The organism is Synechococcus sp. R50.1 (genome assembly GCF_047462115.1).
GTDB lineage: Bacteria > Cyanobacteriota > Cyanobacteriia > Thermostichales > Thermostichaceae > Thermostichus.
In genome coordinates this window covers 57,672-165,126 of the sequence record NZ_JANSIN010000001.1, presented here as the reverse complement: position 1 = coordinate 165,126, position 107,455 = coordinate 57,672, and the positions used below count along the sequence as shown (strand labels likewise).

Annotated in this window: 97 protein-coding genes and 1 pseudogene (1 of these 98 running past the window's edge); 44 read left to right on the top strand and 54 right to left on the bottom strand. The window is 57.1% G+C overall.

The window, feature by feature from the left end:
• The 9 genes and pseudogenes from NW870_RS00745 to NW870_RS00705 all read left to right on the top strand — a co-directional run.
• A pseudogene (locus NW870_RS00745) lies at window positions 1–163 on the top strand (RNA-guided endonuclease TnpB family protein); the annotation flags it as partial.
• Window positions 164–2,191 carry an ArsA family ATPase gene (locus NW870_RS00740; protein WP_414373328.1) on the top strand — a complete coding sequence of 676 codons (2,028 nt, stop codon included), beginning with the start codon at window positions 164–166 and terminating at the stop codon, window positions 2,189–2,191.
• Between the two features lie 32 nt (window positions 2,192–2,223).
• The gene (gene ligA / locus NW870_RS00735) at window positions 2,224–4,284 is read left to right on the top strand and encodes an NAD-dependent DNA ligase LigA (RefSeq protein ID WP_414373326.1); all 2,061 of its coding nucleotides are present in this window, start codon (window positions 2,224–2,226) and stop codon (window positions 4,282–4,284) included.
• A gap of 812 nt (window positions 4,285–5,096) precedes the next feature.
• Entirely contained in the window at window positions 5,097–6,443 is a 1,347-nt protein-coding gene (clpX, locus tag NW870_RS00730; RefSeq protein WP_414329044.1) for an ATP-dependent protease ATP-binding subunit ClpX, read from the top strand.
• Between the two features lie 70 nt (window positions 6,444–6,513).
• Window positions 6,514–7,203 (top strand): potassium channel family protein, encoded by a 690-nt coding sequence (locus NW870_RS00725; RefSeq protein ID WP_011432960.1) that lies wholly within the window; start codon window positions 6,514–6,516, stop codon window positions 7,201–7,203.
• A 59-nt stretch (window positions 7,204–7,262) separates the two neighbouring features.
• Window positions 7,263–8,687 (top strand): TrkH family potassium uptake protein, encoded by a 1,425-nt coding sequence (locus tag NW870_RS00720; RefSeq protein WP_414373324.1) that lies wholly within the window; start codon window positions 7,263–7,265, stop codon window positions 8,685–8,687.
• A 78-nt stretch (window positions 8,688–8,765) separates the two neighbouring features.
• Entirely contained in the window at window positions 8,766–9,872 is a 1,107-nt protein-coding gene (locus NW870_RS00715) for a phosphotransacetylase family protein (RefSeq protein ID WP_414373322.1), read from the top strand.
• Window positions 9,873–10,337: 465 nt separating this feature from the next.
• The gene (locus NW870_RS00710; RefSeq protein WP_414373320.1) at window positions 10,338–10,838 is read left to right on the top strand and encodes a ribonuclease H family protein; all 501 of its coding nucleotides are present in this window, start codon (window positions 10,338–10,340) and stop codon (window positions 10,836–10,838) included.
• A 95-nt stretch (window positions 10,839–10,933) separates the two neighbouring features.
• On the top strand, window positions 10,934–12,577 hold the full coding sequence (locus NW870_RS00705; protein ID WP_414373318.1) for a DUF3352 domain-containing protein: 1,644 nt from the start codon (window positions 10,934–10,936) through the stop codon (window positions 12,575–12,577).
• Between the two features lie 47 nt (window positions 12,578–12,624).
• On the opposite strand, the gene NW870_RS00700 is transcribed toward NW870_RS00705, so the two are convergent.
• The 7 genes from NW870_RS00700 to NW870_RS00670 form a co-directional block, all read right to left on the bottom strand.
• Window positions 12,625–13,368 (bottom strand): response regulator, encoded by a 744-nt coding sequence (locus NW870_RS00700; RefSeq protein ID WP_414373340.1) that lies wholly within the window; start codon window positions 13,366–13,368, stop codon window positions 12,625–12,627.
• Between the two features lie 68 nt (window positions 13,369–13,436).
• On the bottom strand, window positions 13,437–14,195 hold the full coding sequence (locus NW870_RS00695; protein ID WP_414351954.1) for a sensor histidine kinase: 759 nt from the start codon (window positions 14,193–14,195) through the stop codon (window positions 13,437–13,439).
• 109 nt (window positions 14,196–14,304) lie between these two features.
• Entirely contained in the window at window positions 14,305–15,783 is a 1,479-nt protein-coding gene (locus tag NW870_RS00690) for a sensor histidine kinase (protein ID WP_414373316.1), read from the bottom strand.
• A gap of 144 nt (window positions 15,784–15,927) precedes the next feature.
• Window positions 15,928–16,914 carry a pentapeptide repeat-containing protein gene (locus NW870_RS00685; RefSeq protein WP_414373313.1) on the bottom strand — a complete coding sequence of 329 codons (987 nt, stop codon included), beginning with the start codon at window positions 16,912–16,914 and terminating at the stop codon, window positions 15,928–15,930.
• A gap of 140 nt (window positions 16,915–17,054) precedes the next feature.
• Window positions 17,055–18,614 (bottom strand): hypothetical protein, encoded by a 1,560-nt coding sequence (locus tag NW870_RS00680; protein ID WP_414373311.1) that lies wholly within the window; start codon window positions 18,612–18,614, stop codon window positions 17,055–17,057.
• Between the two features lie 147 nt (window positions 18,615–18,761).
• On the bottom strand, window positions 18,762–19,655 hold the full coding sequence (locus NW870_RS00675; protein WP_414373309.1) for a CoB--CoM heterodisulfide reductase iron-sulfur subunit B family protein: 894 nt from the start codon (window positions 19,653–19,655) through the stop codon (window positions 18,762–18,764).
• A 335-nt stretch (window positions 19,656–19,990) separates the two neighbouring features.
• Entirely contained in the window at window positions 19,991–20,656 is a 666-nt protein-coding gene (locus NW870_RS00670; protein ID WP_414356496.1) for a Crp/Fnr family transcriptional regulator, read from the bottom strand.
• Between the two features lie 369 nt (window positions 20,657–21,025).
• On the opposite strand from NW870_RS00670, the gene surE reads away from it, so the two are divergent.
• On the top strand, window positions 21,026–21,805 hold the full coding sequence (gene surE, locus NW870_RS00665; protein ID WP_414373307.1) for a 5'/3'-nucleotidase SurE: 780 nt from the start codon (window positions 21,026–21,028) through the stop codon (window positions 21,803–21,805).
• A gap of 22 nt (window positions 21,806–21,827) precedes the next feature.
• On the opposite strand, the gene NW870_RS00660 is transcribed toward surE, so the two are convergent.
• The 3 genes from NW870_RS00660 to hisH are packed head-to-tail and all read right to left on the bottom strand — an operon-like array spanning window position 21,828 to window position 23,170.
• Window positions 21,828–22,037, bottom strand: a complete 210-nt coding sequence (locus NW870_RS00660; RefSeq protein ID WP_414328915.1) for a pentapeptide repeat-containing protein — start codon at window positions 22,035–22,037, stop codon at window positions 21,828–21,830.
• The gene (locus NW870_RS00655) at window positions 22,034–22,507 is read right to left on the bottom strand and encodes an EVE domain-containing protein (RefSeq protein ID WP_414373305.1); all 474 of its coding nucleotides are present in this window, start codon (window positions 22,505–22,507) and stop codon (window positions 22,034–22,036) included. The genes NW870_RS00660 and NW870_RS00655 overlap by 4 nt, the downstream gene beginning before the upstream one ends.
• 6 nt (window positions 22,508–22,513) lie before the next feature.
• Window positions 22,514–23,170: an imidazole glycerol phosphate synthase subunit HisH gene (gene hisH / locus NW870_RS00650; protein ID WP_414373302.1), complete on the bottom strand. Its 657-nt coding sequence runs from the start codon at window positions 23,168–23,170 to the stop codon at window positions 22,514–22,516.
• Between the two features lie 68 nt (window positions 23,171–23,238).
• Between hisH and hemW the strand changes: the two genes are divergently transcribed.
• Complete coding sequence (gene hemW, locus NW870_RS00645) at window positions 23,239–24,456, top strand: radical SAM family heme chaperone HemW (RefSeq protein ID WP_414373300.1); 1,218 nt, start codon at window positions 23,239–23,241, stop codon at window positions 24,454–24,456.
• Between the two features lie 187 nt (window positions 24,457–24,643).
• Here hemW and NW870_RS00640 read toward each other — a convergent pair whose 3' ends face one another.
• Window positions 24,644–25,135: a YajQ family cyclic di-GMP-binding protein gene (locus NW870_RS00640; RefSeq protein WP_011432526.1), complete on the bottom strand. Its 492-nt coding sequence runs from the start codon at window positions 25,133–25,135 to the stop codon at window positions 24,644–24,646.
• A gap of 117 nt (window positions 25,136–25,252) precedes the next feature.
• Between NW870_RS00640 and NW870_RS00635 the strand changes: the two genes are divergently transcribed.
• Both NW870_RS00635 and NW870_RS00630 read left to right on the top strand, forming a co-directional pair.
• The gene (locus NW870_RS00635) at window positions 25,253–26,089 is read left to right on the top strand and encodes an SDR family oxidoreductase (RefSeq protein WP_414373299.1); all 837 of its coding nucleotides are present in this window, start codon (window positions 25,253–25,255) and stop codon (window positions 26,087–26,089) included.
• A gap of 128 nt (window positions 26,090–26,217) precedes the next feature.
• Window positions 26,218–26,583: an FHA domain-containing protein gene (locus NW870_RS00630; RefSeq protein WP_011432528.1), complete on the top strand. Its 366-nt coding sequence runs from the start codon at window positions 26,218–26,220 to the stop codon at window positions 26,581–26,583.
• Here NW870_RS00630 and NW870_RS00625 read toward each other — a convergent pair.
• Window positions 26,570–27,838: a lipopolysaccharide biosynthesis protein gene (locus NW870_RS00625; protein WP_414373297.1), complete on the bottom strand. Its 1,269-nt coding sequence runs from the start codon at window positions 27,836–27,838 to the stop codon at window positions 26,570–26,572. The genes NW870_RS00630 and NW870_RS00625 overlap by 14 nt on opposite strands.
• Before the next feature lie 125 nt (window positions 27,839–27,963).
• Between NW870_RS00625 and mrdA the strand changes: the two genes are divergently transcribed.
• The 6 genes from mrdA to NW870_RS00595 all read left to right on the top strand — a co-directional run bounded on the left by mrdA (window position 27,964) and on the right by NW870_RS00595 (window position 33,622).
• Window positions 27,964–29,865 (top strand): penicillin-binding protein 2, encoded by a 1,902-nt coding sequence (gene mrdA / locus NW870_RS00620; protein ID WP_414373296.1) that lies wholly within the window; start codon window positions 27,964–27,966, stop codon window positions 29,863–29,865.
• A gap of 315 nt (window positions 29,866–30,180) precedes the next feature.
• Window positions 30,181–30,486, top strand: coding sequence for an HU family DNA-binding protein (locus NW870_RS00615; RefSeq protein WP_414352206.1), 306 nt, complete (start codon window positions 30,181–30,183; stop codon window positions 30,484–30,486).
• A 35-nt stretch (window positions 30,487–30,521) separates the two neighbouring features.
• On the top strand, window positions 30,522–31,655 hold the full coding sequence (gene cobD, locus NW870_RS00610) for a threonine-phosphate decarboxylase CobD (RefSeq protein ID WP_414373295.1): 1,134 nt from the start codon (window positions 30,522–30,524) through the stop codon (window positions 31,653–31,655).
• Window positions 31,656–31,680: 25 nt separating this feature from the next.
• Entirely contained in the window at window positions 31,681–32,340 is a 660-nt protein-coding gene (locus tag NW870_RS00605) for a hypothetical protein (RefSeq protein ID WP_414373293.1), read from the top strand.
• 282 nt (window positions 32,341–32,622) lie between these two features.
• On the top strand, window positions 32,623–33,504 hold the full coding sequence (locus tag NW870_RS00600) for a hypothetical protein (protein WP_414373291.1): 882 nt from the start codon (window positions 32,623–32,625) through the stop codon (window positions 33,502–33,504).
• Entirely contained in the window at window positions 33,491–33,622 is a 132-nt protein-coding gene (locus NW870_RS00595) for a hypothetical protein (protein WP_414373289.1), read from the top strand. Before NW870_RS00600 ends, NW870_RS00595 begins: the two co-directional genes overlap by 14 nt.
• Before the next feature lie 336 nt (window positions 33,623–33,958).
• Here NW870_RS00595 and NW870_RS00590 read toward each other — a convergent pair whose 3' ends face one another.
• Both NW870_RS00590 and purN read right to left on the bottom strand, forming a co-directional pair.
• The gene (locus tag NW870_RS00590) at window positions 33,959–34,762 is read right to left on the bottom strand and encodes a PIN domain-containing protein (RefSeq protein ID WP_414343432.1); all 804 of its coding nucleotides are present in this window, start codon (window positions 34,760–34,762) and stop codon (window positions 33,959–33,961) included.
• 26 nt (window positions 34,763–34,788) lie between these two features.
• Window positions 34,789–35,451, bottom strand: a complete 663-nt coding sequence (gene purN, locus NW870_RS00585) for a phosphoribosylglycinamide formyltransferase (protein ID WP_414373286.1) — start codon at window positions 35,449–35,451, stop codon at window positions 34,789–34,791.
• Between the two features lie 356 nt (window positions 35,452–35,807).
• Between purN and NW870_RS00580 the strand changes: the two genes are divergently transcribed.
• The 4 genes from NW870_RS00580 (at window position 35,808) to NW870_RS00565 (ending at window position 38,330) form a co-directional block, all read left to right on the top strand.
• Window positions 35,808–36,305, top strand: a complete 498-nt coding sequence (locus NW870_RS00580; protein ID WP_414373285.1) for a hypothetical protein — start codon at window positions 35,808–35,810, stop codon at window positions 36,303–36,305.
• Window positions 36,306–36,322: 17 nt separating this feature from the next.
• Complete coding sequence (gene aat, locus NW870_RS00575; RefSeq protein ID WP_414373338.1) at window positions 36,323–36,901, top strand: leucyl/phenylalanyl-tRNA--protein transferase; 579 nt, start codon at window positions 36,323–36,325, stop codon at window positions 36,899–36,901.
• Window positions 36,902–37,221: 320 nt separating this feature from the next.
• Window positions 37,222–37,722, top strand: a complete 501-nt coding sequence (locus NW870_RS00570; protein WP_414373284.1) for a low molecular weight protein-tyrosine-phosphatase — start codon at window positions 37,222–37,224, stop codon at window positions 37,720–37,722.
• Window positions 37,723–38,003: 281 nt separating this feature from the next.
• The gene (locus NW870_RS00565) at window positions 38,004–38,330 is read left to right on the top strand and encodes a DUF5684 domain-containing protein (RefSeq protein ID WP_011432901.1); all 327 of its coding nucleotides are present in this window, start codon (window positions 38,004–38,006) and stop codon (window positions 38,328–38,330) included.
• A gap of 44 nt (window positions 38,331–38,374) precedes the next feature.
• Here the strand turns inward: NW870_RS00565 and nuoK are convergent, their stop codons facing one another.
• The 5 genes from nuoK to NW870_RS00540 all read right to left on the bottom strand — a co-directional run bounded on the left by nuoK (window position 38,375) and on the right by NW870_RS00540 (window position 42,147).
• The gene (gene nuoK, locus NW870_RS00560) at window positions 38,375–38,680 is read right to left on the bottom strand and encodes an NADH-quinone oxidoreductase subunit NuoK (protein WP_414328814.1); all 306 of its coding nucleotides are present in this window, start codon (window positions 38,678–38,680) and stop codon (window positions 38,375–38,377) included.
• Between the two features lie 81 nt (window positions 38,681–38,761).
• Window positions 38,762–39,370, bottom strand: a complete 609-nt coding sequence (locus tag NW870_RS00555) for an NADH-quinone oxidoreductase subunit J (protein WP_414351339.1) — start codon at window positions 39,368–39,370, stop codon at window positions 38,762–38,764.
• Window positions 39,371–39,489: 119 nt separating this feature from the next.
• Window positions 39,490–40,788, bottom strand: coding sequence for a TPM domain-containing protein (locus tag NW870_RS00550; RefSeq protein ID WP_414373282.1), 1,299 nt, complete (start codon window positions 40,786–40,788; stop codon window positions 39,490–39,492).
• 145 nt (window positions 40,789–40,933) lie between these two features.
• Window positions 40,934–41,665 carry a lipoyl protein ligase domain-containing protein gene (locus tag NW870_RS00545; RefSeq protein ID WP_414373280.1) on the bottom strand — a complete coding sequence of 244 codons (732 nt, stop codon included), beginning with the start codon at window positions 41,663–41,665 and terminating at the stop codon, window positions 40,934–40,936.
• Between the two features lie 17 nt (window positions 41,666–41,682).
• Window positions 41,683–42,147: a YbjN domain-containing protein gene (locus NW870_RS00540; RefSeq protein ID WP_414328810.1), complete on the bottom strand. Its 465-nt coding sequence runs from the start codon at window positions 42,145–42,147 to the stop codon at window positions 41,683–41,685.
• 221 nt (window positions 42,148–42,368) lie between these two features.
• On the opposite strand from NW870_RS00540, the gene NW870_RS00535 reads away from it, so the two are divergent.
• Window positions 42,369–43,124 carry a 5'-methylthioadenosine/adenosylhomocysteine nucleosidase gene (locus tag NW870_RS00535; RefSeq protein WP_414373278.1) on the top strand — a complete coding sequence of 252 codons (756 nt, stop codon included), beginning with the start codon at window positions 42,369–42,371 and terminating at the stop codon, window positions 43,122–43,124.
• A 70-nt stretch (window positions 43,125–43,194) separates the two neighbouring features.
• On the opposite strand, the gene NW870_RS00530 is transcribed toward NW870_RS00535, so the two are convergent.
• A complete protein-coding gene (locus tag NW870_RS00530; protein WP_238376937.1) occupies window positions 43,195–44,148 on the bottom strand; it encodes a PspA/IM30 family protein in 954 nt (317 codons plus the stop codon).
• Window positions 44,149–44,499: 351 nt separating this feature from the next.
• The gene (locus NW870_RS00525) at window positions 44,500–45,318 is read right to left on the bottom strand and encodes a hypothetical protein (RefSeq protein WP_414373276.1); all 819 of its coding nucleotides are present in this window, start codon (window positions 45,316–45,318) and stop codon (window positions 44,500–44,502) included.
• A gap of 85 nt (window positions 45,319–45,403) precedes the next feature.
• On the opposite strand from NW870_RS00525, the gene NW870_RS00520 reads away from it, so the two are divergent.
• The 4 genes from NW870_RS00520 (at window position 45,404) to lpxD (ending at window position 49,880) form a co-directional block, all read left to right on the top strand.
• Entirely contained in the window at window positions 45,404–46,666 is a 1,263-nt protein-coding gene (locus tag NW870_RS00520) for a class I SAM-dependent methyltransferase (RefSeq protein ID WP_414373274.1), read from the top strand.
• A gap of 58 nt (window positions 46,667–46,724) precedes the next feature.
• Window positions 46,725–48,248: an Ig-like domain-containing protein gene (locus tag NW870_RS00515; protein WP_414373272.1), complete on the top strand. Its 1,524-nt coding sequence runs from the start codon at window positions 46,725–46,727 to the stop codon at window positions 48,246–48,248.
• A 66-nt stretch (window positions 48,249–48,314) separates the two neighbouring features.
• Window positions 48,315–48,833 carry a DUF4330 domain-containing protein gene (locus tag NW870_RS00510; RefSeq protein ID WP_414373270.1) on the top strand — a complete coding sequence of 173 codons (519 nt, stop codon included), beginning with the start codon at window positions 48,315–48,317 and terminating at the stop codon, window positions 48,831–48,833.
• A 15-nt stretch (window positions 48,834–48,848) separates the two neighbouring features.
• Window positions 48,849–49,880, top strand: coding sequence for a UDP-3-O-(3-hydroxymyristoyl)glucosamine N-acyltransferase (lpxD, locus tag NW870_RS00505; RefSeq protein ID WP_414373337.1), 1,032 nt, complete (start codon window positions 48,849–48,851; stop codon window positions 49,878–49,880).
• Window positions 49,881–49,933: 53 nt separating this feature from the next.
• Here lpxD and NW870_RS00500 read toward each other — a convergent pair whose 3' ends face one another.
• Window positions 49,934–50,359 (bottom strand): DUF1499 domain-containing protein, encoded by a 426-nt coding sequence (locus NW870_RS00500; protein WP_414373267.1) that lies wholly within the window; start codon window positions 50,357–50,359, stop codon window positions 49,934–49,936.
• A 193-nt stretch (window positions 50,360–50,552) separates the two neighbouring features.
• Here NW870_RS00500 and NW870_RS00495 point away from each other — a divergent pair, with 193 nt between their 5' ends.
• Complete coding sequence (locus NW870_RS00495) at window positions 50,553–51,239, top strand: Uma2 family endonuclease (RefSeq protein ID WP_414342578.1); 687 nt, start codon at window positions 50,553–50,555, stop codon at window positions 51,237–51,239.
• A gap of 23 nt (window positions 51,240–51,262) precedes the next feature.
• On the top strand, window positions 51,263–51,988 hold the full coding sequence (locus tag NW870_RS00490; RefSeq protein WP_414373264.1) for a Uma2 family endonuclease: 726 nt from the start codon (window positions 51,263–51,265) through the stop codon (window positions 51,986–51,988).
• 33 nt (window positions 51,989–52,021) lie between these two features.
• Here NW870_RS00490 and NW870_RS00485 read toward each other — a convergent pair whose 3' ends face one another.
• Genes NW870_RS00485 through NW870_RS00475 form a run of 3 tightly spaced genes read right to left on the bottom strand, consistent with a single transcriptional unit; the run spans window position 52,022 to window position 56,502 of the window.
• Window positions 52,022–54,721, bottom strand: a complete 2,700-nt coding sequence (locus tag NW870_RS00485; protein ID WP_414373261.1) for a class I SAM-dependent methyltransferase — start codon at window positions 54,719–54,721, stop codon at window positions 52,022–52,024.
• Window positions 54,722–54,747: 26 nt separating this feature from the next.
• A complete protein-coding gene (locus NW870_RS00480; protein ID WP_414373334.1) occupies window positions 54,748–56,103 on the bottom strand; it encodes a glycosyltransferase in 1,356 nt (451 codons plus the stop codon).
• A 30-nt stretch (window positions 56,104–56,133) separates the two neighbouring features.
• Window positions 56,134–56,502, bottom strand: a complete 369-nt coding sequence (locus NW870_RS00475; protein WP_414373258.1) for a hypothetical protein — start codon at window positions 56,500–56,502, stop codon at window positions 56,134–56,136.
• 486 nt (window positions 56,503–56,988) lie between these two features.
• Here NW870_RS00475 and NW870_RS00470 point away from each other — a divergent pair, with 486 nt between their 5' ends.
• The 3 genes from NW870_RS00470 to NW870_RS00460 all read left to right on the top strand — a co-directional run bounded on the left by NW870_RS00470 (window position 56,989) and on the right by NW870_RS00460 (window position 58,208).
• On the top strand, window positions 56,989–57,132 hold the full coding sequence (locus NW870_RS00470; RefSeq protein WP_011432125.1) for a hypothetical protein: 144 nt from the start codon (window positions 56,989–56,991) through the stop codon (window positions 57,130–57,132).
• 111 nt (window positions 57,133–57,243) lie between these two features.
• The gene (locus tag NW870_RS00465; RefSeq protein WP_414373256.1) at window positions 57,244–57,381 is read left to right on the top strand and encodes a glycosyltransferase family 2 protein; all 138 of its coding nucleotides are present in this window, start codon (window positions 57,244–57,246) and stop codon (window positions 57,379–57,381) included.
• A 44-nt stretch (window positions 57,382–57,425) separates the two neighbouring features.
• Window positions 57,426–58,208 carry a glycosyltransferase family 2 protein gene (locus NW870_RS00460; protein WP_414373255.1) on the top strand — a complete coding sequence of 261 codons (783 nt, stop codon included), beginning with the start codon at window positions 57,426–57,428 and terminating at the stop codon, window positions 58,206–58,208.
• Window positions 58,209–58,303: 95 nt separating this feature from the next.
• Here NW870_RS00460 and NW870_RS00455 read toward each other — a convergent pair whose 3' ends face one another.
• Window positions 58,304–58,819, bottom strand: a complete 516-nt coding sequence (locus NW870_RS00455) for a type IV pilin protein (protein ID WP_414373253.1) — start codon at window positions 58,817–58,819, stop codon at window positions 58,304–58,306.
• Window positions 58,820–59,049: 230 nt separating this feature from the next.
• On the opposite strand from NW870_RS00455, the gene NW870_RS00450 reads away from it, so the two are divergent.
• Window positions 59,050–61,950, top strand: coding sequence for a methyltransferase domain-containing protein (locus tag NW870_RS00450; RefSeq protein ID WP_414373252.1), 2,901 nt, complete (start codon window positions 59,050–59,052; stop codon window positions 61,948–61,950).
• 66 nt (window positions 61,951–62,016) lie between these two features.
• A complete protein-coding gene (locus NW870_RS00445) occupies window positions 62,017–63,345 on the top strand; it encodes a hypothetical protein (protein WP_414329087.1) in 1,329 nt (442 codons plus the stop codon).
• A gap of 23 nt (window positions 63,346–63,368) precedes the next feature.
• Here the strand turns inward: NW870_RS00445 and NW870_RS00440 are convergent, their stop codons facing one another.
• Both NW870_RS00440 and NW870_RS00435 read right to left on the bottom strand, forming a co-directional pair.
• Entirely contained in the window at window positions 63,369–63,887 is a 519-nt protein-coding gene (locus tag NW870_RS00440; RefSeq protein ID WP_414373251.1) for a phosphoribosyltransferase, read from the bottom strand.
• A 65-nt stretch (window positions 63,888–63,952) separates the two neighbouring features.
• Window positions 63,953–64,873, bottom strand: a complete 921-nt coding sequence (locus tag NW870_RS00435; protein WP_414343490.1) for a branched-chain amino acid transaminase — start codon at window positions 64,871–64,873, stop codon at window positions 63,953–63,955.
• Between the two features lie 427 nt (window positions 64,874–65,300).
• Here NW870_RS00435 and NW870_RS00430 point away from each other — a divergent pair, with 427 nt between their 5' ends.
• Together NW870_RS00430 and NW870_RS00425 are read left to right on the top strand one after the other, a co-directional pair.
• Complete coding sequence (locus NW870_RS00430; protein WP_414373249.1) at window positions 65,301–65,510, top strand: PepSY domain-containing protein; 210 nt, start codon at window positions 65,301–65,303, stop codon at window positions 65,508–65,510.
• 265 nt (window positions 65,511–65,775) lie between these two features.
• Entirely contained in the window at window positions 65,776–67,218 is a 1,443-nt protein-coding gene (locus tag NW870_RS00425) for a hemolysin family protein (RefSeq protein ID WP_414373248.1), read from the top strand.
• 15 nt (window positions 67,219–67,233) lie between these two features.
• Here NW870_RS00425 and NW870_RS00420 read toward each other — a convergent pair whose 3' ends face one another.
• Window positions 67,234–68,775, bottom strand: coding sequence for an aminotransferase class I/II-fold pyridoxal phosphate-dependent enzyme (locus NW870_RS00420; protein WP_414373246.1), 1,542 nt, complete (start codon window positions 68,773–68,775; stop codon window positions 67,234–67,236).
• Window positions 68,776–68,911: 136 nt separating this feature from the next.
• On the opposite strand from NW870_RS00420, the gene NW870_RS00415 reads away from it, so the two are divergent.
• Window positions 68,912–69,478, top strand: coding sequence for a DUF2854 domain-containing protein (locus NW870_RS00415; RefSeq protein ID WP_414343483.1), 567 nt, complete (start codon window positions 68,912–68,914; stop codon window positions 69,476–69,478).
• Window positions 69,479–69,655: 177 nt separating this feature from the next.
• On the opposite strand, the gene NW870_RS00410 is transcribed toward NW870_RS00415, so the two are convergent.
• The 3 genes from NW870_RS00410 to NW870_RS00400 all read right to left on the bottom strand — a co-directional run bounded on the left by NW870_RS00410 (window position 69,656) and on the right by NW870_RS00400 (window position 73,343).
• Window positions 69,656–70,033, bottom strand: coding sequence for a hypothetical protein (locus NW870_RS00410; protein ID WP_414329093.1), 378 nt, complete (start codon window positions 70,031–70,033; stop codon window positions 69,656–69,658).
• Between the two features lie 84 nt (window positions 70,034–70,117).
• Entirely contained in the window at window positions 70,118–71,299 is a 1,182-nt protein-coding gene (locus NW870_RS00405) for an Ig-like domain-containing protein (RefSeq protein WP_414343481.1), read from the bottom strand.
• Window positions 71,300–71,375: 76 nt separating this feature from the next.
• Window positions 71,376–73,343 carry an AMIN domain-containing protein gene (locus NW870_RS00400; RefSeq protein ID WP_414373332.1) on the bottom strand — a complete coding sequence of 656 codons (1,968 nt, stop codon included), beginning with the start codon at window positions 73,341–73,343 and terminating at the stop codon, window positions 71,376–71,378.
• Between NW870_RS00400 and NW870_RS00395 the strand changes: the two genes are divergently transcribed.
• Entirely contained in the window at window positions 73,230–73,460 is a 231-nt protein-coding gene (locus NW870_RS00395) for a hypothetical protein (protein WP_414343508.1), read from the top strand. The genes NW870_RS00400 and NW870_RS00395 overlap by 114 nt on opposite strands.
• Window positions 73,461–73,789: 329 nt before the next feature.
• On the opposite strand, the gene NW870_RS00390 is transcribed toward NW870_RS00395, so the two are convergent.
• The 6 genes from NW870_RS00390 to NW870_RS00365 form a co-directional block, all read right to left on the bottom strand.
• Entirely contained in the window at window positions 73,790–74,512 is a 723-nt protein-coding gene (locus NW870_RS00390; protein WP_414373244.1) for a hypothetical protein, read from the bottom strand.
• Window positions 74,512–75,219 carry a PilN domain-containing protein gene (locus NW870_RS00385; protein ID WP_414373241.1) on the bottom strand — a complete coding sequence of 236 codons (708 nt, stop codon included), beginning with the start codon at window positions 75,217–75,219 and terminating at the stop codon, window positions 74,512–74,514. The genes NW870_RS00390 and NW870_RS00385 overlap by 1 nt, the downstream gene beginning before the upstream one ends.
• A gap of 60 nt (window positions 75,220–75,279) precedes the next feature.
• The gene (gene pilM / locus NW870_RS00380; RefSeq protein ID WP_414373239.1) at window positions 75,280–76,398 is read right to left on the bottom strand and encodes a type IV pilus biogenesis protein PilM; all 1,119 of its coding nucleotides are present in this window, start codon (window positions 76,396–76,398) and stop codon (window positions 75,280–75,282) included.
• Window positions 76,399–76,617: 219 nt separating this feature from the next.
• Entirely contained in the window at window positions 76,618–78,243 is a 1,626-nt protein-coding gene (kaiC, locus tag NW870_RS00375) for a circadian clock protein KaiC (RefSeq protein WP_414373238.1), read from the bottom strand.
• A gap of 28 nt (window positions 78,244–78,271) precedes the next feature.
• A complete protein-coding gene (gene kaiB / locus NW870_RS00370) occupies window positions 78,272–78,574 on the bottom strand; it encodes a circadian clock protein KaiB (RefSeq protein WP_011430723.1) in 303 nt (100 codons plus the stop codon).
• 2 nt (window positions 78,575–78,576) lie between these two features.
• Window positions 78,577–79,581, bottom strand: coding sequence for a circadian clock protein KaiA (locus NW870_RS00365; RefSeq protein ID WP_414357426.1), 1,005 nt, complete (start codon window positions 79,579–79,581; stop codon window positions 78,577–78,579).
• Window positions 79,582–79,702: 121 nt separating this feature from the next.
• Between NW870_RS00365 and NW870_RS00360 the strand changes: the two genes are divergently transcribed.
• From NW870_RS00360 to ruvC, 3 genes are all read left to right on the top strand, one after another.
• On the top strand, window positions 79,703–80,638 hold the full coding sequence (locus tag NW870_RS00360) for a nucleoside hydrolase (protein ID WP_414373236.1): 936 nt from the start codon (window positions 79,703–79,705) through the stop codon (window positions 80,636–80,638).
• A gap of 78 nt (window positions 80,639–80,716) precedes the next feature.
• Complete coding sequence (pgsA, locus tag NW870_RS00355) at window positions 80,717–81,235, top strand: CDP-diacylglycerol--glycerol-3-phosphate 3-phosphatidyltransferase (protein ID WP_414329287.1); 519 nt, start codon at window positions 80,717–80,719, stop codon at window positions 81,233–81,235.
• A gap of 10 nt (window positions 81,236–81,245) precedes the next feature.
• On the top strand, window positions 81,246–81,758 hold the full coding sequence (ruvC, locus tag NW870_RS00350; RefSeq protein WP_414329288.1) for a crossover junction endodeoxyribonuclease RuvC: 513 nt from the start codon (window positions 81,246–81,248) through the stop codon (window positions 81,756–81,758).
• A gap of 38 nt (window positions 81,759–81,796) precedes the next feature.
• On the opposite strand, the gene carA is transcribed toward ruvC, so the two are convergent.
• The 9 genes from carA to NW870_RS00305 all read right to left on the bottom strand — a co-directional run bounded on the left by carA (window position 81,797) and on the right by NW870_RS00305 (window position 95,907).
• Window positions 81,797–82,999: a glutamine-hydrolyzing carbamoyl-phosphate synthase small subunit gene (gene carA / locus NW870_RS00345; RefSeq protein ID WP_414373233.1), complete on the bottom strand. Its 1,203-nt coding sequence runs from the start codon at window positions 82,997–82,999 to the stop codon at window positions 81,797–81,799.
• A 61-nt stretch (window positions 83,000–83,060) separates the two neighbouring features.
• Window positions 83,061–83,603 (bottom strand): Tfp pilus assembly protein FimT/FimU, encoded by a 543-nt coding sequence (locus tag NW870_RS00340; RefSeq protein ID WP_414373231.1) that lies wholly within the window; start codon window positions 83,601–83,603, stop codon window positions 83,061–83,063.
• A 40-nt stretch (window positions 83,604–83,643) separates the two neighbouring features.
• Window positions 83,644–84,735 carry a type II secretion system protein J gene (locus NW870_RS00335; RefSeq protein ID WP_414373228.1) on the bottom strand — a complete coding sequence of 364 codons (1,092 nt, stop codon included), beginning with the start codon at window positions 84,733–84,735 and terminating at the stop codon, window positions 83,644–83,646.
• Window positions 84,736–84,785: 50 nt separating this feature from the next.
• On the bottom strand, window positions 84,786–85,541 hold the full coding sequence (locus NW870_RS00330; protein WP_414373226.1) for a prepilin-type N-terminal cleavage/methylation domain-containing protein: 756 nt from the start codon (window positions 85,539–85,541) through the stop codon (window positions 84,786–84,788).
• A gap of 63 nt (window positions 85,542–85,604) precedes the next feature.
• Window positions 85,605–93,248, bottom strand: coding sequence for a hormogonium polysaccharide biosynthesis protein HpsA (gene hpsA / locus NW870_RS00325; protein WP_414373224.1), 7,644 nt, complete (start codon window positions 93,246–93,248; stop codon window positions 85,605–85,607).
• A 145-nt stretch (window positions 93,249–93,393) separates the two neighbouring features.
• The gene (locus NW870_RS00320; RefSeq protein WP_414373222.1) at window positions 93,394–93,990 is read right to left on the bottom strand and encodes a response regulator; all 597 of its coding nucleotides are present in this window, start codon (window positions 93,988–93,990) and stop codon (window positions 93,394–93,396) included.
• 104 nt (window positions 93,991–94,094) lie between these two features.
• Window positions 94,095–94,697, bottom strand: a complete 603-nt coding sequence (locus NW870_RS00315) for a pentapeptide repeat-containing protein (protein WP_414342750.1) — start codon at window positions 94,695–94,697, stop codon at window positions 94,095–94,097.
• A 61-nt stretch (window positions 94,698–94,758) separates the two neighbouring features.
• Window positions 94,759–95,628 (bottom strand): DNA-formamidopyrimidine glycosylase, encoded by an 870-nt coding sequence (locus tag NW870_RS00310; protein ID WP_414342749.1) that lies wholly within the window; start codon window positions 95,626–95,628, stop codon window positions 94,759–94,761.
• Between the two features lie 51 nt (window positions 95,629–95,679).
• A complete protein-coding gene (locus NW870_RS00305; RefSeq protein ID WP_414373220.1) occupies window positions 95,680–95,907 on the bottom strand; it encodes a photosystem I reaction center subunit IV in 228 nt (75 codons plus the stop codon).
• A gap of 119 nt (window positions 95,908–96,026) precedes the next feature.
• Between NW870_RS00305 and NW870_RS00300 the strand changes: the two genes are divergently transcribed.
• Entirely contained in the window at window positions 96,027–96,911 is an 885-nt protein-coding gene (locus NW870_RS00300; protein ID WP_414373217.1) for a penicillin-binding transpeptidase domain-containing protein, read from the top strand.
• Window positions 96,912–97,027: 116 nt separating this feature from the next.
• A complete protein-coding gene (locus NW870_RS00295; RefSeq protein WP_011429120.1) occupies window positions 97,028–97,180 on the top strand; it encodes a chlorophyll a/b-binding protein in 153 nt (50 codons plus the stop codon).
• Window positions 97,181–97,412: 232 nt separating this feature from the next.
• On the opposite strand, the gene NW870_RS00290 is transcribed toward NW870_RS00295, so the two are convergent.
• The 7 genes from NW870_RS00290 to NW870_RS00260 all read right to left on the bottom strand — a co-directional run.
• Window positions 97,413–99,101 (bottom strand): NAD+ synthase, encoded by a 1,689-nt coding sequence (locus tag NW870_RS00290; RefSeq protein WP_414373215.1) that lies wholly within the window; start codon window positions 99,099–99,101, stop codon window positions 97,413–97,415.
• A gap of 37 nt (window positions 99,102–99,138) precedes the next feature.
• Window positions 99,139–102,348 (bottom strand): PAS domain S-box protein, encoded by a 3,210-nt coding sequence (locus tag NW870_RS00285; RefSeq protein ID WP_414373212.1) that lies wholly within the window; start codon window positions 102,346–102,348, stop codon window positions 99,139–99,141.
• Window positions 102,349–102,558: 210 nt separating this feature from the next.
• Entirely contained in the window at window positions 102,559–104,430 is a 1,872-nt protein-coding gene (uvrC, locus tag NW870_RS00280) for an excinuclease ABC subunit UvrC (protein ID WP_414373209.1), read from the bottom strand.
• Window positions 104,431–104,747: 317 nt separating this feature from the next.
• On the bottom strand, window positions 104,748–105,038 hold the full coding sequence (locus NW870_RS00275; RefSeq protein WP_414329506.1) for a nucleotidyltransferase family protein: 291 nt from the start codon (window positions 105,036–105,038) through the stop codon (window positions 104,748–104,750).
• Window positions 105,039–105,241: 203 nt separating this feature from the next.
• A complete protein-coding gene (locus NW870_RS00270) occupies window positions 105,242–105,577 on the bottom strand; it encodes a putative toxin-antitoxin system toxin component, PIN family (RefSeq protein WP_414329508.1) in 336 nt (111 codons plus the stop codon).
• Entirely contained in the window at window positions 105,567–105,791 is a 225-nt protein-coding gene (locus NW870_RS00265; RefSeq protein WP_414373207.1) for a hypothetical protein, read from the bottom strand. The genes NW870_RS00270 and NW870_RS00265 overlap by 11 nt, the downstream gene beginning before the upstream one ends.
• A gap of 462 nt (window positions 105,792–106,253) precedes the next feature.
• On the bottom strand, window positions 106,254–107,455 hold the 3' portion of the coding sequence (locus tag NW870_RS00260) for a DEAD/DEAH box helicase (RefSeq protein ID WP_414373206.1). 982 nt of this gene lie beyond the right edge of the window; 1,202 of the gene's 2,184 nt are visible here — the last part of the coding sequence; its start codon lies off the right edge, out of view; the stop codon is at window positions 106,254–106,256.

Sequence of the window (107,455 nt, the reverse complement as noted above, 5' to 3'; positions counted from 1 at the left end):
CCATAGGCTACCACGAGACTGGCAAGGCGCTCTGGGTGTTATGCTCAGAGCTTTGCGGGATACCGCCTTTCTGTTCGAACTCCGTCCCGCTAACGCGAACGGAAATGGACAGAATGCTATCGCTTCACCGTTGAGCAGTAATGGTCAGCAGTGTTCAGCGTAAATGTATCAGCATTCCTGCCATCCTCTGCTCTTGGCTTCCCAACGCCTCTTGCTGTTCAGCGGCAAGGGAGGAGTGGGCAAAACGACCCTGACCTGCGCGCTGGCTCGCCAACTGGCCCAGGTGGATCCCCAGCGCCGTCTGCTCCTGATGTCCACAGATCCCGCCCACTCGTTGGGGGACGTGCTGCAAATCTCGGTTACGGATGTGGCCCAACCCTTGCCGGATCGCCCCAATTTGCAGGTGCGGGCTTTGCAGGCGGAGATTTTGCTGCGGTCTTTTCGGCAAACCTATGGGCCGGCCCTGGAGCTCATTGCCGAGCGGGGCAGTTGGTTTGGCCGAGAGGATCTGCTGCCGATCTGGGATTTGGCGTGGCCGGGGGTGGATGAGCTGATGGCCATTCTGGAGGTCAACCGGCTGCTGGCGAGGGAGGAGGTGGATACGGTCATCCTGGATACGGCCCCCACCGGGCATACCCTGCGGCTGTTGGAGCTGCCCGACTTTTTGGATAATCTGCTGGCCGTGTTTGCCACCTTTCAGGCCAAGCACCGGGAAATCGCCCAAGCCCTGACGGGCACCTATCGACCGGATGAGGCGGATGCGTTTTTGGCCCAGTTGCAGAGGGAACTGGAGGGGGGCAAAGCCCGCTTGACCAATCCGGAGAGCACTTCTGCTTGGCTGGTGATGATCCCGGAGCAGTTGAGCGTGGCGGAAACCCGCCGCTTTTGTCAGCAACTGCAAAACCGCCGCGTGCCCATCGGCGGTCTTCTGGTCAATCAGGTGCTGCTTGCAAGAGAGAATAACAGCCAACCTTCGCTGCCCGCTGCTCTCCCCTCTTCCCTCTACTTGGCGCGGCAACAGGAACAGCGGCGTGTGCTCAAAGCCCTACAGGAGGAGCTGCCCGGATACTCTATCTGGGTCTGTCCTTATCAACTGCAGGAGCCGGTTGGGTTGGCGGCCCTGGATGAGCTGGTTCAGCAGCTTCGCCCCTTGCCAGAGGTGCTGCTGCAGTTGGAAGGGATCCCAGAGCAAAAAGCAGAGAGCCAAGAGAAGAGAAAGTCTCTCTTCTCCACCCTCTTCCCTTCCTTCAAGGGGATCCCGGCTCTACCGGACTTTTTGGCCCAAGGGATCCGACTGGTGTTGGTGGGGGGCAAAGGGGGTGTGGGCAAGACGACGGTGGCCGGGGCCCTGGCTTGGAACTTGGCCAAGCGCCATCCCGACAAGCAGCTCTTGCTGGTCTCCATCGATCCGGCTCACTCGCTGGGGGATCTGTTTCAGACGAAACTGGGTCAGGATCCCATTCCCCTGCTGCCCAACCTGCTGGGGCAGGAGGTCGATGCGGCGGCGGTGCTGGAGCAATTCCGGCAGGATTATCTGGAGGAGGTGGCGGCCATCTTGGCGGGGGAGGGGACGGCAGGGGTGGAAGTCCAATACGACCCGCAGGCGTGGCGGCAACTGCTGCAGATGCCCCCACCCGGCCTGGATGAGGTGATGGCCCTGTTGAGTGTTCTCCGACAGGAGACGAGCGGGCAGTTCGACCTGGTGGTGCTGGACACGGCTCCCACAGGCCATCTCTTGCGGTTTCTGCAGATGCCCCAGGCTCTGGAGGGCTGGGTAAGCTTGGCCCTGAAGCTGTGGCTGAAATATCGGGATGTGGTGGGCAGGTCGGAATGGGCGCAGCGGATGCGGGAGCTCTTGGCCCAGGTGCGACAGCTTCGGCAGCAGCTCCAGGATCCCCAGTTTGTTACCTTTATCCCCGTCTTTAACCCCGAGCAAGCAGTTCTGGCGGAAACCGAGCGTCTTTTGGCGGAATTGGATGCTTTGGGGATCCCTCATCCCTACGCCGTTCTCAATCGGGTGTGGTTGGAGGATTCTACCCCCTTTGGAGAGGCCCTCCGCCGTCGTCACCAGACTCTTCTGGCCCAGCTCCCCCAGCCATTTTCCCAGCAGGCCATCTTGACCATCCCCTTCCTACATCCTCCCAGCTTGGAGAATATCGGCTCCTACTTATTGGCTCCTCAGGAGCCCTAACCTAGGGGTAGACCTTGCTCACCCAAGGAGTTATGGATCCCCATCTGGAAGAACGCGCCCGCGAGCTGCGCACCCTGCTGCAGAAGGCCAGCATTGCCTACTATGTCCACGATGCGCCCATCCTGGAAGACAGCGTTTACGACCGCCTCTACCGCGAGCTGCAAGAGCTGGAGCGGGCTTACCCTGAACTGGTCACTCCCGATAGCCCTACTCAGCGGGTGGGAGAAAAACCTGCAGAGCATTTTCCCACCGTCTTCCACCGCATCCCCCTCTACAGCTTGGAAAACGCTTTCAACCCAGAAGAGCTAGAGGAGTGGCAAGAGCGTCTGCTGCGAGTTTTGGGCCGTGCCCCTGTTCCCGACAGCAGGACAGAGGGAGAGCTGGAATATGTATGTGAGCTGAAGATTGATGGCGCCGCCTTGGCCCTAACCTACATCGAGGGTCTTTTGGAGCGGGGTGCTACTCGGGGGGACGGACAGGCCGGAGAGGACATCACCCCCAACGTGCGCGCCATTCGTTCGATTCCCCTGCGGCTGGCGACAGCAGATCCGCCTCCCGTTTTGGAGGTGCGGGGGGAAGTCTATCTGGCCCTAGCCGAGTTTGAACGGATCAACCAAGAGCGTCGTTCCGCTGGGGATCCCCCCTTTGCCAACCCGCGCAACTGTGCTGCCGGTACCCTGCGGCAGTTGGATAGCCGCGTTGTGGCCGCCCGCAAGCTCAGCTTCTTCGCCTACGCCCTCCACTGGCCGGAGGGATGGCCTGCCGGGGATCCCCCGCAAACCCAGTGGCAGTGTCTGCAGCAGCTCAAGGAATTGGGATTTCCAGTCAACCCCCTTTCCCAGGTCTGTCGGGGCTTGGGAGAAGTGATCCAATTTTATGAGCGATGGCGGGGTGCCCAGCTCCCCTACGCCAGCGACGGGGTGGTGGTGAAATTGAACTCCTTGCGGCTGCAGGAGGAGGCCGGCTTTACGCAAAAATTTCCCCGCTGGGCCATTGCCCTCAAATACCCTGCCCAGGAAGTCCCCACCCGCATCCGCGCCATCGTGGCCAGCGTGGGCCGTACCGGCGCCGTCACTCCAGTGGCAGAGCTGGAGCCAGTTCCTTTGGCCGGCACCCTTGTCAGCCGCGCCAGCCTGCACAATGCCGATCGCCTGCGGGAGCTGGACGTGCACATCGGCGATACTGCCATCGTGCGCAAAGCCGGGGAGATCATCCCGGAGGTGGTCGGGATCCTGAAGGAATTGCGCCCTGCCGACGCTGTTCCCTACAGCCTGCCCAGCCAGTGCCCCGAATGCCACGCCCCTTTGGTTCGTCCCCCTGGCGAAGCCGTGACCCGCTGCCCCAACCCCGAGTGCCCGGCCAAGCTGCGGGGCCAATTGCAGCACTGGGCCAGCCGCGATGCTTTGGATATCGAAGGCTTGGGGGAAAAGCGGGCAGCCCAATTGGTGGAGAACTTGGGAGTGCGCACCGTAGCCGATCTCTATCGCCTCACCCCAGAGCAGTTGCAGGGTTTGGAGGGAATGGGATCCCGCTCCAGCCAAAAGCTGGTGCAAGCCATTCAGCGCTCTCGTCAACAGCCCTGGGAACGAGTGCTCTACGGGCTGGGGATCCCCCATGTGGGGGTGGTCACTGCCCAGATTTTGGCCGGCCATTTTCCCACCCCTGAGCTTTTGGCCCAGGCCAGCGCAGAAACCATCGCCCAGATCTACGGGATAGGCGCGGAAGTGGCCGAAGCGGTGGTGGCCTGGTTTGCCGATCCCGCCCACCGGCGGCTGCTGCAGGAGTTGCAGGCGCTAGGGATCCCCGCTCTTCCTCAGCAGGAGAACCCTGCCGTCTCCCAGATCCTGGCCGGGAAAAAATTCGTAATCACCGGCACCTTGCCCACCCTCTCCCGCCAGCAGGCCAAGGCTTGGATTGAGAGTCGGGGGGGCAAAGTCACCGCCAGCGTCAGCCGCCAAACCGACTACGTGGTGGTGGGCTCTGACCCCGGCTCCAAGCTGGAGCAAGCCCAACAACTGGGGATCCCCCTGCTGACCGAAGCGGAGCTGTTGGCGCTGGATCCCACCGTGGAATCCGGTGATCTGCATCCTTGACAGGGTGGATCCCCGAAAAACTTGGGTAGGGTGGGTTGTCTTAGCGGCAGGGATAATTTATGATTCACCTCTAGTGAGGAGTGGACGCCAATAGGGGGAAGCGAACGAAACACGGACAGTTCCTTCCCCTTTTTGGTTACAAAAAGGCGCGGCCACACCTCCAAAAAGTATCCAACTTAACTGAAGGATTCCTTTGCCAGTGCCAGATAAGGTCAACTATGATGGGATCAGCGGAGACGCATGTTTCCGTTCACTCCTCACACCATCTTCCGCTCGGCGTCAAGTCGGGCGGTTTTTCTATAAATCCGTCCAAAGGATGTATGACCATTCCCGATAGCAGCGAAACGGCTCACCCCTTCCATTTCCAGTTTTCCTCCTTGTAAGACACTTGGGGAGAACCGAGGCTGTGGCGTTTGCACGGGTAGCGCAGAGCGCTGGAGAAGCTTATGGTCACTTTGAAGCAAGAATGAAACACCTCCGTTGCATTGCTTCCCAGCTCCCTTTTGAAGAGTGGGTGGTCGCGGAAGCGGCACCGAGCGCTTGGGAAGTGTCTCAATCCAGTTTGAAATGACTATATCTCCAGTCTTTCCAGTTGATCCCCACGGGAATCTCTTGGCACCCTGCCCCCTTGGGGATCCGGAAACAAGCCCTACGAGCCTAGTGGAGATGCTAGACTAGTAGGTCAGTGAGATTCCACCAACTTCGGCCTCCTTACGCTTTCGCAGCCAATTTGCGACTGGATTGGAAGGTTTAGTTTTCTTCTGGCTTTTGCCGGATTAGGATAGCCAAGAGCAAGCAGCAACGAGGATCCCATGGCCAAATATGACTCCCATCTAAAGTGCTCCTTCTGCAACAAGTCACAGGATCAGGTGCGTAAGTTGATTGCGGGGCCGGGGGTCTACATCTGTGACGAGTGCGTGGAGCTCTGCAACGAGATTTTGGATGAGGAACTCTACGACGGCAACACTCCTCCTGCTGCCGCCCCTGCCGGCGGCCGGCGTGAAGCTCCTAAAAAATCCTCCCGCAGCCTGCCTTCTTTGGCGCAGTTGCCCAAGCCGCAGGAGATCATGCGCTATCTCGACCAATATGTGATTGGCCAAGAAAAAGCTAAGAAGGTTTTGTCGGTGGCGGTTTACAACCACTACAAGCGTCTGGCTGCCAAGGCCAACCCCGGTAGCGTCGGAGTTTCGGAACTGGATGAGGTGGAGCTACAGAAGTCCAACATTTTGATCATTGGCCCCACTGGCTCCGGCAAAACCCTGCTGGCGGAAACCCTGGCTCGCATGTTGGATGTGCCTTTTGCGGTTGCAGATGCTACCACCCTTACGGAAGCTGGCTATGTGGGCGAGGATGTGGAAAACATCCTGTTGCGCCTGCTGCAGGTGGCGGACATGGACGTAGAAGAGGCCCAGCGCGGCATCATCTACATCGACGAAATCGACAAAATTGCCCGCAAAAGCGAGAACCCCTCCATTACCCGCGATGTCTCCGGCGAGGGGGTGCAGCAGGCTTTGTTGAAGATGCTGGAAGGGACAATAGCCAACGTGCCTCCCCAGGGAGGGCGCAAGCACCCCTATCAAGACTGCATTCAAATCGACACTTCCAACATCCTCTTCATTTGCGGGGGGGCTTTTGTTGGCCTGGAAAAAGTAATCGAGCAGCGCATTGGCAAGAAATCGATGGGCTTTATCAAGCCAGGGGAGCAATTGTCGGTTAGCCGCGAGCAACGTATGGCCAATGCCCTCAAGGCTTTGGAGCCTGAAGACTTGATCAAGTACGGCATGATTCCCGAATTCACGGGGCGGCTCCCGGTAGTGGCGACTTTGGATCCGCTGGATGAGAAGGCGCTGGAGGCGATCCTGACGCAGCCCAAAAACGCCATTCTCAAGCAGGCGCAGAAGCTGTTGCGCATGGACGGGGTGGAACTGGAGTTCGAACCTGCCGCCATTGCTGCCATTGCCAAAGAAGCTTATCGCCGCAAGACCGGGGCTCGTGCCCTGCGGGCCATTGTGGAAGAGCTAATGCTGGATGTGATGTACGAGGCACCCTCCCGCCGCGACCTGAAATACATCCGCATCACCGCAGAGATGGTGGAGCGCCGTTCCACCCGCGAGCTGATTCCTCACCCCTCTACGCTGCCCAAGCCTGAGTCGGCCTAGAGTCGCGGCCCTTCCGATCCCTGCTGGATGAACTTATGATCTGTTCTTGAAAGAGGGGGCAGGAGATCCTATGGCAGGGACTGCGTTCCGCCGGCGCGAACGACAGAGGGTGGATCGTGAATATGCGGTAATTGGTCTGGGGCGCTTTGGTTCTAGCTTGGCTCTCACCTTGATGGAGCGAGGGCACAATGTCTTGGGGATCGACCGCAGCCGTGAGATCGTGCAGCGCCTGGCGGATCAGCTGACGCAGGTGGTGGCACTCGATTCCAGCGATGAAGATGCGCTGCGAGCGGTGGATATCCTCTCCTTCGACACGGTGGTGGTGGCCATTGGCAGCGATTTTGAGAGCAATTTGCTGACGACGGTGGCCCTGAAAAGTCTGGGGGTGCGCAATGTGGTCTGTAAGGCGTCGACCGAGCGGCAACGCTCTATTCTCCTGCGAGTGGGGGCAGATCGGGTGGTGTTGCCGGAGCAAGAGGCAGGGCGCCGTTTGGCTCAGGTGTTGACAGCACCGGGGATCCTAGATCAGCTAGAGCTGGAGCCGGGCTACAGCATTACGGAATTACAGGTGCCGGAGGCGTTGGTGGGCCATACGCTGGCGGAGTCGGATCTGCGTCGCCGCTTCGGCATCACGGTGCTGGTGGTGAAGCGAAAGCAATCGCTGGTGGTCTCTCCCCCCGCAGACTACCTGCTGGAAAAGGGGGATTTGCTGGTGGTTCTGGGGGCCAATACCAACATCTCGCGGCTGAATGAAATGTAGGGAGGGATCCGATGAGAGAGGACTCCGCCCCGCTTCCGCGAGAGGAGGGGCCTGAGCGCTTGGTTCCACCGGTGCCATCCCGCGCCCGCTACCTGCCGACACCGGGCTCGGCATTGTCTCAGTCCTCTAGGGCCTTTGGGAATCGTCTGCAGTGGTTTTTCGGGGGGGACAGGCGTCGCCCGCTGCCACCGCCATTGCGCCTGGTTGTAGGGTTGGGGCTCTTGGCAGTGGTGGGAACTTTGGTGCTCATGTTGCCGGGGATCGGGCGCGGGGATCCCTTGAGCTGGAATGAGGCGCTGTTTACGGCCATGTCGGCCCTGAGCGTGACGGGGCTCTCGACGATTGTGGCGGCGGAGGATCTCACCCTGTTGGGCCAGATTGTGCTGCTGATCCTGATTCAGATTGGCGGGGTGGGCTTCATGGTGTTGGCGGTGGTGGTGTTTCAATTGATCGGGCGGCGCATTTCCCTCCTCAATCGCTTGGCGCTGTGCAATTCGCTGGGTCTAATCGATCCGGGGGCGATCCTGGAATTGACTCGGCGGGTGCTGCTGGGGGTCACTCTCATTGAGTTGGGGGGGGCTCTGCTGCTCTGGGTGCACTGGCGGGATCTCTATGGGCCGGGGCGGGCGGTTTTTCTGGCTATTTTTCACGCGGTGTCCGCCTTTTGTAATGCAGGATTCGACCTGTTTGGCCGGGAAGGGATCCCTACAGACGGTCTGTCGCTGGCGATTTTGGCCGGTCTGATTTTTATCGGCGGTTTGGGCATCCCAGTTTTGTCGGATTTGTTAACCTGGCCACGGGGCCACCGCCCCTCTCTGCACACCCGGATTACCCTGGGCGTGGTGGTGGTTTTGCTCTGCACGGGCGGCATTGGCTTGTTTTTGGGAGAGAGCTTGCCCGGCGGATCCCTGCTGGAGGTAAGCTGGCCCCGCCGCTTGGGCCTGACGTTTTTTCAGTCGGTTTCTGCCCGAACGGCTGGGTTTGCCGGGATCCCCATTGAGGATTTGACCCCGGCCAGCCAGTTGCTGCTGATGGCTCTCATGTTTATTGGGGCAGCCCCAGCTTCTATGGGGGGCGGCATGACCACCGGCACCTTGGCGGTGTTGGTGTTGGCCCTCTGGGGCTATGCCCGCGGTTTGCCCAGCGCTCAGATTGCCGGGCGCAGCTTGGATCCCTCCATGGTGCGCAAGGCGGCAGCGGTGTTAACGGTTTCTCTGTTTGTGGTATTGTTGGCGGCTTGGTTGATTTTGCTGACCCACAGTAACAGTAGGTTGGATCCGGTGTTGTTTGAGGTGATCTCCGCCTTTGCCACCTGCGGCCTCTCGACGGGCTTTACCGGGGAGCTCAACTGGTTTGGCCAACTGATCATTGTGCTGGTGATGTTCTGGGGCCGGTTGGGGGCATTGACGATTGTCTTGGCCTTGGCTCAACAACAGCCCCGCCCGTTGGTAACCTACCCTGAAGAGTCGATCCTAATCGGTTAGTCCAGAACTGAGGAGAGAGCAGCCTCCGTTAGACTGAGTAAGGGATCCCTTCGTCCCTCTCGTTACCGGGAGCCATCCGTGTCCAAGTTCCTTTTAATTGGTTCTACTGAGCCCTTCAGCGGTAAGTCGGCTGCCATCTTGGGTTTGGCCAAGCATCTGCAGCAGCAAGGGATAAAAGTCACCTATGGGAAGCCCATCGGTTCTTGCGAGCGGGAAGATTGCTCGCTGGAAGGGGGCGATCCGGATATGCGCTTTGTGGCGGAGTCTCTGCGGCTGACGATGGATCAAATGCCGCCGATGCTGCTCCGGCTCAACGAAGAGGCTTTGCTGGCTCAAATGAAGCGAGCTCCCGGGGATCCAGCTCCAGAGTGCCCGGTTGCCCCTCTGTTGGAGTTTGTCCAGCGCTCCCCTGCCGATTTGGTGCTGCTGGAAGGCCCAGCCGATCTTTACGAGGGGGAATTGTTTGGCCTGTCGCTGGCCAAGATGGCCCAAGCCCTGGATGCTCCGGTACTGCTGATCAGTCGCTACCATTCCTCCTTGGCTGTTGATTCTCTTCTCTTTGTCCATCGTCAACTGGGATCCCATTTGGCAGGCGTGCTGCTGAACGATGTGCCGCCCGACCAGGTGCAACCGGCAAAAACGATCATTCGGCCTTTTTTGGAGGGACACGGGATCCCGGTGCTGGGGATTTTGCCCTCCCATCGCATTTTGCGCAGCATCAGCGTTGGGGAGTTGGTGCGGCAACTGGATGCCGAGGTGCTCTGCTGTCCGGATCGGATGGACCTGATGGTTGAAGACATTGCGGTAGGGGCGATGAACGTCAACTCGGCCTTGAAGTACTTCCGTAAGCTGGATCACAAGGCGGTGATCACCGGCGGAGACCGCACCGATATTCAACTGGCCGCCCTAGAAACTTCCACCCTCTGCCTGATCTTGACCGGCAAGCTCCCTCTGGATCCCCGCATTCAGTCTCGAGCAGAAGAGCTGGAAGTGCCGATCCTCTCGGTGGATCTGGACACCTTCACCACCATCAACCGCATCGAACGGGTTTTTGGGCAGATTCGCCTGCACGAGGAGGTGAAAGTCCGCTGCATCCAAGAGCTAATGTCAGCGAATTTTGACTTTTCCCGTCTCTATGCTCATTTGGGCTTGACACAACCCCTAGTGTCGGCGGTAGGTGCATAAGAAAAGTTATTACTGGCTTCTCTATATTTGGTGTCTAAATAGATATTTCTTCGAGATTGAGCACTATATCTGATCAAGACGAAATAAGCTCAGTTTTGACGCGCTGGTCTCTAGTGTCTGATGCTTTCCAGTATCTGCAATGATTTCTGCAAAAAAACGCAGGGATCTCTCGCCGGTTTGGCCTACTCACCGAATTCGAGAGATATCATGCGAGTATTCATCACCTCAACACACCACTCCTCCCCCAGATTTTCTGGGGGTTTTTGTTCGTACTGTTTTTAACCTTGTGCGTCAGTGTCACGTAAGCTGATGTTGACGGGGTTTATGCTGCTAATAGTGTGAAACAAAGCTTTTCTGAAGCTGAATACACTAAACAGTGGTGCCGGCACGCCCTTCTGCAATAAGATGCAGTGTCTGTTGTCGAGCCGGGATCCCAAATGTTGCCGTTAGCGCCGGATGAGCACCATGGCCAAGGTTTCACGGATGCACAGCCGCAAAGGAGCGGGCCCCAGCCGTCTGGTTGCCTGCCCCCACAGTGGCATCTTCACCGACGGGGGATGTTCTCCCAATCCGGGGCCAGGGGGATGGGCCGTGGTGGTGGTTCAAGATGATCGGGTTGTGGAAGAGTTTTGGGGAGGGGATCCCGATAGCACCAACAACCGCATGGAGTTGACCGGCCTCATCCGGGCCTTGCAATATTGCCGCCACACCCAGGGCAACGGCGTAGATACCATCTACAGCGACTCCCACCTTTGCGTACAGACCTACAACGACTGGATGGATCGCTGGGCAGCGCAGGGGTGGCGGCGGCGCACCGGGCCGGTGGAAAACTTGGATCTGGTTCAGGAACTGTATCAACTAAAGCAGCAGTGCCCTCAGGTGCAGGTGGTTTGGATCCAGGCTCACGAAGGGTTGCGCTGGAACGAGTACGTGGATGAGTTGGTCGCTCGCGCCCGGCCAAAGTAACAATTTCTACATATTCCGATGTATGAGGCTGCGATCACAGACAGGCTCTGAGTCCATCGCCTATCCTCAAGAGGACGGCTCGTCGCAGGTGTGATATGAAGACCCAACTTCAGTGCCGGTTTCGTCCTCTCTCCCTTACGTTGATGGCGGTGGGGGGCTCTTGGCTCCTGGGATCCTGCCAACTCAGAGGGCCACAGGTACAGTTGCCCGGCGATGCTCTGCCGGAAACCGCGCTGGTTCCCCAGTCGGCGCCCCTGGTGCTGATCTTTTCTACCCAACCGGAAGAATCTTTTCGCACTCACCCTGACCTTTTGGCCCAGTGGGAGAGCTGGACGGCAGAAGCTTTGGCTGAAACCGGCAAGGAGTTCTCTCGGGAAGAGATGCAAGCTTGGGCTGGCGAGCAATTCACGATGGCAGTGGTGATTCCCAATCTGGTGCCTGGAGCTGCCGAGCCGGTGCCCGGGATCCTGTTTGGAGCCAGCACCCGCAACGCTGATTTGTCTGGGCAATTCTTGGCCCAGGTGCGGCAACAGGCAGCAGCAGAAGGGGCCAACTTCGAGCAGCGCCAGGAGCAGGGGGTCACCCTCTATGTGCAAACCAACGGGGAGCCGGGCGAGCGGTGGGTGACTGCTGAGTTTGGCAACCGTTTTGTGGCGGTGGCCAACGACCCGAGGGTGATGCAGCAGGCGATTGCTGTGTATCGCGGCGAAGCAGAGCCGATTGGCCGCTCCGAAAGTTTCCGCACCGCTGTTGGCGATCTGTATAAGAGCGGCACGCTGGCCTTTGCCTACTTCAACTTCCAGGTTTTGCAGGAGGATCCCGAGTCTTTCCAAGACTGGATGCAGGATTTGGATCCAGCGACGCTGGGATCCCTGCAACCCCTGCGCTCTTTGGCCATGGCTGCCCACTGGCAAGAGCAGGGCCTACGGCTGCGCATGTTGACCCAGACCGATCGGAAAACCCAGGTGCAGGGGGGGTGGCAACCGGCTCGCGGCGAACTTATTCAGCGGCTGCCCGGCAATGCCCTGGCGGTGCTGACCACCCAACAGATCGCCCAGCGCTGGCAAGCCGTTGTGCCTGAGCTGGAGAAAGATCCGCCGGTCAAAGAGTCGTTAGAGGAGCTGCGGGCTGAGTTTCGCGCCAATACTCGCTTGGACTTGGAAAAAGATCTGCTGGCCTGGATGGATGGGGAGATGGCCTTGCTGGTGGCACCGGATGCCCAGGCCCATCCCCTGTTGCAGGGCATGGGAGCAGCCTTGGTGATCGAGACTGGCCAAAAAGACAAGGCCAACGCGGCCCTGACTCAGTTGGATCGGCTGGCCCAAGAATCCGGAGTAGGGGTAACGGAGGCGGGTGGACAGGTGACGTGGGCGGATCCCTTGTTCAACCGACCGCTTCTGGTGCGGGCTTGGGAAGGCAACTACCTGATCGTTACCACCAGCACGGCAGCACTGCAAACGCTTGCCCAACGCCAGGGCAATTTGCTCCCTCGAACTGAGCCGCTGAAGACCCTCTACGATCAGTTGCCCAAGCCCAACTACGGCTACTTTTTGCTGAATTGGCAAGGGATCCGCACAGTGCTGGAGGCTACGCTGCCGGGCGGTTTGGCAAGCTTAGAGCCGGAGGCCCGCGAGCTGCTGACCCGCGTCGATGGGCTGGGCATTACCAGCTACCCTGCCGGGGATCACGCCTTTGGGGTGGAGCTGCTGGTTACTGTGCCACCAAAGCCCCAGCGATAAAACCGTGTCTCACGTTCTTCAGTCTTCCTAGGGGTTGGGGGTGAGGGCTATAGCCGAATTAGGCCATAGGTAAGGGCATAGCGAACCAGCTCGGTGCGGCTGCTGGTGCCCGTCTTGTTCAGCAGGCGGGTGACGTATTTTTCCACGTTGCGCACGCTGGTTTGCAGCTGCTTGGCAATCTCCTTGTTCATCAGCCCTTCTGCCACTTTTTCCAATACCTGTCGCTCGCGCGGCGTGAACTCTACCTTAATGGGTGGGGGCAAGGGAGTTGGGGCGGGGGGCTGAGAGGGACCGGTTGGGGGAAGAGTTCGCTCTGCCAGAAGCGCCCGAATGGAGGCCAGCTCGCGGGCGACCACTTCAGAAGGACTGGCTGCTCGGGATCGCTCAATGAGATTGGAGACGATGGCCACCAGCTCCTCCGGATCGAAGGGCTTGGGCAAATAGGCATCGACACCGGCCCGGTAACCCTGGATGCGGTCGGCGGTCATCCCCTTGGCGGTGAGGAACACCACCGGCAGATGGCTGTAGGGCTCGAGTTTTCGCAGTTGGGCCAAAAATTGATAGCCATCCATGCCCGGCATCATGATGTCGGAGATGATCAACTGAGGCTGGGCCGTGCTGAGCAGTTGCAGAGCCTGCTGGGCGTTGGCCGCCGGGATCACCTCAAAGCCGCTGTCCTCGAGGTAGGCTTGCACCGCTTCCCGTAAGCCGGGTTCATCATCTACTAGCAGAATGCGGGCTGCTGGACTGGCAGCAGGGGGTTCGGGTTTGGCTGGGGGAGAAGAGGCCATCTGCAGCTCCTGGGTAGCGTTCAAGCGTTTGGCGGCACCTGCCATCCCATATCTCTACAATCTTCCTACTAACCTGTGGGCAATCTCAGGCGAAAACAGGAGCCTTGGGGGGAGCTTTCCACCTGGAGATCTCCGCCCATCCGGGTGGCCAGGTCGCGGCTAATGGCCAACCCCAGCCCCTGCCCTGGCTTAGAAAGATCTGCCCGAAAAAAGGGATCGAAGATCCGCTCCAGGTTCTCAGGGTGGATGCCGGGGCCATTGTCACAGACGGCAACGAACACTTCCCGTTGCGAAGCAGTTGAGGGATCTTCACCCAACTCCACCCTCAGCCGGATCTCACCTGGGGGCGGGGTGTACTTGCAAGCGTTGTCGATCAAGTTATCAAGCACCTGGCGCAGGGCGCGCGGATCGGCTTGTACAGGGGGTAGGGAAGGGGGCAGGACGGCTTGAAAGTGGTGTCCCTGGGTTTCGGCCAAGGCTTGATAGATGGGAATCCACTCCCGCAGCAGGTCGGCCAAGGAGAGGGGCTGAAGCTGGAGGGGGGCCGGGATCCCGTCCAAACGCTCGAACTCCGCCAGCAGCTCCTGCAAATGCTTGCACTCCTGTTCAATGCTCAGGCCAATCCAGTGGTTGCGATCCTCGGGGGGCAAGCGTTTTTGTAATAACTTGGCCAGCGTGCTCAGGGCGGTGAGAGGATTGCGCATTTCGTGAAGCAAAGTGGAAAGCTGCTGGGCAGAAAGAGTGACCCCCTTGACCTTGGGTTCTCCGGCTCCGCAGACGGGTTCAGGCTCTGGATGGTGTTCAGCAACTTTTCTGGCTCTCGGCATGGATCCAATCTCTAGACTCTCCCGGCGCTGGCAGATCGATCCTAGCCCCATCTTCCCTGGGTTCCGCCACATCAGCGTTGAGACGGTATCGGGATCCCAACCGGGTGGCTTATAGCTGGCGGGGCAGGTAGATGTTGAGAATTTCCCCCCGACGGGCGCGATGGCGCACGGTGAGGTAGCCCCCCAAGGCGCGGAACAGAGTTTGGGTGACGGGAAGGCTGAGGCTCACTGCACCGGTATCCGGCTGCACGACCAACAACTGCCCAATCGCCTGAGGGGATTTGGGCTCTGAGGCAACAGTGGCGTCGCTGCCCTCAGGTGTGTTGACCTGAAACTGAAGTTTGACCAGCTCCCCTGCGCTGACCAACTGGGCGCGAATGTGGCTGCCAGCCGGCGTGCTGCGGGCAATGCGGTCGACCATGCCAAACAGCACCGCTTCCAGCGCCTTGGGATCGCTGACCACATCCGGCAGCTCATCGGGAATCTCCAACTCCAGTTGGGATCCCCGCCGTTCCACCTGCTCCTGCCAGCGAGGCAGGTTTTGCCGCACCAAGTCCACCAGCGCAATGGGCTCTAGCTGGAGCCGACGCCCCTCCTGTGGGGTAGCAGCGGGCATCACCGTTTCTGTAGCCTGGAAAAACAGCCCGAAGCGGTTGATTTGCTCGGTACATTCGCGGTCAATTTTCTCCACGTATTCCCGTACCCGCGACGGCAGATCGTGCCGCTTCAGGATGAGACTAACCAAGGTGCGGATGGTGCTGAGGGGCGTCTGGATCTCGTGGATGAGAGCCCGCAACAGTTCTGCCTCCGAAAGGCTGTTCTGTTGGCCTTGACCGGCAGGCTGGCCATGGGAAGGAGGAGACCGCCGCTTCTGCCAATCTTCTGGCCGGGTTGTGGGCGCAGGGGAGTTCTCGGCTCTGGCGGGGGGTAAGCGAGCGGGCGGGGATCCCGACTCGGCCAGGTTTCCCAGCAGAAGAAGGCTGCTGAAGCGGGCCAGCACCCGCACATGAGGCTCCATGAGGGGATGGTGCTTGATCAGCTCCTGCCAGAAGGGCAAGCGATCCGGCCTACCCTGTTGAACCCGCTGCTCTAGGATCTGCCAAGCCCGATGCACCACTTCCGGCTCAAAAGACACCATCATCCCCCTCTGCCGCGTGTGGGGGTGATGCCCTTGGGCGGCCACCGCCGAAAAAACAGGGGTGAGCACCAGCAAAAAAGGCTCCTCCACCAGGGGATCCTGCGGCAGGAGAGGGATCACCGTCTGGCCAGGGGTCAGGATTGACTCAGGGGACAGATCGGGGGTAAACAGCCAGGGGGCTTCACGGGCCGGCTCCCGCAGCTTCAGGTTTGGCTCTGGAGCGTCGATGGGCGACGGCAGTTGAGGCAGCGGATCCCGAACCACCCAGGGGGGCCACCAAGACACCGGCCCACCGATCACCACCCCAAACTGTCCAACTTCTTGCCATAGCTGGAGCAGGGCTGCCACCGTCTGCTGCCAGGAGCGCTCTCCTGCCCCCGGCAACCATTCCGGCAAGGGCAGATCGGCCCACAAAGCTTCCATCAAGGACAGAAATCGGCGGCTGTTCACGGATCTCTTTGACCCATCCTTCCCTTGTAGGGTAGCGGTTGTGGCCCCTCTGGGGCAGGGGAAAACCTCACCTTTTCCGGGGCGGATCCCCGTCTCACTCAGGGACAAGAATCCTCGTCCTCATACGGTAGCGAGTCTGTCCAATCAGCCTACCCGTCCATCCGGCAGAGTTGCCCCGCGCAAATTGGCCCCGCTGAGGTTGGCTGTGCTCAGATCGGCTCGGGTTAGGATTGCCTCGCCGAGATCGGCATTTTCCAGGTTGGTGCGGCCCAAATAGGCATCCACCAGGTTGGCACACCGCAAATCGGCCCCGGCCAGATTGGCCCGACTCAGATCTGCCCGCGCCAGTTTGGCCGAGCACAGACAACTGGCGGAAAGATCGGCTGCGGCCAGATCCGCCTCGCTCAAGTTGGCCTCTGTCAGATTCACCTGGCGAAGTATCGCCTCCTTCAAGTTGGCCCGCGCCATCTGCGCCCCTTGCAGGTCTGCCCCCAAAAAAGAAACCCCCCTCAGGTCGGTCTCGCTCAGGATGGCTCCCTGCAAACGGGCTTGCTGCAGGCTGGCCCCTTGCAAGTTGGCCTTGATCAAACTGGCCTCTTTTAGGTTGGCCCCGCTCAGGTCGGCCCGTGTCAAATCCGCTCCCGACAGGTTGGCTCCGCTGAGATCGGCGCGGCTAAGATTGGCGTTGCGCAATACCGCTCCCCGGCGGCTATCGAAACGGAGATTAGCCCCCCGCAAGCAAGCTCCCCCCAAGTTGGCACTGGTGAGGTTGGCCCAACGCAAATCCGCATCCAGCAGGTTGGCATCGATCAACAGAGCCAGCGTCAGGTTGGCCCCATGCAAATCTGCTCCTTGTAGGGTGGCGCCGTGCAACTGGGCATCTCTGAGATCCGCCTCGCTCAAGTCCGCCTGGCTGAGGTTGGCCCCCCCGAGGTTAGCCCCGACGAGGTTGGCCTTCTGCAGCTTGGCCCGCCCCAAGAAGGCGAAGATCAAATTGGCACTGTGCAGGTTTGCTTGGGAGAGATCCACCCCGATCAAGTCGGCCCGGCTCAGGTCAAGGGCGGCCAGGTTCTCGCCGGCAAAGTTGATCCGTCCTGCCCGGTAAAGCCGAAGCAGATCCTTGGCGTCCATAGAAGAGAGGGGAGAGCTCAGAGAAGCGAGAGGGGATCCAAACTAGCGGCCATTCTAGAAGAAAATCAAGGCGTTTCCCCAACACTCGGCGCGGCTGATCGTGAGTGTTGAACGGGATCCCCAAACAGCGGGTTTGAGCTTCAAACCAGCCCGAACAGACGGCGCTCTGCCTCCTCCATGCGATCCAAGAAAGCAGCAAATTTGGTGGAGATCTCCCCCACTTCCTGCAAAAAGGCGCGTAGTGTTTGGTACTTGAGAACCAAGGCTTCCTCTAGGGTGCAGGTTTGGAACTGCTCATCCAACGCCTTGCCCAACTCGCTCAGGGCCTGTTCGATAGCAGTTTTGACAGAGCCGACGCTGCGCCGCACCAAACGCATCACCTCCTGCTCCAACTGCGGCTTTTGCTGGGCCAGCTCGCTGCTGGCCAACACCTGTCTTAGGGAAGCATAGGGATCCGCCAGCTCAGCGGGCATTTCGGTAACCGCCTCCGGCAGAGCCTGTTTTGCATTGCTGACGCGCAGGGGCTGCACCAGGCGCCACTCCGATTGTTCTAGCTTTTTCACAATCCCCATGAACATTGCGGCGGATCCCTCGACATCCCTCAAGAAGCCGCGCAGCACTTGGTGTTTGAGGGTCAGATATTGGACGGGATCCTCATCCTGTAGCCCTTCGTCCAGGGCGTTGCCCAACTCGCTTAGGGTGTTCTCGATGGCAACCATCAGGGATCCGGCGCTGTGATGGAGCAGTTGGCGGCAGGACTCTGGGATCTCCTGTCGCAGGTCAGAAGAGGGGCCGGGTGGTGTTGCCGGGGTCGCAAAAGCCGAAAGCTCTGCAGGCTCTTCCTCATCCTCTGGGATCCCAGCGTCAATCCAAGTCATGGGGCTGGCCAGGGACTCTGCCTCGCCCGCGCGAGCGGCATCTTCGGTATTCAGCCAATCCAGATTGGCGGAGAGAGGCTCAGCAGCCAATCCTCCGCCGGGGAGGGTCGCTGGGGGCACGTCAACGTAAAGAGGCTTCAGCATCTGCAGCACAGCATTGGCGGCTTGGCCATCCTGATCCGGCTCCTGCAACTGCTGCACCGCCTCCTTCAGCCGGGCTTCCAGTTCTTGGGGGGAGGCGCAGGCATCGTAGAGGGCTCTGAGCAGCTCGTCCAGGCTGTAGCGCCGCAGGGCCGCCAACCCCTGCAGAGTAGGCTCTACTTTGTGGTACAAAGCCGTGAACAGAACCAGCTTGGCCCGCAAAGGGCTGGTTTGCCGCATCACCCCTGCCCGCAGCTCGAAGGGATCGTAGTCTTGCTTTTGCAGTCGTGGGCTTCCATACTCCAAGGACAAGATAGGCGAGGGTGCGGCCCAAGCTGATGGCTCCTTGGGCGAGGGCATGAGTGGGCTAGAGGGATCCGCTTGGGGCTGTTGATACAGGGGCTGTAGCTTGCTTAGCAGCATCTTGGCGATGCGAGCATACTCGGCTTTTTTGTTGATGCGGCTAATGGCATCTCGAAAGCGCTGGCCCAAAGCATCAAGGGTAGCGTGCTGGCGGCAGAGCTGCTCCAGCAGAGCTTTCAGGTCTATTTGGTTCAACTTGCTGACATCGCTTTCCCAAGTGCTGGTGCAGGCAAAGTAAACCAGCTTTTTCACTCGGTCTGCGTACCCGCCCTGCTGCACTTCTTGCACAACAAGGCCAAAGGGATCCGAGACAACCATAGGGAGCTGCTAAGCAGGAGTAGGTGGATCTAAGCTTACGAGGATCTTTGCGGTTTTTGAACAAGGACGGGTACCTTGCTGGGCAGAATAACACATCCTTCCCAGACCTGATGTTTGCCCAGGGATCCCCCAGCCATCAAGTGGGATTTAGCGGCCTATTTTTTGCAGGGCTCTTTCCACCTGCACCACATGGCGGTTCAGTCCCAAGTTTTCCGCCGGGATCCCCAGGGCCAGGCCCACCAATTGTGGCAAATGCAGGATCGGGATCCCCAGCTTGCGCCCGATCACCTCTTCCACCTCCGGCTGCCGAGAGTCCAAGTTGAGGTGACACAGGGGACAGGGGGTGACCAAACAATCCGCTCCCGCCTCTATGGCCTCCAGAAGATGCCGGCCTGCCATCGAGAAAGACTGCTGCGGGGCATAGCTGGAAATGGGCCAGCCGCAACACTGGGTGCGCCCGCGATACCAAACAGGGGTGGCCCCCAAACGCTCGAAGAGATCCTCCATCAAACGGGGATCCCGTGCCACATCGAAGCGGGAGATGTCGTAGGCCCGCAACAGATAACACCCGTAGAAGGCAGCGCAGCGCAGCCCCAAGAGGGGCCGCTTGACCTGTTGGGCCAATCGCTCCAGGCCGTAGTCATGAACCAGCACCCACAGCAAATGGCGCACATCGCCTGTGCCCTGGTAACGGCTCTCACAGCCCCCTTTCTGGCACAGGGCTTGCACCTGGTGAAAGTACTCTGGATTCGCGGTTTTCGCAGCTTTTAACTTTTCATTCACGCGGCCCAACACCCCCTGACAGGTGCTGCAGTGGGTGAGCATCGGCAACCCCAGCGCCTCGGCCAAAGCCAGGTTGCGGGCATTTACCGTATCTTCCAGCAGCTCCGATTCTTCTTTGAAGGTGCCAGAACCACAGCAAGAAGCAGCCTCCAGCTCCACCAGTTCAATGCCCAGATGCCGCGCAATCTGGTCGGTGGAGTCGTACAGCTCACGACAGGCCCCTTGGGCCACACAGCCGGGGTAGTAGGCGTAGCGCAAAGGTGAAGGAACAACAGCGCCGACATTCTCCCTGCCCTAAATGGCAAGGATTCTTTCCCAGGTTGCAGGATGACTCCTACTTCCTGGGCTACACCACCTTTGCAAGTGGTGAGGGATGCTATGACCCCAACTACTGGGATGAACTCCCAGATACTTTCCCTGTTGACACTGCGCCATATTCAAGTTGGCGGAGTTCATTCAACACCATAGCACAAAGCCGACCTGGTTGCGTCAGCGGGCCGTAGGCCTTAGGGCGGGGCTGGCAACCCAGTTTTCTTGGTCAGCAGTGCAGTTTTTGACAGGGTGCCGTAGGCATAACGCTTTAGACAGCAGGGCTAGGCGCTGGCCGCCTTCTTCGGAGTGGGCTGGAGCTTCACCCCGTTGGGAATGCAGATTAAGTTTTGATCCAGCACCTGCACAAACCCTTTCGAGCGCAGGGATCCCAGAAGGCGAGTCACCGTCACACGAGTGGCCCCAATGGCATCCCCAATCTGGGCGTGGGTAAGGGGCCAGGGAAGATACATCCCCTGTTCACAGGGCTGCCCATACTCCTCGATCAACAGGCTCAAAAAGCCCTTGAGGCGGTCGATGGCGCGCCGTTGGCCCAAGTTTCCCAACCACAGCAGCTTCCGTTGCAGTTGCTGGCGAAAGTTTTCCTGGACTTTCTGGTGCAAGTAGGGCCACTGCTCCAGGTCTTGCCAGTAGAACCACATCACCGTGGTGCGGTCGGCGTGGGTGCAGGCTTTTAACTCAAAGCGCTCTGGGTTGCTCAGCTCAAAGGGAAACCCAGCCGTGATAAACCCAACAAAGACCTCCCGCCGCTCTGGAGTTTGGCTGACCAAGCGCACCACCCCCTCTTGGGTGATGTACACCAATCCCGGACGGGTGGGGATGCGCACGTCTTTGGGAAAGGTGCGACAGCGGTAGTGCTCCTCGGCCCACTGGCAAAGCTCACGCCATTCCTGAGCCTCTGTTGCCGATGTGATGGAAACAAGTGACATGAGATCAACTTCCTGTCGCTCGAGCGACCTGATGGGTTTTACAGACTCCCCAGCTTTGCCCCGCTGTTCGCTTTAGCGGGAAGGAGTCTCAAGGGGATATGGATGAGGAAACAGCAAGATGCAAACAAGAAGGCACAACAAAGAGGAAGGAAACCGCAGGGTTTACTTTACCTTAGCTTCATAATGGCACTTGACCTCATGGGGTGACATTGTGTTCCTACTGATATTGTTCGAAAGGCTACGTCCAATAATAACCTCAAGAGGCCGTGAATTTTCAGATTTCGTCGCTGAACTTGGCTACCTGAGGGATCAGAGCGGATCGTTGGGTCAGACTGGTGTATGTCTAAGGGCGGGTGTGGGGTGGCTGCGATGAACATTCTCATCAGCAACGATGATGGCATCCAGGCGGCGGGGGTACGTTGTCTGGCCGCTGCTCTGGCTCGGCTGGGCGCACATCAGATCACGGTGGTCTGTCCGGATCGGGAGCGCTCGGCCACCGGCCATGCCTTGACGTTGCACAAGCCGCTGCGGGTGGATCCGGTGCGGGAAGGATTTCCCCCAGGAGTGCAGGCCTGGGCCTGTTCGGGCACACCTTCCGACTGTGTCAAGTTAGGTCTGGACGGGCTATTGGATCATCCTCCCGATTGGGTGATTTCCGGCATCAATCAGGGAGCCAATCTGGGCACCGACGTGCTCTACTCCGGCACCGTATCGGCAGCGATGGAAGGGCTGCTGGAAGGGATCCCCAGTTTGGCGGTGAGCCTGGCCAGCTTTACCCATCAGGATTTTCAGCCGGCAGCGCAAGTGGTGCTGACGTTGCTGGAGAAACTGAGCTTGAAGCCCTTGGGGGAGCCCATGCTGTTGAATGTGAATGTGCCGCCATTGTCGGCTGCCGAGATGCGCGGCATGGTTCTAGCTCCTCTGGGCTGGCGCAAATACACCGATATCTACGAGAAGCGGGTGGATCCGCGCGGCAAGGCCTACTACTGGCTGGCAGGAGAGGTGGTGGAAGAGGGGGTGGATCCCCGCTCGGATGTGCGGGCCGTTGCGGAAGGCTATGTATCGATTACGCCCCTGCAGCCGGATCTGACGGCCTACGCGGCCTTTGATAGCTTACAGCGCTGGGGGCTCTCAGCTTTTGGCTCATGAATTTTAAGCCGGTGAGCTGGGGTCAGCGCCGAACAATGTCATCCCCTCCAAATTTTGGGTCGAACTCGGCGGGAAAGCGGGTGTTGGCACTGTAGATTGCCCCTTCCAGAAAAGCGCTCTTTAGGTTGTCCATCGACAGATTGGCCCCTCGCAAATCCGCCCCCGTTAGATCCGCCCCACTTAGGTCGGCGCCACGCAAATTGGCCCCACTCAGGTTGGCCTCGCCCATCATAGAGGAGACTGCGTAGAAACTCCCGTCAGCGCCAGCAATCGTTTCGCCACCCCTTCGGCAACCGGCATGACCGACAGTCGCGTGCCCCGTCGTACTACTTCCAGCTCCTCTGGGGTGAAGGTGTCTCGCAATTCAGCCAAAGGGATCAATCGCCCAAAGGCTGAGACAAACCGCACTCGCACCGTATGCCAGCGGGGATCCTCGCGGGTAGATTTGGGATCATAGTAGGGGCTGGCAGGGTCGAATTGGCTGGGATCCACCACGTGGGTTTCCAGGATCTCCATCAAACCGGCAATTCCGGGTGGCTCGGCATTGGAATGGTAGAAAAAGGCGCGATCCCCAGGCTGCATTGCCTTCAGATAGTTGCGGGCTTGGTAGTTGCGCACGCCATCCCAAAGGGTTTGGCCTTCCCGCTGCAGATCCCAGATGCTGTAAACGCTGGGCTCAGATTTCATCAGCCAGTAGTTCATGGGGCACTAAGCTCTGGGAGCAGATAAAAGGGAGCAACGGGCAGCAAACTCGACAAAGTTTTGCAACATCTGCAAGCCAACAGGGCCCGACTTTTCGGGGTGAAATTGGGTAGCAAACAAGGTGCCGCGGGCAATAGCGGCTACACAGGTTTGGCTGCCGTGTTGGGTGGTAGCAGCCACCCAGCTTGGGTCATTGGGCACTGCGTGGTAGGAGTGGACAAAGTAAACCCAGCTTTGATCCGGGATCCCTGCCCAAAGAGGCGATTGGGGTTGGGTAAGGTGCAACTGATTCCAGCCCATGTGAGGGATGCGCAGGCCCGCCTCTGGCCGAAAGCGCTGCACCCGTCCGGGCACGATGCCCAGCCCCGGTTCCACCCCCTCTTCGCTGCTCTCAAACAAAACCTGCAAACCAATGCAAATGCCCAAGAAGGGCTGCTGCCGCTGCACCGCCTCCCGGATGGGATCCACAAAGCCTCGCTCTCGCAACTGCTGCATGGCCGGATCAAAAGCCCCATCTCCCGGCAGGATGATCCCGTCGAAACGCTCCAGCCCGACCGGCTCTGTTACCAGATGCACCTCTGCCCCGGCACGCTCCAAGCCTTTGCAAGCCGAATGCAAGTTTCCGGCATCATAGTCGATTACCGCCAGGCGCACAGCTCCCATGGGATCCCTTCTCGTGAGGAGTTTCGGAGTCTATCAGTATAGTGGTTCTATCCCGTTTGAGCTGACCCATGGCTGTGGCAACGGCTTTGCACAATCCCACTCCGACCGGTACTGCTCCGCAACCCTGTCGCGACCAGGTTGATTGGCCTGAGGCGGCTTACCTGCACATCCCTTTTTGTCGGCAACGCTGCCACTACTGTGATTTTGCCACGGGCTTGGGCACCCGAGAGTTGATAGAAACTTACGTGCAAATGCTCTGCCGAGAGATCGGCAGCTCCTACCGCTACCGCCATCTGGCCGGGGATCCCAGACCGTTGACCAGCCTTTTTTTCGGGGGTGGCACACCCTCTCTGCTGACGGTGGAGCAAGTGGGGCGGATTTTGAACGAGCTGAAAGAGAGGATCCCGTTTCATCCTGACTGTGAGATTTCCCTAGAGGCCAATCCCGGCACCCTGACCCGAGATCAGTTGGCGGGCTATCGGGCATTGGGGGTTAACCGCATCAGCTTGGGGGTACAAGCGTTTCAACCGGAGCTGCTGGCCGCTTGTGGCCGCCTGCATGGGGTAGAAGAAGTTTACGAGGCTGTATCTGATCTCAAAGCGGTGGGCCTTGATAATTTCAATCTGGATTTGATCTTTGGGCTGCCTTACCAAACCTTGGAGCATTGGCACAACTCTTTGCAAGCTCTCATTGAAATTAGCCCTCCCCACGTCTCCATCTATGATCTGACGATTGAGCCGGGAACCCGATTTGGCCGGATGTACCGACCGGGAGATGCGCCTTTGCCCACCGAGGAAACCACGGTTGAAATGTACGTGATGGCGCGCAAGCTGCTCACCCAGACCGGCTACATTCACTATGAGATTTCCAATTTTGCCCAGGCTGGGTATGCCTGCCGCCACAACCGGGTTTATTGGGAAAATCGCCCTTACTTCGGCTTTGGTATGGGATCCGTTGGCTACGAGGGTGGACGGCGCATTCAGCAACCCAAAACCCTTTACCACTACTTTGAGCAGGTGAAAGCTGGAGTCTACCCCCTCCCTCCTGAAGCATCTCCAGAGGAAGTTTGGATGGATACTTTGATGTTGGGGCTGCGTTTACAGGAAGGTCTGGATTTGGGCCATTTGCAAGAGCGTTTTGGCCGGGCAAAGGTCGAGCAAGCTTTGGAGAAGCTGGATCCCTATTTCGAGAAGGGCTGGGCCAGTTGCGAGGCGGGTCGGCTGCGGCTGATTCCGCCCGATGGCTGGCTATTTTCCAATGAGATTCTCAGAGACTTGCTGGCTTGATTCCGACGGTTACTTTCACAAGATTTCTCACCAGAGCCCCCTATCCCAATTGGCCGAAAACTCAAGCTTTGAGGAGCGTAGGCCATCACCATTTCCAGCAGCCATTAAACCCAACATTTCACAGATCCTGAGATCTCTAATCTTGCAAGAGGGGTTGAGGGGAAAGATACGGAAGCCCAGAGGATCCCTATCGATAGTTGACAAATTGCAGCGCCACCGGGTAGTCCTGCTGCCTAAGCATTTGAATGACCGCCTGTAGCTCGTCTTTATCCTTGCCGGAAACGCGCACCAGATCCCCTTGAATGGCAGGCTGCACTTTCTTAAAGTTGTCGCGGATTTGCTTGGCGATCTGTTTGGCCAGTGTGGCATCAATGCCCTTTTTCAGGTGAACCACCTGGCGCACTCGGTTGCCGCCGGCGCTCTCTGGGGGTTGGAAGTCGAAGATCTTCAGGGATAGACCCCGCTTGGCCGCTTTGGTAAGAAGCAGATCCCGAATGGAGTTGAGGGCCATGTCGTTGGCGGTGGTGATGGTCAGGGATCCCTCCTCCAGCTCAATTTCCGTCTGAGTATCCTTGAGGTCGTAGCGCTGTTTGATCTCCCGTCGGGCTTGATCTACAGCGTTCACCAGTTCCTGCCGATCGAAATCGCTGACGATGTCAAATGAGTAGGTAGAGGCCATAAACCTTATCTTCGCTATTGTTCAGTATCTTAAGCCCTCAGCCAAGCAGGGATCCCTAACTCTCGGAGAAGCTACAACAGGTAGAGGGATCCCAGTCCAGATTTACGGAGAAGCAGGATGGCCGATGTTGTTTTAATTACAGGCGCTTCTGAAGGCATCGGCAGAGCTACTGCCTTTACCTTTGCCCGTGGGGGTTACCGATTGGCGCTGGCTGCCCGCACTGCCGAAACCCTGAAGCAAACTGCCATCGACCTAGAGCAAAGCCTCAACGCCGAGGTCTTGGCCGTTCCCACCGATGTCACGCAGCCAGAACAGGTGCAAAACCTGGTGGAGAGAACTCTGGAACGCTATGGCCGCATCGATTGCCTGATCAACAACGCCGGCATCTGCATGAGTGGCCCTTTTTTGCAAACTACCCTGGAACACTGGCAGGCTTTGATGGCGGTCAACTTTTGGGGCTACCTCCACACCATTCGAGCCGTGCTCCCCGACATGTTGAAGCGCAAAAAAGGCCAGATCATCAACGTGGGATCCATTGGCGGCAAAATGCCCCTGCCCCAGATGAGCGCCTATTGTGCCAGCAAGTACGCGGTCAGTGGGCTGACAGAAGCGCTGCGTCTGGAACTGCAACCCCAAGGGATCCAGGTAATTGGCGTCCATCCGGGCATCGTCAGCAGCAATTTCCTCAAGCGAGCCATTTTTCTGGATGAGGTGGGGCCAGAGTCCTCTCCCGATGGCCACTCCCAAACCTCAGGTGGCAAAGCCCGCGAGCAAATGCAACAGGCGCTGGAGAGTTTTTGGGTCAGCCAGCCGGAAGAAGTTGCCGAAGCCATTTGGGATGCCGCTCGCCAGTCCAAGTCAGAGGTGGTGGTGGGCATGGCCCAATGGGCGGTAGGAGCTTACACCCTCTTCCCCGGATGGGTCGGCTCATTGCTCCAGAATGTTCCTCGCTAGCCCATTGGATCGGTCGAGAGTTCTGGGGCGCTGGATGAGCGATTCTGCAGACCCAGCGATAGCAGGAAGAAGGCTAAACTTCGGTATAGTTTGAGGTACGGTTAAACACTGGTATTGACAGCGGAAGTATGGTTGAATCTGTGCCTTCTCCTTCCGGTACCCACCAGCACATCTTGATCGTGGAAGACCGAGATGGCCGCCGTACCCAGGTGCTGGGATCCGCCAAATACTTCATCGGTCGGGACTTGGCGAACGACATCTGTCTCAACTCTCAGTATGCCTCCCGCTACCACGCCATGCTGCTGCGGATTCCCGCCGAGCGAGAGGGAGAATATTGCTACCGCATTTTGGATGGGGATCTGGAAGGTCGCCCCAGCACCAATGGCTTGTTGATCAACGGCCAGAAATTGACCACCCACCAGCTCAAGTCGGGGGATGTGATCACCTTTGGCCCCGATGCCAAAGCCACCTACAAAATTGTTAAGGCTCCCTAGGCCCAGATCTCTGCAGAGCGTGCAATCGCCCCCCAATCAACAGCAGCAAAGCCAGCACCAAGGCCATCTCCGACAGCAAGGTCGCTAGGGCCGCCCCCTGCCAACCCCACCTTGGGATCCAAACCGCATTCAAAAGCCCATTCAGCCCCAGAGCCATCAGTTGCAGACGGCTGCGGGGCTTTTGCAACCCTGCCCCGGTGAGCAGGTGAGATAGCAAAAGGTGGATCCCTTCCAGCAAAATGACCGGGCTGAGCCAGCGCAGGATGAGGGCCGTTTCCCGGTAAGCCGATCCCAGCACCCAGGGGATCCCGTAGGATCCCAGGGCCAGCCCCAGAGCAGCCAAACTGCCGTAGCCCACCACCCAAGGGGAAAGGTGACAGGCGTAGCGCCAGCCTTGCGGAAGGCCCTTCTGCCCTTGGCGGCACAGCTCGGCAAAATGGCTGGTGAGCAGGGCGATCATCGGCGTTTGCGAGAAGTTGATCACCCGATAGGCAGCGCTGTAAAGACCCCCCGCCGCTGCTGAGGCCAAGCGGGGCAAGAGCAGCTTATCCAAATCGGTGAAGGTTTTCACCGCGGCCAGCCCCACCGCAAAGTCCCAGCCCGCTATCAGCCGTTCCCGCAGATCTCTCCAGATCAGGGCCAAGGGGGGAGAAGGCTCGCTCCACCGCCCCATCCCCCTCGCGATCAGCAGCAGCACGACCAACACCATCAGGCCGTACAGAACAGCCCATTGCACCAGGGATCCCCAGCCTAAGGCCACCGCCAGCAATACTGCCCCCAATCGCCCCAGCGCCATGCCCGTGTCGATGAGGGCTACGCCGGCAACCTGCTCTCTCCCGATCAGGATCCCCCTGTACACCTCTGGCACCGCGATGAACAGCAGATCGCTCAAAAGCAATACCCCCACCACCGCTGCCGGCGTCCCGGCCAGCCAAACGCTCAAGAGGGGCCACAACACCAGCGCCATCCCCCCACAGCCCAATCCCGCCAGCCATAAGCTGGGGCCAATCCCCTGGGTGCAAGTCGGGGATCCCTGCCGGCTGAGGCGCTGGATCAGCAGTTCCGATTGGCCCAAATAGCCAAACGGGGCGGCCAGGTTGCTGCAGGCCAAGATGGCGGAGAAAACCCCGAAGGCTTCCGGCCCCAACAGACGGGCCAACAGGATGAAATAGGCCCCGGACAACCCCAGGCGCAGGCCATTGCCCACCATCAGCCAGGCAGCCTGGCGTAGCCGTTGTTGTTCTGCTCTATCCACGCTGCCACTCCTGGACGAGGCTTGCCAGAGCCAGGGATACTGGATGGATGCTGAGAGGGCCCGCCCAAGAGCGGGCATCTCCTCTCGATTTTGGGTGTATGGGTTGCAATTCTTCTGGCAAGTTCATGGCCAAACTCTACCCCGTCAGCAACGCCGCGCGAAGCCCCCACACCTTGGCAGGACGGGATCCGCAAGCCCTGTTCTCCCCCCATTCCAGGCCGCCTGCCCCCCGCCGGGTGCTTCCCCCACCCCCGCCGGACGGCGGTAGTCCTCGTTGGCTGGGATCCCTGCCGACCAAAACGGTGGGGCAAGGCTATCGGGCCGTTGTCTTGCTCTTGCTGGCCAGCCTGCTGCTGTTCGGAGGGCTAGGATCCCGTCTGGCCTACCTGCAGTTGGCGCGCACCCAGTATTACCGCCAGTTGGCCGATACCAACCGCATTCGCCTGCTGCCCCAGCCGCCAGAACGCGGGCGCATTGTGGATCGCAACGGTGTATTGCTGGCGGGCAGCCGATTGTCCCACTCGGTCTTCCTCTGGCCTCTGGTGCAGTCGCGGCAGCGCTGGCAGGAGATGATCCCCAAGTTGGCAGACTACTTGAACATCGCCCCTGAGGAGATCGCCCAAAAGCTAGAACAGGCTGGATATCGTTCCCCTTTTCCCGTGCGCATCCTGCGCAACGCCAGCCCCCAGGTGGTCATTCAACTGGAGGAGATGAGCCGCGAGCTGCCGGGAGTGATGGTGGAGGCGGAGACGGTGCGGTTTTATCCCCATGGCGACTTGGCTGCTCACCTGCTGGGCTACACCGGCGAGATCTCGCAGGAACAACTGCGGGCGGATCCCAGCTATCGCCTGGGGGATATCGTTGGCCTGATGGGAGTGGAGGAGTTGTTCGAGAACCATCTGCGCGGCCAATGGGGCGGGCGACAGGTGGAGGTGGACGCCATGGGAGAGGTGCTGCGGGTGCTGGGGGAACAAGCGCCCCAACCGGGCAACACCCTGCAGCTCACTTTGGATGTGCGGCTGCAGCAGGCGGCAGAGCGAGCCCTCGGCCAGCAAAAAGGAGCGGTGATCGCCATGGATCCCAGCGATGGCTCGATCCTGGCCATGGCCAGCTATCCCACCTTTGATCCCAACCTCTTTTCCAGCCGCATCACCCAAGCCCAGTGGGAGAGCCTGCAGCAGCAGGATTTTCCCTTCCTCAACCGCGGCCTGCGGCCCTATCCCCCCGCCAGCACCTACAAAATCATCACCACTGCTGCCGGGATTGAGTCGGGAGCCTTTCCCCCGAATACGGTGCTGCAGACCGGCCCCTACATCCAGGTGGGAGGGTGGCGCTTTTGGGACTGGAACCGGGCCGGCTTCGGGCGGCTGAACTACCGGCAGGCGATGGCCTACAGCAGCGACACCTTTTTCTACCAAATCGCCCTCGGTACCAAGGCTGCCCCTTTGCAAGAATGGTCGCGCCGCTTTGGGTTGGGACAACTGACCGGGATTGGCCTCAAAGGGGAAGCCGCGGGTCTGGTGCCGGATGCTGAGTGGAAGCAGCGCCACTGGCGCGAGCCCTGGTATGTGGGCGACACGGTCAACATGTCCATCGGCCAGGGATTTATTACCGCTACGCCGCTGCAAATGGCGGTGGTAACGGCGGCAGTGGCCAATGGGGGCTGGCGGGTGCGCCCCTTGCTCTCGCACCAGGTGATCCCGGAAAGCCCTGTGCCGCTGCGCCAAAAGGTAGGTCTTTCCCCTGCCACCCTGGAGATCCTGCAGCAGGGGCTGCGAGATGTCGTGGTTTACGGCACTGGCGGCAACGCCAACCTGGGGCCAGGATTTCCCCCAACGGCTGGTAAAACCGGCACCGCAGAGGATCCGCCGCGGCGATCCCACGCTTGGTATGTTGGCTATGCTCCCTACGACCGGCCCGAATTGGTGGTCGTGGTCTTTCTGGAAAACAGCGGCGGTGGGGGTGGATCACGGGCCGCTCCCATCTTTCGAGAAGTGATGCGGGCCTACTTCCGACCCGAGTCGTGAGCCCTAGCTTTCTGTCGGATCCGAGCCAACTGGGTATATGCAGTCTCTTGTCTCCCAGAAAATTGCGTTAAGATCCCCTAAAACCCCTTGCCCAGCAGGCTTCTGCCCTAACTTAGCTGTAGAATATGTCAGTGATTTGGAGCTCAACTGCCACAATCCTGCCATTCGCGCCAGTGGCGCCTTGGCGCATTGCAGGGCAAGCCCCGCTCCCACACACTGAGAACACTCTGGGCCGTGGCCGCTCTGCAACGCCTGAGCGAATCCGCGATCCAGGGAACGCTCTAACTTTATTGCCTAACTCAAAAGGAGATCAGGATGAACAAGGCAGAACTTGTTGATGCCGTCGCTCATCGCGCCAATGTAACCAAAAAAGAAGCGGAGGCTGTCATTTCCGCCGCACTGGAGATCATTGTCGAAGAGGTCGCATCCCGCGATGAAAACGGTGAACCCAAGGGGAAGGTGACCCTGGTGGGCTTCGGCTCCTTTGAGGCTCGCAAGCGCAAAGAGCGGGAAGGTCGCAACCCGAAAACCAACCAAAAAATGGTGATCCCAGAGAGCATCGTCCCCACTTTTAGGGTGGGCAAGTCATTCCGCGAAGCAGTAGCAGGGGGGAAATCTTAATTTCGCCGGGTTGGGACTCGGCTGCTGGGTAGGGCGTGGAGCAGCCTCGACATGGTGGCAATTGGGCTTGGGGAGCAGCAATCGCTGGCTGCTCTCCCCAGGAGATTCTGGATTTTTCGGCCAGCTTGAATCCGCTGGGCCCACCGGAATCGGTCTTGCAAGCTCTGACTCAGGCGCTGTCTGCAGCAGACCCGGTTGTAATCAGCCGCTACCCGGATCCCGACTATCGGGACTTGCGCATCTGTTTGGCCAACCATTGGGCCGTCGATCCTGAGTGGATCTTTGTGGGCAATGGGGCAGCGGAGTTGCTCACCTGGGCAGCCCGGGATGCGCAAGGGCGGGAGGTATGGCTGCCCCAGCCTGCCTTTGGGGAGTATGCACGGGCTCTGCGGGCGGCAGGGGCGACCATCAAGCCGCTGCCTTTTTTCCCCGGCCAGGGATCCGCCGGTTTTACCCTTCTGCAGGAACCCCTTCCGGTGGCAGGCAAGGGAAACCGGGTGCTCTGGCTGAACAACCCTCATAACCCGACGGGCTGGCTGATCCCGCAGCAAGATATCCTGCCTCTCCTGCCCCAGTTCGACCGGGTGGTGGTGGACGAGGCTTTTATGGACTTTTTGCCGGGGGAGCCCACCCTGAGCTTAAACTCCAGCCCGTCGGCAATGCCCCGCAGCCAAACCTTGATCCCCCACCTGGCGGCTCACCCCAACACCATCGTCATCCGTTCCCTCACCAAGTTCTTCACACTGCCCGGCTTGCGCATTGGCTTTGCGGTGGGGCACCCGGATCACTGGCAGCGCTGGCGACAGTGGCGGGATCCCTGGAGCGTCAACGGATTGGCGGGAGTGGCAGTGGCGGCAGCTTTGGCCGATGAGGACTTCCGCCGGCGCACCTTGGCCTGGCTACCCGTGGCCCGAGAGCATTTGTTCAGGGGTTTGCAAGCACTGCCCGGCTGGGATCCCTGGCCTGGTCAAGCCAATTTTGTGTTGGTGCGCTGCCCTGGCTCTGCCACGCAAATTCAGCGGGCGCTGCTGCAGCGGCACCGGATTCTGGTGCGGGATTGCCTGAGTTTTCCCGAGCTGGGAGATCGCTACCTGCGCATTGGCCTGCGCACCCTGCCGGAGCAGGAGCAGTTGTTATCCGCCTGCCGGGAGATCCTGGAGAATAGCTAGGGATTTTTCTGCGGGAGAAATTCTCATGCCCGAAGCTACCGCCTTTTGGCCGGAATGCAACGCCCCTATCGTGCGGGGGGTGGCCCATTACAGCGATCTGGAGTTGCTGCGGGCCTTTCAACGGCAGCCGGAGGTGGCCCGCTACTTCATCAGCCTGTTTTGCCGCTACTGCCAGTGGGTGGACGGGATCCTTGCCGAACATCTGCCGCCCGAGCAGTGGGCTGCCTATCGAGAGCAGGTTTGGTTGCGGCTTTACCTGCGCCTACAGCGCCTAGATGTCCACAGCCTTGTGGAAGAAGCGGCTGGCGAAGGGGATCCTGTGCTGCGACCCTGGCTGGCGGAGCAAACCCGTGAGCTGATCCAATCCTTGGATGGGATCCCCACCCACCCTCAAGCTTCTCACGGCCTCAACTCCACCAGAGGCGGGGCAAAGTCCTCTCTTTCACCGGCACTGGCCTGTTATTTGACTGCTGGTTTGGATACCTTGCCGGGGGATCTGCGCTTCATTCTGCTGCTGCGGGATCGCTTTGGCTGGTCACCGGTTCGCATTGCCGACCAACTCAAGGCTGACGGATACTACCTTGCTCCAGAAGATGTGGATGCCATCGTTGCCTCTGCCCGCCAGATCTTGCTTCAGAACCTACCGGCAGATGTGCGTGCCCTCTATCTGGAGGCAAAGCCCTAGAAGACTGCCATAGCCCTGTGGCATGGTGGTTTATGGCAAGGTATGGGGCGCTGGCAATCCTTGTTCCCAAGGTGGGTTCTCCTGTTAGGCTGTTTCCGGCTGTAACAGTGGATCGGCATTGTTTGCTCTCCGACTTTACATCAAGTTGAGTGTGGGCTGTCTATGAGTCCTTCTCCGCTTCCCCCAGACCCTACCCAACCCCTGTCTCCGGCACAGCAGTCCCATTCACATCCAGTTCCTCAACTTGCTCTTCAGGAGGCGCTGAGCCATCTGCATTTGGATGTGCTGAAAGAACTGGAGCGATTCCGCCTCTGGCAGCGTTTGCAGCGCATGGACTCTGTCCCGCCCCCACGAGCAGGTCAGCTTGGGAATACCAGCTCTGTACAGCGCCCTTCACCTGTGCTCATTCAAGAGGTGGTGGAAGACTTGGAAGAGGAAGAGATGCCGCGGCCCTCCGGGGCCTTTTCGCCCCTCTGGGTCTTGCTGCTGTGGGTGCTTTCCTGCGCGGGGATTGGCTTTGGGGTGCGCTGGCTGATCTGGCCGGAAGAACTGTCCCTGCCCCAAAGTGCTGCCAGCAGGGCGGAAGAAGGGATCCCTGCCCAGCTGGATTTGGCCCAGTTGCCCCTGATCCCACTGGAACCGGTGGAAGGGCAGGTGGGAGAGGAGTTCTATTCCGGTGGCTTGGATCCGGATCGGCTGGCGCTGGGCTTGACGGCCACCCCGGACTTGAAGGACGTACAGGTGGATCCTCTTCAAGGCGTTCCTAACCTGCTGGACAGCCTGCAAACTGACTTGGCCTTGGCTTCCAAGGAACCCTCTCCCCCCAGCTTGCAAACGGTGGAGCAGTTGGCAGCCAGCCTGGAGCGCCCGTCCCAACCTTCATCGCCTACTTCTGCGGGATCCCAGAACGTGGTGCCCCTAAGCGACAACAGCGTAGACTCTCTGGGGCCGAACCGCGGCGAGGGAACCTTCTTGGTGCTCACTACCTACTCAGGGGCAGAGAGCTTGGCACGTGCTCGAGAAGTTTCTGATGGGGCCTTTGTCAAAGATGTGAATGGCCAGAAGTTTGTGCAGTTGGCAGCATTTGAACAACTGGAATATGCCCGCTATCATGCGGAAACCCTGAAAAATAAGGGCTTTAACGTTACAATTGCTGAGCAGTAACTTTGGCCATCCCGTCACTGCTGACCTGCGCCAAAACCCAATTCATCCTGGTTGGCAGCAAACTTTGTATTTCAGGGATCCCATCTTGGGAGAAGAGCTGGAGTCGATCCCATTGTAGTCATTTCAAGTTAGGTTAAGACGCTTCCCAGCTGCTCAGCGGTGCCGCCCAAGCCTTCCACGCCGCTTCCGCGACCACCCCCAGGCAATGCGACGGAACAGTTTCATTCCTCATTACGGTCGTTTCATTCCAACTAGGACACTGCACTCACACCTAAAACAACACTAAAACAAACGTTAAATGCACAGGGCCAGAGGGCTTTTCAAGGACTCCGTCCCGCTGGCGCGATCAGCAGCCCAGGAGTCTCACCCTAACCTGAAATAACTGAAACGACTATAAAATGACTGCGGCCGGCTGAAGACCGGAAAGGGTCTTAAGTTGGTTCGGAATAACTGGCTATAGATCCCGAATCCAAGGGATCCGAGAGAGAGGTAGCCGCTGCCAGATCCCTTCACTTCCTTCTGGATCGAGCAGGCGCCAGGCCAGCAACCCGGTTGCCGAGAGGAAAACCAGGGCCAGCAACAACGCAAGGGCATTCTGTAGGCTTTTCAAAAAGGGCCAGAGGCGGGCTGTGCTCGGCCCCACCTGAGCAGCTCCAGACCGCTGCCGCGCCTGGGCGGGGGGGTTCCCGGAAGCTGGAGAGGAACTCAAGGGACGGGCAGGTGGAGCGAGGGTAGAGGACGTCAACTGGGCGGCAGGAATGGGTGGCCCTGGTAACCGATTCAAAGCCATAACCACAGCCTGAGGGCGCTGCTGCTGACGCATCCACCGGTTCAGCTCTGCCAGAGAGATGGCACAGAGGTTGTTGAGACCCAGACCCTGAATTCGCCCCACCAAAGGCCGGTCGTTGCTGACCAAAACCACCAGCGTTCCCGGCTGCTGCTGGGCCAGGGCATAGGCGCATTCGGCAATCGCTTCTTCCAAGCGTACCCTCATGGACTGATCGCCGGCACCGGCGCCACCCACCAAGGCACGGGCTTCTGAGACGGCAAACCCCAGGCTGGGCCAGTGGCGCAAAAACTCGCGGGCTGTCGACTCTTCCTGGGGATCAATGGCCTGCCGGGTCAGGCGTTCCAACTCGGCCATCACTGCCTGTGGCAGCACACACACCCCAAATCGAGCCCACTCTTGCCATAGAGCCAGACGACCGGCCAGGATCACCGGGCTATCGAAGACGAGGAGAGGCGGGATCTCGGCCATAGAACATGCCAGCGCTGGACTTAACCTCAATTGTGTAGCTTCCCCGAAGACTTGGGTAGCAGGGATCCCTCTGCCAGGCAGAGGCGGATGGCCAGCGGGTAGAGGCGGTGCTCCTGGGCCTGGATGCGCCGGTAAAGGGATTCCACGGTATCTTCGGGCAGAACCGGCACGGCTGCTTGGGCCACGATGGGGCCACTGTCCATTTCCAGGGTGACCCGATGAACGGTGCAGCCGGCGATTTTCACACCGCACTTCAGGGCTTGTTCGACGGCACGCAGGCCCTTGAAGCTGGGCAGCAGGCTGGGATGCAGGTTCAAGACGCGATCCGGGTAGGCAGACAACAACACCTGGGTAACCAGGCGGATCCACCCGGCCATGATCACCCATTCCACGTGATGCTGCCAGAGCACCTGGACAATGGCGGCGTCCAGATCTTCGCGACGGGGGTAGTCTCGGTGGTCGAGCAAGACGCAAGGGATCCCTCGCTTTTGGGCCCGCTGCCGCACATAAGCTTTGGGATTGTTGGTGATGACCACAGCAATCTGGGCCTGCAGTTCCCCAGCCTCAATGGCTTGAGCAATAGCTTCGAAATTGCTGCCATTGCCGGAAGCCAAAATGCCGAGGATCCCCGGTTGAGAGGGCACTGGGATCCCGTCGGGATCCGGCCAGAGTAAGCTGGGCGAGTTCATGAGCGTTTGGTGGGAAAGTCTGCAGCCCCGCTATTTTAAACCCAGACAGCCTCCCCTCTGGTTCTGGCCAGGTTGATCCAGAGAGGGATCCAAAAACTTGACCGTCGCCGGCTTTGACAGGCGCACCCGCGCCATCGAGCGCTGCACGGATCAAGCCCAAGAGGAGCTGCGGGAGATGCCTCAAGAAATGCGGAAAATGCAGCAGGAGATCCGCGATCTCTCAAGCTCCTCCAAAAATAGGCCAAGTCGATCAAGTCGATCCCAGCAGTTGAGGCCGGATCTTATGGACTCCGTCCCACTGTGGCGAGCGGCCACCTGATCTAGAGTGGGAAAGCATGGGCAGTGGGTGTGAGAGCATGGCTCCTTTGCAAGGACGACGCCGGCGGTTTTGGATTTGCAGCATGGTAGTCATCCTGGCCGGGTTTATGGGATCCCTGCTGGCGGGATCAGCGCAGAACCTGGGAGCACAAGCCCAGCAGGGCCTGACTCAAGCCCAACTGGAGCAAGCTCAATATGTGCGCAGTTGTGGCAGTTGCCATGTGGCGTTGCCCGCCCAAGTGTTGCCCACTGAAACCTGGCGACGGCTGCTGCAGGATCCCAACCACTATGGCCAGCAGATCCAGCCCCTGAGCGGTGTGGCTTTACAACTGGCCTGGGGCTATTTGCGGCCCAACTCCCGGCCCCTGCGACAAGGGGAACAGGTGCCCTATCGCTTGGCAGATTCCCGCTATTTCCGCGCTTTGCATCTGCAAGTGGAGTTTCCCACTCCTGTGCGGGTGAGCGCCTGTGTGGATTGTCACCCCAGGGCCAATGGGGGGGATTTTGCCAGCCTCTCTGCAGAATGGCAATCTTGAGGAGCGCAACTGAGGCAATGCAGGTGGATCTGGCCACCATTCTGGCAGGCTATGCCCAAGGCTACTTCCTGATGGCCGACGAAAAGGCGGGATCCCTGGCTTGGTACAGCACCGACCAGCACGCGGTGATCCCCCTCGATGAGCGATTCCACTGCCCCCGTTCATTGCGGCCCTTGGTGCGCAGCAATCGCTTTCAGGTGCGGCTGAACTGCGCTTTTGAGCAGGTGGTAGAGGGCTGTGCCGCTCGTCCCCAAACCTGGATTAGCCCCGAGCTGAAGCAGATTTACGCAGCTCTGCGCCAGGCCGGCTTTGCCCACAGCTTTGAAACCTGGCAGGGAGAGACCTTGGCAGGCGGGATCCTGGGTATTGCCCTTGGAGCGGCGTTTATCGGCGAGTCGATGTTCTACCGCATCCCCAACGGCTCGAAGGTGGCCTTGGTGAAGTTGGTGGAGCACTTACGGGAGCGGGGCTTTCGCCTCTTCGACGCTCAGTTGATGAACCCGCACCTGGCCCGTTTTGGTGCCTTTCTCATGGAGGGACAAGAATACCTGAAGCTGCTGCAGCAATGCCTGGGGATCCCTTGTCGGTTCGATTAGACCTGTGATGCTCAAAGCGACAGGCTTCCCAATAGCTGCTGTTAGATCATTGCAGCGGCTCTTGGTGGGAAACTTGGTGGAAAATGAGGGAGGACTCCACTCTGCTGCTGTGAGCGAATACATCCCGTGGTGGGCCAGCACATGGGATCCGCTCTGTTCCCGTCAGTGGCAGATGAGACTGGCTCGCAAACACCGTTCGTTGCCGTCTGTGCTCTTCTGCGCTCAGAACGAAGAACTATTATGCTCAGACCAAAGAACCATTAGATTAGATGGGCATTGTTATAAGGTGAGAGGAGTTCTCTACTGCTGTTGAGATTGTCATGAGCCAAAAGCTTCTGTTTGTCTGTCTGGGTAACATCTGTCGCTCTCCCACTGCTGAGGGCATCACCAATCACCTTTTGCGCAGCAGCGGCCTTTCGGAAGCGATTCTCTGCGACTCAGCAGGTACGGCAGCCTATCACATCGGCAGCCCCCCAGATCGGCGCATGCGACAAGCAGCCCAACGCTATGGCCTGGAGCTGCAGGGCAAAGCCCGCCAGATCCAACCCGCCGACCTGCGCGAGTTCGACCTGATCCTGGCCATGGATCGACAAAATTACCGCGACATTCTCAGCTTGGATCCCCAGGGAAAATATGCCGAGAAAGTGCGCCTGATGTGCAGCTATTGCCGCTCTCATTCTGACGAAGAAGTTCCGGATCCCTACTACGGGGGTGAGGCCGGATTCCATTATGTAATCGAGCTGCTCTGGGATGCCTGTAGCGGCTTGCTGGAATCCCTGGTTCCCGGGATCCAATGCCCGCCGTTGTCCCCCCGTGCTTGAGAGATTATTCGTCAGATCTGTATTCTTGATGAAACTTGACAGAATTCTTGATGAAACTTGACAGATAAGTCTGGACAACGGGATCCCTTTTGGCTAACTTTGTGGGCGGGATCAGAGTAGCTCCTGAACAGCTTTGGAAAGTTGGTTTTCTTGCGGTTTGGCCTTATAGCTGTATAGATTCGAGGGTTGTCTCTGACACCAAAGAGACGCTGGAGAAAAGAGACGCTGGAGACAAGTGAGTTGACATTCGCAAATATCAAAAAATATGTGGGAGGGTCACGATGGATGAGCTTTTACCAGGGCTGATTGCCGTTGCCCTTTACGCCTTCTTTAGCTACACCTTAATGGTGATTGGAGAGAAGCTAAACGTGCCGAATGCTTGGTTAGCTTGGATCCCGATTGCTAACATCTGGGTGATGTGTCGAGCTGCTGGTAAACCCGGCTGGTGGGTGATCCTCTTCTTCATTCCCCTAGTCAACTTGATCTTCGGTATCTGGGTGATCTTTGCCATTCCACCCCGCCTGAATAAATCCCGCTGGCTGGGTCTGCTGGTTTTCCTGCCTGTTTTGGGAGCTTTGCTCTACTCAGGCATTCTGGCCTTCACTTGAATTAGCCAGCCTTGCCTTGATACAAACTAAACAATCGAAAAAGTCTACCACTTGAGCAAGTTAAAGCTCTCCATATCGATAGTGGCGCGGTTGCGGTAGATCCCCAGCACGATGGCCAAGCCCACTGCGGCCTCGGCAGCCGCCACAGTGATGACAAACACCGAGAACACCTGGCCGCGAATCATCGCTGAATCGACAAAGTTGGAGAAAGCCATGAAGTTCAGGTTCACCGCATTGAGCATCAGCTCAATCGACATCAGGACGCGAATCGCATTGCGGCTCACAATCAATCCGTAAATACCAATGCAGAAAAGAATCGCTGCCACCACCAAGAAAAACTGCAGTTGCAACATCGCGATGAGCTCCATGTAGATACACAATGACAGGGGCCTCGGGAAAGCTCTAGGTTTTATGGCCAAGAGCAGTCAGCTTCAACGGGTGCTCACCAGCTCTGCCGGTCGTTCTGACTCTGATTCCAGCTGGGGTCGGGCCCGCTCCAGCAAGCTCAGATCCCCTTCTCCGGCTTGGGGAATGACAAACTCTCGACGCGCCAGCACAATAGCACCGATCAGAGCCATCAACAGCAGGATAGAGGCCAGCTCGAAAGGCAACAGATACTCCCTGAAGAAATGCCCACCCATCACCAAAACACTGCTCATGGGTTGGATTGGCTCTAACTGCCAGGGGGTATTCAGGGCCATCGCCGTCAGAAGGGCAAACAACCCCAAGCACACGACTGCCGTCACTCCGTTGCGCAGCCAGCCCAGCTTCAGGGGGGCAAAGGTGTAGCGCCGATTCACCAACATGATGGCAAACAGGATCAACACATTAACCGCGCCGACGTAGATCAGAACTTGGGCTGCGGCCACAAAATCGGCATTCAAGAGGAGATACAACCCGGCCATGCTCAGGAAAACGCCCCCGAGCAGAAAACCGGAATAGACAATGCTGGGGGCCCAAACCACGCCTAGCGCGAAGCCAATGGCCATCGCCGATAGCACCACAAACGTAACCAGTTGTACGCCTTCTCCGAGGGTCATGAGAGATCCGTCCTTAGCCAGTTTCTATTGCTGCTCCCTTACCACTGTACTGTCCTGGCGGATTTAAGAGAAGCCCGACTCCTTTTTCAGATCGATAGAGAAATCTCTAGAGTTGGGTCTCACCAACTGCCGCCCGCTCCGCCACCTCCGCTGCTACCGCCACCGAAGTCTGAATCTCCACCTGAATCTCCACCGAAGTCTGAATCTGTGTCTGTGTCGCTGAGCTCGGGGATGACCACCTCTCGCTCGCTGCGGTACCCGCAGATAGGACAGCTCAGGATTTCCAGCTTCAAGCCGCTAGAGGAATAGGTGGCTTCCCTGAGAACCTGTGTGGTGAGGTCGAGGGTGAGGGCTTGGCACCGAGGGCAGTAAAGGTGTCGGGAGAGCGTGCCTTCGCGCACAACCACAGCTATTCCTTGACAGGTAGGACAAAACCAGCCGTAGTAGCGAGCTCTGCCGCGGCTCCTGGCCAGGCGATGCTCTTGGGGAAGGTACTTATCCAGCTGGGGCTGGATGAGTCGCATGGGTCGGCCACAGGCTTGACAGACCACTGGCTGAAAAGGGATCCCACGCTTCCGGCTCAAGGTGCCGTCAGTGGCCATAGCAGCCACAACCGGCAGAGCGAACCCCAGCCAGTTGCCGCTGGACAATCCTAGGAACACGCCAAGGCAGAGGGATCCCGAATAGAGGAAGAGACGAATGGGGTCGCTCTGAACCGAAGAGAGCACAGCACCTGTTCTTGGATCTCTGCGTGTCAGGGAGAGGACTTGTCTTCCCCCTCGCTCAGCCCTTAGAGAGACGGGCATGCGAGAGCGCTGCCACCCCAGTCCCAAAATGATGATCCCCAGCAGCAGCAGGATCCCTTCCACCAGGGAAGAATCAATGCCCTGGGCCACTGCAGGAACATTTGCAACGGGCTGGCCCTGCAATACCGAGGTCAACTGCCGCACCCCCGCCAGAGTGCCGCCATCAAAATCCCCATTGCGAAACCGAGGCAGGATCTGCTGGTCGATAATCTGCTGGACTCGGCTGTCGGGGAGGATAGCGACCAGGCCCCTGCCCGTTTCGATTTCCACCCGCCGATCCCCTACCGAGATGAGAAACAAAACCCCGTTGTTTTGGCCTGCCTTGCCGATCCCCCAGTAGTTAAATAGCTGCGTGGTGAAGTCTTTTGGTGTTGCATATCCCTGAGTATTCGGCACGGTAACCACTGCCATCTCGGCACTGGTGCGCTGCTCAAGCTGAGTGATAAGACGGTTGAGCTCGTTTTCGGTGCTGCTGCTGAGGATGTTGGCGGTATCGGAAACCCACCCTCCATACTGACGGCGGGGGTTGGGCACTTGTTCAAGGGTAATGGCCCAAGCGGGCTGCGGCAGCAGGGATACAACTAGCAAAACTGCCGCCCAAACTTTCGGCATGGCTTACCTGGCTGAGCGCTGCCTAGGTTCTAGCACAGCTGTCTCGGCTAGACTGGCAGTCCTTTTCCCAGGGAGAGAGGGGAGTTGGGGAACGGTTGAGACAAGCCGCTTCTTGTTGCTAGTAATTGTTAACAGCAACCGGCCCTCAGTCCGGCCAAGGGAGCCAGGCTTCTTCTTGCCATTCCACTTCAAAGCACTCCCGGGCGGCCTGGAGAAAATGTTCGATCAAAGCAGGGATCCCTGGCGCCGTGGGGCAAATGTCGTAGATACCAATCACCTGCGAGCCGGGCAGATACCGTTCCCACAGCTCTAGATTGGGTTGCAATAGGAGGGATCCCTGTTGCAGGATCCCCCAAGGTTGCCACAGTTGGGCGTTGCCCATCAGCTTTTTGCCCTGCCAGCTCAAGTCAGCACGGGTACGGGAGGCAAAGCAACTGGTCTTGTTGCGGTAGCCGGGATCTTGGTGGCCTTGGCCGTGAGCAAAAGCGGGCTCATCTATGGCAATGCCCAGCTCCGCCAACCCCTGCACCCAAAAGCGGCAACAGAAGTCGTACACCCAGGCCCGCTGCAAACTGGGCAACCTGGCTTGCAAGTAAGAAAGGGGCAACACCAAGCTGTAGGTCAGCTCTGCTGCATCCTCAGCCGCCTGATGGAGCACCGCCCTTCCCCCCGTGGGTCGGCGCACAATCGGGATCCCTGGCAGGGGATCTGGCCAAACCTGGTGTCGTCCCAGCGAGAGGGTGAGCCGATCCCAGCCGTAGAAGCGCAAGCAGGGCTGAGGATCCCGACGAAGCCTGTGCAAAAGCCGGAAGTCCTGCTCCATTTGCCAGGCCCCAGAGGCCACGCGGTAGGGGAGCCAGTATCCCTGGGATCCCATCCTGGCAAAGCCAGACCTTAAACTTTGGGGAACTCCGCCTGGAGGGGCTCATCATATTCATCGGCCAAGCTGGCCACAATGGTGATGGCCCGGGAAATTTCGCCCGCTGTGATCCCTTCCAAGGTGCGGTAGTGGTTCAGCACCACCTGGTTGTTCCAAATGCAAAAACGCGCTTCTAGGGTATCGCTCCAATTCTTCTCCAGGAGCTTCTGCATCAACTTGGCGGGTTCTGCCACCGGCAGAGAGAGAACAGGAGACCATACCAAAAGGGTGTCTTCTGGGGATTCGCCGCTCAAATGGACGAACACTTCTGCCGTGCCGTAGGTGAACTTCCAGGTGTGTCCCTGCTCATGGTTTTCGTAGGCCGCATCCTCTTTGAGGCTGGAAACCACCGCCGAGACAACCTCAACGCAGCGAAGGGGCTCTGGAAAAACCTCTGGCGAAGGGTTAAAGGTGCTCATGAGCGGCTCACTGTAGACCATGGTCTTCCCCCTATTCCCTATCCAACCACCTCAACTATACCGCTATACCGCCTAAGACTCCGACCTATCCGGTCATCGCTTTGGGATCCTCAACTCAGGCGAGAATGAAACCGTTGGCAATGGTTCACTAAGTGGCCGGACAGGTGAGGGCAAGCGATCCCCCCCGCCAACTGGAGAGAGAGCCTGTTCAAAAGTCTTTCGAAGAACCTGAGGGAAGCTCTATGGAATCTCCATCTCATCTCCCCCAGAAAGCCATTGGTATTCTTGGAGCCCTGCCCGAGGAAGTGGCCATGCTCACCGCAGCAATGGAAACCTGCTCCATCCATACCCATCTGGGGCGACAGTTCCACCAGGGATCCCTGGCGGGGCAATCGGTGGTGGTGGTACAAGGCGGAGTGGGCAAGGTGCGGGCGGCAACCACGGCGGCTCTGTTGGTGGCCCATTTCCCTTTGCAGGGGATCATTTTTACCGGTGTGGCCGGGGCCTTGGCCGATCACCTGCACATGGGAGATGTGGTGCTGGCCCATGCGGCGATTGAGCACGACTTTGGCACCGGACGACCCGAGGGCTTTGTCTTGGGGATCGACTTTATCCCAGAGCTGCGCCACCCACTGGCCGAGGCCGATAGCGCCCTCTACGACCTGATTGTGGCCCATCCCGAGCGGATCCCTCTCCACCCCCTACAAGGCCGGGATCCCGTCATTCATCAAGGCTTGGTGGCCACCGGCGATGTGTTTGTGGCCGACGCAGACCTACGCCGACAAATCCGAGAACGCACCGGCGCTTTGGTGGTGGAGATGGAAGGGGCAGCCGTGGTGCGAGTAGCGCAAGAAGCCGGGATCCCTTGTTTGCTGGTGCGCTCGGTCAGCGATGCAGGGGACGATACGGATTTCTTGAGTTTTTTTCAAACAGCAGCGCTCAACTCAGCAGCAGTTGTCCGCACCATCCTGCAAAACCTGCCCCCCTCCTTGCCTTAGCCCAAGTGCGCAGATCCCCTCCTCTAGCGCAAAAGACGCAAAAGAGGAGTTGGGCATGGTTGCGTTCGCGTCAGTTGTTCATCTCCCGCTCCAGCTTGGCCATCGAGATCTGGCTTTCCAGGCGGGAAATGCCTTCGCGAAGGGTTGCCACCTGCGCTTCAACTTCATCCAAAGATTTGCGAACCGCTTCTGCTGCGCTCATGTGCTGGTTGCGCCGGACCAAAGCCTCGCGGGCAAGGTCATCCTGGTTCTGTTGGCTGGCTTTCTCAGCCCTGACAAACCAATCTTCGGCCTTTTGCAAAATTTCGTCGTACCGCCGTTCCAGTTGCTTGCGACTGGCCAGGGTTGTGGTCAGGCTGCGCTGCAATTGTTTCAGATCCCGCTCCATCTGCCGGATGCTCACCCTCTGTCGGCTGGGCTTTCTCCACAGCACCTTGCTCAGACCCACCATCACCACCGCAGTAGCAATCCCCACACCCGCAGCCGCCGCCGGATTTTCACGAATCAAAGAACCATCCAAAACATTGACCCCCGCAAAGGCCGAGGTTTGCGTGGCCGTCTCCCGAAACTCCCAAGGCATCACCGGATTGCGTTGCTGCCAGAAGCCTAACCGCGCCGCTTGGGCCGCCTCTTGGGCTTCTAGGTAGCGTTGCCGATTGGCCCCGTGCAAAAAGCGCTCGTAAACCACCGCCTGACCCTGGCGCAACATCTCCAAATTCACCAAACCATCGGCGTTGTACACCTGGGCAATGTGAAGCCCTTCCGGTGTGACATAGAGGGTATCCACCTGCACCAGGGATCCCGTCGGGAGCAAGTTTTGCAGAGCCTCTTGGGATAGCCGCCCCCAGCGCCCTTGGGTCAGCTCCGGCGCATCCACGTAGGCCAGACGGAAACGGGTTGGCCTGCCGTTCAAGTCCGCCCAGAAGGTATCCCCATCCACCACCGACCGCACCCGGGCCGTCCCGGAAGATTGTGCTGCCGCCGGAAGAACAAGCCAACTGCCCGAAAGGACAGCCACAGTCATCAGAAGGGAAGTTCTTGAGGTCATGGGGGTCACTCCTATTGTGCAGAACAAGAACAAAAGTTAAGAAATAATAAGATAGGGAAGTTTCGGGAACCAACCGGAACCCCAGACCGTCTCCAGGACTTGCTACGGGGCTGGCCACTGTTTTCGCATTGCAATTTCTCATTGCAAAGTCAGCAGGGCCAGCTACTCTCCACGTGAGAGAGGCAAACTTTTCCAGCGGATTCCAGCGGAAAGCTGCGGCTCTTGAAGAGTCGGCCCGTTGGGTTGGCTTAATTTGGGTTAGAGTTTAGCTCACCTTTTGGGGCAACGTCACAGCCCTAAGGCGCAATCTTTGTCCCCCGGATCAAATCACAGGCGCAAGCGATAGGGTTCTTCGTCGGGGAAGTCGGGCAGAGGAGGGGGCAGGATCTCGATCTCCCCCGTAGGCAGCATTTGCAGCACCGTACCCAACTGGACCAGTTGTTCCAAGACAAACAGGCGGGTATCCCGGTCGGTGGTGGAGTTAAACACGCTCAGCCAAACATCGAATTGGGAACGGCGGCTGAGAGGACTGCGGGCGATGTTATCCCCCAACTGGCGAAATTCATCTCCAGGCAGGCCCACCTGCTCTCGCCAGGCAGCGGCTTGGTAGTAGTCATTGCGGCCCGCTTCCGCATCCCCCAGAAACATAAAGTTAAGTAGGGCGCGATCCACATAAAGTCGCCAGGCGTCAGGGTTGTTTTGGGGGTTGAACTGCTGCAGGCCGCGATCCAAAATCTCGACGGCTTTTTCCGGCTGGCCGGCCCGATAGGCCAACACCAAACTAGAGAGCCGGTAGCCCAAGAGGAAATGGGGATCCAGCCGCAGCATGTGATCGAAGTAGTCGTAGGCCAGGCCATAGCCAGTCAGGGTGCGAGCCGGTGCATCCCCGTAGTACTGGATCAGCTCCAGCCACAGCCAGGAAGCCCCCAAGTTGCGGTAGCCCAGCCACCCCAGCGTATTGGCCAGGGCAATGTTGCGGTTTTTGCGGGCCTCGGCATTTTCCAATTCTCCCAGATTGATCCGCTCCAGCATCGGCAATTGCAGCCGCACCACCAGGATCCCACACAGAAACGCCCCCCCAACGGCGGCCAGAGTGCCTGCCAGGGAGAAGCGAGAGCGACGACGGGGCAAGGAAGCAGTAGCCATGGCAAGTTTTTTGCGGATCCCTGAGGCTGTCGCGACCAGGGCTACACTCAATCATAAATTGAACCGTTGAGCCTTTCCCCTGCCTATGGCCAGCTCTGCCCTCTCCGCTTCGGAACGAGCCTTGAGCCTTTACGAGGCTTTGCCTTACCCCAATGTGCCCCTCTCGCAGACGGCCCGCAACGCCCTGCCGGAGATGTTCAAGATGAGCTATACCACGGCTCAGTACCTGCGCACCCATACCATCGTCCCGCCAGAGGGCAAGGTGTTGTTGAATGCCGGCTGTGGCTCCGGTTGGGAAACGTTGATGATGGCTGAGGCCAATCCAGGGGCCCAGATCGTTGCCTGTGATCTGTCTCCGGCTTCGGTCAAGCTTACCGAGGAACGCCTGCGCCACCACGGCTTCGCAGATGCCGAATTTTATGTCCTCAATCTGCTGGAGCTGGATCGCCTGGGGATCCAATTCGATTTCATCAGCCTCAATGATGTTTTGTATTTGCTGGAGGATCCCACCGAGGGCCTGCGGGCGATGAAAAATGTCCTCAAGCCCGATGGCATCATCCGGGCCAATCTCCACAGCCGCCGCCAACGGCAGGTGTTTTTCCGCTTGCAGGAAGCCTTTCAAAAAGTGGGCCAATTTGACGTTCCACCGGCTGTAGGGGCGCAAAATGTGCGGGAGTTCATGGGATCCCTGCGAGAAGAAGTGGCCCAGGCGGTGTTCTGGAACCCGGCCAACTATGCCGAAGATGCGGCCATTATGAATAATTACCTACTCTCCAACGACAAGGGGTTCACGATCCCCGACCTGTTTCGCATGTTGCAGCAGGCGGGGTTGAGCTTTTTGAGCTTGGTGGATAGGCCCGACTGGTCGGTGGAGTCTTTGTTTAAAGAGGTGCCTGAGTTTGTGCGGCAGCGGTTGGCAACCCTCAGCATCATGGAGCGGCTGCATCTGTATGAACTCCTTCGCCCTGTCCATCGCCTCATCGACTTTTGGGCGGAGCATGCCGGCTCTTCGCCAGTGCTGCCCTGGAGCGACGAAGATTGGCTGTCGGGATCCGTACAATTCAATCCCCTGTTGATGGACAACCCCCGCTTTCGCCAGGAGTACAGCAAAGCCCTGCAAGAGAAGCGGCCCTACGAAATGCAGTGGACAGGAGCCACCCACGGGCGGATCAGCATCCCTGCCGAGAAAGTGAGCTGGTTGGCGCCACTGCTTCAAGGACCAACGCCGGTTCGAGAGCTGATTCAACAGGCCGTCCAGTTGGGATCCCCAGATGAAGAACGAACAACCGCTGAGGTGCTGACCTTCCTAACCAACCTAGAAGACTTTCTTTTTTTGATGCTGCAATAGGCAGCTCCCCAAGTTCTGGCTGCCCATACCTGTCTGTTGTTTGTAACCTATGAGTCAGATGTCTGCCCGGTCGGGATCTTACTGGCGCGCAACCCTGACGCGGTGGTTCCCACAGCCTCTGGATCGCTGGGTTGCCCGGATTACCCTCTGCAACCTGGCCATCGGGGTGATCCTGGTGGTGTTGGGCAACCACACAGCTCCTTACGTGCGGGACTTTAACTGGCAACAGCAACGGGTGGGGGCGCAAGAAGTGCAGATGGTGCTCACCTTCAACCGCCCGATGGATCCCGTCAGTGTTGAAGAGCACTTGCAGATCCAGCCCCCTCTGCCAGGCCGAATGCGCAAGCTGGGTCGCCGCTTTTTTTGGACGCTGACAGAACCAGCCCCTTACGGCCAGACCTACCGGGTGCGCCTGCAGGCAGCCGTGGATGAACGGGGCCAGCCCATGGCCCAGCCCTTTGAGGGGGAATTCCGCACGCCGGATCGGCAGTTGCTGGGGATCAGCACCGAACCTGCCCAGCGAGGGCGAATGTTTCTGTTCAACCTGGAGACGGGAGCCGCTACTCTGCTGACTCCAGCTGGGGTCAAGGTAACCCAAATGCAGCCCAGTGCTGATGGCCGCTTCGTGTACTATTTCGCCACGGCCACCAACCTACAGCACCAGGATCTGTACCGGCTGGATCTGGAGGATCTGTCTTCGCGGTTGCTGCTGGATCATCAGGGTTACCAAAACCTGCGCTTCCAAGTCTCGCCGACGGGGGAACTGGTGGTGGCAGAGCGGATCCCGCTGCAACGGGATCCCATGGCTGCCGTCCAGACGGAGCTGTGGATCCAGAAAACGAGCCGGGATCCCTTTGAACGTCTAGAGCTGGATACGGCGGTGGGGGGAGATTTTTTCATTAGCCCCGATGAGAGCAGCCTGCTCATCTCGCAGGGACAGGGGGTGGGGATCGTACCCTTGCATCCACGGGCGGCAGCGGAGAGCTTTCTAGCCCAGTTCGGCCAAACCTTAGCCATCCGCCCCGATGGGGCTTTCGGGGCTTTGCTGCGCTTCAATCCCGACTACACCCGCAGCCTCTCCATCGTCAGCAATACCGGCAACAGCGAGGAGATTTTGAGAACCCAGGGATCCATCCTGAAAGGGGCTTTTTCCCCTCGGGCGCCCATCTTCTACGCCTTGGTCAGTGAGGTCTCTCACGTTAGCGGTGCGGAGCATGATTCTGTTGGCGAGGTCGCGATGGACTCCCCCAGCTACACCGAGTCGCCCCGCCTGCTGGCGATAACGCTCGGCACTGAAGCAGGCAACGCCATAGAGGTGGTTCGAGCCACCTATCCCGTCGATCTGGACTTCAGCATTTCCCCGGATGGACGCATGCTGGCCTACACGCTCTTGGAACCGTTCCCAGGGATCCCGGATCCCTCGGCTCCCCTTAGCCGTAGCGGGCAAGCCATCATGGCCTCGCAAGTGTGGTTGGTGGATTTGCAGGACGGGCTGCCCATTCCTGATGGACAAAGTGGTTCGCACCGCTGGCGGGAACGCCGCCTACCGCTGGGCAGCAGCACGCTGGCTTGGATCCCCTAGAGCGGGAAAGCCACTTGGGGAGCAAACCTGCCTAGAATCAAAACAGGGTGTGCGAGGAGAGGTGATATGCGGGTCATTGACGAACAGGGGCGGCTTTTGGGAAAAGTCAGCCTCTTGGATCTGGGAGCCCTGGCAATTGTGGTGGTGGCCATTGTTGCCGTCTTGTTTTTTCCGGGTCGGCAGGCGGGCAGTGTAGTCCAGGTGGGAGGTGGCCCCACGCTACCGGTGGAAGTGGATATGATCGTGCGCGGGATCAGCAGCCGCTCCGTAGAACCCTTCCGGGCGGGGCACAAGGCCGACTTGATCATCCGCAATCAGCCCTACGGCCAGGTGGAAGTGGTACGGGTGGAGAATGTCAGCCGTACCGTGCCGGTGGTGTTTCCCGATGGACGGGTGCAGAACTTGCCCGATCCCGAAGCCTATCGCCTCGACCTGGTATTTACGTTGCGGGGGCGGGGCCAGCGCACCGAGAATGGCATCGTCCTGGGCAACAATCGCGTCAAAATTGGCGTTCCCCTAGAGCTAGAGACCTTTGACTACAACTTGCGCGGCACCGTGATGGACGTGCGGCTGCTGCAATCGTAGAGGATGTCAACTCCAATGCAGCTACAGGAAATTGCCCAAAAATTGGGGTGTGCCTACGAGGGGGATCCCACCCTGGAAATTCACAGCGTGGCCAGCCTGGCGGAGGCTCGCCCAGGGGAGCTGAGCTTTCTCAGCGAGGCCCGCTACTTGCCCCTGCTGGAGCAAACCCAGGCCAGCGCGGTGATTGTGGAAGAATCGACCCCTTTGCCCCGTTCCATTGCCTGCTTGCGGGGCAGGGATCCCCGTCTGCTCTTTGCCCAGGCCATTGAGCTGTTCTACCAACCCTACCGCCTGCCCGTTGGCATCCACCCCACCGCTGTGATCGATCCCAGCGTCGAGCTGGGGGAGGGGGTGGCCATCGGGCCGCACGCAGTGGTGATGGAGGGAGTGAAAATTGGCGACCACACCCAAATTCACCCCAATGTCACCATCTATCCCCACGTGCGGATTGGATCCCGGTGTCAGCTTTTCGCCAACTGCGTTATTCACGAGCGCACGGAGATTGGGGATGATTGCCTCATCCACAGCGGCGCTGTCATTGGCGACGACGGCTTTGGCCACATTCTTCTGGCAGATGGCTCCTGGCGGCGCATGCTGCAGGCGGGCCGAGTGGTGCTGGAAGACAACGTGGAGGTAGGCAGCAACACCACCATCGACCGGGCCGCCGTTGGCGAGACCCGTATTGGCCGCGGCACCAAGATCGACAATCTGGTGCAAATTGGCCACGGCGTGCGCACCGGATCCCACTGCCTGATCGTGGCTCAGGTGGGCATTGCCGGCAGTACCCAATTGGGCCACCACGTCATCTTGGCCGGGCAATGTGGCTTGGCCGGGCATCTTCACATCGGCGATGGCGTGCGTGTGGCCGCCCAAACAGGCGTCACCAGCGATATCCCCGCCGGTCAAACGGTGGCCGGCTACCCCCATCAACCCATTTCCGAATGGCGCAAGAGCATGGCAGTCCAACGGCACTTGCCTGAGCTGCAACGTACCTTGCGCAAGCTGGAAGCCCGTGTGGCCAAGCTAGAACAGAGCAGGGAATCATGAGAGACGGCAAAAGATGCGGATCCCCATAAGTCCCCCGCCTTGTCCTGTCGGCCCTAGCCCTGCTCCAGCAACGACCGCAAAGTGTTCAGGTACTCGTTGATGTTGCGCCGGTTGCCGCCGAAATCATATTCCCCAACACGGCCTTCGGAAGTAATGTGTAGACGAGTATGGCCAGGATCCCCTTCTATTGGCGACAGCGAAACCGTTAGATCGTCCACGAACTTAAAAAAGTTGGTGCGGGAGATCCCCTTCACTTCCATCGCCTCAGCATCCACAGAGACCAGTTCCCCCCGCTTCCAAACTTGAAAGGCTTGCTCAGCCGCTTTTAACACCTGGTCTGGGCTAGCTGCAATCACAACTTCCTGTTGGGCGCGATTGTAGGGGGAGCCACCCAGGGTGGCCGCTTGTGCGGTGGGGATCCCGCTTGCCAAGCCGAAAAGCAGCACCGCTATCACCACCAAAAGTTTCCAGAAAGACATGCGGACAAAAGGAGAAGTTTACATCTCTTAATTATGCCTTTCAGTTAGTAGAACGCTCCTGTTATCACCCTGTCAGCCTGAAGCAGAGCACCTGCCGGCGGTTCTATCGATGGGTTAGCCTACAGCTAATTCACTTGCCCCGAGTGCAAAAATGCTGGCCCAAGAAAAACTCCAAGAGAAAGCCGAGGAAAAGATTACTCCCCTCACCCGCCAGCAACTGGCGGAGCTCATGCCCTCGGCCCAGGGGCTGCTCAGCGATGAACCCGAAATGGAACACTCCCTGCATGCCCTGCAGCTTTTGATTCTGGTCAGCTGCCTCGCCCGCCTCTGGCAAGACCGCAACGACTACTTCCTCGCCTGGAACCTCACCGTCTACTACAGCCGAGAGCAACTCAAAAATAAAGACTTCCGCGGGCCAGATCTGTTTTTGGTCAAAGGGGTAGAAAACCGCCCCCGCCCTTCTTGGGTGGTGTGGGAAGAAGGTGGCAAATACCCGGACTTGATCATCGAGCTGCTTTCGGAATCGACTGCCAAAGTGGATCGGGGTGAGAAGCGGGAGCTTTACGAAAGGATTTTCAGGACACCGGAGTACTTTTACTATTCTCCGGAGACGCAGGAGTTTATGGGTTTGCGACTGAGGGGGGAGAAGTACGAGGAGATTGAGCCAACGGAGCAGGGCTGGCGCTGGAGCGAGATGCTGGAGCTGTATCTGGGGATCCATAACCAACAACTGCGCTACTTTTTCCCCAATGGGGAGCTGGTGCCTACTCCTGAAGAAGCTGAGAGAATCGAGCGCCAACGTGCTGAGCAAGAGCGACAGCGAGCAGAGCGCCTGGCCCAGAAGCTGCGGGAGCTGGGGGTGGATCCCGATACCTTGTAAGGGTAAAGAGAGGAGAACTGGCAATGACTAACCCGAACCCAATTACTGAGGTGCTGGATCCGGTTTATCTACCCGAGTTGCCCCCCACCCAAGACGAGCTCCCCTACGACGACAGCGAACCTATGGAAAGCTGGCGGCACAGGTGCCAGATGGACTTGCTCATCTCCACTACCCAAACCTGGTTGCAGCAGCGCCCTGATGGCTTTGTCGGCGGCAATATGTTTCTCTACTACAGCTTGGAGCAGACCCGCGGCCGCAATTTCAAAGGGCCGGATTATTTTGTGGTGTTGGGCGTGCCTAAAGGCGAGCGCAAAAGCTGGGTGATTTGGGAGCAGGGCAAAGGGCCGGACGTGGTGATTGAGCTTCTTTCTCCCAGCACTGCCCAGGAGGATAAAACAAGCAAAAAGCAACTTTATGAGCAGATTATCCGGGTGCCGGAGTACTTTTGGTTTGACCCGTTTGATCCAGAAGACTGGGCAGGGTTTCGGCTGAGGGGCGACCGCTATGAGCCGATTAAAGAGGATGCCGAGGGTTGCTTGCCGAGCGAGGTTTTGGGATTGTGCCTAGTGAAGTGGGAGGGCAGGTTTCGGGACATCGAGGCCACCTGGATTCGCTGGGCCACTGCTGCTGGGGAACTGGTACCCACCGAGGCCGAACTGGAGCGGCAAAGGGCTGAGCAGGCCGAACAACGGGCAGGGCGCCTGGCCCGGAAGCTACGAGAGCTAGGGGTAGATCCAGACGCCCTGTAGACAGCCAAGTAACTCAAGACAACAGATGGATCCCTAGGAGGCCAACAGCAACACAGGTAGCTTTTGAATAGCAGGCCGTAATCCCTTGGGAAAGCGCTCCCGCTTCAAGGGATAGCGATAGTTGAGTTGGGGAATGAGCCTCTCCCATTGCCAGGGGTTCAAGCCAGCTACCACTGAACAGAACGGCTCTCTACTGAGCTCTAACCCCTCTTCCATGAGCCTGAGAGCTATGTTGCCTGCAGCTATCTCCAGAGTTTGATTGGCCAGTTGCGGATCCGGATCCCCTAGGAAGATCAGAGCATAGTCTTCTGGCTGAGGACTGCGCAGAATTGGCTCCAGCAAGCCCTCCAGTTCTTGGATAAGCTGCTCTGTCTCCATTTCCCAGTAGGGGAAAAGGCCCACGTTGATCTTGCTCAGGCGGATCCCTTGTGGTTTGGAGGTTTCTGTTAGGCTATCTCTAACTCTAATCACTACCAGGTTTTCTGAAGGACTCAGCCAAACCCCTGTGTAATCGACGCTATGCAACCTGAAAAAGGCTCCGATTTCCTGCTCGAAGTCATGAACAGCTTTCCAACATCCCTGCCAGTGTCCGTAATCATCGATTTGGATGAATCCTTGGGAATGAACCTGATCATAGAAATGATGAAAAATATCCATCGTTGATTGATACCAGTCAGCATCTGCATGCAGCAGAGCAATCTCACCCACTTGCTCTCGATAGGCAGGCAAGGTGTCAGCAAACAGCCCTGGCACGGGGACAATGAGATCCCAAACTCCCAGTTCCTTGGCAACCACCTCTAAGTTCTCCGAAATGGGTGCTGCTAAGGCACCGGATCCAAAACCCGTATCGTTGGCACCAACTCCTCGATAATCTCGATCCACCTCTGTTGGATCAGGCATACCTGAGAAGGTATCGAAAGCATATAGCCTGCGAGGTCGACGGCTGTAGTTCTTAATCACCCAGGCCAGCAAAGCTGAGCTTCCACCCCTGCAAACACCACATTCTACAAAGTTCCCAGGAATGTCTTCTTCACAAACCTGCTTAGCCAGTGAATAAAGGCTCCAAAGACGCTCAAAGCCCAGCAAGGTAAAAGATTTAACTTTCTCTAGCACCCTAGACAACTCAAGGTTACAGACCGGATAGTCCTTGAGGTGCTCTGGCAATGTCCAATTCACAGCAGGGTCTGGAATATGCTCAACGGGCTTGACATTGCCTCGCCAGGCCACTCCCATAATTTGCATGGTCTGGTAAATCATCGTGTTCCAGCCCCTGTCTCTCAAGTAATTCAAACCTTCAGCCACATCCGGCGAGGCTAGATCATGAAACAGAATCAAGGCATCCTCAGCAGCATAGCGCTCTGCCACTTGAGCATCCTGCAAGGGAGCCGGCGAGTCATGATTCCCATCAATGTAAATTAAAGACCAGCGACGATCCTCTTGCTGGGCAATTTCCTCTACCTTTTCCGGACTGTAGCCAGGGTAGAGATTGACATTAGAGCGAACTCCAGCCGAGCAGAGAGACTGGTTCACGCTCTCATAAGCCAGTGGATTTTCCAAAATTGGATCGACAACATCGAGAATAACACCTCCTGCTGACAGGTGAGCAGTTGACCAGCCCAACCAACAGCCGATCTCCAGAGCAGATTTTCCTCGAAACTTTAGCGCAGTATTGTACAGAATGTGTGCCTCGTCCCGACTAACAAAGCCGATGGTAGGTTGACGTAGATCCGTATGCCAAAGGTGAGGAACTTCTTTCCGTAGATAAGGCCAGGGGTGAGAGCTTGGCTCGGCCGCAATCATTGAAGGAAAGCTATGGTCAAGATGTATTCTAATCTGGTTAGGCGATACGTAGTCGTATCTCTTGACCGGAGTGGAGATGATGCCTGCATACCGCAAGCTAGCTTCAATCTTAAAACCTTCAGTTGTAAGCGCAATATGAGTTGGTCTCACCTTAACGTCGGCTGTAAGATGTATGATTCCTACTGGATTGTGAGGTGGAAAAGGATCCACCCAAATCTTCCTTTGCAAATCCCATTGGGGCATCTCACAATGGGCTAGCCAGTTGCAATTTAATGGCAAAAGTTCAACTCTATCCAGACCTATATCTCTATAAATAGCCACGTTTAGAGCAAACTGGTCTGTCCACAAATCAAGGCACCTAGAAATAGCTTGACCTAATCTTTTGCCCCATATTGACCAATGAATAGACTGTCTGGCACCAGAAAACACACCAGCATTTAGCAGAGGCTCTATATCTAAACGATCAAATTCCGTGTGGTAGAAGTAAAGGTGGTAGTGCCAAGATATCCAAGTTTGCATCCAGGGTCTGTTCTTATGTTTAGCTACTAACTCTGGAACTATTGAGAAGCTCTTTCTTTTTGCTCCTAAGACAAGAAGATCAATCGCAGACCAGTCTTGCACCCAAGCATCTGCATCAATCCAAATGTAAACTTCATAACCTGGGAAATATTCAGGCAAAAAAGGTCTAGAGACCAGCGCTTTGAGGTACCTAGGTTGTTTATCGACATCAGGAACGTTGTAATTCCAATCTGGCTCTACGATATAGTCAACGTACTGACCTATCCATTGCAACTGCTCTGGCGTACACCCTACATCAAAAAATCCAATATCTACAGATTGGCCCTGTGGCTTTTCTCGAATAGAGAGAATAGTTCCCTGAACCAATTCAAAAAACTTGCTATCGGCACTTGTAACGATGATAGTTGAGTTCATGACTTCTATCTCTCCTCTCTAAGACCTTACTTCTTGTCGAAAAGATGAAATCTGTTTATGTAGCAAAGAGCTCCCTTTTGACCGGCTATGATCTCCCCCTGCCAGAGGAGATGAGAGGGATCCAGCATCTGGTCAATCCGCTTGCGGTCTTGCTCAGAGGTAAACTCCACGTAAATCACCTTGATGTCCCTAAGCTGCGGCTGCAGGTTAGCCAATACCTCCACCTCATCCCCACCCGTAGCTACCCTGAGCACATCGATGGACTCCAAACCCAACTCCTTCAAAGCTTCCCTGGCTTCTCGGAAAGGGAGCACCTGCTCCACTCCCCACTCGGCCTGAGGATCTTCCGGCCAGAGACGACGAGTTCTGCAGCTATCCTGCCCCGCCAGCCCCACCGGATGCACAAAGCAGTTCTCCAAAATCAAAGCATTCTGCCGCAACAGGTGTAAGGCCAAGGGATCCACCTCGAAACAGTGAATAGCCGCCTCAGGGTGAAGAGTTCTGAAACAAGCGCTGGCCACGCCCACCCCCGCTCTCACATCCACGACAACCCTGACATCAGAAAGAACAGAAACAGCAGGCTGATAGACTCGACTAAGTCTGGCCACCGTTCCTTCGTACTCGACGCCTTCGTACCTCCACAGCCAAGCTGACGGAACGGAGCTGCGGCCTTGGACTAAGTCAATGAGAAAAGTTTCTATTATGTTTCCCGCATTGGCAAAGAGGAGCTGGGTGTCTTCTCCCAGGATGAAAGCAAAGCTGGTTCTCAAAGGCCGCCCCAGCCGCTGCAAGTCTCCCACCGTGCACACCACCGCATCAAAGCTGGGCCAACTGCTCGGCTCCCCCCTCACCTCATGAACTCGCTCGGGCACTCCCTTCTGCTGCAGCAGACCACAGGGATCCCCAAACCCCTCTTCCACGTACAGCTCCAGCCGCGGCAAGTCCAGCAAGTCCGCGGCTATCACCCCAGGACAGCCTCGGCCAACAAATACCCTCAGTCGCTCCTGCACGCGATGCAGCTCTTGAATGGGCTCGTAGATTCCTAGTCGTGTGTCTATCCAGGCAGAGCTGGCCGTGCTGACAAAGTAGCGCACATCAGAGCGGGGCGAGTAACGAAAGGGCTCCGGCAGCTCTCCCCCAAACACCCAGTCCAGCAGGTTCTGAATGCGGTGGCGGGGATGCCAGTGTTGGTCGAAAGTGTGATAAGCGCGGCGGGCAATTTGAATGGCCTCCTGGGGATGGTCTAGGTAGTAGCGGATTTTCTCCAGGAGTTGGGCTTCGGAGTTGTAGGTGTCGCAGTAGGTGCCGGGCGCCAAAAGTTCGTCCAATCCTGAGGCGAAGGAGAGCTGGTCAGTAAGCAGAAAGCCCCCCGCGGAAATCACTTCCAAGTTCCTTAAGTTCAGATCCCCATTTTAGCTGCAGTTAAAGGAAATCAGAGAATGGGCAAACCATTTGGCTGCCTCTTGGCGGTTGGCTGTTTTGATGAGGATGGGCAAATCTGCATTCTTTATGGCTTGAACCAGCCGGCAACGCCTGGGATGGCGGGATCCCTGTTGGCCGATAAAGACCACTTGATTTTCTCTATCTTCCACCCAATCGTGGGTAACAGTGCGCATGGAGATAAGAGGCAACCAGGCAAGATTCTCAGCGCCTGCTGCGGCAAACCAGTGCAAATGCTGGAAGTTATAGGCAGTAGCGACGTAATCAAAGCCTTCAGTAGCCCAGTAGGCCAAGAGATGGTTGATGGGAAACTCCCAGTGGTGGGTGTCTCCAGCTAGCAAGAGTGTGGTGCATTTAAACTTCCTTGTATTTAGGGGATTACTCTGGTCAATGCTGGAAGTCCAAACAATAACTAGGTCAAACTCCTTATTTGTAATTTGCTCAGACTGCTGCACAAAGTCATAGAGGTCATAGTCTCCCTCTGGGCACTCCACCAATTCCTTAGAGAGATTGACAAAGTTTAGTCCAAAGCCCTTGGCTTTCCTCTTGGGGCAAAGACTGACCTGCCGATCTGAAAGCTGCGGGGGCGGGATATAGTCTGGCGGAGTTGGCTAATTGAGGAGAATTCGCGGAGCATTGGCCTTGATGTCTTGCATTTCTCGACTCCCCAAGTTGAGCGGCAGGTTCTTCTAGCTCCTACAGGCTACTAGGATTGGACACAACAACAAGGGATCTCTGTTGCCCTGGAAAACGATAAGCCGAGCATAGGTTATAAGCAACCCCATGGATCCCTGTCTGCAAGAGCCAAATCCAGTTTACCTGCCTGGATGGCCCCTACCCAAGACGAGCTCTCCTACGACAATGGCATACCCATGGAAAGCTGGCGGCACACGTGCCAGATGGACTTGCTCATCTCCACCACCCATGCCGAGCGAGGTTTTGAGGCTGTACCCAGCGAAGTGGGAGGGTAGACATGAGATCCTGCCGGTATTTAGCCCTAGCCAAGCCTTTGCCGATAGCCGCTTCACTATCAATACTTGGCTAGGAGCCAAGCAATTCACCTAAAGGCTTGCAGCTCCACCATGGCCAGAGTTTGCATAATTACCACTGTTCGGGATCCAGGCGTGTGCTTGGAGTCGTTCATTCGCTATCACCTTGCCCTTGGAATTGCCCATATTTATATCTTCTTTGACGATCCAGAGGATCCCACTTTCAGGTAGCACTTCAGTTTCCCAATGTAACGGCTATTCCCAACGATGAAGCTTTGCAAGTCCAACAAGCATTGGGGAATTTTCTCTACCCAAAATATGGCCCTCATGTTGGCTATGAGGTCATGGCTCGTCAGATCCTTAACGTAGAAACGGCTATACAACTTGCCTTGGATCAAAACATGGACTGGATTCTTCGTATTGACGGAGACGAGCTTTTTTATCCTGGCCAGACAACGGCTCCAAATTGGTTTGATCGAGTAAGCGACGACATATTTCAAGTTACGTTTCTAAACCACGAAGCAGCTCCCGAAGCGTTTGAGATCGAAGACTACTTCCGCGAGGTCACTTTATTTAAGAGAAACCCTGCTATTTTGGATCCCGGATTCTATACCCAGTTTCAGAAGATCTCTAGTAAGAGTCAATACTTTTTGGCTTACCAGAATGGAAAGTCAGCAGCTCGGATCTATCCCTCTCTTCTGCCTAACAGCGTACATAGCTTTGATATTCCAGGGGATCATACTCTAGTAACGTCGTCTCCCTCTATTTTGCACTACTTGAACTGCGGATTCCAGAACTACTATAAAAAATACGCCCAACTGGGAAACTTTCCCGACTACTGGTGGCGCTCCAAGTCTAATCCTATTCGGGTGCCTTTTCACTTAACCTCACGGGATGCTTACTGCTCGGGAGATAGAACTCGCATGGAAGCTCTCTATCAGGAGTTTATACTTTACAACAATCCTGAAGCCAGTCAAAGCCTCATGGAAAACGGCATTCTCACACGCATTTGCTACCCTTCCCAGCTACTGTCATCTCTCTCTACCTCACCGGTTTAGTCTGAGCTCTTATCCGCTCTCCAGTGCGAGACTAGTCAGGGTAAGAAAAAGGCTCCCTATAGGGAGCCATGGAGTACTTGAAGTGAAAAGAGAAATTATTGAAAGACGTTACAGCTCTTACCAACAAAGGTATTCAGAGTAGGCACAGCTGTCTCCTGCGCTCCCAGCCCAATGGTGCATTGAATGTTATTACCAGACTTGTTGATGTATGGAGCACCGTTGGATGTTGTGTCCCACCTTAGTGCGTGAGGAGCACTGGTCGAACGTGCAGTAGGCACTGGATCTTGGTAGTTGGGAGCCCTCCACGGATCGTTCATGTACTTGTCAGTATGGTCTCCACCGAACTTGATCCTATCATACGTGTCAGGATAGACGCCGAAGTCGAGTCGGTAGACTTCAGAGGCACGGCCTACTTCAGTGAGAGCCGCTTGAGCTTCGGCTGTACGGGAGCGGCGCACTTGGTTTAAGAACTGCGGGATTGCCACTGCAGACAGCACACCCACAATTACAATCACCACCAACAGCTCAATCAGGGTGAAGCCCTTGGCTTTGGAGAGAATTTGCTGAGCCAGTTTGGCCCGCAACAGAGACTGACGAGACTTTGCGCTCATGAGTACCAGCTCCTTTAGCAAACTAGAGAGTTAACTGTGCAGCTCACCTGCTAGTGCTAACTTACCCCGCTCAAGGGCGACTCATAACAGCCTGCTCCCTGGCGCAATTGCGGATTTTTGCCAGATGAGCCTGACACAGGTCAGTGGTTTAGCTGAGCTGGCCTCAGCGTGGCAGACTAGGACTAGCGCTCTCTCTTCAGCCCATGAACCCTACCCCACAAGCTCGGATTTTGGAAGCCAAGCAACTGTTTCAGCAGTCTCCCGATGCCTTTGCGGAGTGGTTGGTTGCTTTTTACCGAGAGCAAGACGCAAAGGATTGGCGGGAGTTCCTGTGGGGTTTCTTTGACCTCTCCTCAGCCAATGATTTGGCTTCCCCCTCTGAGCCAGAGGCAATTACCTTGTCAGCGCTGGAGCAGGCCTTGGCTGCTGGCCAGCTGAGCCTTGCTTACCAGCTCTACACGCCTCTGGTGAGAACAGGGATCCTGTCCCAGGAGAAAGTCTTGGATTTGTTGCTATCCCTCGCAAGTCGTCTGGAAAACAGCCCCGCGCAGGAGCCGCAGCAGCGTCTCCAGGTTTGTCTGAAGCTGCGGGAGATGGCCTTTGAGCTGGATCCAAGCCGGCGGGACAACACCCAAGTTTTGCTGATGCGGGCTCTGCAAGCTCAGGACGAGCTGGCAGTTGGCTTTTATGGGCAGGCTTTGGCGGAGCAATTGGCCAGTTTGGGAGAAGAGCAGACCCTAGACATCACCCAGGAGCCCCTCCTGACTCAACTTCTCACTCGGCTATGGGATGACGGCTACCTGGATTTGTTTTTTGAGGTGGCCACAGCTTTACAAGCTCGTCTTTTGGAGGACCAGAAATCCGGATTTGCTGCTTTGCTAGCCCAGCTAGCCAATGCGGTGGATCCCGAGCAAGCCAATCGCTACAAAGGGCTATGGATCATAGAGGACTTGATCGGCGATTTCTTTCAAAAAGCAGCTTGCGCTCTTTTTCAAAACTCTACTAGCGATGGCTATTCCATTTTAGGAGAAGCTCTCATCACGGCGGCCGAGAGCTCACAGGTGCAAGAGAACTTTACTCTTCGTCTATCCCTTCTATCAGAATCGCTGGAAAAGTTGATCCATGCTGCCCAGCCAGAACGGATAAACCTTGTTATCCAGAAAATTATAGACTTAATTTTATCGAGGGAAGCCGACTTAGGATCACTAAGAATTAACGATGAAAATCTACTCGAGAGTCTAACGATTGCTAAAGTCATTCTGTTTCGAGTTTGCTTTTGCTGGAGCTATCTAACTGATGATCGTTCTCTGATTCGTCGTTACCAGCAGATTGGTGGTAGAATCTTTAACGATTGCCTAAGCTTAATGGCTTCTCAGCGAGACTTCCTCTGGTCAGAGTATTGGCAGAGAAACCAGCAAGATTACTGCAGATCCGGTAGAGCTGAGCGCAAGTTGCGAGTAGGCTTTCTGGGTAACTGCTTTCAGCGACATTCGGTTGGCTTTCTCAGTGAGGCTACTCTCAGGAACCTATCTCGCGATCTTCTGGACGTTGTCTACTACTACTACTACCAGGGGTGGAAAAATGAAGATATGGCCAGTCATGACAATATGTATCAAAAGTTTCGCTCTCACGAAAATCTCCATTTTCGCTTTTTTCCAGGAGAAACCAAGCCGCCTCAAGTAGCTGCTCAAGCGCGTGAGGATCGCATCGATATCATGGTTTTTATGGACTCCCTTACCAGTCACGATGCCAGCATCGTAGCAGCTTTGCGGGCCGCTCCTATCCAAATTGGTTGGCTTGGCGGAGATGCTGTCGGTTTGCTAGAATTTGATTACTTTTTCGCCGATCCCTATATCCTTCCTGAAGACGCCCAAGCCGATTACCATGAAAAAATTATCCGCCTGCCTAGCTACTGTGCTGTTGAGTATCTGGACATTACTCCTGCAGATGAGGTGAATTTCAAAAACAAGCTGAGAATAGGCCCGCAAGATATTGTTTTCCTAACTGCGGCCAGTGCTTACAAGCGTACCCCCGAATGTATTGATGCCCATCTGCAAATCCTGAAAGCTGTTCCCAAGGGGATCTTGATCGTCAAAGGCTCGGGGGAAATTGCCACGGTTATCAGGCGTTACCAGGAAAGAGCTAAGGAATTGGATGTTTTGGATCGCGTCCGTTTTCTATCTCAAGCAAGCAGCGTGGAAGAGCACCGGGGCCAACTAGCTTTGGTGGATCTTGTTCTCGATACCTTTCCCTACACAGGTGCAACCCACACTATGGAAGCTCTCTACATGGGTGTGCCAGTTCTTACCTTAGTAGGTCGCCATTACTACGGCCGAATGAGCTATAGCTTACTTAGGAATATAGGTCTTGATGACTGTATTACCTGGTCAGTTGAAGAATTTATTGAGCGAGGAATCCAGCTGGCTAACAATCCAGAGCGACTGGCCAAGGCCAAACAGACTATTCGAGAGTCCTACAGTAAGTCGATCATCTGGGATCCAAAACGTTTGGCTATGGCTATTGAAAAAACCTATTTTGATCTGGCTCATAAACATCAGATTATCGACCAGGTTCCTCCTCTAGACGGGGGTGAACCTAGACTCCAGGTCAGTCAGCGTATCCGCCTTCATATAGGGGGAAAAGATCCCCATCCAGACTGGAAGATCCTAGACATCCAACCAAGAGAGTACGTGGATTACGTTGGCAACGCTATGGATCTCAGTCAATTTGAAGACAACTCCGTAGAAGCCATCTACGCCTCCCACGTTCTGGAGCACTTCGACTATGTGCGAGAATTGCCTGTTGTTCTCAAAGAGTGGCATCGAGTTTTACATTTCGGTGGCCAGTTAATGATTAGTGTTCCTGACTTACCTACTCTTTGTCACCTTTATATAGAGGAAGGAGCTTCCGCCGAGCAGCGATTTAGTATTATGCGCATGATGTTTGGTGGACAGACAGATGAGTATGACTATCACAAAGTTGGTCTCTCGTGGGAATATCTGTTCATGTTGCTGACTCAGGCAGGCTTTCGGATTATCCGCAAGGTAGATCGGTTCGGCTTATTTAATGACTGTAGTGAAATGGTTGTTTTCGGTAAACCTGTTAGTCTAAACATAATTGCGACCAAGTAAATTAAATTAAAATAAAAAAAGTTGTCTGGTTCTAGGCAATTCCTATCTCCCTAACTATCTTTTGGTATGAAATCAGTAGTTATTATCACCGCAGCCGACTCCAAGTTCTTCGATCTAGTGCAGGGAACTGTTCTTTCCATCCGAGGTAAGGAGCAGGGTAAATCTGTTGAGATAGGCTTCTTCGATTTGGGCTGTACCCCTGAGCAAGTAGACTGGCTTTCAAAACACGTCAATTACATTGTTGAGCCGGATTGGAACTATAACTTTGCTGGAGTTGAGAGTGTGCCTTCTTATCTGCGGGGATTACTAGCTCGGCCCCGGCTACGTAGGTACTTTCCAGACTATGAAGTTTATATTTGGATTGACGCAGATGCTTGGGTTCAGGATTGGTTCGGGATTGACTTGCTCATCCAGCGAAGCAAAAAGCGAGGGCTAGCTATTGTTCCGGAGATTGACCGAGGGAATAGATTACTCTATGGCCCAAAAGATTACCTAATTGATCTTAGTGAAGCTTACAGATACCACTTTCCCAGTCTGAGTGTCGAGGACTTACATACGTACCCCCTCCTTAATGCTGGTGTTTTTGCAATGTCCTATACTGCCAAGCACTGGGATCTTTGGGACTTTCGGCTTTCTCAAGCTTTAGCTAGAAGACCTTCTATCATAACCGATCAACTCGCTCTAAATGTAGCGGTCTATCTAGATGGGCTACTTAAGGAAACAGAACTTCTACCTGCCTATTGCAATTGGACTTGTCACTACGGACTGCCAAAATGGGATCCAAGGCAAAACCTACTTGTTGAGCCTTACCTACCTCACACTCCTATTTCTATCATACACCTAACCAGCCATAGTAAAAGAGAGGGAAGGCATGTACTATTGACCACTGAAGATGAGAAAATTGAAATGAGCTTAAAGTTTAGCGATGCCTCGCTGGAACACCAGAAGCAAAGCTTGACGCCTGCTTCCGCAGAGCAACTGAGTTTTACTACTTTAGGGATTTATCTAAGCCAGATTAATCTAGCTCTTTTTCCCGATTGGGATCCAAATCTTCGGGAATCAGTTACTGCAAGCTTGGAGCCTTTACTAAAGTCTATTCTGCTTAGTTCCAATCCTCAGCATTACGCTTTGATCGTGTCTGCAGAGCCAGACTACGGGATGGCGGAGTCAGTTCTGGAAGCCGCAGCAGCTAACGTTACTATCGAGCTTATGGATTTGGGACACGAGTTAAGTGTTGAGCCGTCTATTTCTTTGGTTAAAACTCTTAACTCTGAGCAGTGGAAGCGACTACTGGCTCGGGTTGATTACTACTACCCCCTTACTCACGAGCGAATCCCCGCAGGGATCCAGCCTGCCCTGGATAAGCTGCCCCGCTTCGAGTTTCCTACTGGTTAGAGCCCTGAGGTGATAAAGAAAAGTTAACCGGAAGAGCGTAGCAACTGCATCAGCTGCTGAGGCGTCATCTGCTCGTAGGGCTCAAAGGGCTGGTGGATCCAAGGGTTATCCGGCAAATAGTCCACATAGTAATCCGGCTGATAGATGGAAGCTGCCTTATACCAGAGCACACCGGTGCGGATCTCCTCGATGTAGAAGCCGTAGTGGTGCTTGAGCCAGTGGACAGAGCGCTTTAGGGTCATGCCAGAGTCTGCCAGATCGTCCACCAACAGCACGTGGCTGCCCAGGTTGGCGGTGGTCATGGCTAGATCCCGCGAGAAGGTCAGTTGCCCCCGCTGGCGGTTACCGGGCCCAGAGTAGGAAGAGGCTGAGAGAATAGCCAGGGGCAGGTCGAAAAGACGGGCCAAGGTATCGCCGATGCGCAGCCCCCCCTTGGCAATACAGACGATTTGGTTAAATTCCCACCCGCTTTCGTAGACTTTGACGGCCAACTCCTCGATTTTGCGGTGGTAGTCGGCCCAGGTGATGGAAATTTCGTGCAAGGGATCCCCCTCTACCCATCTAGAGTGCTCAGTTTAATAATGACGCTTCTCCCCTCGACTAGGGACTAGCTTTCTTTCAGAGGGATCACCTTCACCCAATGGGCATAGGCCGGATCCCGATTTTCGGTAATTGCCGTCAGCTTCTGCCGCAACTGCTCGGTGATGGGGCGGGAGGGGGGCAGGACGTACTGCTCGATCTGGCGAATGGGGGTGATCTTGGCAGCAGTGCCGGTTAAAAAGGCCTCGTCAGCAATCAATAGCTCCGATTTGTCAACGGGCCGTTCTTGGGTAGGGATCCCCAGATCACGGGCCAGGGTGAGGACACTGTCGCGGGTGATCCCTTCCAAGATGTCTTGGTCGAAGCTGGGGGTAATCAGCACGCCATTGCGCACAATAAAAATGTTCATGCCCGAGGCCTCGCTCACCTTGCCTTGTGAGTTCATCAAAATGGCCTCGTCATAGCCAGCCTGCGCCGCCTCGGTTTTGGCCAAAGAGGAAGTGATGTAGGCGCCGGTGATCTTGCCCCGCAGCGGCAGGCTGCGATCCTCTTGCCGGGCCCAAGAGCTGATGCGGCAACTGACCCCCTCCGGCGAGAGATAATCCCCCAATTCTAACCCGTACACGAAAAAGTCTTTCTCGATGTTGTGCAGCCGCGGCGAGATGCCTAGGTCGGAGGTGTACACCAAGGGGCGGATGTAGAAAGACGTGGAGGGACGGTTTTTTCGGATCAGCTCGACGATCACCTGCTCAATCCGTTCAGCAGGGAGATCAAAACAGAGCAGGCGGGCGCTTTGACTCAGTCGTCGGCAATGGCGATCCAGACGGAACACCAGAACTTGATCCGGGTTTTGCGGATCAGGGATCCCGCGTAGGCCGCCGAACGCCGCTGTCCCGTAGTGCAGAGCATGGGTGGCAATGGAGATCTTCGCCTCAGCAAAGGGGACAATCTGGCCCTGAAAGTAGGCGTAGGGCAGAAAATCTGGCATGGTCGGCACCCACCGGGGTAGGAATGAGAGGTAGGAATATTATCACCGATTCGTGCAGTGCCGGGAGCTCCAACGTCAGCATGACTTCCCTGCCTGTAGTAGCAGCACGCGGGATAGGCGTAGAGGTATTCCTCCCCCGCAGCAGCGTTGTTTAGCCAGTCAGTTTCCGAGAGGGTTGGATTGGAGAAGCAAACAGTTCGTAGCTGAAGAGGGGCCGAGCAGCTACACCCTATGACGCAAAGGGGGTGAACTCCTTGTGAAGGCAGCAATGCTCCTTGTGGCAAGGCTTCTTTGGTCTCAGGGTGGTAGGGTAAGGAGGTGGTTGCTCAAGCAGCTGTAAATAAAGTCTGCAAAACTTTCGATTGCTGCCTTACTTTTGCTTGGCATTTTGTCCCTCGGCGGCCCGATGCTACTGGTAGGTGGGAGCATGAAAACTGCTTTTGCCCAATCTTCTGCTCCGCCTATCCCCATTGAGGAAGCTATTCGGATCGCTCGATCTGCTGTTCCCAATGCTGTGATCAAAGAAGTTGAGTTGGAGCGCGAAGATAGACGCCTAGTTTGGGAAGTGAAATTTACCAACGATATTGAAGTTAAGATCGACGCCACTACCGGCAATATTGTCGATATCGACGACTAGCACCCAGGAGATGCCCCCTGCATAGGCGGGGGTGAGCGTTGCCGGAAAAGGCTGTAGCTGCTACTGCTTGATGAAAAAGTAGCGACCTTGAGAACTGCGAAAGCTGGGTTGTGCAAAGGTCAGGGATCCCTTTCCTTTTGGGCATGGGGAAAGCGTCTACACGGTAGCTGCCTGATGGCTGAAGCCGGTTCGACAGCTGGCTAGGGACAGGTGGTGGGTTCAGGCTGAGCTAGAATGCTGTCTATCCGTCTTGCTGCTCCCCCTGATGGACGACCCCCCTTTAGCCTCGACGGCTGCTTTCCCCAACACCGAGCTTTCGTGGGGAGATGCGTCGCTTAGTCTCCTTTGGGTCATCGGTCTTCTGGTCATCAACGCTTTCTTTGTCGCAGTCGAGTTTTCCTTGGTATCGGCGCGGCGCTCCCGCATGGTGCAGTTGGCGAGCGAGGGAAACCGCCAGGCGGCAATTGTGCAAAAAGCCCAAGAGCAACTGGAATATGCCCTCTCCACCACCCAGTTGGGCATTACCCTGGCCAGTGTGTTGTTGGGCTGGATCGGGGCTACGCAAGTGGCGCCGACGCTGTTTCTGGCCTTGAGGCAGTTGGCTTGGCTTCAGAACCTGGATCCGGCCCTTATTCGAGGGGTGGCAGTGGTGCTGGTGTTTTCGCTGCTTACCTACTTTCAGATTGTGGTGGGGGAGCTGATCCCGAAGACTCTGGCCATTCTCTATTCGGAGCCGATTGCGCTGCAACTGGCCTGGCTCAATCGTTTGGTCAGCCGTATCCTAAGACCTTTTGTAGAGCTGCCCCGCTTTTCCTCTCGGTGTGTGCTGCGGCTTTTGGGAGTCCAGATTCCGGAGGCCAGCTCCTTTTACAGCACCATGACGGTGGAGGAGCTGCAACTGTTGATCGCTTCCTCGGTGGAGTCGGGCAACATTGAGGCGGAAGAGCGAGAGCTGTTGAGCAACATCTTCGAGTTCGGCGAGACGGTGGCCAGCGAGGTGATGATCCCGCGTACCAGCATCGACGCTGTGCCGGAAACTGCAACGGTGCAAGAGGTGCTGGCCGAGGTGGCCGAATCAGGACACTCCCGTTACCCGGTCTACGGCGAGTCTTTGGATGACATCCGCGGGCTGATCCACGTCAAGGAAGTCATTGGGGAGCTGGCCAAGGGATCCATAGATTTGCACAGCCCCATCACCAACTTCATCCGCGAGGCCCACTTTGAGCCGGAGAACAAGCCAATTGCCGAACTGTTGCCCGAAATGAGGCAGCACCACTGGCCGATGGTGATGGTGGTGGATGAGTTTGGCGGCACGGCGGGCCTGATTACCGTTCAAGACTTGGTGGAGGAGATCGTCGGCAAGCTCTCCGATGGCCCGGATCCCAACACCAAGGAGCCGGACATCCAAGAACTTGACGAAAATACCTTGCTCATCCAGGCTCAGCTAGATATTGAAGAGATCAACGAGCGCTGTGGCCTCAACCTGCCTCTGCACGAGGATTACCAAACGCTGGGGGGCTTTTTGATCTACCACATGCAGAAGATCCCACGTGCTGGGGAAAAGTTCACCTACCAAGAGATGGAGTTTCAGGTGGTGCGCATGGAGGGGCCACGGGTGGATCGGGTGAAGGTAGCCCGCCGCCCCGGCACTCCGGCAAACTCCCTGCCGCTGCTCCCCCCAGCGCAAACGGCAAAAACCCGTCCATAAACCTGCTGGAGAGGACTAGGCCGTTGCTTTGACCACCTTCAGGGTTTGTAGGCGCACATCCTCTGGGCCGTTGATAAAGCCTCCTGCCTCATGCACCAACAGCAGATAGTCCACCGCCTCTTGGGTCACCTCTTCTCCCGGCACCAAAATCGGGATCCCAGGCGGATAGGGGGAAATGATTTCGGCGCAGGTGTGGCCCGCTGCTTCTTGGAAAGGCACCCGCTGAATGGGAGCAAAAAAAGCCTCCCGGGGTGATAGCCGTTGTGGTGGCAAGCAAGGACGGGGCAGTTGTGCCAGCCGCTGCGTTTTTTCCATTGCCGCTTTGGATGGGCGGGATCCCTGCGCCTGCTTGGCCAAGGCGGCAAAGCTTTCCACCAGCCGGTCGATATCTCGCTGGGTATTGCCGATGCTGACAATGAAGACCACGTTGTGCAGGGTGGACATCTCCGGCTGCACGTGGAAGTGATCGTTAACCCAGTCGTGGGCGTCGAAGCCGAACAACCCCAGCTCTGTCACCGTTACCGTGAGACGGGTGCGGTCGAAATCGAAAAAACCAGGGGTGGAGCCGATACGCTCTGGGCCAAAACAGCGCAAGCCGGGGATGCGGTTGAGACGGGCGCGGGCTTGATCTGCCAAAGCCAAGGCTTGGCCCAGCAGGGCTTCTCCCTCCAGTGCCATCTGCCGCCGTGCCACATCCAGCGACATCATCAGCACATAGCTGGGACTGGTCGATTGCAGCAGTTGCAGAATGTTGCGCACCCGGTTGGGGTCGATACGGGATCCCTGCAGGTGGAGCAGCGAGGCTTGCGTCATGCCGGAGATCACCTTGTGGGTGGACTGCACCACCAGATCGGCTCCGGCTTCCAAGGCCGAAATGGGCAATTCCGAATGAAACCCAAAATGGGGCCCGTGGGCCTCGTCCACCAATAGCGGTAGGCCATGGGCATGGGCGATGGAGGCCAAAGCCTGCACATCGCAGCAGACCCCGTAGTAGGTGGGGCTGACTACCAAAACGCCTTTGGCATCGGGATGCTCCGCCAAGGCCCCCTCCAAACCGGCTGGGGTAATCCCGTGGGCAATGCCCAGCTCCGGGTCAAAATCCGGCTCGATATAGGCCGGCACCGCCCCAGAGAGGATCACCCCGGCAATGGCGGATTTGTGGCAGTTGCGCGGCAAGAGGATCTTGTCTCCCGGATCGCACACCGCCATCACCAGCGTTTCCACGCCGCAGGTGGAACCGTTGACCAAAAACCAACTGCGATCGGCGCCGTAGGCCGCTGCAGCCAGCTCCTGGGCCTCTCGGATCACGCCATCGGGATCGTGGAGGTTGTCCACCTCTGGCAACTCGGTCAGATCTGCCCGGAAGACGTTCTCTCCCAAAAAGGTCCGCAAGTCGGCAGGGATCCCACGTCCCTGTTTGTGGCCTGGCGTGTGAAAAGGAGCCTTATCCAAGCTGCAATAGTGGCGGATGGCCTCAAATAGAGGTGCTCGCTCCTGGGCTTTGCGATCCAGCGAGCGCAAATGACGGGAGATTTTGGACAGATCGGACAGAACCACAGACCACTCCTCAACACACCAGGTGGACATTTCTGTGATTATCCATCCCAATGGAGGTTAAGTCCACCGCCGGCCCTTTTCCTGCTAGCCTGGGTTTTCAGGTTGCCTTTCTTCTTCTTCTGCAATCTTGCCTGCGATGTTCGAGAAATTGCCCTTCCCCGTCAGTACCCTCGTTTTGTTGGCCGGAGTTGCCGCCACGGCTTGGGGCTTTGCCCACTACAACGATCCTACCTTGAACTTGATCGGCCTCTTCGCCGGGATCCCCTTGCTGTTGGGAGGGATAACCATGAAGGTAGTGGAACTCAAGCCGGTACCTGCCCTGGCCGCCCCTTCTCTCGAGGTGATCCAAGCCCGCGCCCAGCAGGCCACGGAAATTCAAAAGCAAGTCCGCGCCGATATCACCAAATATAGCTACGGGGCTAATGCCCACCTGGAAGATGCCCTGGAGTTTCTGGGTCTGCGCGGCCCTCTGGAAGCAGATCTGCCCAAGGTGAGAGGGTACAGAGAAGAGCTGCGAGATGGCCGGTATACCTTGGTGCTTCTGTTCGATTCCCCCAAGGTTCCCTTTCAACAATGGCAGGAAAGCTACCAGAAAAAAATGCAAGGCTTCTTTGGCCGAGATGTGGAGGTGCAACTGGAGCAGCCCCAAGAAAATCAGGTGGAATTGGCGCTTATCGCCCGAACAGGATCCCTGACCACCTGAGCAAGGCTTAACCTTCCACCTCATCTGTCAGTTTCACGACTTTTTCACGGGTCGGCTCTTAGAATCAGAGCATCTCATAGGGAAGGTGTGTTGAGGACTGAAACACTAGAGGAAGGATAACCAGGGATCCCATTGGCTGGGATCCCTATTTTTTTCCATCGAGGGGGCGGGAAAGAATTAACGGGATCCCTCTCTGAGCAGCACAAGGATAACCCCGGCAATGATGCTAATCGTGGCTCCTGCGATCAAGCTGGTTGCCAGCCGCTCTAGCCGCTCCCCAACCGATTGAGCAGTGTCGAACTTGAAGCCCAACTTATCGACATCGGCGGAAAGTTTGCTGACACTTTGGGAGAGGTTATCCACCCTGTCGGTCAGGCTATCTACTCGGTTAGTCAGGTTGTCTACTCGATCCGTGAGGTTATCCACCTGCTCGGTCAAGCTATCCACCCGGTGAGACAACCCATCGACGCGCCCCAGCACTTCCCTCTGCTGGTTCACCAAAACTTCTACAACACGCTCAATCCGGTCTAGCCGATCCTCTGTGGGGGTTGTCATCAAATTGATCTCGTAGGTTCCTAATCTTAAAGTAAACAAACGAGCAAGGGATCTTTGTTGGTAAAGACTCTCCAGCCCATCAGGCTAACTCTTATGGGCCTCAGCCGCTTGATCCTGAATAATCCAGGTACGCAGGATTTGAATTTCATCAGCGCTCAAGTGACCTAGGCGATCCATGCCGGTGCCGTTGCGACGAATATAGGCCAATTCTGGGGATCCACTGCGTCCGATAAAAGATCCGGGAGACTCTCCCTGGGGATCACTCACAGGAACCCTGGGCGTAGGTTCAGCTCCTTCCCTGCCCTGCGACAACAAACTCAGGGCATCCACTCCCCCCCCATTCAAACGGATCCCTGCAGCTCGCTGGATGACAGCATGACGAGCTAACCAACGCGGTTTGAGCAACTCGCTATTTTCCGATCCCGGCGTTACATAACGCATCACCGCAGCATAACTATCTAAAGGGCTGCGCCGCATCCGACCGGCCTGCTGATGACAACCTACACAACTGGCTTCTAGCAAGGGCTTAATATCTCGCTGGTAACTGTACTGAGGCTCGGTGCGGAAAGTCAATTCTATGGGCTTTTGTAAATCCAGCTCTTTGGCTGCAGGCAAGAGTATTCTGTAATCTGTGCTGTAGCTGAGTAGCTGTAAAGGCTGAAAGATCAGCTCGTTTCCCTGAATGTCAAAGGCCACCTCCACAGGGGGCTGGATCCCGAAGGCTAGACCTGTTATTCCGGCTGGAAGCTGTCGATCAAAACGCAGATGGATATTTTGGTCAATTGGGATCCCTCTTTGGCCATTGGAAGGATTGCTGGAGACCAATGTAATTCCATTTGCAAAGGGAGCAGTAGATTCTACCTGGGCTTGCTGCATCGGTGCTCGCGGCTGTAAAAGAGCCAACGCATCAGGATAGAAAATGGTATGCTGCTCCAATTGAGCGGGGGAGGGGTTTTGCTGCCAAACGCTGCGAGGCATTCGCACGGTAAATAGAGGGGCTTGCCGATCCCCGGCTTGTCCCAGTACCTCCAAGGTGATCTGCTCCGGCTGCGGTTGCGCTTGGAATTGTTGCGCCAAAGCTCGCCAAACCAGAGGACGTGATTGCTCGACTAGCTGCGAATAGCTCTGACCCTGTACCGGTAGAGAAAGGCGATAGGTTTGTGACCACCCTGCGTCAATCGAAGCCAGCACCCAAGCCAGAACCAAGCTGAGCAATAGGGATCCCAGTCTCAACCAAAATCGGCAAGAAAAGCTTGACCTTAGCATTTAAACCAAGATGTCTTTATAGGAAGGTAACTAGCTCAACAGGAAGAAAGCGGCTTGCAGCGATAAAGATTTTCCTTCAGTCCTCCAAAATTGTCGGCGTAATTAGGACTACAATTTCAGTTCTCTCATTTATCGTATTTTGCCTACGAAAAAGAGAACCCAGCAGAGGAATCTCAGAAAGCAGTGGAACCCTGTCAACAGATACTCGATCCTCCTCTCGTATCAAGCCTCCCAAAAATAGGGTTTCTCTGTCTTTCAGTCTGGTTTGCAAAGTTCCAACAGAACGCTGGTTCAGCAAGCTAATTACGGTGCCATCTGCCAAATTAAATTGGCTACCGATGGATGAAATCTGAGGAATGAGATTTAACGTAACATAGCCATTATCGTCAATCCTAACATTTTGAATAAGCAAGTTAACTCCTGCGTTTCCCTTCTCGAAAACAACTACTGACTGGCCTGTTGCGGGATCCGTTTGTATTCTCCTGTTGGTAATGACTTCTTGGCCAACCACAACAGCCGCACCGGTGTTGTTGGCAACGACTACTTTTGGATCGGCCAATATCTTAGCTGTCCCCGAAGCAATAGATGCATCTATACGAGCTGCAAGAGACTGCTGGAGCCGGTTTAAAGTATTAAATACAAGTGAGCCCCCAGTTGCTGGAGCCGGAACCGAACCAACGTTAGGAACTGAGGATCCCTCGGGTTGGCTAAGAGGAGTTCCACCAAAGCTGGTATTATCTCCAGAACCCAGCGCAAAGTTTCCAGATGCACCACCTAATGCAACTCCTAAGTCAGAGTTGTCGTTAAGGTTAATCTCGATAAACCTGGCGCTAATCAAGACCTGTCGACTTCTGAGATCAATTTGGGCAAGATATGCTGCTATTACGTCATGTTGGGTAGGTGTGGCAACAATAGTCAGTGAATTCGTTCTTGGATCTGCTTGAATGGCCGATTCCTGAGCCAAAGGAATGTTTGATGCTTCCAAAATGGCTAGAATTCTGCTTCTAATTTCACTCGGAGTAACACCTAGCTGCCTAGCCGTGATTTCAGTTGTTCCACCTCCACCTGCGGCACCGGCAGCAGTTAAATCAAAGTTTTGGATCTCCTCTTCGATTCTCAGTTGATTGAGTCTGTACGTCTTGACGATCTGCTGGCCAACCCCAGGGAGTGTAGTACCAATGAAAACTGTTTGCCCTACGCGAGACGCTTGAAGCTCCTTCAAGCGCAAAATAAAGTTAAATGTTTCTTGTAGAGGTGAGTCAGCTACATCTAGGGAAATCGTCAAGTCCGGAGGCACATCATTGAGAACTACATTAAGCCCAGCTCGACGCACCAGTAGGCTTAACACATCACCTACAGGAGCATCTCTTAAGGTCAAAGTGATCTTGGCATTTGAACCCAAATCCACCGGGGGAGGAGCTGGAATAATACTGCCAACGGCAAGATCTCCAGCCGGGGGAGCCATTGCTCGACCTTGAAACGGAGAAACATCAGGATTGACAACCCCTGGCGGCAGTTGGGGTTGGTTGAGCTGGTCCACAGAAGGCACCTGAGAAATCACGGGTGCAGCAGGAGCAGCAGGTGTGGGAGGAGCCGCTTGAGTTGTCTGCGGAGGGGCAGGGTTTTGAGCGACCGGTTGGGAGGCAGGGGCAGAAGCTGCGGGCTGAGGAACAGGAGCCACGGGCTGAGGTCGGTTTAGTGACGCCGGTTGGCCGGGCGCTGCTGGGTTGGACGAGGGTTGAGGGGGAACCGCCGCTAGGGGGGCCGGTGGGGCAGAGGGTAGGCCCTCAAAATCGAAGACCAACTGCGTCGGGCTGCGCCGAGCCAGCAAGCCTTGGGGAGCTGCGGCCACGCCGGCTATTTCTATCCGCACACTGTCATTGCCTAGTTGCTTAGCCTCGATGAAACGCACCCCCGGCAAGGGAGACTCTTGGCGATAGCGGCCCTGGCTTCCGCTCAATTGAGCATTGGTGATGTCCCCGATCCAAGATTGTCCCTGCTGGGTAAAGAACACCTGTGGGCGAGCGCCCCCTTCGGTGTTGATCTCCAACTGCATGCGGTTGCCGTTGGGCACCAGGCGGATATCTGTGATGCGGCTGAGGCGTTGCGGGTTTGCGGAGGTCAACTGTTGAGCGGCTGCCTCATTGACCCGGCTTTCTAAGGCCAATGGGGGCAGGGACAGGATCAAGCCCAACGCACACCCATAAGCAACTCGACGGTTCATCATCCTCACACCTCACTCCTTCACCCAGTCGTATTCTTGCTTCACCTCGCCACGGGTGCCTTTGGCCTCGTTCACCCCGTGCTTCCCTAATCAAAGCCGAAATCTCGGACTTTGCCACTACCTGTAGCCGTTTCGGGAGAAATTTTTCCCAGATCTTCGATTTGGCAACACTATCTGTGCTGCACCGGCGATTGTTCCCGTCTTCTGAAAACCCAAAAGGGATCCCGCACTGGCAGGATCTCCCCCTGAGCCGAAGCATAGCTAGGCTATTGGCTGGGTGCTGCCTGTTCTCCTTCAGGGGGGGCTTGCCCTTCAGGTGGAGGAGCAGTGCCCAACGGAACGTCTTTGTTGTAGATGTAGGCAATCAAATCAAAAGCAGCGTCCAGTTCCCCTGTGTCTTGAACAGGATTTAAGCTGATGTTGCTCACCCGGAACAGCGTGCGCAGACGTTCTATATCTCCCATCAGATTGATCAGCTCCGTATAGGGGCCACGCAGAGCGACACGGGTGGTCTGCACTTGGATGGCGGGAGCGATGATCCCAGGCACTTCCGGATTGGCCGAAGACGCTGGAGTCAGTGGAGAAGGGCTAAAGCTGCGCAGCTCGCTGTTGGGCTGCCCCTGCACCAGCCGGTTGAGATCCAGCAGTTGCGTGTCGGCATTCTCGGGGGTGGAGAGCAGGGCACTGATCTGTTCCCGCTCCACGCGAGCTCTCTCGACCTGATTGGGCACATCTTGCAAACTGGCAATCTGGCTCTTTATGTCCTGCAACTGGGTGGTTTTGTTGGCTACCTCCCTTTCCAAAGCCTGTACCTCCTCGATCAAGGGGCGAAGTTGGGTGAAGGCCAGAAACCCCGCCGCGCCTAGCCCTGTGATCCCGATTAAAAGACCAATTCGAATGGGGGTCAGCTCCACGCCCAGCAGTACCGGCGGCCCTGCCGGGGGAACCACCAGTTGTTCGTCGGGAAAACCTTCAACCGATCCAGTCATCAGTTCGCCTCCACTCGACGCAAAATGCGGATCTTTTCAACCAAGCCTATCGCTCCCCGCTGCTCCAGCTCGCGGGTAAATTCCGGGTCGGGATCCCCCAGAGTACGGATGGTTACGGTTATGCCGTACTCCACGCTGGGTTCAGTTACGTCTGTACCGTCCACCCGGGAGCTGCTGTTCAAGACGGCGCTGGTCACAAAGTTGGAATCCAGCAGGGTGAGCAGAAAGTCGTTGACCAGGGGAAAGTCCAGCGCTCCTCCTTGAATGTTGACGGTATCCCCGGAAGCGCTGATGTTGGTTATCCACACCCCCTGGCCGGGGATCTTGCGCCGCAGCTCTTCCAAGATGGCCGACCAAGGCTGGACGGATCCCAGAAAGGAGCGGAACCCTTCCGTTTGGGCGCGAATGGTTTGCAGCTCTTGATTGGCATTCTGCAGCTGGGACAACTCAGCATTGGCTGTGCTGAGCTCACTGTCAAGGCGAGCCCGCTCCGCCCTCAAGGTTTCTCTCTGGCGGGAAAAGCTGTCTTGGAAATACCAAAAAGCTCCCATCGCTACAGCAGCAACAGCAACCCCCAGGCCAATGGCCGGGATCCAATTCTGGGATCCCTTTGCAGCCTCAGCTGCGACTACTTCTCCCCCACCTGTTCGAGCTGTGGTGAGGACATCCGGCCTTTCTTTGAGGAAATTGATCTCCGGTGTGTACATCTCTTTAACCGCCTTGTGCGCTATTCCATCGGTTGGGCGAGCTTGCGCTGCCTGCTGCCGCTACTTGGTGTCTTCCCGTAACGCCAACCCCAGGGCCACTCCCATTGCTGGGCGTTCCTCCAGGGGCAGTTCCACTGAATCCGGCACGACAATGTTGCCAAAGGGATCCGCCAACTCCACCGCCACGCTCAACGACTGAGATAAGAAGCCGTCGATTTGGCCGATGCTTGCCCCAGTTCCGGCCAGCAGTACTTTCACCACAGGCGAGCTGCTTTCTGTGCTCGTAAAGAAGTCGATGGAGCGCTTCAGTTCATCCGCCAAATCGGAGACAACGCGCGTTACTGCTGCTACACCGGGATTGCTGGGCGCTGGCTGTTCTCCCGTGGCCAAAATATCGGTGGGGTTGATCAAGGGTAACCTCAGAGTTCGCAACAGGTCGCCGGTGCGGCTAACCGGCAGATTCAGGGATTGGGCCAGCACCTGCCGCATGTGGATGGTGCCGATGTTGACGGTGCGGGTAAATTGCGGGATCCCGTTCACCAAAATGCTGATCTCGCTGCTGTCGTAGCCGATGGAGCTGAGCAACACGGCCTCCCGGGGGCCGTACTGGGTTAGCTGATCGCGGATGGTGCGAATGAGGGAGAAGCTGGCCAGCTCCACACAGCGCACCTGCAAGTTGGCCACCTGCAGCACCTCCAGGTAGTTGTCCACCACCTCTTTGGGGATGGCCACCAGCAAGACTTCGATGCGCTCAATGCCATCCTGGGAAAGATCGAGACCCAAGGGCTGGTAGTCGACATCCGCCTGATCCCGCGGATAGGGAATGTAAAGTTCGGCCTCCTGCTCCAAAACCACCCGGCGCAGCTCATCGGCAGGTAGGTCGGCAGGCAGGCGAATGAGACGAACGATGGCCTCCCTTACGGGCACTGCTGTGGCTGCCGGCAGGTTGGTGGGTACCTTGTTTTCATTGAGCAAATTCATCAGGATCAAGCCAACTGTGCTCGGATCGAGGATGCGTCCTTCGACCATCGCCCCTTCCGGCATGTCCACGCTGTGGTAGTGGGCTAGACGATAGCGACCATTGCCCTGCTTTTTCAGTTGGGCAACGGCGATGCGCTCGGGGTTGATGTCCACCCCAAGCATGGTTCGGGTTTTGGAACCACCAAGAAAACTAAACACGCCGGGAAACCCCGCCCTTTGCGCTACTGCTAGAGGCATACTACCCAATTTGTAGGTGGGTTACCACTGTTCGCCATTGGCCGCGGGGAAATCCTTGTCTGGGCCGATCCCTCCCTGCCAGCCGCAAGTGCAGGGCTTGCGCGGTGTTGAGCGGTGTTGGAAATTCGCTTGACTCAACGGGTCTGTTGCCGCGCCCACTCACGGAACTGTTGTAACCGCTCACAACCCTTCTTCCTCGAGGGCCTGGACGTTTTGCACAATCCGGGAGAGCTCGTTTTTCTCATCCACATTGATGCGGGTCGGGGATCCGCTGATGATGCGCTCGTAGCCCCGGAAGGAATCGCGGATTTGGATGCCCGCATTGGAGATCAGGTACTCGCGGATCCCTTTGTCGTGCCAGGATCCCCGCATTTTGAAGACGTTGAGGGCGCGGGCCATTTCTCCGCGGATCTCCACGTATTGCAGCAGGATAATCGTGTCGGTGATGGTGGAAATATGGGATTCGGTGATGGAATGGGATCCCATGAATTGGTCGGTGGTGTTGGTGAAAAAGCCGGTGATCTCCTCCTGCTTGGCCAGGCCAGTTACCCCGATTACAAACTGGCGGAAGGCATTTTGGCTCACTCCCCGCGCCAGGGCTGACAGGGAGTCGATGGCCATGCGGGAGGGCTTGAAGGCCATCATCTCGGTTTTGATCTTCTGCAGGTGGTCTTCCAGGCCGGCAGATTCTGGGTAGGCGCAGATGATCTTGAGGAGGCCCTGCCGCTCGAACTCTTCCAGCTCAATGCCCCAGGAGGAGGCGTTGCGGGACAGCTGCGCCCGCGACTCTTCGTAGGCAAAGAGAATGCAGCGTTCCCCATCCAGGCAGCCCCGCTCCAGGAATTTGCTCACCAGCGAGGTTTTGCCCGTGCCGGTGGCGCCGGTGGCCAAAATAATCGAGTCCTTGAAGAAGCCGCCGCCGCACATTTCGTCCAGCTTCTCGATGCCGGAGGAGACCCGCACGTTGGAGGAGCGCTGGGTCAGTTGCATGGCTCCCAGGGGGAAGATGTTGATCCCGTCATTGGTGATGGTGAAGGGATATTCCCCCTTCATGTGGGTGGTGCCCCGCAGCTTCAAGATCTCGATGGTGCGCCGCCGTTTCTCTCCTTCCAGGATGTTGCGCAGGATCACCACGTTGTCGGAGACGAATTCTTCCACACCGTAGCGGGCGATGGGACCGTACTCGTCGGTGCGCTCTGTGGTCATGACGGTGGTGACATTGGCCTGCTTGAGGCGGGCCGTCAGGCGGAACAGCTCCCGCCGCACCACACCGGCAGGGTCGTATTGCTGAAAGATGGCTGTCACTGAGTCGATGGAGACCCGCTTGGCTTTGTATTTGCGAATGGCGTACTGGATGCGCTCGATGAGGGCCGACAAATCAAAGTTGCCGCTCACCTCATAGCCTTCGGGATCGGGGGAAGCGTCCAGGATAAACAGTTGGCCCCTGTCGATGAGGGCCTGCAGATCCCAGCCAAAGCTGGAGGCATTGCGAATGATATCGGCGGGGGTTTCCTCGAAGGTGACGAAGATCCCCGGCTCTTGATACTTCACGATGCCGTTGTAAAGGAACTGCATGGCAAACAGGGTTTTGCCGGTGCCGGAGGTGCCGCTGACCAAGGTGGTGCGTCCCAGGGGCAGCCCACCGTGGCTGATGTCTTCAAAGCCCTCGATGCCCGTCTGTTTTTTGGGGATCCCTCGCAGCTCTGAGAGATCCGCTCGGTGGTTGTCTGGGGTTGGTTCGGTGGAGTCCTCTGCGGTGTTATCTTGTGGCTTTTCTGGCTCAGAAGGCCCCAATGACTGGTTCATCCCACTCTCCTTGCTCCTGCAGCCTGTCTCAAGCCTCTTCGTCCAATTCTTCGTAGAGCAGATCCAGGCCGATGAGCACTTTCTCGCGGTTGGACAGATCGCCAATAATCTTCCGCACCGGTGGCGGCAGGATTTTGGCCAAGGTCGGCGTTGCCAAGATCTTATCTTCCTCTGCCAGTTGCGGATTTTTCAAGACATCGATCACCTTCAGGCTGTACACGCCGCGGAACTCCTTTTCCAAGATGTCTTGCAAGGTGCTGAGGGCACGCAGAGAATTGGGGGTGTTGCCCGCCACGTAGAGCTTGAGAACATAGGCTTTGCGAGTGGACATATCTAAGGATCCCTTGGAGCGGTTTTGGGAATGGAGCGGCGGTACATTTCGCTCAGGTGGGCCATCACATCGATCAGGGTAAGGCGGTAATCCAGCAGGATCTCTTCGCTGCGGCCTTCCAGCTTCAATTGTTTGGCAAAGTCTTCCATCAAGTTCATGTGCAGCTCCAGCAGTTGAGCAGCGCCGATATCGGCAAAAAAGGCCAAGGCCACCAGTTCATCGATGCGGGCATTGGCGGTTTCGGGAGACTGAAAGTATTCCAGGACAATCGCCTGGTAAAGGCCGCGCAGCCGTTGCATCAAAGCTCGCTGCTCGTGGGGCGGAAGGCGGCGATAAAACAGCTCCGGGTCACGATGATAGTACACTCCGGCATAGCTCAGCCGTTCTCGCAATTTCTCCGCCAGCCGTCGCTGTTGTTGGTTGCTGTAGGCCAGGTAGGGCTGATCGCTGGGATGCACTGGGCCCTGCGGGAGGCCGCAAGTGGGAGACATCTGCAGAAACAAGGCGATGGCCCGATCCACCAGCAGCTCCAAGACGGAAGGGGATCCCGAAGCGGTACAGTCGGCCCGCACCTGCCCCTTCAGCTCCTGTGGCGAAATGGGACGGACGAGGGTGGCGTTGTGGTAGAAAAACTGCTCTCGCTTGAGCAATGCTTTCACCAAAGATGAGGTGGCAGGGATCTCTCCTTCCGTCTCCGGTGTTTCCTTTTGCAGGTGGGATTCTTCCAGCACAATCGCCAACACCGTCGGCAGCAGCAGTCCCCACGCGCAGAGCTGATTGCCCAGATCGTGCAGCTCTTGCAGCCGAGTGGGATCCACCAGGAGCACCAAGCAATCGACATGGCCGTCTTGTCTCCTGAGAGCCTCTAGGAAGGTAGCTTGATCCTGAAAACACTCGACAACAAAGCGTTCAGGGGGTAGCCAGTCCTCGCAAGCTAGGGGCTCTCCTGCTGGCGGCTCCCAATCCAGCAACAGGTTGATGCGCAGTGGATGGGTGTCAGGCAACAAGACAAAGGATGAAGATATATTTCCTATCTTAAATCTGACCGGGATCCGCGCTCACCGGCCAGAGGAAAAGAGCGGGAGAAAAACCTAAACTAGGGGTGAGTGAGCTGCTGCCGAGATCCCTATGGTGCCCCTGATCATCGACTGTGACCCTGGCCAAGACGATGCGGTGGCTCTGCTGCTGGCTATGGCGTCGCCAGAAGAGCTGCAATTGCTGGGCATTACCACGGTGGCTGGCAATGTCTCCTTGGACAAAACCAGCCGCAATGCTCGACAGATCTGTGAATTGGCCGGTCAGCCGCAGATGGGGGTGTATGCTGGCTGCCCCCGACCTCTCTTGCGCCCTCTGGAAACCGCCGAGCAGGTGCATGGCAAAACCGGGATCGACGGAGCGGATCTGCCGGAGCCCCAGATGCCTTTGGGATCCCAGCATGCGGTGGAGTATCTGATTGAAACCCTGATGGCTGCCCCTGAGCCGGTTACCTTGGCTTTGCTGGGCCCGATGACCAACTTGGCAGTGGCCCTGGTGCAGCAGCCCCGGATTGTGGAGCGCATCCAGCGGCTGGTGTTTATGGGGGGATCCGCCTTTGAGGGGAATGTTACCCCGGCAGCCGAGTTCAACATCCTCACCGATCCCCACGCCGCCCAGATCGTGCTCAGCGCCGGGATCCCGGAGGTGGTGATGCTGGGCTTGCACGTCACCCAACAGGTCCTCAGCACGCCGGAGCGGATTGAGCGCATCCGCGCCCTGGGCACCCGCGTTGGGCAGACGGTGGCCAATATGCTCACCTTTTACGGTAAGGTCGACGTAGAACGCTACGGGCTACCGGGAGGGCCATTGCACGACCCTTGTGTGATTGCCTATCTGTTACAGCCGCAGTTGTTCGAGCTCAAGCCCTGCTACGTCGAGGTGGAAACGGCTAGCCCCTTGAGCCTGGGCCGGACGGTGGTGGATCGCTGGGGATCCAGTGGTCGCCTCGCCAATGTTCAGGTGGCTTTTGGGGTGGATGCCCAGGGGTTTTACCACCTGCTCACCGAGCGCCTGGGCCGTTACCGATAATTCTGATAGTTCTGATCCTTGAGGCCAGATCCGAAGGTGGAGAATCCCAGTGCCGTCCAACGTGCCAAGCTGGAGTGGGTGAACCTGCCCACCGCCGTCACCCTGCTGCGGCTGGCAGGGATCCCTTTTGTTTTGCTGGGCCTGAGCCTGCGATCCCCACTGGGGGAGAGGTTAGCCCTCTGGGCGTTCCTGTTGGCGGCGGCAACCGATTGGCTGGATGGCCATTTGGCCCGCCGTTATGGCTTGGTAACCGATATGGGCAAGTTTTTGGATCCTCTGGTGGATAAGCTGCTGGTGTTGGCGCCGCTGCTGGGCCTGCTGGAACTGGGGCGGATCCCCGCTTGGGGCGTGTTTTTGCTGGTGGGGCGGGAGCTGGCCATCGCCGGCTGGCGGGTCAACCAAAGCCAAATCCGCGGTGCCAATTTCTGGGGCAAAGCCAAGACGGTAACCCAAATCCTGGCCATTGCTTTGCTGATTCTGGGGTGGCCGGGAGGGATCCCTTGTTTTTGGGTGGCGGTGGTTCTCACCCTGATCTCGGGCCTGACCTACCTGCACACCGATCATCCCCATCATGCGCAGTCACCCGGCAGGCCATAGCCCTTGTCAGATCCCCCCGCCCCTCGCCGACAGAGGAGACACCCCACCTGAGCAGCGCATCCTCGGCCTAGATCCAGGTCTGGGAACCATGGGTTTTGGTTGCATTCTGGCGGGATCTGCGGGGTTGAAACCTGTGGATTATGGGGTGATCAGCACCCCCAGCCAACACTCGATGCCGGAGCGGCTGCAAACGCTGCACGAGGATTTGAGCCAGTTGCTGCGCCAACTGCGCCCGCATCAGGTGGGGCTGGAAAAACTTTTTTTCTACAAAATGGGCAATACCATTGCCATCGCCCAAGCCCGTGGCGTGATCCTGCTCACCTTGGCCCAGCATCATCTGTTGCCGGTGGAGTTTACGCCCGCCCAAGTCAAGCAAAGTTTGACAGGCTACGGACGCGCCGACAAGCAGGCTGTACAAGCTGCCGTGGCCCGGGAACTCAACCTGCCCAGCTTGCCCCGCCCGGATGATGCCGCCGATGCCTTGGCGATTGCCATCACGGTCTGGCACCACCGCTTCTCTTGAGGGATCCCCTCCCTGCCTTCGGCAGGAGGTGAAAGATGTTAGCGTTGAATAGCTAAAAAAGTTCGGTGCTGCAGCATCAGCTCCACGAACTCCCGGAAGAGGTGATCGGCGTCGTGGGGGCCGGGGCTGGCCTCCGGGTGATACTGCACAGAAAACAGGGGCAGGTGACGGTGGCGGATCCCGGCCACGGTACGGTCATTCAAGTTGAGGTAGGTGATTACCACCCCATCGGCGGGGATCGAAGCGGCATCCACCGCAAATCCGTGGTTCTGGCTGGTGATCTCCACTTGCTTGTCCAGCCCACAGGGATGGTTGAGGCCCCGATGGCCAAACTTGAGCTTGTAGGTGGATCCCCCTAGGGCCAAACTGAGAATCTGATGGCCCAGGCAGATCCCAAATAGGGGCTTCCCGGTTTGCAGCAGCGCTTGCGTGGTGCGGATGGCCGTGGTCTCTGCCGCCGGATCCCCTGGCCCATTGGAGAGGAAGATCCCATCGGGGTTGTAACTCAAAATCTGCTCCGGGCTGGCATTGGCCGGCAACACCATCACCCGACAGCCATAGCGGGTAAGGCGGCGCAAGATGTTGCGTTTGATGCCAAAATCCAGGGCCACCACCCGCAGGGGCGGCTCCGGCACTGGGATCCCTTGGCTGCGGCCATAGTCCCAATCGGCAGGCGTAGGCTCCAGCCACTCGTAGGGTTGGGGAGTAGTAACTTCCGCCACCAAGCTCAACCCCTGCATGGAAGGAGCCTGGCGCACCCGCTCCAACAAAACCTGGGGATCCAAAGTCTCCGTGGAAAGGGCCCCGTTCATCACCCCCTGGGAGCGCAGCCGCCGCGCCAAAGCCCGCGTGTCCACCCCGGCAATGGCCGGGATCCCATATCGTTGCAGGTATTCGGGGAGGGTGGATGTAGCCCGCCAAGAGCTGACCAAGCGAGACACGTTGCGGGCAATCACCCCCGCTACTTGGGGCCGAGCCGATTCTTCATCCAGCTCATTCACTCCGGTATTTCCCAGCTCAGGGCAGGTGAAAGTGACCATCTGCCCCCGGTAGCTAGGGTCGGTGATCACCTCCTGGTAGCCGGTCATGCCCGTGTTGAACACCACCTCGCCCACTGCCGTGCCCGGCGCCCCAAAAGACCAACCGGCAAAGGAAGCACCATCCGCCAGCATCAGCAGGGCAGGCTGACGAGATTGCCAAGGAAAGGTTTTTTCCTGAAGGATTGGGGAAGAAGGGGCCATGCGCTACCCAAAAACATCGGCCTGACCATCCTACCCCCTTTCAAGGAGGTTGCAAGGCTGGCTAGTCTTCCGCATCTGCTCCGCCCGCACAAGCCGGGTCGTTGTCCTTGCGGATGGTGCCTATCAAGGTGCTCACCACCACGCAGCGGTTTTCCCCCTGAGAGTAGGTGCTGCTAACTACAAAGCGACCCAGTTGACGGGCGCGGCCATCGGATTCAAAAACGGCTCTTCCTCCACTGAAGTTGTTGGTTACAGTTACAAAATTATTCAGGCGAATTCGCTGACAAGGGGTGGGTTCATCGCAAAGGCCCTCCCCATCTTGGATGACCAGAGTCGGAACGATCGGATCCGAATTGTCCACCTGCACCACCCAAGCTCGGCCCAGGAGAGAGGCTCTGGCGTTAGTGCGGGCAGTGCGCAAGGCTCGCTCCACCCTGTTCTGCGCATCCTCAAGCTGGATCCGCGCCCAGATGTTGATCCCAGAGGGAACGGCCAGCACAGCCAAGATGCCGATGATGACAATAACCGCCAAGACTTCTATCAGCGTAAAGCCCCTTGTCTGGGCAGGTGCAATCCGTCTAGATCCGCTCACCGAGGCCAGCATAGGCAGGAATCCCCCCTCTGGGCAAGTCATATGGGCTTGACTAGGCTTGACGATTGAACACACCACGGGCCAAAACTTGAGTTTGCATCGCCGTCAAGTACCGCGACACCTGTTCCGCATCGACACTCGTCGCATCTTGAATGTAGCGCCGGAACAAACCAGGGTTGGAGCGTTCCATAGCGGTTGCTGTAATGTTCACAATCACATCTTGGGGAAGGCTCGCAGAGCCACCGCGCCGGACACAGACATAAAAACCCACATCGTTCTGATTGACCCCCAACCCCGAGAAGGTAACCCCGTTGGGTCGGCCTCCTCCAAAGGCATAGCCCTGTGGGCAAGGGGGAGCAACCTGGGGGCTGTCCTGCCGGCTGCTGAAGATGTTGGAGACCAGAGTTACCAGTCGATTACCTTGATTGCCTGCCCCAGCAATGGGAGTTTGGCGAGCCCTAGCTTGCTCAGAGGGCCAAACCAGAAAGCCTTCCCGGAAGGGATCCGGATCCTCGACAAAAAATCGGCTGCGCTCAGTGCATGTGTCATTAAGAGGTTGCAACTCAAACCTAGCAATGCGCGCATTACCCTCCCAGGGGGTGCTGCCGTCTGGGTTACCGGCGTTGTTGTAGTTGCGCTGCAAGTAATACACAACCAAGGTGTAGATGTTGCGGCGGCTGCGAATGTTTTCCCAATCAGATTGGGAAATGCCTGAAGGTCTTTCCTTCAAAGTTACTCGGCCTTCTCGGATTTGTTGCAACGCCGGAGGGCCTTGATAGCAATCGCGTGGGATCGGATTCAGCTTCCAAAAAGCGACAACCGGAACGGCACCATCGGGGCGGCGAATCCATCCAGGAGTGTAAAGCCTTTGGATGAGATCTGGCGTTCCGTCTCCGTTGGGCTGTTCCGCATCGTTGTAGATGTAAAGCGCCTCTGCCAGATCCTGCTGGATATGCTGCATGGCTTGGGTCAGCTCCGCCTGCACCTGGGTGCGGCCCGTCTCTTCCCGATCCAGCCGCATCGTCTCGATGACAATCATCGCGGTGGCCAGGAGAAAGATGGAGGCAATCAGCAGCGAGACCAAAAGCTCGATGAGGGTAAACCCCGCACTCTGGTAAACCCTGTGGCGAAAAACCTTGAACATAGGAAAACACCACCTTTTTGTGAGCCTGCAGGAGGAGCTTACCCGTCGCTTCAAAGCGAGGTAGGGCTTGGGCTGGGCAGCGGGAAGGCATTGCAGTTGTTGGTCGGTGTTCCACCCCTGGCTTGAACGTCGGCCAAAACGGCGCGGCAAACATCCCCCAAATTGGCAGCCAGGTTGACTTCCACAATCGAGCTGGCCATGGGAAAGAGCCACACATCGGCATTGGCCAAGTTCTGATTGGCGGAGACCGTCTCAGCGCGCAGGCCAGGAAGAGCTTGCCGAGTGTTTGGGTTAAAGGAAAAGCGATGGTAGACCCTGACTCCCATCATAAAGCTGCAGGGAACCCCTGAGATGACGGTGTTGTTGCGTCGGTCAATGCATTCCCTGCCCCTATCCCGAAAGGTTTGGATGACATAGACCTCGGGGTTTCGCCCCGGCACCTGAACTTCAGCCAAACGAATGGAGTAGTTGGGGCCGGGGTTGTCCATATCAGCAGGAGGCGGGGTATTGGCCAAGGGGTTTGCTCCAATCCTGGGCAGACGGGCCAACTGAGCCGGGTTCTGAAAGGCAACTGGGTTAGCGGCCAGCTCCAGGTCAACCAGCGTGCGGATCCGATCCACCTCGGCCTGGGCCAGTTGATTGGCTACCTCCACGCGCTCGGTCATGGCCCGCCGATAGGCAACCAAGGTAAGGGCAGGGGCAAGGGCAGTCATGGCAATAGCCACGATAATCACGGAGGCCAAGACCTCTATGAGAGTGAAGCCCTCTGCTTCCAATTGCTGCCGCAAAAGCCGCCACTTTTTCATATCCCCTCCCGTGTTTGCCTGCTGCCCCTACTTTGAATTTACCCCCAGCTTGGGAAGTCAATATCAGTTGAATTCGTTGCAGCCTCCAATCTGAGCAGCAGCCTGTAGAGGAACACCTGGCTGCTGTTGCAAGGCACAGCGCAGCCGCCGCACATACGGATCCTGAGGATCCAGCTCTCGCAAGAACTCGGTGCGGGTATTGGAGGGGAATTGGAAGCGGGCCGACACCGCGCTGGGACGACGGGCAATTTGCAGACCCACGTCGTAGCCGAAGCGGCGGTTGGGTGGGTAGTAGTAGTCGTAGCCCCGCACAAAGGTTGGATCGGCTACCAGATCGGGTGGCTCAAAGCTGTGCTGCAGGAAGGGGCCGGTAGCATAGGTGCTGTAGTTGAGCTGGATCATCGAGCCGCTGAAAAAGAGGTTGACATCTCTCCACAGCTCGTTGAGGCGCAGGAAGTTGTGCATGCCCCCGCCCGTCTGATTCAGCCGAGACGGGATCACACCGCTGATGGCAATGGCATTTACCCGCGTTTCCCTGGCCGGCTGGAGCTGCCGGTTTTGGGTGCCGTTGTCGTTGCGGCGGCGCTGGTCCACATCGGTTGAAGCCAGCTCTTGGAAGCGGGGAATGGGAATGGGCCGACGGGTCACCTCATCCAGGATTACCCCCAGCACCGGGTTTTCGCCGGCAAAGCCAGTGGGAGTCTTGTTCAGGTCCAGGGTGAACGGCTCCACATCCACCCAGACCAGGCCATCGCCATCGCCGCCGTTACGGTCGATCTGAACCTGGATGGTGTTGCCGTTGGGCTTGACGTAGAAGCAGAGGCCATTGCGAATATCTTCACTGCCCTTGTGGTTAATGTAGTATCCGTCCGCATACTTGGACGCGGGAGTGTAGGCTTGGGTCGCGGCGCTTTTGTTGACGCGGGCGTAAGGGTTGAGCGCCATCTGGGGTTGGATCTCTAGCTCTGGCCGATCCGGCAAGTCTAACCCAAACAGCGGATCCCGCTCCAAAACATTTGAAGGCTCCTCCAGATCCCAAATGCCATTCTTGTTGAGATCCTCGAAGGTAGGATCGGCACCTTTAGGAGAGGTACGCAGAGTGCTGGGTCGGCTGGCACCCGTGTAGGCGGTGTACTTGAAGCGGTCGTTGAAGTTGGGGCGAAATACCCCCGGCACCCAGAAGCCACCGTCTGAGGGAGTGACCTGTTCATCGCCACAGCGAATTTCTCCACTGCCGTTGAGCAGTTGCCGCCGCAGTTGCCGGGCCCAGTCATCGGTACCCACAGCAGGAGTTCCAGAAATCTTAGCTCCAATATTCTCAGCAGGGCGGATGCCCGGCTCTTTGCTGGGGTTGGCTATCTGGCTGGAGAGCAAATTGCCCTTCAGTCCGGCACGGGCAGCATAGGCCGGTTCGCCAAACATCCAGTTGAAGGCCGCCTGCAAAGCTTCAGCAGGGTTAGGCCACTTAGACGGCTTGGGCACCCCTGCTTTCACTTCCAGCACCGGGGAAAGCTCCGGCTGCAGAGCAATGGTTACGCCCTCGGCAGGAGCCGCAGCCACCGTATTCACGCTGATGGTCTCCGGCTCCGGATCGGCCTCGACTGCCTGAATGGGGCGCAGCTCCACCGTGTTGGGCTTGGCTGCCATCCACTCGCCCAAGGGGCTCTTGGAACGAGTTTCTGGGGCAAAGACGCTCGGCCCGCAGGGAGGCCCCTGGCAGGTGAGATTTTGCGTCTGCGTCTCGGTTGCTGGACAGGTGGGGCTGCTGGTGCTGGCAATCAGGTTGCGCGTTCGAGTTTGGGTAACCGTTCTAGTTTGGCCGCAGGCAACCTGAACCTGGCTGCAATCTGGGGGTGACCAGGGGCTCCACTCGCTGTAGTTGCAAGTCTTCGGGCAGGTAACCGTTTGGGTTTGCGTCCGGGTGGTGGTCCCGCAAATCGAGGTGCAGGTCTCAGTGCGGCTCTGAGTTATCTGCAGGCCGCCGTTGGCCACCGTGCACGCAGGAGTCCAGTCTGTATAGGTGCAGGTAGCCCCCGGAGGTTGGCAAGTGATGGTTTGGTTTTGGGTTTCAGTAAAGGGGCTTTGGCTGGGACACAGCGGCGTAACCGTGCGGCTGCGGCTCTGCGTAATGGTAGCCCGGCTGCACTGCTGCTGCTGGGTACACTGAGGCGTCCAATCCGACCAAGGCCCGTAGTTGTACTGAGGGTAGCAGGTGATCGTCCGAGTTTGCGGTGTTGGCGGAGTGCCAGAGCAACCGGCAGGCAAGGTGGCTGTTTTGGTCTGGGTGATGGTGGTGGGTTGACAAATATCGGTTCTACAAGCGGGCGTCCAGTCAGTCCACCTGGGATCACAATTGAGGCTGACCGCGCAGGAGCGCTGAACAGGATTTTGATCTTGATCTAGCTGGCTACCCTTGATCGGATCTGGCTCGCAAGGTTTATTCACCCCCGGCAGCGGCTTCAGGTAGCGCAGGTCGTAGTCTTCCAGCTCGCTGCCATCGCGGGTGGCAAAGCGCACGCGAGCGTTGCCGCTATTTTCATAGGTCTGGATCTCCACGAGGTAAGGAGAAGGCCCTTCTGCAGGCGCGCACTCCAGCTCCAAGCGCAGGGTGACCATGTTGCTGCCGCTATCCTGCCAGGCTTCGGCCCCTGCCGCGTCCGGCCCTAGGTTGAGGGGAGTGCCGTTCCAAACTCCGCGGTTGATGAAGGTGGCTGGCTCCGCGGGGTTGGGAGGGGTGTAGCCGGGGTTGCGCCGGATGATCAACCGCACGCCATCATCGGCATCGAGGATGCGGTAGCTCTGCAGGCCCGGCCAGCGCGGATAGATCTCCCCTACCCAGCGAACGACGAAGAAGTCGTTGCCGTTGTTGTTGCCGCTGCCGGATCCACCGCTTCTGCGCCGCCAGCAGGAGCGCAGGAAGTTGAACTGGTTGGGGTTGTTGAATACGAGCTCGCTAGTTCCTTCTCCGTTGGGGAGGAGCCTGTATCCAATGCGAGGGTTGCCGACAGGCTTATAGGAATAGCCGATATCATCCGCATCGATGGGCGCGTTCGGCAGGCGGTTGTTGCCGTCCGGCTCTCCGCAACTGGGCATCCAGAACCAGTCGCCGCGATCCCGCCGATCAGGACTGGGATCAGGCGGGTTGAAAGGTGGCCGAGGCTCCCAAAGATTCGGCGGCGAGAGAATCGGCACCGACAGGCGGCAAAGGGGCTGCAGGATGGTGAGGGGTGGCTGAAAAATAGTATCAATCAGCGTGGCGTTGCAAGCAGGGGTGCTATTATACAGCCGCCGCTTAAAGGGAGAGTTGGAATTCAGATCGTTGCTCCCGCCGAACCGGTACTGGAAGCCGCCCCACCAGGGGAAACCAGGGCCGCTGCGGGCAAAGCTGCTCGGATTGACGGTGCCATCCGCATTACTGATAGCATCGCGCACGCAGGCCCAGCGCTGCCCACCGCTCCCATTTGGATTACACGTGGGCGCACTGCTGGTGTAGCCGTTGTTGTACTGGCCGATGGCGTCCGGCATCGGTTCCCAGTCGACGGGGAATATCGGATCCGGCCAGCGCACCGCCCGCAGGTAGGGCAGGTTGCGGTTTTGGGCAGTTTGGAGCAGACCTACAGGACCTAGAGGATTATTGGGGTCGGCAAACCCTGTGTTGCGGTTGTACTGGTTCTGCGGGCTGCTGAGCCAGCCGTTGTAGTACTCGGCCAATAGGCCACCGCCTCCTTCAGGCTCGGGGCAAGGCCCAAGTGGAGCCACCAGCAGCCAGCGGGAGGTATCCAGCACCGGGTTGCCCAAAGCCGAGATGCGCACCCCAAAGTTGGCATAGCCCGTATCGGGTGCCCGCAAGAGCCGCACTTCGGGCACGCCCAGCCCTGCGGTTCGGTCAGCTTGACCGGAGCTGGCATCGGTACTGTTGCGGCGGGCAAAGATGGTGTCGCGGGCAAACACATCCGGCCAACCCGGTTGGTTGGTATTGTCACCCAGGTTCTGGGCCCCGTTGGTGTTGTCAAAGCGCAGAACGCCAGCACCAGCGCTATTCGGATCCGGAGCCGGCCAGTTGTTGCCGCGGATTACCAGGGCCTGGTTGAGGAAGGAGGTGTTGAATCCCAGGTTATCCCCGCTGCAGCCGTAGTAGTCGCTGCGGCGAGGGGCTGAGGCCCGTCCACCGGCGTAGTCTTGACCGGGCACGTAGCTGCTGCCGCCGCCGTTGAGGGTGCCATCCTGGACAAAGCCGTCGTCGATGCTGCCGTCGCAGAAATCGGCAGAAAGGATGTTCACCGAGTCGCCCAACACGTCGCTCGGCCGCCAGAGATCCTGGGCTGCCCGGGCAAAGCGCCGGTCTTCATCCTTCCGGAGCCGCCCGTAGAAGTTTCTGTAGAGGCCATCCGCCCCGAAGTTGAGGAGAGTTGTGAACTCCTCCAGCCGCTGCCCGTTCCTCGTCTGGTGCAGGTTAAAGTCTCCTTGGATGTAGACGGGGTTATCAGAAACAAAGGAGAGACCAAAGACAGCCTCATCGAGGTTAAACCCGCCGCGAGCCAGCCTTGCCCCATTGCGCAGCCGGAAGCCATAGGGCCGCCGATCCGGATCGGCATAGTAGTCCACCGGTTTGGGGCTGAGACCTTGCTCGGAAACAGGGGGATCCCAGACCGTTTGGCCATTGGCCGCGCCTCGATTCGGCTGACCGGCGTTCATAATACCGTCGCTGCCCAAGTCACCGCGGGCATTTCGGTTGCGCCAGTTGGTCAGGTAAGTGCTAAAGGTGCCCAAGGGTGGGCGGGCAATGGCATCTTCCCGCACGGCATCTTCCCGGAAGGCGTAGAAAATGCCCCCTTCTCGGCCCTCGCCAATGCCGGCAGGCAGCCAAGTATCCCCGTTGATGAACCCCCTGTTCTGATTGGCGACGTTGTTGGTCAGCAGGGCCAGGTCGATGTTGAGGGCCCGCACCGCCATCGCCTCGCGGCCATCGTAGAAGACGGAATCTTTGAAGGGCACGCGATGACACTGGTTGCCAATCCGAATGAGATCAAATTGGTTGCTATTGGGGCCAGCAGCAGTGCAATTGGCTGGGGCATGGGGCAAAGCCCAGTTGCCAATTCCAGAACGGGGCTCCAGAGCAACCTCGTTTAAGTTGGTTACAGCCTGATAGCTGACTGTGCTCGGAAGGAAGGAGTAAGCGCTGCGCCGCTCCGTTTCCAGGGTATCCGTCTGGTTGAAACTGGTGGTCGGGAAGATGTAGCGCAGCGGCAGATAAAACCGATTGGCCGCCTCTCGGTTCCCAGCTCGGCTGGCTTGAATGTCGTTCCAGAGGCTGCCGAGAACTGGGGACGAGCTCCCAGATCCAGAGCTGGTGCCACCAGAACCACCGCCCCCGATGCTGCTACTGCCGCCACCTTGCTGACGGGCAGCCTCCTCGATGCGCAGAATGTTGTCGGCCAGCATGCCCAACATGCAGCCTGCCGTTTGCAGCGTGGTCTGGTCGGCTAGGCTCAGTTGGCTAACGGGGGTACCTCGGTTAACGGTATCGATCACCCGCCGCAGCTCTGAGAAGTTGCCAAAGGCAGTGATAAACGGATCCGGGTGAATGCGGCCCGCTTCTTGCTTGGGTGGATAGGCCCCATCGGGATCGCCGGCAAAATTGGCCAGGTTCGTCAAAGCTGTCCACAGGGGCGTCCCAGGACGCAGCCGCTCACGCATGGGCGCAGGGTCATATTCCCAGACATTGGTGCCCTCGCCGGTGAAGAAGTTGATGCCCAGTTGGCTGGCTTGGTCGCCGGCAGGGAACGTGGAAGCCCGCTGCAAGCTCCAAGGAGTGCCGGGGTGGGCCACCGTGGCCAAGCAAGCTACCGGGAAGCGCCCGTCTTGGTGGCTGTAGTGGTAGACGGCCGTGGCCTGCACTGCCGCCGGGTTATCTCTCAAGGTCAGCCGTTGCCGCGCCTCGTTGCTGATGAAAATGGCCTGCAGCTTGGTGGGATCGTTGGGATCCCCGGTGGGCACCAAAGGCAAAGGCAAAGAATCGGTGCGGGTTAGTTCCAGCCGCTGGCCCACGATCACCCGCAGACCTTCCACACGGGCCCGCCGCTCCCAATAGCCATCCAAGCCCACCTCGGAAAGGGCGCCTGGGGGTGGGTTGTCTTGCGTTAGAGATTCCCTCTGGTTGTTCTGAGCATCCCCAGGGATCGGAGCACCAGCATTTGCACCAAACGTTTCGGCGAAAGTGTCCACGTTGCAGCCCCTTGTCGCATCAGGGGTTAGCGGTGGACGATCGTAGCTGGCCTTGGGGCCAAAGCGGTTGTCGGCCCGATACACATCGTCCACATAGGGAGGACAAACTTGATCAGCACCCGGCTGAAAGCTGCCAGACTTAACTCGTCCCGCCGGGCCGGAAGCAGGAGACCTCTTCGCGTTGATGGGAGAAGTTGCCCATCCGCTCAGATCCTGTCCATAGTCTCCCCGGTTACGGATTCGACCGAAAAGCTGTAGCTCCAGCGGATCCAGAGCTACCATCTCAGGATCTGCGTTGTTTTGAACCGAATCGAAATTGAGGTTATTCAGGCGGGGAAGCGGCACACTTGGCGGTACATTCGCCACACCAGGATGGGCATCGAAAATTAGCGTGTCACTTTGGCCCTGTCCGGGGTAACCGATAGCCCCTGCCACCAGCTCGCCAAAGGCTGTAATTTCAGAGTTATCGACAGGCATGTAGAAGCAAGACTGCTCGGAGCTGATGGTGAAAGCTCGGAACAAATTGTTGCTGGCGTAACGGAAAAAGAGGCTGCCCCCCGCGTAGATGGCACCGTTCCAGTTGTAGCCAGGAGTGAAGAAATACTCTAGGTCGCCGCGGCTGAAGGCTCCCCATTTGTTAAGCAGATCCCTCCGCCGATCCTGCTGAAATTGCAAAGCCGAAATGGCACGGGTGGTGGAGTCGGCACCCGCAATAGGCAAGGTGACGGCATAGACTTGAAAGGGCTTGTACAACGCAGAGCCAACCTGGAACCAATCCCCCACGTTGGGGTTGACCGTCTGTTCAGCCGGAGAATCGGTACACCCCGCCAAGGCCGAACCCTGCAGTGGCCCACTGCGGATCAGCAGCCGCCGCGCCCGCTCGGTATCCGTCAGGTTAGCCTCAAAGTCGCTGCCGGCAGCCCGACGGGTGTTCAGAATAGTATAAACCGTTACGGAGTCATTGATGCCATTGTTGTCGGTATCCGCCAAGAACCACCAAGCGGGCGCCTGAACCCGGACGTTCAAGTTTTGTCCCGGATTTTGCGGATCCTCCACCTGAATGTTGGTGGCGATCACGAACTGAGTTTCGTCGGGGAGGATGTAGGGCTCATCGGGATCCCGAGGAAGCAGACCCCCTGCCCCATCGTTGATGAGGGCTGCGGCAAATTGCGCATCCGTCGGGGCGCTGTTGGGCAGGCGGGGATCCCGAACTAGGTACTCGATCTTAGCTCTAGCCCGGTCAATGGCCGTATTCAGTTGTCGGCTAATGGTTTGCCCCGCTCGTTCCACCTGGGTTTGGATGCTGCGCTGAGTGGAGCGGGTCAGCAGCCCCACCGTCACCAAGCTCAAGACCAGCACGATCAAAATGGCAACCGGCAGGACAAAGCCCCGCTCTCGAATCTTGCGCTGATCTACCCGTGCTTTCAAAGAGGCGAGCAAGCGCAGGGTGAGCTTGAGCAGCAGCGTGGAAGGAGCAGACATACCGTATCAATGGGAAATCAATGGGAAGGGGAAGGCGGCACCCCAGGGATCCCTGTCAAGATGCCAAGCTAGCAACAGTATGGCGGTGATCATGGCCACTGCAAATCCCCACCTCTGGGGGGAATCCCCAAGCCCTTTCTCCAATTCACAAGATCCCCAGTTGCTGTGCTTTGAGCAGGGCGGTGACACGGTCGCTAGCATCCAGCTTGCGGTAGGCGGCGCTGGCGTATTCTTTGACGGTTTCGATGCTCAGGCCCAGACGGCGGGCAATCTGTTTGTTGGCCAAGCCCTCGCTCATCAGTTGCAGCACACACAGCTCGCGGGGGGTGAGCTTGGGCAGCTCCTGTCGGGCAGGCAGCCAGTCTCGTTCGGGGTTGGACAAAATCTGACGGATGACGCGGGCCAATTCCGCCGGGTCGGTCTCTTTGGAAAGGTAGCCTTTGGCCCCGGCGCGGCGGGCTGTCTCAATCAGACCCGGCTCCTGAAAGGTGGTCATCATCACCACCACCACCGGCAGGCCCAGCTCGGTGATTTGCTGGCAGGCGGCGATCCCATCCCCATCCGGCATGCGCACATCCAAAATGGCTACGTCGATGGGGCAACTGCGACAATGGTGGACGGCCTGGGATCCCGTCTCGGCTTCGGCCACCACCTCAAATCCTTGGGCTTGCAGGGCAAACTTCAGCCCCAGCCGGAAGAGGGGATGATCGTCGGCAATGAGAACGCGGACAGGGGAAGTCATGGCAGGGGATCCCAGCCGAGGGGGTGCTGGTTTTAATCTGCCCAAGGGGGGATCCCAAATAAAGCGCCCTCACCCCCAGCCCCTCTCCCTTGGGGAGAGGGGGGTTATGGCTTCACCAAGACCATGCCGCGGGCCTGGGGGTCAAAGGTGGGATCCAGCCGGGTTTGGGCATTGTACAGGGCGCCGGTCAGATCCGCCCCCTCCAGAAAAGCGCCTCGCAGGTCGGCCCCCCGCAGATCGGCATTGTGTAACTTGGCCCCTGTGAGGTCGGCGCCGGTGAGGATGGCTCGACGCAAGTCGGCCCCGCTTAAGTTGGCCACCTGCAGATTGGCACCCGTCAGATCTGTCTGCTGCAGGTTGGCCTGCGCCAGATCGGCTTCCCACAAGAAAGCCCCTGCCTGAGCTGAGCCACTCAGATTGGCCCCTCTCAAATCGGCCAAGTTGAGGATCGCTTGGGAGAGGTCGGCAGCTTGGAGATTGGCCTGTCTGAGGATCGCTTCTTTTAGGTTGGCCCCACTGAGGTCAGCTCCCGGCAGTTCTGCCCCCGTTAGGTTGCAGGCGGGGCAATCTTTGCTGGGAAAAACAATTTGGGAGCGGCCCAGTTGGGCATCCAACTCCAGTTGGGCAAAGGCCGAAGCCCCTGGGAAGACCACCCAGCCGAGCAAACTCGCCCCACCCCAGAGCTTTGTGAACCGGAGCCATGCCATTCTTTTCACCGGATCCCCTGCACTGGCGATGGTAGCTGCTCCGGAGCCCAAGCGCTCCCCCTCACCCCCAACCCCTCTCCCCAAGGGAGAGGGGGGTTTTGAGTGGCTGGCAGTGGGGGCAAAAGTGAGCCGACCGACCTGCCAGCTTCATCCGCTGAATTGGGGTGCCACAGAGGCGACAGGGATCCCCTTCCCGACCGTACACCCACGCTTGCCCTTGATAGTTGCCGTTGAGCCCACGCAGATCCCGGTAATCCCGCAAGGTGGTGCCCCGCTGCTCCAGCCCGGCCCGTAACACCTCGATCAAAGCTTCTCGCAGGCGTGCCTTGGCCACATCCGAAAGCTGAACTGCTGGCGTCAAAGGGTGAATGCCGCTCAGAAACAGGGCTTCGTCGGCGTAAATGTTGCCCACCCCGGCTACCAGCGATTGATCCAGCAGCGCGGTTTTAATAAGACGGCGGCTCTTCTGCAGGGCAGCCTGGAAATAGGCCTCAGAAAAAGCTGGCGAAAAGGGCTCCGGCCCCAAAGTCTGCAGGGTGGGGATCACCGCCTCCAGCTCAACACCGGCGGGCACCAGCCACATCTGGCCAAAGGTGCGCTGATCCACAAAGCGCAAGTCCCACCCTTCCTCGAAGGCCAAACGAACACGAGTGTGAGCTGATAAAGGGGTGGATCCCTGCACCCAGAGCAACTGCCCGGTCATGCGCAGATGCACGCCCAGAACAGCTCTCGAATCCAGGGATCCCAGGAGATACTTTCCTCGCCGCTGCCACTGGGTAAAACGGGTGCCAATCAGGCTCCGCCCAAACATCTCCCCTGCAGGGTAGGCAATGGTGCGGGCCAGGAGCACCTCCACCGCAAGTATCCGCGGCCCCAGGGTGAGGCGTTGCAAATCTTGCCGAACTGTTTCAACTTCCGGCAGTTCAGGCACAGAACGACTTGCTCAAGCAACCCAGCTCCCGGCATCCAAACTCTTGTGGGCTTAGCTGGCCGCAGCGGCTTTGGCCTTAGGCTTGGGAGCTTCCAACACCTCCAGCTCATCTTCGCGGAAGTTGTTGGTGTTGATGTTGTAGTAGTTGATTTTGTCGAAGCGAACGATCACCGGATAGAGAATGCCGCTGGTATCCACCGCCGCAACCGTTCCCACATCCCGATACCAGTAGGATTCTTTCCGCAGCACACGGACTTTGGCACCACGCTGAATTGCCATGAGGGTTATCTCCATTGACCTGAACTCAGATTACCCTAGTCCGTGAGAAGGCTGCGATTTCCGAATTTTTGTAACAGGGATCCGCTTTTGTCTGGCTGGGTTTTCGGGGCCAACAGCAGATGAACCGTCGCACCTGTGGAGCCTGGCTGTTGGGTTCTGCTTTGACCTGGGGCTTGCAGGGGAAATCTGCAGGGCTGCCCCATCCGCGCGATTTTGCCGCCGTCCTCGACCTAAACACCGGTCGTTTAACAAGGGTTTGGCAGCCGGAGCAGGCTTCCAGAATCAGGGCCAGCCCTGGCTCAACCGTCAAATGCGCCGTTGCCGCCGCTGCTCTGCAGACCGGGATCAGCTCTGGGGAGCGCTTGATCCACTGTCCGGGTTGGTGGGATCCGCCGCCGCAACTGGGGTTGGGCCGCCTACCCTGCTGGGATCCCCGCGGACATGGAACCTTGAACTTGCGCCAGGCCCTGGCCCACTCTTGCAACGTGCATTTTTACCAGTTGGGCTGGGAGCTGGGGGCCGATACCCTGGTGGAGTGGCTGCGGCGCTTCGGCCTAGGGAGTGTGCAGAATACAACTCCGGCTCCGCTCTTGGCGACCGGTCTGGCTGGGCCGGTAGATCCCTGGGAGCTGTTGGTTTATGGGGGCGTGATTGCCCGCCGAGGTGTACCCCTTTCTGGCGAGGTCTCTCTGCCCGCTTTCTCTTTACCGGCTTGGATTTGGGAGGCTCTCCATGCCGGCATGAGCCTGGCGGCAACAGCGGGCACCTGTCGCGGCATTGCCCCAGAAGGGATCCCGGTGGCAGCCAAGTCTGGCACCATCCTCAATCCTCAACGACGAGGACGACCAATTCTCTGGGCAGAAGATTTTCAAGCCTGGTTGCTGGCCTTTTGGCCCCTGCCGGATCCCAACTGGACGCTGGTGCTGCACCTGCATCAGGGCAAAGCCTATGAGGCGGCCATTCCCCTGGCGCGGCAGATCATCGCCGCCATCGGCAGCGGGTGACCACCTTGCTTGCGATCATGAAGAAATGCAAACTATACTGAAGGTCAAGTGCCGTTCTCGTTTTCGTTCTTTACGGATCCCACTCCCTGTCGTTCCCATTTACCCTGGAGGTTCTCATGTCTAATCCCAATTTGTCTGAGCCCAAGTTTGGCTTTAACGAGTATGCCGAGCGCCTCAACGGTCGGGCTGCCATGATTGGCTTTGTGTTGGCCATTGTCATCGAAGCGGTGACGGGCCAAGGCGTTGCTTCCTGGCTGGGCCTGATCTAAGAGACCTCAACTTACCGCCTTTTGGCTTTTCCTTGGGTCTGCTGGCTTGCAGGCCCTTTATTGTATTGAGCAGGGTATTGAGCAGGAAGCGTGACTGCACCAGTTGTAGCCGTTCTGAATGGCAACAAAGCTTGAGCGGGCACCAACTACTCCAAGCAATTCCGACAGCGCCGAATCTTTCCCTTTCTCCCTCTGACGGAGGAGCTGGTGTGAGGGTATCCCACTAGTTCCATTAGATGATCCCTTCCTGCCGCTTGGCGATTGGCATCCGCCAGCCGGTGCCGAAGGCGCGATCGGTAATGCGTAGCCCAGGGGGAGCTTGGTGTCGCTTGAACTCGGCATTCTGAACCAGCCGCAGCACCTGCTGCACGATGTCGGGATCGAACCCTTGAGCCACCAACTCGGGGCCGGATTGATGCTGCTCGATGTGCCGCTGCAGGATCTTGTCCAGCAGGTCGTAGGGGGGCAGGCTGTCGCTATCTTGTTGGCCGGGTCGCAATTCTGCCGAGGGGGGCTTGGTCAGAGTAGCAAGCGGGATCCGCTCCTGCTGTCGGTTGATCCAGCGAGCCAAGCGGTACACCCAGGTCTTGGGCACATCGGAAATCACCGCCAGGCCGCCGGACATATCCCCGTAAATGGTGCAGTAGCCCACTGCTAGCTCTGATTTGTTGCCTGTGGTCAGCAGCAGCCGCCCGAACTTGTTGGAAAGGGCCATGAGGAGGGTGCCGCGAATGCGAGATTGCAGGTTTTCTTCCGTGATGTCTGGGGGGAGGCCGGCAAAGGGCTCTGCCAAAAGCTGGTGGTAGCTCTCCATGATGGACTGAATCGGCAGCTTCAGGGTCGGGATCCCCAGGTTTTGCGCCAGTTGGTAGGCATCGGCCAAGCTACCGGCGCTGGAATAGGGAGAGGGCATGAGCACCCCCAGCACCCGCTCCGGCCCCAAAGCATCGGCGGCGATCACAGCAGTTACGGCAGAGTCGATCCCCCCCGACAGGCCCAATACCACCTCGCGAAAGCCACATTTGCTGACGTAATCGCGGGTGCCCAAAACCAACGCCTCGTACAGCTCAGCTTCCGGCTCGGTCGGCCAGCGGGATCCCGTAGTCGGTGGATTCTGGTCTGGGTTGGGAGACTGGGTCAACTCGTCCACATCCAGGATGAGCTGATCCGGCTGAAAGGCAGCCGCTTGGGCCACAACCCGACCCCAGCGATCTAGGGCGCAACTGGCCCCATCGAAGATCAAATCATCATTGCCCCCCACCTGATTGACGTAGAGAATGGGCAGGGCGTGCTTGCGGGCCAGGGATCCCAGCATCTCCACCCGCAACTTCTGTTTGCCCAGGCTGAAGGGGGAAGCCGAGAGGTTAATCAGCAGGTCGGCACCGCAGCGGGCCATCTCTTCCACCGGATCCCAGTGGTAGCGGCGGTGCTGCCAAAAATCGCGGTCGTTCCAAATGTCTTCACAAATGGTAAAGCCCAGGCGGCGGCCACGGTACTCGATGGGTTGGGGCTGGGATCCCGGCTCAAAATAGCGATCTTCGTCGAAGACATCGTAGGTGGGCAAGAGCGACTTCTGGAACCAATGGCGGATCTGGCCCCCCTCCAGCCAGGCAGCAGCATTGTAAAGGGGCCGACCCTCAGGCAGAGGATTGGGCTGCACGGATCCCACGACTACCGGAATGCTGGCCTGTAACCGGCTGGCCAAGTGCTGCAAAACCTGGCTTGCCCTCTCGACCAGGGCCGGATAGAGCAACAAATCGCGGGGTGGATATCCCAGCAACGCCAGCTCGGAGGTGATGGCCAACTCTGCTCCCGCCGCCGCCACTGCCTCAACCGCTGAACGGATGCGCTCGGCATTTCCGCTTAGATCGCCGACGATGTAGTTCAGTTGCAACAGCGCTACCTTCACCCTGCCCCCCATATGGTAAATCTCACCATAAGTGGCCCAAACCGAATCGTCAACAAGATTCTGCTGCGGGCAAGCGAAGAATAAACGTGGTTTGGTGGGCAGTGCTTTCCACCTGCAAAGAGCCGCCCAAGTGGTTGGCAATGGCTTGGGCCAGAGCCAATCCCAAGCCTGTTCCCCCCTGCTGCCAGGGATCCGAGTGGGGGATGCGATAAAACTGCTCGAAAATGCGTTCTTGTTCTTCGAGGGGAATGGTGGTGCCCGTGTTGGTCAAGCGCAGCTCCCAGCGGTCGGAACCTAAAGCAACAGCCTCTAGGACAATGTGTTCGCCGGCGGGCGTGAATTTGTGGGCATTGGTCAAAAGCTCACAGACCAAGCGTTCCAACAGGCGGGGATGGGTGTGCAGATAGGGCAGGTGGGGATCCCAGTGAACTTCTAGGGTTTGCTGCCGCTTGCGCATCCGGTCTTGGAACCGATTGATAAGAGGTGCCAAAAGGAGAGGCAGGTTAACCTGCTCAGAGGGCAGCTTGAGCGTATTGCCCGACAAATTTTGTAGATCCAGAAGATCGTTAATTAGGGAGATCTCTTGCTCGCACGCCTGCTCCAGAACCTCAAGATACTGGATTTGCTTGGGGGTGAGAGGAGAAACTTGATGGCTCAGTTTCAGCAGGTGAACCGAGAGGCTAATGCTGGTAAGGGGAGTGCGCAGCTCATGGGAGACGGCGGCCAGGAAGTTATCCCTAATTTGGCTGAGTTTTTTCAATTCCGTCACCTGAGCCTGGCTGCTGAGGTAGAGCCTGGCCTGTCGCAGGGCAATCGCACACTGGGCCGCCATTTGCTGGGCCAAATCGATTTCCCAATCGCTAAAACTCTCCTCAGGAGGCCGAGCCAGCCACAGATCCCCAAGAATGCCCTGATCGTCCGCAATGGGGCAGGCCAGCTTGGTCAAATAAGGGGGCAAAGTGTCGGGATCCCGTTGGCGATCCCGAGCGCACAGTTGAAAGCACCAGCCTCGCCATAGCTGTTCGTAGAAGAGGGGAAAATCTTTCATCTGAACCCGAGCGCCGATCCCAGAGGTCGAAAGCGTCGTGTATTCATAGCTGATCAGGGAGTAGGTTCGGCGGCTATCGTAAAGGCCGACATTGCAAAAAAGAACGCCCAAAAATTTCCCCAGCTCGTTCACAACCGTCTGCAAGATCTGCTTTTCGTCCAGAGTTGCCCGTATCTGATGGGTAAGGCGGCGCAGAATCGATTCAAACTGCAGACTGCGTTCCAGTTGCTGGGTTCGCTGTTGCACCAGGGCTGTTAATTCAGCTTCTCGTGTTTGCTGGGCCAGCTCCAGGCGCTTGCGCAGGGTGATATCGCGCACCAAAACAATGGCCTCATCCGGCCCAAAGGGCAACAGACGGGCCTCGCGATATTCCGGCAATGCTTCCGCCGCGTCTTGAGAAATTTGAGGAAGCGGATATTCAATAACCTGAATTTCTCCCGTTTGAAAGGCTTTCTCCAACAAGGGAGCAAAGTAGATTTTCCAATGCTCTGGAAACAGATCCTGAATGTACTGGTTAGGATAGCGGTCATCGGGATAGGCGGATGCAAATCCTCTGGGGGGCTTATAGGACAAGACTAGCCCTTGCCGATCCACTTGCAAAAGCATATCTGGGATCGCTTCGTAAAGAGCGCGGTAACGTGCTTCGCTGCGGGCCAGATCGGCCAAACTTTCTCGCAGGTGAGTTTCGGCCCTTTTTCGCTCGGAAATGTCTTCTAGAAATTGAATGGCAAACAGAGGCTCGTTTTGAGCGTTTCGCACTACAGACAGTTGCAGGCGAACCCAGATCTCTCTGCCATCTTTACGGCAAATCACCTTTTCATATTCATAGTTGTTGGTGTACCCGGAAAGCAGTTCATTCCAGAGTATCTCGCCCCGTTCTCGGTCTTCGGGATAGGGGGTGTAATCTTCCGCTTTCAGAGCCGACCAATCTTCCTCGCTGTACCCTGTAATCTCTGCCATTGCCGGGTTGAGGCTGAGATACCGGGGATCAGGATCCAAGCTCATCAGAGCAATCCCTTGGCTACAGAAGTTGAAGATCCCCTGCAATTGGTTTTGAATTTCCTCAAGAGCAGATTTGATGGATCGGCGCTCGCTAATATCATCCAGGAAGTAAACGGCAAACAGAGGCTTTTGTTCTTCATCTCTCACAACATAAACCTGAGACTTTACCCAGATGATTTGGCCATTCTTACGGGTGTAGGGATGTTCCCATTCATAATGACTGCGCCGGCCATCAACCAACTCCTGCCAAAGTTTTTTTAGAGTTTCAACATCGGCCAAGTCTGGGATACAAGCCTCCAGAGGCAAAGCCTTCAATTCCTCTGCAGAATATCCTGTTATATCCTTGAGGGCTGAGTTCATGCCATGCGGACTAGCTTCTGGCTCAAGAGGCAGCAGAGAGATGCCCAAATTGCAGGACTCCACAATTCCCCAGAATCGCTGTTGAATCTCCAACAAGGCCAGCTCTAGACGCTTACGCTCGGTAATATCTTGAATGCAGCCAAGCACGCAATTTGCTCCGTAGGGAACTATGCAAATTTCTTGGTAACGGAGCTCTCCCGCTGAGTTGGTTAGGGGATATTCCAAGGTTTGCTGGGATCCGCTGCTCAAGCAACGGTCAATCAGCCTCTGCAGTTGATCGCCAACCTCAGGGCCGAACAGCTCTCCCACTGCTTTTCCCTGAATATGCTCTGCTGAGAGTGAAGCAAAATAAGTATTCTCCGGGGAAGAAATCAGCTCCAGGCATTGGCCTTCTCGGCTAAAAATCATCAAGGCTTGTGGAATAGCGCAAACCAGCCTTTCGTAGCGGAGTTGGCTCTCTGCAAGCGCTTGTTCAGCCTGCTTCCGCGCCGTGATGTCTTCCACATACCCCTCAAAATAGAGGGGATCCCCTGCTGGATTGCGGACGACTTGAATTTGTTCTCGCACCCACAAGTCCAAGCCCTTGCGACTGTGGATCAAAAACTCTTGGGCCACTCTCCCATCGCCGACTTTGCCTGCAAGCAGATCCTGGAAAATCTGACGACGACCGGCAGCGTCAGCATAGAGATGATGGCCAAAATCCGACAGATGGCGCATCAAATGGGCAGAGGAAGTATAGCCGTATATCTCGGCAAGCTTGGCATTGGCAAACCGGTACCGTCCCTGCAGATCCGCACGAAAGATCCCAATGGGAGCATTCTCCAGGAGCACATCGAGTCCGGCCAACATCAGGATCCCCTATGTTTTCGCAAGCAGTACTAGGGCACTAAGAACGCCTGCCCCTGAGATTATGTATCATCTTTGCTTTGAGCGATGTTTTCCGCACTACAAGTTCCCCCGTGATCTCGTAAAATCACGGGCGAGGAAGGGTGCTCAGGCTTCTGTGGATATCACCCCACCGAGTGCTGGGGGAGCAGGGATCCCTGCGCGGATTCTCAACTACTCCACCCCTGCAGTCTCCGGGGATCCCGCCTGAGTTTCCGGGTGAAAGTAGCGGTAAATCTGCCGGGCAATCTTCGGGCCAATGCCGGGCACCTGGGCCAGCTGGTCTTCTGAAGCCACCTGAATGCGGGCAATCGACCGAAATTCTTCCATCAGCAGCTTTTGCCGATACTTGCCCAAGCCGGGGATCTCGTCCAGCGTAGAGGCATGCTGACGCGCTTTCCGTTGCTGGCGATGAAAGGCGAGAGCAAATCGGTGGGCCTCATCTCGCAGGCGTTGCAACAACAAGCGAGCCGGATCTTGGGCCGGCAACCGCAGGGGCACAGGATCCCCCGGCAGAAAGATCTCTTCTTCTCGTTTGGCCAAGGCAATCACCGGCAGGTGATCCAGCCCTAAATCTGCCAAGACGGCCATGACTGCCGACAACTGCCCCTTGCCCCCGTCGATGAGCACCAAATCCGGCTGATCCTCAGGGGTCATTTTGCTGAAGCGACGCCGGGCCACTTCTGCATGGCTGGCAAAATCATCGGAGTGACCGGGGCGCACCTCAGGGTTGCGAATCTTGTAGCGGCGGTAGTGCTGTTTGGCAGGCAGGCCATCGATAAACACCACCTGACTGGCCACAGCATCGGATCCCTGGATGTGGGAAATATCGTAGGCTTCTAGGCGACGGGGCACATCCGGCAAATCCAAGACCTCTGCCAAGCGCTCCAAGGCCACAGCATCCCGATCCGCCAGGCGCTGGGCGCGGGTTAGCTCCAGTTCGGCATTCCGCTCGACCAACTCGATCAGCTCGGCTTTGCTCTGCCGTTGGGGAGCAATGAGGCTGACCTTGCGGCCTTTTTTCTGGCTCAGCCAAGACTCCAGAAAATCCCGATCCGGCAATTCATACTGGGTCAAAATCTCAGAGGGAATTTCCACCGGATCGCAGTATTGATAATGCTCTTGTAAAGCCCGCTGCAAGATAAGGCCTGGGTCGTCACCGCGGTTTTCGGCCACAAACCCCAGCCGCCCCACCAACTTGCCTGCCCGCACCTGAAACAATTGAATGCAGGCTCGTGAATCATTCATGGCCAAGGCCAGAGCATCACGGCTGACGGTAGAGTTAGGCAAAGAGACCTTCTGGGATTCTCCCAATTGTTCCAAACCGCGAATTTGATCCCGATATCGTGCGGCTGCCTCATAATTTTCCTGTTCGGCGGCCTGGATCATCTTCTCCTGCAGCTCTCGGATCAGCTCATCTGTCTGGCCTTGGAAGATCATGGCCACTTGAGTCAGCGTTTTGCGATACTCTTCTGGGCTGATCAAGCCTTGGCATACTCCGGGGCAGCGCCCAATGTCGTAGTTCAAACAGGTGCGATCTTTGTACAGAGGTTTGGGCCGTTGGCGCAAGGGAAAAATCCGTTTGACCAGTCCAAGGGTGTGGCGCAATAGACCAACATCCGTGTAGGGGCCGTAATATTTATCTTGATTCCGATCAAGGCGACGATGGCGGGTGATGTAAAGCTGGGGATAAGGCTCCGACCAGGTAATACACAAATAGGGATACTTTTTATCGTCCTTAAGGAGAACATTATAAGGGGGCTGATGGGTCTTAATCAGATTGTCTTCTAGGGCTAGGGCTTCACTTTCATTGTCGGTTACGATAAACTCGATCTCGCAAACCTGAGCTACCATGCGCTGAATGCGAGGAGGCAGGTCGCCGGTAAAGCGGAAATAAGATCGCACGCGAGAGCGCAACTTCTTGGACTTGCCCACATAGAGAATCTGATCTGTGGCATCTCGCATCAAATATACGCCGGGTTCAGCAGGAATCTCCTTGAGACGGCTCTCTAGAACGTCACGGTTGTGAATCAGAGGGACAGTCATAAAGTTCAGTTCTACCGGGTAGAGTCAGGGATCCCATGACTTCAATCTAGCAATGATACGACTTTCCCTGGCAACACCGACTTCAGCCCCTGTAGAGGTATAGTCATTCCGAATAAGTCTGGGACATTTGCCCTGCCTTCGATCTCTAACCGGCCAACACAAACATACCCCTTATCTGTCTCCCAAAGCAGACTAGGGGAACCTGGGATCCCCAAGTTGCTTTCCTGCAGTCTGAAACAACCATATATCCTGGCCCAGAGGGATCCTCATCTAACTTAATTGCCTCTATTTCCGATCTTACTCTGTTCTGCCAATCTCTAGAAGGCACGAACCACCTCCCGGAGAACGGATTCTTGCAGATAGGGCTTGAGGGAGTCAGGCGTACCTAGATCAACCGGACTCTCTAAAATTTCCTCTAGATATCGTTTCAAGCGTACAAAAGTGAACAATCCAACTGGACGGTCAAACTCTACTAGCAGATCGATATCACTGTCTGTTTGCGCTTCATCCCTTGCTACTGAACCAAAGAGCATTAGAGACTTTACGCCAAAGTCCTTCAGAGTGTTCTGGTGATTTGCCAGTAATGTAAGGACTTCCTGTTTTTGCATTACCCAACCTGCAATGAAAAGAAAAGTCCATTATGAATTATAGCTCACCTATTTCCTCTCAATTACGACTCAAACAGAGATTCATAACGCTTTGCAGGTCGCAGGCACAGTTGAGCCGAGGCACACCTTGCAGAGGACAGGGATCCCTGGGTTCCCGCAATGAGGGCATTTGAGCTTGCTCATCATCTTGTCTCTGGGTACATCTAACGGCACGCACATCTTGCCTTGCCATTAACAGCCAGTTCAAGAAACTTGTCGTCTTTGGGATCACGACACGTCGCCACGCGCTCTACAATCTCCACCAAGACACCATCTCTAACAAAAGTGCTCAAGAACTCCATCCGTTCTTCCTCGGTTATATACCTTTCAAATCCTTTGCGCCGCAGGACATCGCTCAATTCTTCAACGGTCACACGTGAGATAAGCAATTTGCCTCTCTGTGTTGCCCTGTCAAAGACTTGACGAGTGACAGAACATCTCAACAGGAGCGCACTGATAACAACATTGGTATCAAAAACAAAGCATGGTTCATTCGACATTCAGCAGAGATTCCAGTATCTCAGGAGTTAAGCCACGCTCCTGTGCTTTTTGGCTGATTTCATCTATGACAACCTGAAGGGAACGCGGTGGTACGATGAGGTCGCGCAGCCAAAGGTTAGGTAACAACTGAAACTTTCTTTGCAGGTCAGCAGGAATTTGACTGTAAAGTCTCGCTGTATCTGCATCCAGAGGAATGGTAATCACTGTGTTCATCTTTCCAACTCCTCGATGTTGGATATTATTACACTTGAGATTAAGTCGCGCTGGCTAACGGCTAAGCTCACCTGCTACTAACAGCTTTAGGAACTGCTCAGAACATAACACTGGGTCAGGTGCAGCGACTCGTTATGTTGTGTAGATTTTACACCGATTGCCTTTGCTACCTGGAGACCCCAGCGCCCCCTTACCAACAACCTTGACCAGGCACAACTCTGGCGCTGGCAACATAACGGTTGAACTCACCCGCCACCAGTATAGCTAAGCATACAAAGGTTGGCATGATATGGGTCGCTGGGCGTAGCCCCACATTGGTTTCCCAGAATCTTAAGGCGACAACCTTAACCTACCTAGCTATAGTTTTGGGTAATGACTAAAGTATAGCTTCAAGTCGGGTGCAGTGACTTGTTATGTTGCACTTACAATTGGTAGTAAATATTGATACGAGTTTCTAATTTGCTATTCAAAATCTTCATCATTAATCCTTTTCAATGAGGATTGATTGAATGCTTTAAAGGTTAGATTTGGGTACTGTTGCACAATAGCTCTCAATTCTTCAAAAACTGGGCTCGCACCCTCAACCCCAGTTACAACGCACCAGATACGCGCTCGTGTAAGTGCAACAAAGGCTTCGTTACGCTTCTGTAGTTCTGACTCTCCTCTCCAAGCTAATGGCTGGGTAGCACAATGAAATCTGCAAGCATAAACCTTCCACGCCTCATTGCCCTTGGCTCGGAAAATTGTTGAGATCGTGATGCAGTTATCCATGCGAAAGATATCCCGATTTGTATCAACACCTGCAATAACGCTTTGGATACCTCGCCTTGAGAGTTTAGATTTTATTGCTTCAAAGTACTGCTGTTCTTTATCACCAGTGGGGCAAGTAATCAACAAGTCCCAAGGGTCGAAGCCTAACTTCAGATCTTCCTCCACTTGTTGAGCAATCCATTCCTGCTCTTCCAACTCATCCGAAAAAGTCTGGATGCGTAAAGGTGAGCCTAAAGCGTCCTTGTGAGGAAAATCATCACTGTCTATGGGGTGAGGGCTGTTTTTTGCCTCGCGCGTAACTGTGACTGTTTTGCCAGCTTTGACACTTGCATCTGAAAAATCTCCATCCAGAACAGTGTAACCTAGTTTTTCCCAATCCTCTTTGTTACTCACTCCTTGCAAACAACCCTCTTGTCGCAGTAAGCCCATGTTGATAGCGTGAGCAGCCATGAGAAGCATTTTAGGTGTTCGGTAGCATCGGTTTAAATTGTGTGCCTTGCGCAGTCCTCCTTCGTAGGTAGGGCTGGTTATGGTTCCATCAGGAAGTTTGTTCCCACCTAAATCTACTACTGGTGTTCCATCTGGATTAAGCCCAAAGATATGCAAAGGACGAGGTACCGTCAGGGTTCCAATCCCCTGTGCTTCGTCGTATGCCCAATAAAGTCGTTTTGGGTCAGATAAACTTTTATAAGCTAATCGATAGAAGGATGGGGGCAAATCCTGTCCTTCGTCTATCAAGATCGCATCAAAAAGTACAGGTATGTTCGGTACCCTTTTCTCCAGATCATCGCAAACATACTCAAAAGCCTCTGATGGAGAGCAGTTGCGCCCCATCCTCTCTCTTACATCCTTGACACTCAGAGGACATATTCCCGATTTTTGGGCTAAGTCAC

Excerpts from the sequence above, each read along its gene's own strand:
- NW870_RS00740 (WP_414373328.1), top strand. The coding sequence starts at position 164 with ATGTATCAGCATTCCTGCCATCCTCTGCTCTTGGCTTCCCAACGCCTC.
- ligA (WP_414373326.1), top strand. The coding sequence starts at position 2,224 with ATGGATCCCCATCTGGAAGAACGCGCCCGCGAGCTGCGCACCCTGCTG.
- clpX (WP_414329044.1), top strand. The coding sequence starts at position 5,097 with ATGGCCAAATATGACTCCCATCTAAAGTGCTCCTTCTGCAACAAGTCA.
- NW870_RS00725 (WP_011432960.1), top strand. The coding sequence starts at position 6,514 with ATGGCAGGGACTGCGTTCCGCCGGCGCGAACGACAGAGGGTGGATCGT.
- NW870_RS00710 (WP_414373320.1), top strand. The coding sequence starts at position 10,338 with ATGGCCAAGGTTTCACGGATGCACAGCCGCAAAGGAGCGGGCCCCAGC.
- NW870_RS00705 (WP_414373318.1), top strand. The coding sequence starts at position 10,934 with ATGAAGACCCAACTTCAGTGCCGGTTTCGTCCTCTCTCCCTTACGTTG.
- NW870_RS00700 (WP_414373340.1), bottom strand. The coding sequence starts at position 13,368 with ATGGCCTCTTCTCCCCCAGCCAAACCCGAACCCCCTGCTGCCAGTCCA.
- NW870_RS00695 (WP_414351954.1), bottom strand. The coding sequence starts at position 14,195 with ATGCCGAGAGCCAGAAAAGTTGCTGAACACCATCCAGAGCCTGAACCC.
- NW870_RS00685 (WP_414373313.1), bottom strand. The coding sequence starts at position 16,914 with ATGGACGCCAAGGATCTGCTTCGGCTTTACCGGGCAGGACGGATCAAC.
- NW870_RS00680 (WP_414373311.1), bottom strand. The coding sequence starts at position 18,614 with ATGGTTGTCTCGGATCCCTTTGGCCTTGTTGTGCAAGAAGTGCAGCAG.
- NW870_RS00670 (WP_414356496.1), bottom strand. The coding sequence starts at position 20,656 with ATGTCACTTGTTTCCATCACATCGGCAACAGAGGCTCAGGAATGGCGT.
- surE (WP_414373307.1), top strand. The coding sequence starts at position 21,026 with ATGAACATTCTCATCAGCAACGATGATGGCATCCAGGCGGCGGGGGTA.
- NW870_RS00660 (WP_414328915.1), bottom strand. The coding sequence starts at position 22,037 with ATGATGGGCGAGGCCAACCTGAGTGGGGCCAATTTGCGTGGCGCCGAC.
- NW870_RS00655 (WP_414373305.1), bottom strand. The coding sequence starts at position 22,507 with ATGAACTACTGGCTGATGAAATCTGAGCCCAGCGTTTACAGCATCTGG.
- hisH (WP_414373302.1), bottom strand. The coding sequence starts at position 23,170 with ATGGGAGCTGTGCGCCTGGCGGTAATCGACTATGATGCCGGAAACTTG.
- hemW (WP_414373300.1), top strand. The coding sequence starts at position 23,239 with ATGGCTGTGGCAACGGCTTTGCACAATCCCACTCCGACCGGTACTGCT.
- NW870_RS00640 (WP_011432526.1), bottom strand. The coding sequence starts at position 25,135 with ATGGCCTCTACCTACTCATTTGACATCGTCAGCGATTTCGATCGGCAG.
- NW870_RS00635 (WP_414373299.1), top strand. The coding sequence starts at position 25,253 with ATGGCCGATGTTGTTTTAATTACAGGCGCTTCTGAAGGCATCGGCAGA.
- NW870_RS00630 (WP_011432528.1), top strand. The coding sequence starts at position 26,218 with ATGGTTGAATCTGTGCCTTCTCCTTCCGGTACCCACCAGCACATCTTG.
- mrdA (WP_414373296.1), top strand. The coding sequence starts at position 27,964 with ATGGCCAAACTCTACCCCGTCAGCAACGCCGCGCGAAGCCCCCACACC.
- NW870_RS00615 (WP_414352206.1), top strand. The coding sequence starts at position 30,181 with ATGAACAAGGCAGAACTTGTTGATGCCGTCGCTCATCGCGCCAATGTA.
- NW870_RS00605 (WP_414373293.1), top strand. The coding sequence starts at position 31,681 with ATGCCCGAAGCTACCGCCTTTTGGCCGGAATGCAACGCCCCTATCGTG.
- NW870_RS00590 (WP_414343432.1), bottom strand. The coding sequence starts at position 34,762 with ATGGCCGAGATCCCGCCTCTCCTCGTCTTCGATAGCCCGGTGATCCTG.
- purN (WP_414373286.1), bottom strand. The coding sequence starts at position 35,451 with ATGAACTCGCCCAGCTTACTCTGGCCGGATCCCGACGGGATCCCAGTG.
- NW870_RS00580 (WP_414373285.1), top strand. The coding sequence starts at position 35,808 with ATGGCTCCTTTGCAAGGACGACGCCGGCGGTTTTGGATTTGCAGCATG.
- aat (WP_414373338.1), top strand. The coding sequence starts at position 36,323 with ATGCAGGTGGATCTGGCCACCATTCTGGCAGGCTATGCCCAAGGCTAC.
- NW870_RS00570 (WP_414373284.1), top strand. The coding sequence starts at position 37,222 with ATGAGCCAAAAGCTTCTGTTTGTCTGTCTGGGTAACATCTGTCGCTCT.
- NW870_RS00565 (WP_011432901.1), top strand. The coding sequence starts at position 38,004 with ATGGATGAGCTTTTACCAGGGCTGATTGCCGTTGCCCTTTACGCCTTC.
- NW870_RS00555 (WP_414351339.1), bottom strand. The coding sequence starts at position 39,370 with ATGACCCTCGGAGAAGGCGTACAACTGGTTACGTTTGTGGTGCTATCG.
- NW870_RS00550 (WP_414373282.1), bottom strand. The coding sequence starts at position 40,788 with ATGCCGAAAGTTTGGGCGGCAGTTTTGCTAGTTGTATCCCTGCTGCCG.
- NW870_RS00545 (WP_414373280.1), bottom strand. The coding sequence starts at position 41,665 with ATGGGATCCCAGGGATACTGGCTCCCCTACCGCGTGGCCTCTGGGGCC.
- NW870_RS00540 (WP_414328810.1), bottom strand. The coding sequence starts at position 42,147 with ATGGTCTACAGTGAGCCGCTCATGAGCACCTTTAACCCTTCGCCAGAG.
- NW870_RS00535 (WP_414373278.1), top strand. The coding sequence starts at position 42,369 with ATGGAATCTCCATCTCATCTCCCCCAGAAAGCCATTGGTATTCTTGGA.
- NW870_RS00530 (WP_238376937.1), bottom strand. The coding sequence starts at position 44,148 with ATGACTGTGGCTGTCCTTTCGGGCAGTTGGCTTGTTCTTCCGGCGGCA.
- NW870_RS00525 (WP_414373276.1), bottom strand. The coding sequence starts at position 45,318 with ATGGCTACTGCTTCCTTGCCCCGTCGTCGCTCTCGCTTCTCCCTGGCA.
- NW870_RS00520 (WP_414373274.1), top strand. The coding sequence starts at position 45,404 with ATGGCCAGCTCTGCCCTCTCCGCTTCGGAACGAGCCTTGAGCCTTTAC.
- NW870_RS00515 (WP_414373272.1), top strand. The coding sequence starts at position 46,725 with ATGTCTGCCCGGTCGGGATCTTACTGGCGCGCAACCCTGACGCGGTGG.
- NW870_RS00510 (WP_414373270.1), top strand. The coding sequence starts at position 48,315 with ATGCGGGTCATTGACGAACAGGGGCGGCTTTTGGGAAAAGTCAGCCTC.
- lpxD (WP_414373337.1), top strand. The coding sequence starts at position 48,849 with ATGCAGCTACAGGAAATTGCCCAAAAATTGGGGTGTGCCTACGAGGGG.
- NW870_RS00500 (WP_414373267.1), bottom strand. The coding sequence starts at position 50,359 with ATGTCTTTCTGGAAACTTTTGGTGGTGATAGCGGTGCTGCTTTTCGGC.
- NW870_RS00490 (WP_414373264.1), top strand. The coding sequence starts at position 51,263 with ATGACTAACCCGAACCCAATTACTGAGGTGCTGGATCCGGTTTATCTA.
- NW870_RS00485 (WP_414373261.1), bottom strand. The coding sequence starts at position 54,721 with ATGAACTCAACTATCATCGTTACAAGTGCCGATAGCAAGTTTTTTGAA.
- NW870_RS00470 (WP_011432125.1), top strand. The coding sequence starts at position 56,989 with ATGGCCCCTACCCAAGACGAGCTCTCCTACGACAATGGCATACCCATG.
- NW870_RS00465 (WP_414373256.1), top strand. The coding sequence starts at position 57,244 with ATGGCCAGAGTTTGCATAATTACCACTGTTCGGGATCCAGGCGTGTGC.
- NW870_RS00455 (WP_414373253.1), bottom strand. The coding sequence starts at position 58,819 with ATGAGCGCAAAGTCTCGTCAGTCTCTGTTGCGGGCCAAACTGGCTCAG.
- NW870_RS00445 (WP_414329087.1), top strand. The coding sequence starts at position 62,017 with ATGAAATCAGTAGTTATTATCACCGCAGCCGACTCCAAGTTCTTCGAT.
- NW870_RS00435 (WP_414343490.1), bottom strand. The coding sequence starts at position 64,873 with ATGCCAGATTTTCTGCCCTACGCCTACTTTCAGGGCCAGATTGTCCCC.
- NW870_RS00430 (WP_414373249.1), top strand. The coding sequence starts at position 65,301 with ATGAAAACTGCTTTTGCCCAATCTTCTGCTCCGCCTATCCCCATTGAG.
- NW870_RS00425 (WP_414373248.1), top strand. The coding sequence starts at position 65,776 with ATGGACGACCCCCCTTTAGCCTCGACGGCTGCTTTCCCCAACACCGAG.
- NW870_RS00415 (WP_414343483.1), top strand. The coding sequence starts at position 68,912 with ATGTTCGAGAAATTGCCCTTCCCCGTCAGTACCCTCGTTTTGTTGGCC.
- NW870_RS00410 (WP_414329093.1), bottom strand. The coding sequence starts at position 70,033 with ATGACAACCCCCACAGAGGATCGGCTAGACCGGATTGAGCGTGTTGTA.
- NW870_RS00405 (WP_414343481.1), bottom strand. The coding sequence starts at position 71,299 with ATGCTAAGGTCAAGCTTTTCTTGCCGATTTTGGTTGAGACTGGGATCC.
- NW870_RS00390 (WP_414373244.1), bottom strand. The coding sequence starts at position 74,512 with ATGACTGGATCGGTTGAAGGTTTTCCCGACGAACAACTGGTGGTTCCC.
- NW870_RS00385 (WP_414373241.1), bottom strand. The coding sequence starts at position 75,219 with ATGTACACACCGGAGATCAATTTCCTCAAAGAAAGGCCGGATGTCCTC.
- kaiC (WP_414373238.1), bottom strand. The coding sequence starts at position 78,243 with ATGAACCAGTCATTGGGGCCTTCTGAGCCAGAAAAGCCACAAGATAAC.
- kaiB (WP_011430723.1), bottom strand. The coding sequence starts at position 78,574 with ATGTCCACTCGCAAAGCCTATGTTCTCAAGCTCTACGTGGCGGGCAAC.
- NW870_RS00360 (WP_414373236.1), top strand. The coding sequence starts at position 79,703 with ATGGTGCCCCTGATCATCGACTGTGACCCTGGCCAAGACGATGCGGTG.
- carA (WP_414373233.1), bottom strand. The coding sequence starts at position 82,999 with ATGGCCCCTTCTTCCCCAATCCTTCAGGAAAAAACCTTTCCTTGGCAA.
- NW870_RS00340 (WP_414373231.1), bottom strand. The coding sequence starts at position 83,603 with ATGCTGGCCTCGGTGAGCGGATCTAGACGGATTGCACCTGCCCAGACA.
- NW870_RS00335 (WP_414373228.1), bottom strand. The coding sequence starts at position 84,735 with ATGTTCAAGGTTTTTCGCCACAGGGTTTACCAGAGTGCGGGGTTTACC.
- NW870_RS00330 (WP_414373226.1), bottom strand. The coding sequence starts at position 85,541 with ATGAAAAAGTGGCGGCTTTTGCGGCAGCAATTGGAAGCAGAGGGCTTC.
- hpsA (WP_414373224.1), bottom strand. The coding sequence starts at position 93,248 with ATGTCTGCTCCTTCCACGCTGCTGCTCAAGCTCACCCTGCGCTTGCTC.
- NW870_RS00320 (WP_414373222.1), bottom strand. The coding sequence starts at position 93,990 with ATGACTTCCCCTGTCCGCGTTCTCATTGCCGACGATCATCCCCTCTTC.
- NW870_RS00315 (WP_414342750.1), bottom strand. The coding sequence starts at position 94,697 with ATGGCATGGCTCCGGTTCACAAAGCTCTGGGGTGGGGCGAGTTTGCTC.
- NW870_RS00305 (WP_414373220.1), bottom strand. The coding sequence starts at position 95,907 with ATGGCAATTCAGCGTGGTGCCAAAGTCCGTGTGCTGCGGAAAGAATCC.
- NW870_RS00300 (WP_414373217.1), top strand. The coding sequence starts at position 96,027 with ATGAACCGTCGCACCTGTGGAGCCTGGCTGTTGGGTTCTGCTTTGACC.
- NW870_RS00295 (WP_011429120.1), top strand. The coding sequence starts at position 97,028 with ATGTCTAATCCCAATTTGTCTGAGCCCAAGTTTGGCTTTAACGAGTAT.
- NW870_RS00290 (WP_414373215.1), bottom strand. The coding sequence starts at position 99,101 with ATGGGGGGCAGGGTGAAGGTAGCGCTGTTGCAACTGAACTACATCGTC.
- NW870_RS00285 (WP_414373212.1), bottom strand. The coding sequence starts at position 102,348 with ATGTTGGCCGGACTCGATGTGCTCCTGGAGAATGCTCCCATTGGGATC.
- uvrC (WP_414373209.1), bottom strand. The coding sequence starts at position 104,430 with ATGACTGTCCCTCTGATTCACAACCGTGACGTTCTAGAGAGCCGTCTC.
- NW870_RS00275 (WP_414329506.1), bottom strand. The coding sequence starts at position 105,038 with ATGCAAAAACAGGAAGTCCTTACATTACTGGCAAATCACCAGAACACT.
- NW870_RS00270 (WP_414329508.1), bottom strand. The coding sequence starts at position 105,577 with ATGTCGAATGAACCATGCTTTGTTTTTGATACCAATGTTGTTATCAGT.
- NW870_RS00265 (WP_414373207.1), bottom strand. The coding sequence starts at position 105,791 with ATGAACACAGTGATTACCATTCCTCTGGATGCAGATACAGCGAGACTT.